The sequence below is a fragment of the Pseudomonas sp. 313 genome (genome assembly GCF_000316965.1).
In the GTDB taxonomy this organism is placed as follows: Bacteria; Pseudomonadota; Gammaproteobacteria; order Pseudomonadales; family Pseudomonadaceae; genus Chryseomonas; species Chryseomonas benzopyrenica.
The window spans coordinates 1-96,106 of record NZ_ANBZ01000041.1; the positions used below are offsets into that span (position 1 = coordinate 1).

Genomic DNA, 96,106 nt, shown 5'->3' on the forward strand with positions numbered 1-96,106 from the left:
CAGGTTCTTAGCCGAGGAGCCGAATATGTCCGCATACCTCCTGCGCCGCCTGGGTATCGCCCTGGCCGTGGCCTTTACCGTTTCCCTCATCAGCTTCTTCCTGCTGCACCTGTCCGGCGATCTGGCCACCGCCATCGCCGGCCCCGAGGCCACCGCCGAACAGATCGAGGTGGTGCGTCATCAACACGGACTCGACAAGCCCCTGGCGACCCAGTACGTCGAGTGGGTCGGGCAGTTGCTGCGGCTGGACCTGGGGCAGTCGTTCTTCTTCCAGGAGTCGGTACGGGATCTCATCGCCAGTCGCCTGCCCATCACCCTGACCCTGGGCGCCATCGCGCTGCTGGTGGCGCTGCTCATCGCCATCCCGCTCGGGGTGCTGGCCGCGGTCAAGCGCGACACCTGGATCGACCGCCTGGCGCTGACCCTGGCGACCTTCGGCCAGGCCATGCCCAGCTTCTGGTTCGCCCTGGTGCTGATCGTGGTCTTTGCCGTGACCCTCAAGTGGCTGCCGGTGTCGGGCAATACCAGCTGGCAGCACTTCATCCTGCCGGCGGTTGCCCTGGGCTACTACGCCACCCCCTCGCTGATGCGCCTGACCCGTGCCGGGATGCTCGATGTGCTGGGCGCCGACTACATCCGCACCGCCCGGGCCAAGGGCCTGAGTCCGGCGCGGGTGCTGTTCAAGCACGCCCTGCGCAATGCGCTGATCCCGGTGGTGGCCCTGGCCGCCGTGGAGTTCGGCTTCATGCTGGGCGGCTCGGTGGTGATCGAGGCGGTGTTCTCGCTGCAGGGCATCGGCCAGCTGGCCTGGGACGCCATCGCCCGCAACGACTTCCCGGTGGTGCAGGCCATCGTCCTCTTGATCGCGTTGATCTACATCGTGCTGACACTGGTGGCCGATCTGCTCAACGCCTTGCTCGACCCGCGCATTCGCGTGCGCTAGGAGGCCCCATGACCGTCGCCAATCCCTTCGTGCTCGACGACTATCTGCCCCCGCGGCCGACCCTGGGCCGCCAGCTGCGCCGCTGGTTCGGCCACCGCGGTTTCGCCCTCGGCGCCGTACTGCTCGTCGTCATCGTCTTCGCCGCCCTGGCCGCGCCCTGGCTGGCGCCCCACGACCCCTATGCCCAGGACGTGATGCAGCGGATGAAACCACCGGTATGGATGGCCAAGGGCACCTGGGCCCATCCGCTGGGCACCGACAAACTCGGTCGCGACTATCTCTCCCGGCTGCTCTATGGCGCGCGCATCTCGCTGTTCATCGGTCTCGCCGCGGCGCTCATCTCCGGCGCCATCGGCACCTTGCTCGGGGTGCTCGCCGGCTACTACGGCGGCAAGGTCGACGCCCTGGTGAGCTACCTGGTGACCACCCGCCTGGCCTTGCCGGTGGTGATGGTAGCCCTGGCCGCCGCCTCCCTGGTGGGTGGCTCGCTGCAGGTGGTGGTGATCCTGCTCGGCTGCCTGCTGTGGGATCGCTTCGCCGTGGTGGTGCGCGCCGCCGTGCAGCAGATCCGCGACGCCGAATACGTCGCCGCCGCCCAGGCGCTGGGCTGTTCGCCCTGGCGGGTCATCGTCGGCGAGATCCTGCCCAACGTGCTGGGGGCGCTGATCGTGGTGATTACCCTGGAGATGGCCCACGCCATCCTGCTGGAGGCAACCCTGTCCTTTCTCGGCGTGGGCGTGCAGCCGCCGTTGCCGTCCTGGGGCCTGATGATCGCCGAAGGCAAGCCCTACATGTTCTTTTCGCCCTGGGTGATCGCCATTCCCGGTGTCGCCCTGATGCTGCTGGTGCTGGCCATCAATCTGGTCGGTGACGGTATCCGGGACCTGGCCGCGCCCAGCGGGCGCAACTAAGCGGAGGACTGACCATGGCACTGCTCGACGTTAAAGACCTGCGCATCGATATCCCCCTGGGGGACGACACCCTGCACGCCGTGCGCGGCCTGGACCTGCAGGTGGAGCGGGGCGAGATGCTCTGCCTGGTGGGCGAATCCGGCTGCGGCAAGTCGCTCACCTCCCTGGCGCTGATGGATCTGCTGCCGCGCCAGGCCCGGCGCCAGGCGGCGCGCCTGACGCTGGGCGAGCACGACCTCCTGACGCTGGGCGAAAAGGGCATGCGCGACCTGCGCGGCAATCGCCTGGCGATGATCTTCCAGGAGCCCATGACCGCCCTCAATCCGGCCTACAGCATTGGCGACCAGCTCGCCGAGGTGCTACGGCGCCACCGCAGGCTGGATCGCAAGGCCGCCTGGGCAGGCGCGGAGGCCATGCTGGAAAAGGTCGGCATCAGCAACGCCGGCGAGCGCCTGCGCCAGTATCCGCACCAGCTCAGTGGCGGATTGCGCCAGCGGGTGGCCATCGCCATGGCGCTGCTGTGCGAGCCGGACCTCATCATCGCCGACGAACCCACCACGGCGCTGGACGTCACCATCCAGGCGCAGATCCTGCACCTGTTGCGCGATCTGCAGCGGGAATTCGGCACGGCCATCGTCTTCATCACCCACGACCTGGGGCTGGTGGCGCGCATCGCCGATCGGGTAGCGGTCATGTATGCCGGCCAGATCGTCGAGCAGGCACCGGCCGCCGAGCTGTTCGCCGCCCCCCGACACCCCTATACCCGTGGGCTGCTGGCGAGCATCCCGGTACCGGGCCGGACCCGTCCCGGGCAGCCGCTGGGCGCCATCCCCGGCCTGGTCCCCAGCCTAGTCGGCGAACAGCACGGCTGCGCCTTTCGCAATAGATGCCCGCAGGCGGTGGCGGCCTGCGCCGACAGCGTGCCCTTGCTGGAGGAGGGCGCGCACCTGGCGCGTTGTCATTTTGCCCTGCCCAGCGAGCCCCTGCGCCGGGTCGGAGGTGTGCGATGAGCCGCGAGATCGCCCTGGAGCTGTGCGACATCCGCCGCGAATTCACCCTGGGTCGCGGCCTGTTCCGCCCGCCGGCCACCCTCAAGGCGGTGGATGGCATTTCGCTGCGGCTCCATCGCGGCGAGACCCTGGGTCTGGTGGGGGAATCGGGGTGCGGCAAGAGCACCCTGGCCAAGCTGCTGCTGGGGCTGCTGGCGCCCACAAGCGGCGACATCCTGATAGGCGGCGAGCACCTGCGTGGAGTGGATCGCAAGCGCATGGCCCGGCACATCCAGCCGATCTTCCAGGACCCTTATTCGTCGCTCAATCCGCGCAAGACGGTGCGCGAGATCGTGGCGCTGCCGCTAAAGGTGCATGGCCTGGGCACGCCCGCCGAACAGCAACGGCGGGTCGCGGAGATGCTCGACGTGGTGGGCTTGCCGCGTCGCGCGGCCGACAGCCATCCCGGCCAGCTCAGTGGTGGCCAGCGCCAGCGGGTGGCCATCGCCCGCGCCCTGGTGATGCGCCCGGACGTGCTGATCTGCGACGAACCTACCTCGGCGCTGGACGTCTCGGTGCAGGCGCAGATCCTCAATCTGCTGCTGGAACTCAAGCGTGAATTCGGCCTGACCTATCTGCTCATCAGCCACAACTTGGCGGTGGTGGAGCACCTGGCCGACCGGGTGGCGGTGATGTACCTCGGCAAGATCGTCGAGGAGCGCGAGCGGGCGGCGCTGTTCGCCCAGCCGGCGCATCCCTATACCCGGGCGCTGCTGGATGCGGTGCTCACCCCGGATCCGGCGCTGGGGCTCCCGGCGCTGGGCCTGGGTGGCAGCTTTCCCAATCCCATCTCGCCGCCCAGCGGCTGCGCCTTCCATCCCCGCTGCCCGCGCTGCTTCGGCCCCTGCGCCGAGCGCTATCCGGAGCGCGAAACCATCCCCGGCGGCAGCAAGCGCTGCCACCTGCCAGAACCCGCCTGACCCCGGAGTCCGCCATGACCAGCCGTACCCATGCCCTTGAGCTTGCCGCCGCGCACTTCGACAGCGGCGCCTTCCGTGCCCGGCTCGCCACCGCCGTGGCCCATCCCACCGAAAGCCAGGAACCCGAGCGCCAGGCGGAGCTGCAGCGCTACCTGAATGAGTTCATCGCCCCCTATGTGGCCAGTCTCGGCTTCACCAGCCGGCAGCTGGACAATCCGGTCGCCGGTAAGGGACCGTTGCTGATCGCCGAGCGGATCGAGGATCCGGCGTTGCCGACCCTGCTCAGCTATGGCCACGGTGACGTGGTGCGTGGCGATGCCAGCCGCTGGCGCGAAGGCCTTGCGCCCTGGACCCTGGTGGAGCAGGGCGAGCGCTGGTACGGCCGCGGCACCGCCGACAACAAGGGCCAGCACCTGCTCAACCTGGCGGCGCTGGAACAGGTAATCGCCGCCCGCGGCGGACGCCTGGGCTACAACGTCAAGCTGCTGCTGGAGATGGGCGAGGAGATCGGCTCGGTCGGCCTGCGCACCTTCTGCCAGGAGCAGCGTCAGGCCCTGGCCGCCGACCTGTTCATCGCCTCAGACGGTCCGCGGGTTTCGGCATCCCGGCCAACGCTGTTCCTGGGTGCCCGGGGCACCTTCAATTTCGACCTGCACCTGGACCTGCGCGAAGGCGGCCATCACTCCGGCAACTGGGGCGGTCTGCTGGCCAATCCCGGCATCATTCTCGCCCATGCCCTGGCTAGCCTGGTGGATGCCCGGGGCCAGATCCAGGTCGCGGGGCTCAAGCCCACCGAGCTGCCCGCACCGGTGCGTAGGGCGTTGGCCGACATCGACGTGGGCGGCGCGCCGGGCGATCCGGCCATCGATCCCCTCTGGGGCGAGCCCGGGCTGACCCCGGCCGAACGCGTCTACGGCTGGAACACCTTCGAACTGCTGGCCTTCACCACCGGCAATCCCGAGGCACCGGTCAATGCCATTCCCGGCACCGCCCGTGCCCACTGCCAGATCCGCTTCGTCGCCGGTTGCGACTGCACGACCTTCATCCCGCTCATCGAGGCGCACCTGGCCGAGCAGGGTTTCGCCGCGGTGCGGGTCACCCGTGCCAAAGACGAGATCCTCCACGCCTCGCGCCTGGACCCGGAGAATCCCTGGGTGGACTGGGCCCTGACGTCCCTGACCCACACCCTGGGCGCAAAGCCCGCCTTGCTGCCCAATTTCGGCGGCGGCTTGCCCAATGACATCTTTGCCGACATTCTCGAACTGCCCACCCTCTGGGTACCTCATTCCTATCCCGCCTGCTCCCAGCACGCGCCCAACGAGCATCTCCTGGCCCCGGTCGTGCGGCAGGGGCTGCAACTCATGGCCGGGCTGTTCTGGGACCTAGGCGATCGCTGGAGCCGCAGCTGATGTCCCTTGCCAAGACTACTGCCCTGGAGTGGCTCGCCACCCAGCGCGAGCCGATGACCCGTCTCCTGCAACGCCTGGTCGATACCGATTCCAACAGCTACGACAAGGCCGGCGTGGATGCCGTCGGCGCCGTGCTCACCGCCGCCCTGGCCGAAGACGGCATTGAGGTCACCCGGACGCCGGTGGACGATTTCGGTGACGTCATCGCCGCCCAGGTGGGGCCCGCCACGGGTGCCGCGGTGCTGCTGCTGGGCCATCGCGACACCGTCTTTCCGCCGGGTACCGTGGCCAGCCGCGGCTTTACCCAGGATGCCCACCAAGCCTATGGTCCTGGTGTCGCGGACATGAAGGGTGGCCTGGTGGCGAGTTGCTTTGCACTGCGCGCGCTGAAGCGCGCCGGCGAGCTGCCATTTCCGGTACGGGTGCTCTACACCGGTGACGAGGAGATCGGCTCCGGCACGGCGCGTCCGCACCTGGAGGCCGCGGCGCGCGCGGCCCGGGCGGTACTGAACTGCGAACCCGGGCGGGTCAGCGGCAACGTGGTCAAGGCGCGCAAGGGAGGTGCCAGCCTGACCCTTAGGGTGAACGGCCGCGCCGCCCACGCCGGGGTCAACCACGCCGAGGGCGCCAGCGCCATCCAGGCCCTGGCGCTCAAGGTGGTCAAGCTGCACGCCCTGACCGACTACGAGCGTGACATCACCGCCAATGTCGGTCTCATCGAGGGCGGTACCTCCAGCAATACCGTCGCGCCCAGCGCCACCGCGCGCCTGGACGTGCGCTTCGTCGCCCTGGCGGACTGGCCCGAACTGCAGAAGCGCATCGAGGCCATCGTCGCCGAGGAAGAGCTACCGGGAACCCGGGCCAGCGTCACCACCACCGGCCTGTTCCTGCCCATGGAAGAGCACCTGAGCCGTGACCTGCTGGCGCTCTACCAGCGCGAGGCGCAGGCGCTCGGCTTCAGCGTGGAGGGGGAGTTCACCGGCGGTTGCGCCGACTCCGGCTTTACCGCCAGCCTGGGTGTGCCCACCCTCTGTGGCCTGGGTCCGGTTGGCGGCAAGGTGCATACCGACGCCGAGTTTCTGGTGCTCGACACCCTGGTCCCGCGCACCCAGGCGCTGGTGGCCACCATCCTGGCTCTAGCCGTAAAGGCTTGATGCTCTTGTAGGTTTCCGAAACTGGTGCGACTCCTAGCCGGCGAGGGCCATAATTGGAGGCTTTAGATTTTCGAAATTGCTGCGACTGCCTGCGGAATTTTCCGTGAACAATTTTTAGGGATGGCCTTTAATAGGTGGGAACAGCTCGAAGGCCTGCTCTCGACCCAAAGCTGCCGTTGGCGGTGGGCAGCTACCGGCTAAGAGCGGTCGGCCGCAATGCTGGGTCAGGCTGACAGCAGCCGTTCACCCGGAGACTGTTCTGTAAGTCTGAAGTCGGGTAAGTCAGGCTGGAAGATAGCGACGCCTATCCCAGCCCGGAAAAGATTGGCTGCATCAATTTGGCAAAGGGTGCCATAGACGGTTCAGCCTCAGCGCCAAGCACTTGTATGCGTACAACGATCAGTCTTAAGGAAAAGTCGTACAAATTTCAGGACTTACGTGACCATCAAGGTATCCACCCGGTCAGCTCGCCATCCTCAAATTTAATTAGTCCACCAGCCCCTAAGTGATCAACAAGATAATCAATATCCTGTTTTTCGCCATCCTGATCTAACTTTCTCAGGAGCTCTAGGTGCGGCGACGTTAACCGCTTCGCTGGATCGCCGGACCTTTCTTCTCAGTCCCCCGACTCCTCTGTATCTTGCGGAAGCATCTCCCTCATCTCGCAAGATAGAGATAAAGCTACTTTCGCAAAACTCTCTAGCCGATCAGCTCGATCAAGCATGGCCTGTCTATTTTCCTCTTTTTGACTCTCTAGCAGGCCTTCTGCGACAAATTTTGAGACCCGCAATTCTACGGTTGCCTCCAAGCTACCCTTTACGACCTCCTCTAGCCATGGTTTGACCACGTTGACTGATCGTTCGGCGGCAACGCTGAGTGCGTAACGGATCAGCTCCCTGGCTGCCTGATCAATACCGATCGCAAACTCGAAGAGCTTCTTCTCGTCCTCTCTGGCGCCTTCAAGCTCTTCGGCGCGAGGCGGGCGCGCGAAAAACCTGAATTCATCTGCCTCATTCACGCCTAAGGAATTAAGCGTGCACAGCAGCGGTTCTAGCTCCCTCAAAGGTCGCATGTACGGAGGCAATGTGTACCGGTGTCCCCAAAGTTTCAGGATGACATCCATGCACTCTGCCAGCGCTGAATCTCGCAGAGTTTCCGACGCATTCTCAGCAGCGGAGATTTTCTCGGCTACTAGGTGTGCCATCCATTGAGCAGTGACATCGTCGCCAAGCATCAAGCCGGCAACGATCCGCTTGCCGAGCTCGATGACAGCCTTAGAGCGATCTAGTGATTCCATCGTGTCCGATCATGTAGTAGCAGTTGTAGGGATAGTTGTAGGAGGAGTAGTCATCGCTGGCTGTCTCGTCTTTCGGTGGCTTGCGGCGGACCTTGACGCAGACGATCAGAGATGTGTTTGGATGCCCATCCAACAGTGTATGAATGAACTTGTCGTCGGCGCTGAGCCGAGTGCCGGTCAGCACATCGCGCTCCTCACCGTAGCCCGTGCTGCGCGACCACGATTCGCTTCTAGCCCTGCCACCGTCTGGTAGCGTCCACGATCGCGCGTCTGGATCTGTCATCGGATTCAGGGCATTGAGGATTTCTTGACAAGGCTGCGGGCCCGGGTTGGCCACCTTGCCAGCCCATGGGTCATATTCATCAAGGCTCAACGAGTCGCTTCCCGACTTGACCCAGCCGAACAGCCTCAGCTCTGGATCATCAACCTGCTCTCGATGGTCGAAGTGATCCGCGTCTGGAAGATAAATGTCTCCTGGGCAAGGGCTCGTCTGCATAGCGGTTAGAAGAGCAGCCGCATGGCACGAAGGAACGAGTACAGACCTGACCGACACCGTTTCACCATTAACCGCATTGGTGGTCGTCCAATGCCCCCAGAGGACCGTCATGCCGTCGTCTGTTCTCAGTTGGTCATCCAAGTACTGTCTATCGACTTGCCAGCACCATGAGGCATCAGATCGATCGCTACCCGACGATGCGACCTTCAGTATCTCGGGATCGCGCCGGTCTGCAAGCCACCGGTCATCACCGCGAGTGAGCAACTGTCCTCTAAACCAATCGTCGAACGGATCTTCTTCCTCATCAGCGCGACGGCGTACCGGCTTTGTCTCCAAAAGCTGGCCAGCGACGAACATCATGGCGTGATAGGACTGATAGACGACGCAATCTTCCACTCTGGGCATACTTCCATGCGAGTGGCTTGTCTCTCTACCACGGAAGAGCCCACGCTCATAACGTTGATCATCGACGCGACGGCGAGGCCCTGGCAACATGCGACCACGCAAGACTGCCCGTGCTTGTTGCTCGATCGATTGCTGATTCAAACCGAAGACGCGGCCCAACGGAGCCAACCAATAGGGGCCGATGTCGATGCCGAAAAAGTACCTCTCGTCGCCCACGGCTTCGTTATCCGAGGCATTGTCATCAACGATCACGTACTCGCGATGGTCGTAGACGTCCCTGGGCAGCGCAGCACGGTTTGCGCCGTTCGCAATGGCGAGCAAATCCGACGACAACGTATGGACTTCATGCAGGCGTCTCAACGCATCCGAGGCGAAGTGCCGGATAACGACGTGCGGCTCCCTTGCGCAAGAGTCTAGGAACGCGAGAAAAGGAGCAACGGCGCGAGGTACGTCCATGGCGCCCCGTGCAAGGGCAATACAGAGCCATTGGCGGGCATGCCACTCATAAAAAACCAGGCCGCGGTCGGCAAATGGCTGCGGGTCAGCTCCCAATGCGCGATTGGCCAGCGCGGACAACAAAGATTGCCAGTCGAGCTCAAGACAGTTGCGGACGCAGTGGGCATGTTCCCAGCGTTCCGCAGTGGAAGGGCGCGCTAAACCCGCCCATAAGTAGCCAGCCAAGGCTTCCACGCAAGAGGATGACGGTGCGAGCGAGTCGTTCCACGGGCCATCGCCATCTTCACTTTCGAGAATCTTTTCGAGCAAGTCAAAGCCGAAGTTCAACACTTCGTCGGCCTCGTCGCTGGTCAAGTGCCGTGCGAGCGGTTCCACTAGATGGAACATGTCGTTCGCATCAAGTGTGTCTAGCTGCGACAGGTATCCCTTGATCCGAGCTGACGCTACATCCTTCTCTGCGATGGCGCCCTCTGCATAGAGACCATCAAATGGACCCTTATAAGCCCAACCGCGGCGCCCCACGCGGTTGGGTTCGCTTGTAGCCAGCAAAAGGGCTGCCTTTTTTAGTTCGTTGCGGACGGACAGGGGCCTCTTGCTCGCCTCGGGGAGCTGCCTGATGACTTCCATGAAGCTGAACACACTGAACTCGTCATCCGACTGGAGCGCACGAAGGTATCCGTCGAGCTCCGACAGTTTCGCGCGCCTACAGCCTTGCTCATAGAACTCACTAGCGTATGAACGACCATCAACCTTCTTGAGCGATCGCCGTGCCGCGACAACCGCAGCTGAGTCGCAGAGATCAACGCCGTTGAAGATGGCATCCCAGTCGGGCTTCTGCACCTCTCTACGAGGATCCGACCGGGACGTGCGGGCAGCAGTCACCGACTCACCGTTTCCTTTGGCCACAGATGCCTGAAGCAGCCTCTCCAAATCTGGAAGCGGCATCGCCACGGAGTCGGCCAGAACCTTGAGTTCGCGCCAGGTGGGCGTTTCGTGGGTCTGGATGCGGAGAAATCGGTAGGCAATCTGCAGGATTGCCCTTTTCCGATTGCTGTCTGATTCCGCCTCCATGGCCGCTTTGATGTCGCTGACGCGATTCCATCCCGCCTCGGTGCCACTCAGCGCCACCGCTGCCTTTTTTGGAAAGAGCCCTTGGTTGATCAGGCTGTAGATTGCAACGGGAAAAAGCTCGCCAGCAGAGCCGAACTCTCGGTCTCGCCAGCGACTCAGAATTGCGAGGCTGGATGAAGGGCAAAGACCGACCAAGCCCTCGACCAAGCGATCCCAGTCCATGTATTTATCTCGGGCCATATGGTCGTAGCTGAGCTCGGCAATCCTTGCCAAACGATAGGCGGTCCGAGATCTTGTCCTACCCGAGCAATGTGCAGCATCCGCCAATTCTAGGAACGTTGTCCATCTAGAGAGGTGTTCTTCTCCGATCTTGCTGGCGATGTCGATCGCCTTGTCGAAATAAGCAGCCGCTTCCGACTTGCTCACGGAAAAGATCGCGCGCGCTAGCTCCTGAAGATCCTCAACCTGTGCCTCCGCGTCGCTGCGCGACGCGGTGATCTGATCGAAAGCCTTAGAGCTGAGTCGCAGTGAGAAATCGCCCATCCCCGCTGTTCGCGCAGCGATGTGGCACATCCTCGTGAGAGTGCTCGAGTAGACGCGGTCGCTATTGTCGCCCCACTTAATTAGCGCGGCGATCTGAGCGGGCTTAATGGAGCCCGCATCGCGAAGGATCCGTACCCACTCGATGGCAACAGCCTTCTCCCAATTGAACTTCCGCTGATAGTCACGTGATGACGCAGACTTCGTATGTTTCAGCGCAAGCTCAACTTCGTGATCAAGGTTGGGAGACTGGCGGCCACAGGCGATCTCAGCGGCCAAGACGAACCAAGGTAGAAGGCCCCCTGTCACTTGCTGCAACTGGGACGCTTGTTGGCTCTTAACGGGAGATTCCTTCGTCTCTAATTCAAGACGGATATCCTTGGACGCCAGATCAATCAACTCAATGCGTTTTCCGCGTAGCGCGGCTTCCAGAGCATAGGCCCGAATGAGGTCTGCTCGCTCGTCATTGAAGTCATAGAGTTGGTGAGGCGGATCTTCTGGCAAATACCGGCGCAACATCTCCGCCCAAGTCGCATCGTCGCGCGGGAGACACCGGAGCGCCAGCGTGATTGCAGACCGGACTCCTTCCAATACGCTGCTCCCAGACCTCCATGAGAGATGTTCCTCGGGTAACTTGACCTTAGGATCTGCCAAGATGCCCATCAGGTGCCGCAGCGGCTCCACCGGCAACAGGTGGGCGACCCGGGCTGCTTCGGTAGCCAGGCCCAGCATCATCCAGGCATCCCCGTCGGCGTGCTCGGCGAGTTCATCTATTCGCTTGAAGTCGCCGGCGTCCGCAAGTCGGGCGGTAACGAGCTTCGTGGTTCTCAGTACGGTGGATCTAGGACTCCATCCTTTCAAGAAGCGCGCGGCCTCGGCAGGGCCTCGCAATCTCAGCAAACCGATAGCAATCTCGGCGACATCGGCGTCGTCGATCTTGTCCTCCTTGCGGCGTTTGGGTGGCAGCTTGCTCCAAGCGATCAATGACTCCCAGGCCATGCGCAACCTGCTTCTCGCCTCAGGGATGAGGTCATCGTTTCCGGCAAGCAGAACCGCCTCGTACGCGTGATACGAGCCAAGGAATCCGCCGCTGAACGTGCGCCTGGAGACCATTTCTTCGATGCGATCTGGCGCAAGCAGAACGCTGGCAATGTCAGTGTTCTGCTGGATGAGCATGTTCTGTCGAGCCTCGCCAGCTACCTCGCCACCGACCTTCAGCGCGAGCTTAGCGGCGGCAACATGCCGCCCCTGCTGCAAGCACGCTCTTAGCGCGAACATCAGCCGTTGCAGCTCGACGTCTCGTCGCTCTAGAGGGTTGAGCTCAGGCAAGCTCTCATTCGAGAGCGCCAGCGCAATCAGCTCATCCATCCGGCCGGCAGACAGTAGCAACTGCGGCAGCGCCGCCGCCACATATGAACTGGTCGACGCAAGCGGCTTCAGTTTTGCAAGAAACGCATCAAGCGAAGCCGCATCGGGCTTGAATGTCTCGTTGAACCAGGTCTCTGCCGGTTCGTCCATGAAGTGCAGACCTGAGTCCTTGACGAACAGTGGTCGCCCAAACTCAGTAGCAAACGTACGGACGGCGCTCTCAGGAACGCCAGCGATCTGCGCCAAGATGGAAATGGGTACCAAGGGCCGGAGCACCGCGAGGCCCTTGCAGATGAGGTCTATCTGCTTCGCTTCTGTCGGTCCCCATTCGGCTTTCAGCCTATCGATGGCTTTGGTCAGAAGGCCTCCGATCGCGAGTTGAACCGTCGTCGGCGTTGGCCCCAGAGCCCTCAGCATGTTGCCGATGGAAGGGGTTCCCTCCATCGCCAGCGCTTGAACGCGCGGGTTATCGCTACTTAGAAAAGCGAATTCCGCAGCCTCCGCGTCCGTTGCCTCAGGATAGTTCAGCCGTAGGTGCGTGGCAGTCTCAGTCTTGGAGAATGGCTCTAGCTTGATCACTATGGCGTCCAGCGGAGCTCCCAGGTGGCCCCGTCGGTGTGATCGGCATGTGAATGCCAACCGCACCCCGTCGGGCATGTCCGTGTTGATAAAATCATGGACAAAGGCACGCTCATTGATCTCATGTGCAGCCATGTACGCGTTGTCGGCCGCGTCGACGATGACGCAAAGGCTCGCCTGAGGCGTGCTGGCTCTAAGAAGATCAATGGCCTGCTTGAGACGAGATACAAAGGCTCGCATGAACTGCTTCGAGTCAGTGCCGCTGGACGGAATCAACGGCAGGCAAAGCTGCTGCCCTGAGAGCTCGTTCGCGATCTGAACGAGGGCATCGCGGTACCGATGGCGATACTTCAACGCTTGGCGATAGGTACCATCACCGAAGCAGTCGTACAGAACCGCCACTGATCCAGCCGGCATGGCACGGGCCAGGTGAGCAGAAAGAGTCGACTTGCCTACCCCACCGTCTGCATGGATGACCACCGGGCGTTGTGCGGTGAGCAGCGTCGTTAGGATGCCTACCTGCTGCTCCCGTGGAAGCACCTGCTTCGGTTCTGAGATCAAAGAGGGCGCCGGCAGCAGGTCGATTTCGGTCACCCGCAGTGCGCGGAGTACGTCGTAGAGGCGAACGGAGCGGTCCTTCGCTCCCTCATCGGTTGCCCGGCGGGTGACCAGTTCCTTCAGGTGGAGTGCAGCCTCGGTGTCCGGTTCGGACAAGTATGCGCTTAGGTCCTTACTCAGGAGGTTGCGCTGTTCCCATAGATCCGGCTCACTAGCTTCAACCGAAAAGGCGGCGAAGAAGCTCTGTATGTTGCTGCTAGCTGACGCCGCATAGCGTCTCAGCAACTCGTCAATTTCGCGATGCCGCGGCGCTGTCGACCCCGCAGCGAGATCGGCCAACGCTTCAAGAACAGCTGCGTCCATAGGCCTGTTCGTCAGAAAAACGAACCGAACCTTATTAGCCAGGACGTCTAAGGCAAGCGATACCTCCAACTCCTTGAAACGCCCAGCGAAACCTTCGATGGTTCCTTTGAGACCGCTTGCCGTCCAGGATGTGTGCGCTTGCCTGGACGAGTGTTTGAGCTGCACATAGCGGATAGACGTTGCCGCTATAACGGCCTCGCTCCCGTAGTACAGGCCGACGTCAATGACCTCGTCGCCGACGCTTGTAGATGCATCCCCCTCGTCCAGTGATGCTCCTTCGATCGACACCGCCACTAGGCCATTTTCGCCGGTAAGAAGCCCGAGGCACTGCCGGGCAGCCCATTGATAGTGGAACTGATCACCGCTCCTAGAGGGACCTACAGAACCTTGCTTTGCCATATTTATCTGCACTCCCTGCATCCGCCATTAACGGAGTTTACAGGCCCAAGATGTCCTCTGAGGATCTGTCTATAGTTTCGAATGTTGTGGAGCCGTTTTCAGGTATCGAGTTTGGCAGAATGAAAGGAAGCACCCGCCACATAGCACGCGCTTACCACGCGGGCTTGAACGACCGCTGCTGGCCGTTTCCGCCTCGGCGGCCGGATGATGGGTCGGATAGCTCCGTCCCATGGTCTGGCCCATGCTTGTACTCCCTCACTGAGGAGAACAAGCCATGAAAGCGATAGCAGTCGTTAGCCACGAGCCTTGGAACAAGGGAAAGCTCGTTGGTCAGAAAGCCCCGCTCTGGATTAGGGATATCTGGGCCATCCGCGTCAGACTCCAGCTTGCGGATAAAACCAGGGACTTGGCTCTTTTTGACCTGGCAATCGATAGCAAGCTGCGCGCCTGCGACCTCACCAGGCTGCGCGTGCGGGACATAGCCCACGGGGAGCACGTCTCACCGAGAGCTATCGTGATGCAGCTAAAAACTCATCGTCCGGTGCAGTTTGAGATCACAGAGCAGACACGCTCAGCGGTGGAGGCTTGGATACGCCATGCCAAGCTTCGAAGCGAGAACTTCCTGTTCCCAAGTAGACTTGCCCACTCCGAGCATATTTCCACCCGGCAGTACGCACGGATCGTCAAAGCCTGGGTGACAGCGATTGGTTTGGATCCAGCCTTGTACGGAACCCATACCCTGCGGCGAACCAAGGCGTCGCTGATCTACCGCAGGACAAAGAACCTCAGGGCCGTACAGCTCCTACTGGGCCATACGAAGCTGGAAAGCACTGTCAGGTACCTTGGCATCGAGGTAGACGACGCGCTGGAGATGGCCGAACAGACAGAGGTATAGCCGCATGACCTGGCGACGGCTGCGAGGCCGTCGCTATCCGGCCAGAAGCAGTCACTCGCGCCTTCGTTTCTGCGGCCACAATGTCAGCCCAGCAGGGATCGCTTCTCTAAAAAAAATGGATCAGCGCCCGCACCTTGGCTGGCATTTGCGCACGTGTAGGTGCGTAGAGATAAAAGCCGGGGAAAGACGGGCACCAAGGCTGTAGCACCCTCACCAGTTCACCCGACGCCAGTTGCTCGCGCATACAGATATCCAGGATGCTGACCCCCAGAGCCATACTGTGATGCTTTACGAACCATCTTCGATTTTGCGATTCTTCGCGATGGCACATCGCCTATCTGAGCTAGGCCGCAAATGACTTACATCGCACGCATCTGTGACAACGCATCGAACTGGCAATATCCAACGCGAACGGCTGCAGAATCAAAAGATTCTTTCCACTCCATGCATGGGTATGGCCACGAGGAGTGGCTGTTTCGCTTTGAATGGCAGATTAGTGGTTGGCAATACGGATTTATCCAAGGCGTGAATAAGGGTGGGGAGAACCGGATAAATCGAGGTAATCGTGTGGCAGATGTCGTGCTGTACACGCACTCAGCGGCTGGCCGGCGTTATGTCGCTCGTATTCGGCATCTCGAATTCCTAGATAGTGCTCAAGCGGCCGCAGCTCTGGAGCACTATAAAAAGCGCGGTTGGTATGATCGGATGCTTAAAGAAATTGAGAATATCGGTGGTGATAGGAGCGGTCTAGGGAACGACGACTGGGCATCTCAAGTATTGAATGTTCGCTTCCGTCCGGACGATCTTGAGTGGTATTCGCACGACGTATTTGCTAATCCTGGTAGCGCAGTGAGCCGCAACAACCGTTATCAGCTCGTAAAAATTACCGACACCTCGGAGCTACCTAGCACAGTTACCGCTCGTAGATCAGTACGAAAAGGACAAATTACTCCGCCTGTTCAAGACAGCTATTTTACATCTGGTGGCGCAGGTCGAGAATGTTCTCCTGAGCATTGGATGCTGGTTACCGCTCTCCATGAGCGGCTGCTTGAAGAGTTTCCTGAGGGCTCAATATCTTTCGAAGAAAATTTCGTAGACGTCACGGTTACAACGCCCACCCAGAAAATACTGTATGAGGTGAAATCGGATTACTCCACTCGCAGGGTACTGCGACAAGCAATCGGTCAGTTGCTTGAATATGCGTATTACTGGGATCAGCCGGATATGAACCAAATCAGGCTCGTTGCTGTTGGCCGGACGGAGTTAAGCACCGAAGATGAGCGGTATCTCAGATACCTTAAGAATCAACTCATGCTTCCACTGGAATACCGTCAGATTAAGTTGCCATCTGAGGCATGAGCACCCTAGGTGAGGATCATTGCCGGTAAGGCGAGCTGCCAGGGAGGTAACGCCTGATTGCCAGGCAATCTGATGCCGTTCTTGGCAGGCGCTTCAGCCATAAACTTGCCGGTCACCCCCGATGGGCCCTTTGGCTGCCCGCTCCAAATATCTGCTTTGGGTCGATTTCTGTCATTGGCTGATTCCGGTTTAGGTATTCCCAAAATTTCGTCACAACTTCGGAAACCGACAGCTATCCTGAACGGGCGCCGCTCGGCACCCGTCCCTGCCTAAGCGCCACCCGCCGAATCAGATAGGCAACAACCCCTCGCTCTTGACCTCGTTCAGCACGAAGAAGGTGCGCACCTGGCGCACGCCGGGCAAGGCGATCAGGCGTTCGCTGTGCAGACGATTGAAGGCGGCGATGTCCTTGACCCTGAGCTTGATGAAGTAGTCGACGTCGCCGGCCACCAGGTAGCACTCCAACACCGGGGGCAGGGCGCGGGCGGCCGCTTCGAAGGCCTGGAAGGATTCCGGGGTCGATCGGTCCAGCACCACCCCTACCAATACCGCGGTCTCCCGCTGCACGGCCTTGGGGTCCACATGGGCCCTGACGCCGGTGATGACGCCGCTGTCGAACAGCTTGCGCGTGTGATTCCAGCAGGCGCTGGGACTCAGGGACACCTGGCGGGCCAGCTCGGCATTGCTCAGACGGCCGTCCTGTTGCAGGGCTCTCAGGATCTTGCGTTCGACCGGAGTGAGTTCCGCGCTTTCGCTCATCGAAAGATTCTCCTTTGGAAGAGGATTCTGGCTGAAGGGTCTTGTCGTTCAAACACCCGATCCAGAAGGAAAGCAGGTTTTGTGCCGGTCATTCGAAAGCACCTTTTCCAGGGCTTTGCCTAGCATGGAAGGCGTTCTCTCATCACTGGAGTCGCTGCTATGTCCCTGGACCTCGAAAAGCGTTTTTCCCGCGTCAAGCTCGGTTATTTCCCGTCGCCCTTGCACAAGCTGGAGCGCATGTCGAAGGACCTCGGTATCGAACTCTGGGCCAAGCGTGACGACGTTTCCTCCGGTCTCGCCTATGGCGGCAACAAGGTGCGCAAGCTGGAATGGCTGGCCGCCGATGCGCTGGCGCAGGGCTGCGATACCCTAGTGTCCATCGGCAACATCCAGTCCAACCACACGCGCCAGGTGGCCGCCGTCGCCGCGGTGCTGGGCATGAAGTGCCGGCTGGTCCAGGAGGAGTGGACCAAGTGGGAAGACCCGGTCTACGACAAGGTCGGCAACATCCTGCTGTCGCGGCTGATGGGTGCCCAGACGCTGTTGGAAGGTGAGGGCTATTCCACCGCGGTGAAGGCCACCTGGGAGCGTGCCCTGGATGAGGTGCGGCGTGAGGGCGGCAAGCCCTACGCCATTCCCGCCGGCGCCTCGGATCATCCCCTGGGTGGCCTCGGCTATGCCCATTTTGCCGATGAACTGGCGGCGCAAGAGCGCGACCAGGGCCTCTTCTTCGATACCGTGGTCACGGCCACCTGTACCGGTTCTACCCAGGGCGGCATGGTGGTGGGCTTTCGCGCCCAGGAGCGGGAACGCCGCCTGATCGGCATCGACACGGCGGCGGACGCCGAGATGACCCGCGCCGCGGTGACCAAGATCGCGCGCAACACCGCCGAGATGATCGGCCTGAAGCAGGAGATCCGCGACGAGGACGTCATCATCGAGCCACGGTTCTGCGGACCGGACTACGGCCTGCCGGATGGCCCCACCGTCGAGGCCATCCGCTACACCGCGCAGATGGAGGGGATGCTCACCGACCCGGTCTACGAGGGCAAATCCATGGCCGGGCTGATCGCCATGGCGCGCAGTGGCGAGATCGCCAAGGGCAGCCGGGTGCTCTATGTTCACCTCGGGGGCGCACCGGCGCTCAACGCCTACCACAACGCCTTCGCCTGAGCCCAGGCCACGACTGGTCACGAGGAGGTCCCGCATGACGAGCCAACCCTGGATAGCGGTAGATGACCTCCGACCGGCCGTGGCGCTGGTCATCCTGCATGGCGGTCTCGACCCCATGGTAACGGGGGAATTGCGCAGCGGCTTGCCCGGCTGCAGCGATCTCCCGGTGTTGCAGCTGGAGGACGTCGGCGGGCTGCACGAGGAGTGGCTCACTCAGGGTCCGCAGAGCGGGATCGTACGGCTGTTGTCCCTGCTAGGCGGTGACTGCCTGCTGCTGGCGGTCGAGCCGGAAGGCTTTAACGAGCTGGAGTGGCTGGGATCGGTCGCCGGTCAGCGCCTGCAACAGTTCACGAGCGGCACGCCCACGGGCGAGCTGATCGCCCGCCTGCAACAGCTCAGACGCGAGCGGCTGCTGGCGGTGTTGCCACTTTGAGCGTAGCCGTCAGGCCAGCCGCTCGACCTGTTCGGCGATCAGCGCCCTGATCGCCCGCAGGCAGCGCAACTCGCCGGCGAAGACCGCCCGCAACTCCGGCCACGCGCCGGCCAGGGCCTGATTTTCCCGCTCGGTCTGTTCCAGCAGCTGCTGAGCCTGGGAGGGCAGGCGTTGCCGTAGGCGTTGCAGCTGGGCGGCGGCCGGTGAGCGCTTGATACCCAGCACCTCGGCTGCATCCAGCAATCGCTCGCGGTCGATGGCCGCCAGCCGGTTTTCACCGAGGATCGGCCAGGCGAGGGTGGTTGCGTCCGGCCAGCGCTGCTGGTCGAAAGCGCGGCTCTCGTATACCGCCGTGCAGAGCAGGTCATAGCAGGGTGCGAGGGCCAGCCCCCGCGGTGAGACCAGAAAGCCCAGATTCTTCAGATGAGCATCGGTATTGCCCACCAGCACGTTGAAGGCCAGCCAGGTGAACAGCCGCGTCCGGGTCACGGCGGGCGCCTCGCACAACCGGGCCAATTCGGCCAGGCGCTCCACGCTACCCGCCTGGTACTTAAAATGACGATCCAGACCCAGCACCTGGCAGGCGTCGATGCCGTGGCGCCGTTGCCAGCCGCCCGGGGTACGGACGCGGTCGAAGCGCTCGATCAGATAGACCGGCTCGGGCACGTAGCGGCGCTCGACGGCGGGAACCATCAGCCCGGCCAGACCCGCCAGGCGCATGGTGAACCACTCGTTGATCACCGAATGGGCGAAGGCCTCGTGGGGATGGTCCGGCTTGAGGATATGGGTAGAGGGCAGGGCGCCCACGGGTTCCTGCAGCCTCTGCTCATCGAGGATCACCGCCAGCTTGTGCTGGGCGCCGGCCAGCGACATGCGCTTGTGCGCCTCGTGGGTCAGCGGCAACTGCGGCATGGCCTGGATCCGCCGGGAGAGATCGGCATCGCTCAGGGGGCGGCGATCTCCCGGCGGCAGGTGCTGACCTTCGGCGAGCAGGGTTAGGGAGCCGGCGGATTCGGCGCCGTACCAGCTCAACAGGGCGAAGGCATCAGCGGCATCCAGGCGCGCATCCTGGGCGAGCAGTTGCCGCTGGCCCTCCTCGGGCAGCAGGTTGTCGAAGTACCACTGCACCGGTCGCTGCGAACTGCCATCGATCAGCGGCGCTCGCTGCAAGGGCAATTGCGGACAGAGTCCGAAAGCCTGCCAACCCGGCTCGTACTGGAACGACCAGATACCGTTCTCGTCAGCCAGCCGACCCACCAGCTGGTCGTCGATCCAGGCCAGGAGTTCACGCCTCATGGTGTCCGGGTATCCAGCTGGGCTTCCACCTCGGGGGGCAGATCCACGATCAGGCGCACGCCCAGGCCTTCCAACACCTGGAACAGCTTGCCCCATTGGACGGTTTCGCCACCGCGCTCGACCTTGCCGAGAAAGTTTTCACTGACGCCGAGACTGCCAGCGGCATCGTCCTGGCGCAGCGACTGAGCCTTGCGCGCCTGGCGGACGAGGGCGCCCAGGTCGGCGGCATTCTTGAGTGTCACCTGCATGATTTATCCTCACGAGCGTGGGGATCAGGCTAACGCCAAAGGGAAAGGCAGCGCAATCCTCAAGATCGTGAGGATTTCAGTTGCTGATAACACTGCAAATACGAAATCCTTTCGATCATGAGGATTTTAATCTTCAACTAACGTCGCGCCCCCAGCTGCTGGGGCGCCAGAAAGGCGCTGTGGAAGTAGCTGCGAAAGGCCTGCATGGCCGGCGTCAGCGGATGCTCCCTGTGCCAGGCCAGCCCCACGCTCATCGGCGTGATGGGCTCCATCAGGGTACGGGTCTCCAGTCGCTTGCCCTCCAGCGACCAGGGCCGATAGACCAGGTCGGAGAGGATGGCCACGCCGCTGCCGTTGGCCACCATGCTGCGTACGGCCTCCACCGAGCTGGTGCGCAAGCGCACCTGGGGTTCAAGGCCTGACTGGCGCCAATAGCGCATGGCGCTCTGTTCGGCCTCGTCGACGGTGAGCAGTACGTAGGGCTCGCGGGCGACGTCGGCCAAGCTGACGTTGGGTCGATCGCGCAGGGGATGGCCACTGGGCAGCCAGAGTCGGCGTTCGGAATTGAAGAGCGTCTCGGAGACGATGTCCTCGTGGGTCAGGTTGGCGGTCAGCACCACCGCCATGTCGATACGCTTGTCCAGCAGCGCTTCCTCGATGGCCTGGCGCTCCTGCTCGTGCACCGCCACCGTCACCTCGGGATAGAGCTGTGCCAGGCGTTGCAGGTGGTGGGGGAGGAAGTAGCCGATCACCGTGTAGCTGGCGGCAATGCGCAGCTCGCCGCTGGCGCGGTGGTCGGGCAGGGCGCTGCTCAGGGCGTCGTCGACCCCGCGCAGGATGCCGTAGGCATGGTTGAGGAAATGCCGACCGGCGTCGGTCAAGGCCATCCCCTGAGCCGAACGGACGAACAGGCTGGCACCCAGCAGGCCCTCCAGTTCCTGGATGGCGCTGGTCACCGCCGACTGGGAGATGTTCAGGTGGATGGCGGCCTGGGAGATCTGACCCAGTTCGGCGGTCGCGGCAAAGTAGCGCAGTTGACGCAGGGTTAGGGCCATGGGGATCGTCCTGAGGTATCGATTTTTCCGAACGCTAGGCTTTAGATAATAAATCTTCCCAAGGGGGCAGGTCAGTCCTAAGGTCGAGGACAACGCACCGCTGCCAGGGAATACCGCAATGATCGAGGTGGACTTCAATTCCGACATGGGCGAGGGGCTGGGCGCCTGGACCCTGGGCGACGGCGTGGACGACCAGCTGCTCGACTTGGTCAGCTCGGCCAATATCGCCACCGGCTTCCATGCCGGCGATCCCAGCCTCATGCAGCGCACCGTGTTGCAGGCCAAGGCGCGCAATGTCGCCATCGGCGCCCATCCGGGCTATCGCGATCTGGTGGGCTTCGGTCGCCGCCCGCTGCAGATGACCGCCGAAGAACTGGTGGCCGATATCGTCTACCAGCTCGGCGCCCTGCGTGAATTCGCCCGCTTGCATGGCTTGTGCCTGCAACACCTCAAACCCCATGGCGCGCTGTTCATGCACCTGTCACGGGACGAGGCGGCGGCCCGCCTGCTGGTGGAGACCCTGCAGCGGCTCGAACCCGAGCTGCTGCTCTATTGCCTGCCCGATTCGGCCACCTGGCGTATCGGTCGCGAGCTGGGACAGCCCCTGGTACGCGAGTTCTATGCCGACCGGGACTACGACGCCAGCGGCTCCATCGTACTGGTCCGGCGCGTGGGCGCCCTGGATCCCCAGGCGGTGGCCGAGCGAGTGCTGAGAGCCTGCCAACAGGGGCGGGTCGCCACGGTGGAGGGGGGCGAGGTCGAGGTGACCTTCGAATCCATCTGCCTGCACAGCGATACCCCCGGTGCGCTGGGCCTGGCGCAGGCCATTCGCCAGCGCCTGGACGCCGCCGGTATCGCCGTGCGCGCACCCCGCGCCGACTAGTTCCGCGTTCGATACTGGCGCCCGAGACGCCGGATCCTTCATCTATTAGCTACGCCTGCCTTTCCGACAACATCGCCTAGAAGAGGAATCGTCATGGCCGAACATTCGGTGCTCTCGCCCCTGCCCGGGACGTTCTATCGCAAACCCACGCCTGATGCGGCGCCCTATGTGGATGTCGGGGAAACCGTCACCGCCGGTACCGTGATCGGCCTGGTCGAGGTGATGAAGCAATTCTCGGAGGTCCACGCCGAGGTCGCCGGAACCCTGACGGCCTTCGTGGTCGAAGACGGCGATCCGGTCGAGCCGGGTCAGTTGCTGGCCACCCTGAGCGGAGCCGACTCGTGAGCACGACAGGGGGCGGCATCCGCCGTCTGCTGGTCGCCAATCGTGGCGAGATCGCTGTCCGTATTCTGCGCGCCGCCAAGGCCTTGAACATCGAGACGGTGCTAGCCTGCAGCGAGGCGGACCAGGATTCCCTGGCGGCGCGCCAGGCCGATGCCGTGGTGGTGATCGGCCCGGCGCGGGCGGATCGCAGCTACCTCAACATCGACGCGCTGCTCAAGGCGCTGCACGACAGCGGCGCCGATGCGGTCCATCCCGGCTATGGCTTCCTGGCCGAGAGCGCGGCCTTCGCCGATGCGGTGGAGGAGGCCGGTGCCATCTTCGTCGGCCCCTCGGGTGACATCATTCGCCGCATGGGCGACAAGGCCGAGGCGCGGCGTACCGCCCTGGCGGCTGGCGTCCCGGTGGTGCCTGGCTCCGCCGGCGAACCGGCCGATATAGAAGCGGCCATAGCGGCAGCCAAGACGGTGGGCTATCCGCTGCTGATCAAGGCGTCGGCGGGAGGAGGAGGCCGGGGCATCCGCCTGGCCCGCGATGCCACCGAACTGGCGCGGGAATTTCCCCTCGCTCAACGTGAAGCCCAGGCCGCCTTTGGCAACGGTGCCCTCTATCTGGAGCGCTTCATCGAGCACGCTCGCCATATAGAGGTACAGATCCTGGGTGATGGCCAGCGCGTGGTGCATCTGTTCGAACGCGAATGTTCGTTGCAGCGTCGCCGTCAGAAGCTCTTGGAAGAAGCACCATCACCGGTGCTGAGCACTGCTCAGCGCGAGACCCTCTGCGCCAGCGCGGTCCGTCTGGCCGAAAGTCTCGGCTATCGCGGCGCGGGCACCCTGGAATACCTGTTCGACGAAGCCCGGGGCGAGTTCTTCTTCATCGAGATGAATACCCGCATCCAGGTCGAGCATCCGGTCAGCGAGATGGTCACCGGCATCGACCTGGTCCAGGCCATGCTGTGCATCGCCGGTGGCGAACCCCTGCGGCTGCGCCAGGAAGACATCCATCTGCTGGGCGCGGCCATCGAGCTGAGGCTCAACGCCGAGGACCCGGCGCGCAATTTCTTCCCCAGTCCCGGAACGGTCGAGCAGCTCGCCTGGCCGCGTGGCGCGGGCATCCGCGTCGACAGCCATCTCTATGCCGGCTATCGGGTGCCGCCTTACTACGACTCGCTGCTGGCCAAGCTCATCGCCCATGGCGCCGATCGCACCGAGGCGCTGGCCCGTGCGCGTCAGGCGCTGGACGAGTTGCGCCTTACCGGCATGGCCACCACCGCATCCCTGCATCGACGGCTGCTGGACGAACCCTGGGTGATCGAAGCCCGCTTCGACACCGGTACCTTGGAACACTGGCTGGCCGAGGAGATTCCCGCATGACGACCGCGATCCGCTACAGCTTTGGCGGCGACGAACACCTGTTCGTCGAACTGTCCGAGAGCATGTCCCTGGAGGCCTTTTTCCGTGGCCTGGCCATGACTCGCGCGGTGCAGGCTCTGCAGTTGCCCGGCATCCACGACATCTGCCTGGCCAATGCCTCCTTCCAGATCCGTTTCGATCCCGACGTGCTGCCGCCCGACCGGCTCCTGGCAGCCGTCCAGGGCGTGGAAGACCAGGCGGTGGCCGAGCGTCAACTGGCCACACGGATGATCGAAATCCCGGTGTTCTACAACGATCCCTGGACCCACGAGACGCTGATGCGCTTTCGCGATCGCCACCAGGATCCGTCCGCCACCGATCTGGAATACGCTGCGCGCATCAACGGCCTGGCCGACGTCGAAGCCTTTATCGCCGCCCACAGCGGCGCGCCCTGGTTCGTGTCCATGGTGGGCTTCGTGGCCGGACTGCCGTTCATGTTCCAGATGGTGGAGCCGGAGCGGCAGCTGCAGGTGCCGAAGTACCTGCGGCCCCGCACCGACACGCCCAAACAGACCCTGGGTCACGGCGGCTGCTTCGGCTGCATCTACTCGGTCCGGGGTGCCGGTGGCTACCAGATGTTCGGGGTGACGCCAGCGCCCATCTACGATCCGGCGCAGCGCCTCGACTATCTGCAAGAGCACATGGTGTTTTTCCGGCCCGGCGACATCGTCCGCTTCCGCGCCATCGACCGCGCCGAGTACGACCGGATGCTGGCCGAGGTAGAGGAGGGTAGCTTCACCCTGAACATACGCCCCATGGACTTTTCCCTGGACGCCTTTCTCGACGATCCCCGTGGCTATCCGCGCGCCCTGATGGAGGAGCCGGCATGATCAAGGTACTCAAACCCGGCCTGGCCACCGCGATCCAGGACCTCGGTCGCGAAGGCTACTATCACCTGGGCATTCCGCCGTCCGGCGCCATGGACAGCTATGCCTTGCGCGCGGCCAATCTGCTGGTGGGCAATGCACCCGGAGCCGCCGCGCTGGAATGCACCTTGCTCGGGCCGGAGCTGCAGTTCGCCGAAGACGCCCTGGTCGCCCTGAGCGGCGCGCGCATGACGCCACGCCTGGACGGCGCCGAGATGCCGCTGGACCAGGCCTTCCACGTGCGCGCCGGCCAGGTGCTCAAGTTCGATTACCTCAAGGCCGGTGCCCGTGGCTATCTGGCGGTGGCCGGAGGTTTCGATGTGCCCGAGGTGCTGGGCAGTCGTTCGACCTATACGCTGGGTGGCCTCGGTGGCTTCCAGGGTCGACGTCTTGCCGCGGGAGACGAATTGCCGATCGGAACGCCAGCGGCAGCTGCCAAGCCTGGAACTCGGTTACCGAAAGATCTGGTACCGGCCTGCGGTGGCGAAGTGACCTTGCGTGTCGTACCCGGGCTCTATCATCACCGCCTGACCGCAGACGCGGCTGAGGCCTTTTTCGCCGATACCTGGACAGTAGGCTCCGAAGCCGACCGTATCGGTTATCGCTTCAAGGGCGGCCGACCGCTGGCATTCACGCCGCGCGAACAACCCTTTGGCGCCGGCTCGGATCCGTCCAATATCGTCGACAGCTGTTATCCCATCGGTTCGATCCAGGTGCCGGCGGGCCTCGAACCCATCGTCCTGCACCGAGACGCCGTGTCGGGTGGTGGCTACGCCATGATCGGCACGGTCATCAGCAGCGACCTGGATCTGATCGGCCAGCTGCAGCCGAATCAGAAGGCGCGGTTCGTCGCCGTAACGTTGGAAGATGCATTAGCGGCACGTCGGATCTACCAGAAACGCTTGCAGCGCCTGGAGCAGGCCTTGGCTGGATGACTGGCGGCAATCAGCCAGAACGTTCAGCGGTGAGCTAAAAGATCCTGAAGGCGCGGTCGGTAACAGGCGCGTCTTCAGGATCGTCGCTGAACGACCTTTAGCAGAAACGCTGAGCAGCGATGCGTGCGGGTGACACTGGATGCCGGCGAGAAATTGTTCTGCAGCCGTGTACAGGTCCAGCGGTGCAAGCCAAAGACGGTTTTGTTCGCACAGCGAAGATTCGTCACAAGCAGCAATTGCTGCAATTGAAAACAAGCTGGTCGACGATGCCAGGGTAGGGAAGTCGAAGCCGAGCCTGGTCTGGCAGTAAGGGAGAAAGGCAGTGGGCTAATTGGATGGCAAAGGGCAATGACCAGCTCCCGTCCATATCCAATTTAACATAATATACATTATGCGAAGTTATGGTTATGGAGTGCTGCACCAGGTGTCTGCCTTTTCACGCTGGCGGCTTCCTCCAATTCGCCACGACCTCGCCACGTTGCCTGGCACTACGACTCCAAGGATTCAGATCGCCGCTTACCGTACACCTGCACCGCAAATTCCGCAGCGCCCGTTTGTACAAGACGCCGTCGACAGCTTTAATCGGATGGCGTCCGTTCCCGGAGTTCTTTCCGGTTGTCGCGCCTCTGCCTGTGTCACCGCGCGCGAATGTCCTGGGTTTCCAACACGTATTCCATCCCAAGGAGTTTTGCATGGCTTATCAAGCCGCTTCCGATCGCTATGACCGTATTCCTTACCGCCGCGTGGGTCGCAGCGGTCTCGTGCTGCCGGCGCTTTCGCTGGGCCTGTGGCACAACTTCGGCGACACCACGCCGCTGGATCGTCAACGCGCCTTGCTGCGCACTGCCTTCGATCTGGGCATCAATCACTTCGACCTGGCCAACAACTACGGGCCGCCCTATGGCAGCGCCGAGATCAATTTCGGTCGGCTGCTGCGCGAAGACTTCGCGGCCTACCGCGACGAACTCATCATCTCCAGCAAGGCCGGCTGGGACATGTGGCCCGGACCCTATGGCCAAGGTGGCGGCTCGCGCAAATACGTCCTGGCCAGCCTGGATCAGAGCCTCAAGCGTCTTGGTCTGGATTACGTCGACATCTTCTATTCGCATCGTTTCGACGAACACACACCGCTGGAAGAAACCGCCAGTGCCCTGGCTACGGCGGTCCAGCAAGGCAAGGCGCTCTATATCGGCATCAGCTCCTATTCGGGCACCAAGACCCGGGAAATGGCCAAGTTGCTGGCCGACTGGAAGATCCCGCTGCTGATCCACCAGCCGGCCTACAACCTGCTCAATCGCTGGATCGAAAAGGATCTGCTGGATGCGACCGAGGACATCGGCAGTGGCGTGATCGCCTTTACGCCGCTGGCCCAGGGGTTGCTGACCGACAAGTACCTCAATGGCGTTCCGGCCGAGGCCCGGGTCAATCAGCCCGGTGGCCAGTCGCTGCAGCAAGGCCATCTGTCCGACGAGAACCTGGCCCGAGTACGCGCTCTGGATGCCATCGCCAAGCGCCGCGGCCAGAGCCTGGCGCAGCTGGCCCTGGCCTGGACCCTGCGCGATCCGCGCATCACCAGCGCCCTGATCGGCGCCAGTCGACCCGAGCAGATCGTGGAAAACGTGGCAGCCCTGGACAACCTGACCTTTACCGCCGAGGAACTGGCCGAGATCGATACCCATGCGGTCGAAGGCGACATCAATCTCTGGGCCAAGCCGTCCAGCGCGGAATAAAGCCCCGTTTGGCGTAGCTGGCGCTCCAGCGTCAGCTACGCCTACCTTTATAGGATCCTCCCAGGGCATAACCGCCCTCACCCAGGCGGCTGCTGACGCCGCGTCCCGATCTGTTCCTGGCGATACTGGCTGGGCGTCTGTCCGGTCTCGTTGCGAAAATGCCGGTTGAAATTGGACAGATTGGAATAGCCCACCTCGAAGCAGATGGTCGCTATGGACAGCTCCGCCTGCCGCAGCAGACGACAGGCCCGCTGGAGGCGCAGCTTGCGCGCCAATTCGATGAAGCCGTGGCCGGTGACCTTCTTGAAGAAGCGGGAAAAGCCGGCCTCGCTCATGCCGACGCGTCTGGCGATCACCGGCAGCCGGATATCTTCGGTGAGCTCGCTCAGCAGATAGTCGAAGGCCTGATGCACCCTTGCTGAACTGCGGGCATCCAGCGCCGGCGCATAACAGGCACTGGCCAGGACGATCCTTTCGCGTCCCGGCGCCCGGGACAGCAAGCCTAGCAAGGCGAACAGCTTGAGCAGACGCTCGGCACCCCGGGCCTGGCCCATCGCCTCGATCAATGCAGCCGCCTGCAGGGCCGTATCGCCTTTGAACTCCAGACCGCGTCGGGCCTGTTCCAGCAACGGCAGATAATCGCCCAGCTCCGGTGCCACAGCGCTCAGCGAGCGCAGCAAGTCACCATTGAACTGGATGACCACATCGCGCCCGGCAAGCACCTCGCCGGGTGGCAGATCACCGATCCAGTCATGTGGCAGATCCGGCCCGATCATGGCCACGTGACCTGCCGCAAAGGGCCCGACATAGTCGCCGGCCAGCAGTCGTCCACTGCCCTGGCGGATCAGATGGATCTCGTACTCGGGATGGTGATTCCAACGCGCCAAGGCATAGGGATAGTCGTGCTCGTACCAGCGAAAACTCTGGTCGGGCGCGGCAAGGATCACTTCCAGCTCTGCCGGTCGCGCCTCGAGGAAGGCGGTCGCCTTCATGATGTACCTCTGCTTGTTCTTGTAGGCCCACACCGGTCGGCCTGGCTATCGATGCTTTTTTGACCTGGTTGCGCTCGGCGATCAAGGTCAAAAATGTATCGGCAACTGGTCAATGCCAGGTTAGCCAGCGGCTTGGCCCTGCTGTTGTAATCCTCTCCAGCGGGCCTGTCGAGATCAGATTTATATCGGCGGCCAGCCATTCATAACAACAACAAGCTGCCCGCCGTGGCAGTCACGGAGAGAAGAAGATGAAGCGCCCTATCGCGTTGCTGCTGTTGGCCGGTCTCGGACTGACCGGTGTTGCCCAGGCCGTCGAATCGGTCACCGTTGCCACCGTCAACAACAGCGACATGGTGCGCATGCAGCGTCTGTCCCAGGTCTTCGAGAAACAGCACCCCGATATCAAGCTCAACTGGGTGGTGCTCGAAGAAAACGTGCTGCGGCAGCGGCTGACCACCGACATCACCACCGGTGGTGGCCAATTCGACGTACTGACCATCGGCACCTACGAAACCCCGCTGTGGGGCGCCAAGAACTGGCTGGAGCCGCTCGACAACCTGCCTGCCAGCTATGACGTCGAAGACATCTTTCCGGCAGTCCGCCAGGGGCTGTCGGTCAACAAACATCTCTATGCCCTGCCGTTCTACGGCGAAAGCACCGTCACCTACTACCGCAAGGACCTGTTCAAGGCCGCCGGCCTGCAGATGCCCGACCAGCCAACCTGGACGCAACTCGCCGACTTTGCCAGCAAGCTCAACCAGCCGGACAAGGACCAGTACGGACTCTGCCTGAGAGGCAAGGCCGGCTGGGGGGAAAACGTCGCGCTGCTCAGCCTGATGGGCAACGCCTTCGGCGCGCGCTGGTTCGACGAACAATGGCAGCCCGAACTGACCAGTCCCGAGTGGACGGAAGCGGCCAATTTCTACGTTGACAACATGAAGAATTACGGCCCGCCCGGGGCTTCCAGCAACGGCTTCAACGAGAACCTGGCTCTGTTCAACAGCGGCAAATGTGCGCTCTGGGTGGATGCCAGCGTCGCCGGCTCCTTCACCACCGACAAGAGCCAGAGCAAGGTGGCCGACCAGGTCGGCTTCGCCGCTTCGCCTCATGAAGTCACCGACAAGGGCTCGTCCTGGCTGTATGCCTGGTCGCTGGCGATTCCGGCGAGTGCCAAGCACAAGGAGGCTGCCAAGACCTTCATCACCTGGGCGACTTCCAAGGAATACATCCAGCTGGTGGCCGATCAGGACGGCATCGCCAACGTACCACCGGGCACGCGCCAGTCCACCTACAGCCCGGCCTACCTGAGCGCGGCGCCCTTCGCCAAGATCACCCTGGAGATGATGCAGCACGCCGACCCGGCCCATCCCTCGGCCAAGCCGGTGCCCTATGTCGGCATCCAGTACGTGACCATTCCCGAGTTCCAGGCCATCGGCACCTCGGTCGGCAAGCTGTTCTCCGCCGCCCTCACCGGCCAGATGAGCGTCGAGCAGGCCCTCAACGCGGCCCAGACCTCGACGACCCGCGAAATGAAACGCGCGGGCTATCTCAAGTAACGTCCCTTTATCCAGGACATGACCGCACTGCATTGCGCGGTCAGTCTCTCGATTGGAGCCAAGACCATGAACAGACTGGAAGGAAAAAGCGCCCTGATCACCGGCGCAGCGCGCGGTATCGGCAAGGCCTTCGCCCAAGCCTACCTCAGGGAAGGCGCGACGGTGGCCATCGCCGACATCAATATCGAACGAGCACGCGAGACCGCCGAGGAGCTGGGCGAGCGCGCCTATGCCCTGGCCATGGACGTCACCGACCAGGCGTCCATCGACACTGCCATCGCCCAGGTGGTCGCTACCGCCGGCAAGCTCGACATCCTGGTCAACAATGCCGCCCTGTTCGACCTGGCACCCATCGTCGAGATCTCGCGGGGAAGCTATGACCGGCTGTTCGCCATCAACGTGGCCGGCCCCTTGTTCACCCTGCAGGCCGCCGCCCGGCAGATGATCGCCCAGGGTCATGGCGGCAAGATCATCAATATGGCCAGCCAGGCCGGGCGCCGCGGTGAAGCCCTGGTTGCCGTCTATTGCGCGACCAAGGCCGCAGTCATCAGCCTGACCCAGTCGGCCGGCCTCGACCTCATCAAGCACCGCATCAACGTCAATGCCATCGCCCCCGGCGTGGTCGACGGTGAGCATTGGGAGGGTGTGGACGCCCTCTTCGCCCACTACGAGCAACGACCGCTCGGCGAGAAGAAGCGCCTGGTCGGCGAAGCCGTACCCTATGGCCGGATGGGGACCGCCGAGGATCTGGTCGGCATGGCGGTATTCCTGGCGTCCAGCGACAGTGACTTCGTGGTCGCCCAGACCTACAACGTCGACGGCGGCAACTGGATGAGCTGATCTACCCTGCAGTCAGCTCAGGTCATGCAGTTCCTTGACGATCGCCGGCCCTATCTGGAGGTCGGCAAAGCTGACCTCCAAGCCCTCGCGCTGCGGCGAGCAGCAATAGGGGCCAACTCGTAGGTCCGCACCCTCTTCGCTGGCGAATCGACACAGCCGCAACAGCGGCCAACTCAGGCCATCCAGGGAATACTGCAGGCGCAGCACCTCGCCATGCAGCGTCATGCGCAGCCAGAAGCCGCGGACGGCATCGGGCATCGGCCCCAGGGCCCAGTCGGAATGCCCCAGGGTGAGGACACTGCCCAGATGGGCGATGCCATCGTTGATCTCCAGGCCCGTCTTGCACCAGCGATCGCTACCCTGCCGTACCATCAGGCCAGCCTGATCGTACAGCTCGGTGAAGGTCCCGGTGATCCGTACCTGCACGGTGAAATCCGCACCGGCCGCATAACCGCGGAAATGCCCGCTGTCACGCTCGAAGCCGTATTGGGTCTTCTGCCAGAAGTCGGTTTCGCTATCGGTACTGATGTGCAGCAGACCATCCGTATCGGACCAGTGCGTCGGTTCGTTCAGCCACTGGGCAGGCAAGGTCTTCGCAAGGGTCATGACGGTTATCCGCGGTGGATGGGCTGCGCACACGATAGATCAAGGACGCGGGATGCGCCAAAGCCGGACGGTAAATCGTGCTGTCAGGGCAGCCATCCCCTGCCCTCTAGCGACTTTCTTGCAGGCATGAAAAAAGGGAGCCCTAAGGCTCCCCTGTTCAAGTACGTCTGCTGTCCTCTTGTTTTTGTTGTCGGACGTCGACGTCATCGATCTTTAGTACGCCCCACCAACGAGGTGGGAAGTGAACAGATTACTTTGGTTGCTCTGGAGCGTTCCAAAATGATCGGTTCGCGAGCCTTGGCCGTCTTGTTCTTGTTGTGGGCGGTTAGCGGCGCATCTTGTTGTTCTTGTGCCAGTAATAAAGCACTCGCCGTGCCAACATTCATAAGTCTTTGAAAATGCTAGTTTTCATTGATTAGAGGCTGGCGTGCGGGCAACTGTTGCGGAGGATTTCGTTACCTTTTCACTCGGCCATGAAGGATCTGGTTACGACATCCACCCGCTCGGTAACGTCAGCAGGCTCAGCGACTGTAGGTCGAGCGCTTGAGCGTCGCCTCGTTGTTGCGCTGGGCGGCGGGCCGTTCCGGGTTGTCGGTGGGCAAGTACAGCAACCGCGTGGCCAGCACCTCGCGCCGCGGCTTGATGTCGGGTCGCAGTGCCCCGCGCTGAGTCCGATCGAAGTCGCGCAGGTCGACGACCTGCATGCCGTCCTGCGCCGGTACCACGAACACCGGCAGGTTCGCGTGGATCATGGCGTCATAGCGACTCTCCTCGCCGAACCAGAGCATCGCCCGCGGATGCGGCGCGATCTTCTTGTGGCGAACCAGGATGTCATCGTCCGCCATCCGGTTGAGTGCCTGGTGTTCCTGCCATTCAGGGGTGCGATCCAGAGCGATCCGCTCCCGGTCGGCGCGGGCCATGGCCAGGGTCTTGAGTTGCTCGCGCACCTTGGCCACCTTGACCCGCTCTCCTCCCGCGGTATGCCCGGCCCAAGTAAAGGTCAGCTGCCGGACCGGATCGGGAAAGCCGTGCACCTTGCGGATCAGCTGCTTGGTATTGAAGGCGCCACCCAGGGCCTTGCGCATGATGCGGGGCCGCGCCTCCGGCGCCAGCTCCAGCTCCAGGCGTGTCTGCTCGATCGCCGCGCTGAAGGCGGCCTTGCAGGTATTGATGGCCAGGATCTCCTCCATCAGCGGCTCGGCCAGGGCGATATAACCTGGCAGTCGGCTGACCGTGCCCGGTGCCTGGCCGGGTTGCAGGTGGAAGGCCAGCAAGGCATCGCGGGTGAGTTCCACCGCAGCGCTGCCCTCGAAGGACTCCGCCGCGATGTGGTCAGGCACCCGCTGCTGGGCCAGCAAAGGCAGCCGCCAGACCCGGGCGGCTATCACCTTGCCGGGCCAGCGCTCATTAAAGATGGCGATGCTCCGCTTGAGGTCTTCGAACGCGCTCTTGATGTCTTCGTGCATGGCCAACTCCAACCTGATAACTACCAGATTGTAGCATTTACAAGAACTTGGGCCTCTTCTTGATAGCCGTGCAGAGGATTATCATTAAATTCATCTACCCTATAGGGGTGGTATTGCTATTCAAGGGTTGCAGCCTCTGGGTGAATTGCGGACGGCCGTCCTGATCCCTGAGCGTGACCTGCAATTCGGCGGTCTTGCCGTCGATCTCCACCTCCCCGAAGAATTGGAAGTTGCTCAGCGGTGAGGTGTTGGCCTGGGGCGGCGCCTTCTGGAACACCACTTCTGGCCCAAAGGTGGCATCCAGCGGGTTGGGACCGAAGCTGCCGGCGTTCAGCGGCCCCGCCACGAATTCCCAGAAAGGCTCGAAATCCTGGAAGGCCGCCCTGTCCGGGTGATAGTGATGCGCGGCGCAGTAATGCACGTCTGCGGTAAGCCAGACCGTGTTGCGGATCCCCTGCCGGGCGATGAAGCGCAGCAGGTCGGCTGTTTCCAGCTCGCGCCCCTTGGGTGCTCCGGGATCGCCGTTGGCGATCGCCTCCCAGCGCGCCTGGCCCTGCGCATCCTTGCCGTCCGGCACCTGCAGCCCGATGGGCATATCGGCCGCGATCACCTTCCAGGTCGCCCTGGACGCCTGCAGCTCCTTCTTCAGCCAGTCGAGTTGCTCCTGCCCCAGAAAGGCGCCCTGGCCGCCCTCCTCGCTACCCAGGTTGCTGTCGTTGCCGGCGCGATAGCTGCGCATGTCCAGCACGAAGACATCCAGCAGGGGGCCATAGGCGATCCGTCGATAGATGCGCCCTGCCCCGTCGGCCGAGACGCCCCGCATGGGCGCGTATTCCAGGAACGCCTGGCGGGCCCGACCGCTCAGGACATTGATGTCCTTGACCTGGTAGCGATCGTCCAGCGTCTTGCTCGGCGACCAGTTGTTGGTGGTCTCGTGGTCGTCCCACTGCCACACCTGGGGCACCTCGGCGTTGAATCTCTTGAGGTGGGTGTCCATCAGGTTGTAGCGATAATTGCCGCGGAATTCGTCCAGGGTTTCCGCCACCTTGCTCTTCGCCTCGGTGGTGATATTGCGCCAGATGCGTCCCTCTTCCACCGTCAGCTGGGCCGGGAGCGGGCCGTCGGCATAGATGGTGTCGCCACTGTGCAGGAAGAAGTCCGGCCGCCGCTCGCGCATGGCGTTGTAGATGCGCATGCCGCCGATGTCAGGGTTGATGCCAAAGCCCTGGCCAACGGTGTCACCACCCCAGACGAAGCGGATGTCGCCGCGCTGGCTGGGGGCCGAGCGCAAGTGGCCGATGATGGGCTCGCTGAGCGCACCGCTGTCCAGGTCCTCGAAGCGCACCCGGTAGAAGATATGTTGATCGGCGGGCAGCCCTGCCAGATCGATACGGGCGGTGTAGTCCTGGGCGGCCGTGGTGATCGGCCCCGCCGCTTTGCGTAGCGTGCGAAAGCTTTCCTGGGTATCCCACTCCACCAGTAGCCGCGCCGGGCGATCCGTACGACTCCAGATCAGTGCCCGGCCCTCGGTGACATCACCCGCCTGGACACCATCGGGTATGCCCGGGCGCCCTGCCGGTGCGGCCCAGGTCCGCTGGCCCAGGTCCGCTGGCCCAGGGCCGGCAACAGCAGCGTGGCTCCCAGGCCTTGCAGAACACGACGACGATCGGGACGAATAAGGGACATGGTGGCGGCCTCTGGCGGAAAACCGTTAGCACTACCCCGCCTTGATGACTTGTTCGTGACATAGGAGGTATCAGGCAAGCCTGATCAGTCCTATAGGGGTGGTATTAATAAATGGACACTTTGGTCTGGGAGGCCTGAAATGGCATCATGGCGGCCTTGTTACGATCCGCCGTTTCGGCCGTCGCGAAGTTGCTTGGAGCCCTCATGTCCGCCAGACCCTACATCACCGTTACCCCGCCCAACGTCGCGCTGCATGGTCGGATCGCCCCACCCGGCTCCAAGTCCATCACCAACCGCGCCTTGCTGCTGGCGGCTCTGGCCAAGGGCACCAGTCGCCTGACCGGCGCGCTCAAGAGCGATGACACCCGCCACATGTCCGAGGCCCTGCGGCAGATGGGTGTCACCGTGGACGAGCCCGATGCCACCACCTTCGTGGTGACCAGCTCCGGGCGCCTGCAGCAACCGGCCGCACCGCTGTTTCTCGGCAATGCCGGCACTGCGGTGCGCTTTCTGACCGCCGCGGTCGCCACCGTCGATGGCGCCGTCACCCTGACCGGTGACACCTATATGCAGAAGCGGCCGATCGGTCCCCTGCTGGAGACCCTGAGCGCCAATGGCATCCAGGTAGAGGCGCCGAGCGGCTGTCCGCCGGTGACCGTTACCGGCCAGGGCCGTCTCACCGCGCGCCGCTTCGAGGTGGATGCCGGCCTGTCCAGCCAGTACGTCTCCGCCCTGCTGATGCTGGCCGCGCTGGGCAGCGAACCGGTGGACGTCGCCCTGCGTGGCAGCGACATCGGTGCCCGTGGCTATGTCGACTTGACCGTCGAGGCGATGCGCGCCTTTGGTGCCCAGGTCGAGCAGCTGGACGCCGCCACCTGGCGGGTCGCCCCGACCGGCTACGTCGCACGAGACTACTTCATCGAGCCGGACGCCTCCGCCGCCACCTATCTCTGGGCGGCCCAGGCCCTCACCGGCGGGACCATCGACCTGGGGGTGGCCGACGACGCCTTCACCCAGCCCGATGCCAAGGCTCACGACCACATCGCCGCCTTCCCCCGGCTGCCGGCGGTCATCGACGGTTCGCAGATGCAGGACGCCATCCCTACCCTGGCGGTGCTGGCCGCCTTCAACGAGACGCCCGTGCGCTTCGTAGGCCTGGCCAACCTGCGGGTCAAGGAATGCGACCGGGTCGCGGCGTTGCACGATGGCCTGAACGCCATTCGTGCCGGGCTCGCCAGCGTCGAGGGCGATGACCTGCTGGTGGCGGCGGATCCCGCCCTGGCCGGCACCCGGACCGATGCCGTGATCGAGACCCATGCCGACCACCGGATCGCCATGTGCTTCGCCCTCGCAGGCCTGAAGATAGCCGGTATCCGCATCCTGGACCCCGAATGCGTCGGCAAGACCTATCCTGAGTACTGGAATGCCCTGCGTAGTTTGAACATCCAGTTGAGCGAGGGTATCGAAGCCTAGGCGTTGTCTGAAAAGTGCCTGCGCTCGGCGACTTTTCAGCAAGCCCCAGGAAACGCTCGCCACACGCCCGCTCGCTGAATGGAATCCCCGCATGCCGATCTCTCTGCTCGAACAGCAGGCGCTCCTGCAGTTGACCTCCCATGCCCTGGTCATCACCGACCGCCAGGGCTGCATCGAGCGCTGGAATCGGGGGGCCGAGCTGCTGTGTGGCTGGTCAGCCGGCGAAGCCCAGGGTCAGCGCTTCATCGAGCTGCTGACGGCGGGCCGCGATGCCGCCTTCCTGACCACCGCTCAGCACCAGGCTCTAATTGACGAGCATGGCCAGGGCGCGGGTTGGATCACGGTTCAGGGCGGCACGCCGCGCTGGGTGGAAATCGCCACCACGGCGCTGAAGGACGCCGAAGACACGCTCGGCTTCGTGCACGTCCTGCAGGATCGCACCGAACAACTGGTGGCCGAAGAGCGGGTGCGGCTGGCCCAGGAGGTCGGCCGGGTCGGCACCTTCGAACTGTTGCCGGGGGAAGCCCGGCTGCTGGTGTCCTCGGGCTTTTGCCAGCTCTGGGGCCTCCCGGTTCGACGTAGCTATTCCCTCGACGAACTGGTCCGGCAACTGCATCCCGACGATGTCGCCAGCCTGCGGACCCTCACCGCGACGCCGGGCGACGACGCTCTGGACTATCTCGAATACCGCATCCGCCGCGCCGATACCGGCGAAGAACGCTGGCTCGGTCGGCGCGGCCAGTTGATGGCCAGCCACGGCAGTGATCGCTACCTGGGCGTGTGCTATGACATCACCGAACGCAAGCTCAACGAAGCTGCCATCACCGAGCGTGATATCTGGCTGCAGGAGCTGTACCACGGCATGCGCGAGGGCTTCTACATGGCCCAGGCGATCCGCGATGCCAGTGGCCGAATGGAGGATTTCCGCTTCCTGGAGGTCAATCCGGTCTTCGCCACCCTGACGGGCATTCCCTTGGATCAGGTCCTGGGGCGGACCCTGCGTGCCTCCCTGCCGCAACTGGAAGCCGATCTGCTGCCCGCCTACATCGACTTCATGAATGGCGATGCGGAGTTCATCCAGTTCGACATCCTGCTGCACCTGCAGCATGAACACTGGTACGAGGTGCGCGCCCACAAGCTGCCAGGCGATCGCTTCGCGGTGCTGTTCATCGACATCAGCGGCCATCGCCGCCAGGCCCAGGAGCTGGCCCGCAACGAGGCGCAGCTGCGCGCCATCATCAACTCCATCGACCAGATGGTCTGGGCCACGCGACCCGACGGCCACCACTTCTATTTCAACGATCGCTGGTACGAGTTCACCGGGGTGCCGGAAGGCTCCACGGAGGGCGAAGGCTGGGCGAACGTCTTTCATCCCGACGACCAGGAACGGACCTGGAAGGTCTGGCATCACAGCCTCAGCACCGGCGAGCCCTACCATATCGAATACCGCCTGCGGCACCGCTCGGGGCGCTATCGCTGGGTGCTCGGCCGCGCCCAGCCGGTGCGTGACGCCAAGGGGCGCATCGAACAGTGGTTCGGCACCTGCACCGACATCCAGAGCATCGTCGATGCGCGAGAGGTCCTCACCCGTTCGCGCCAGGAGCTGGAACAGCAGATCGAGCTGCGCACCCGCGAACGCGATCGGATGTGGCGTATCAGCCATGACCTGATGGTGATCTGCCGGGCCGATGGCGAGGTGAAGACCGTGAACAGCGCCGCCGCCCGCCTGCTGGGACGGCGGGAGACCGATCTGGCCAGCGTCCAGCTCACCGAACTGATCCATCCCGACGATCAGCGCCAGGTCTTCGATACCCTGCGCTGCCTGGGCCGCCAGCAGGGCTCGGCGGGCCTCAGGGCGCGGGTGCGTGCCCGCGATGGCAGCTATCGCATCCTCGACTGGACGGCCAGCGCCGAGGACGATCTCATCTACGCCGTGGGGCGTGACGTCACCGAGCAGCAGGAGCTGCAGGAGCAACTGCGCCAGGCGCAGAAGATGGAGGCGGTGGGCCAGCTCACCGGCGGCATCGCGCACGATTTCAACAATCTGCTCACTGGCATTATGGGCAGTCTCGACATGCTGCAGCGGCAGCAGAAAGCCGGGCGCCAGGACAAGTTCGACCAGTATCTGCATTCGGCGCTGACCTCCGCCCAACGCGCGGCTGCCCTCACCCAGCGCCTGCTGGCCTTTTCCCGGCGCCAGGCACTCGATCTGCAGCCCATCCATGTCAACGACTGCGTGCGTTCCATGGAGGAGCTGCTGCTGCGCAGTCTGCGCGGTGACATCGTGCTGGAGCTCGATCTGGATGGGGGTCTCTGGCAGGCATTGACCGATGGGCACCAGCTGGAAAACGCCCTGCTCAACCTGGTCATCAATGCCCGCGATGCCCTGCCCCATGGCGGCAACATCCGCATCGAAACCCACAATGTCTATCTGACCGACAGCGGCAACGGCCTGGATGCCGTGAGCGCGGGCGACTACGTGGCGCTGCTGGTGGCGGACAACGGTACCGGAATGCCGCCCGAGGTCATGGCGCGGGCCTTCGACCCCTTTTTCACCACTAAGCCCATTGGCCAGGGCACCGGTCTCGGGCTGTCGATGATCTATGGCTATGCCAAGCAGTCCAAGGGTCATGTCCGCCTCGACTCCCTGCCGGGCCAGGGCACTACCGTAGGCCTCTATCTGCCCCGCTACCTGGGCGCCGATGTCGAGCCACCCCGGCTGGCCGCTCCCACGGTCACGGCCCAGGGCGCGGGCAAGACGGTACTCGTGGTGGAAGACGAGCCCGTGGTCCGGCAGATGGTGGTGGACCTGCTCAGGGAGCTGGGCTACGCGACCCTGCAGGCCGAAGACGCCCGCGGCGCCCTGCCGCTGCTGGAAAGCGGGCGGCCCATCGACCTGCTGCTGTCCGATGTCGGCTTGCCGGGCATGAATGGCCGCCAGTTGGCCGAGATCGCGCGGCAGCGCCGGCCTGGCCTCAAGGTGCTGTTCGCCACCGGCTATGCCGAAGGGGCGCACCTGGAAGGCTATCTCGACCCCGGCATGACCCTGATCACCAAGCCCTTCAATCTCGACGCCCTGGCCGCACGTGTCGGCGAAACTCTGGCGGCAGCCGATAGCCTGGCCGTCAGCGCTGCGGCTGATCCGCGAGACGCCGATAGTTGAGCGGACTCTGGCCGGTGCCACGGCGGAAGAACCGGGCGAAGTAGGCCGGATCGGCAAAGCCCAGGGCGTCGGCGATCTCGCCTACCGATGCCTGGGTGTAGGTCAGGGTGCGGCGCGCCTCCAGCAGCAGGCGCTGGTGCACGATGGCCAGCGCCGAGGCGCCGGCCAGCTGCCGGCAGAGGCCATTCAGGTGCACTCCCGAGATCCCGAGCGCCGCCGCGTAGCGCCCCAGGCTCCAGTGCTCGCGATAATGCTGCTCCACCAGCGCCAGGAAGCGTCCCAGGTGTTGTTCGGCGCGCCGTGGCAGGGTCGCGCCCTGTTCCTGGCGATGCTGCCGCAGCAGCCAGATCGCCAGGCTGTCGAGCAAGGCTTCGAGTACCACCTCACGCCCCGGCTTGTGCCCTTCGTACTCGGCGACGAGCTGGCCGACCAACTGATCGATCCAGGTGGCATCCGGCCCGGTCAGGGCCAGGCACTCGGCCCCGAGGAACAGCCCCTGCCCGGCTCTCTGGCAGCGCTGCTTCAGGCGCTCCAGCTGGGGCACCGGCAGGGTGATCACGAAGCCCTCCACCGAGGGCTCGAATTCGAAGGCATGGACGCACAGCACCGGCAGCACCACCAGCAGCGGTCCGCGCCTTTCTCCCTGCCAGTCTTCCAGTTGCAGACGCACCCCGCCCTGGCGCACATAGAGCAGTTGCGCGAGATCCGCATGGCGATGGGTTTCGATATGCCAGGCATGCAGCCGACTGCGGCTCTCGATGGTTTCGCAGTGCAGCAGGTCCGGCGCCGGCCAGGCCTGGGCCTCGCCATACAGCTTGAAGATGGGTGGCAAGGCAGTGGTCATCGACAGTCCCTGGGCGATAGCCGCACGAATCATTGAAAAGTACCAGAAAGTATCGGAAAGGTCGCTGCCGATACCGGCGAAAACCGTCCAAAAATACCGGAGCCCCATAACAAAACGGCGATCACGCCAGACAAAAGGACAGACTCCATGCGCACCCAAGTCGTCATCATCGGCGCGGGCCCCTCCGGGCTGCTGCTGGGCCAGCTGCTCACCCGCTCGGGTATCGACAATGTCATCGTCGAGCGCCAGAGCGCCGACCACGTACTCAGTCGGATCCGTGCCGGCGTGCTCGAACAGGGCACGGTCGATCTGCTGCGCCAGGCCGGCGTCGCCGAGCGGCTGGAACAGGAAGGCCAGGTGCATGAAGGCGTAGAGTTCGCCATCCACGGCCAGCGCGAGCGCCTGGATCTGAACGATCTGCTGGGCGGACGCTGCGTCACCGTCTATGGCCAGACCGAGGTGACCCGCGATCTGATGGCCGCCCGCCAGGCCAGCGGCGCCCCTACCTTCTACCAGGCCAGCGAGGTCCAGCCCCACGAACTCAAGGGCGAGCGCCCCTATGTCACCTGCCAGGTCGCCGGTGAAACCCTGCGCATCGATTGCGACTACATCGCCGGCTGCGACGGTTTCCACGGTGTCTCGCGCCGCAGCATCCCCGACGGCGTACTCACCGAATACGAGCGGGTCTACCCTTTCGGCTGGCTGGGTCTGCTGAGCGATACGCCGCCCGCCGCCGATGAACTTATCTACGTCAATCACCCGCGTGGCTTCGCCCTGTGCAGCATGAGATCGGCGACTCGCAGCCGCTACTACCTGCAGGTGGAAGCCGGGGATTCGGTGGAGAACTGGTCGGACGAGCGCTTCTGGGAAGAGCTCAAGGCGCGCCTGCCGGCCGAGACGGCGGCCCAGCTGGTGACCGGCCCCTCGCTGGAAAAGAGCATCGCCCCACTGCGCAGCTATGTGGTCGAACCCATGCAGTACGGCCGGCTGTTCCTGGTCGGCGATGCCGCCCATATCGTCCCGCCCACCGGTGCCAAGGGGCTCAACCTGGCCCTGGGCGACGTGCGCAATCTGCACCTGCTGCTGGAACGCGCCTATCGCAGCGGCGATGCCAGCTGCCTCGAACGCTACTCGGCGCTCTGCCTGAAGCGGATCTGGGCGGCAGTGCGCTTCTCCTGGTGGATGACCACCGCCCTGCACCGCTTTCCAGATACCGATGCCTTCACCCAGCGGGTGCAGGACGCCGAACTCCAGGCACTGCTCGATTCCAGAGCGGGTCGCACGACCCTTGCAGAAAACTACGTCGGATTGCCCTTCCCCGCACTGGATTGATCGGGATCGCCCGCAGGTGGTGACGGCTGCGCGTCTGATGCATGATGGCGCCCCCGTTCCACCTGGCGCCCTACCCCCATGCTCGAATTCGCCCTGGACCCCATGACCCTGACGCTGCTGGCGGGGGTCGCCTTCCTGGCCGGCTACATCGACGCCATCGCCGGCGGCGGTGGCCTGCTCACGGTGCCCGCCCTGCTGATGGCCGGCGTGCCGCCCCACCTGGCGATCGGCACCAACAAGCTCAGCTCCACCTTTGGCAGCGCCACCGCTGCCTATACCTTCTACCGCCGCAAGCTGTTCCATCCCCGCCAGTGGCGGCATGCCCTGGTGGCTACCGCCATCGGCGCGGGGATCGGCGCCCTGGTTGCCCACCATCTCTCCGCGGACTTCCTCAACCAGCTGCTGCCGGTGGTGGTGTTCAGCTGCGCCCTCTATCTGTTATTCGGCGGCACGCCCAAGGCACCGGTGCTCAGCGATGCGCCCGTGCCGCAACGGCGCCAATGGCCCCAGGGCCTGACGCTGGGCGCCTACGACGGCCTGTTCGGACCAGGCACGGGCGCCTTCTGGACGGTCAGCAGCCTGCTGCTCTACCCCCTGGACCTGCTCAAGGCCAGTGGCGTGGCGCGCACCATGAATTTCGTCAGCAATGGGGTCGCCCTGGTGATGTTCATCGCCCTGGGGCAGGTGCTGTGGGTGCTGGGCCTGACCATGGGTCTGTCGCTGACCCTGGGGGCCTACCTGGGCGCGCGCAGCGCCATCGCCGGCGGTGCCAAGTTCATCCGCCCGGTGTTCATCTGCGTCGTGCTGGCGCTGACCGTCAAGCTAATCTGGCAGCACTGGTTCAGCGCCGCCTAGCCGCTCGACCCGATAGCGATCGATCAGAAAGCGCGAGATGGAAAAGGCCGGCGGCAGCGTCGGCAACTCGCGCAGGTGGAACCAGCGGGCATCTTCGATTTCATCCGGTTGGCACCGGATGTCGCCGCCCAGGTAATCGACGTGATAACCCAGCATCAGGGAATGCGGATAGGGCCAGTTCTGGCTGCCCTGGTAGCGCAGGTTGGTGACCGAGACGCCCACCTCTTCCATGATCTCCCGGTGTACGCAGGCCTCCGCCGACTCGCCCGGTTCGACGAAGCCGGCCAGAGTGCTGAAGACCCCGGGCGCGAAGCGGGGCGACCGCGCCAGTAGCACCTCATCACCGCGCGTGATCAGGGCGATCATGCTCGGCGACAGCCGTGGATACTGGGTGAGCTGGCAATTCGGACATTTGAGGCCGCGCTGGCCATCGAGGGCGAAGGTACGAGTACCGCACTGCCCGCAAAAGCGATGCTGCCGCGCCCAGGTGCCGATCTGATTGGCGTAGCCCAGCAACTTGAACAGCGCATGAGGCGACTGCAGCATCAGCGGCCGCAGCGGCTGCCAGACGCAGCCTTCGACGTCCGCCGGCGTATCCACTTCGAGCAGAGTGACCGGCTGGGCCTGCCACTGACCCAGACCATGGTGCTCACCTGCGAACCCCTGGACGCGCGGATCGTCCGGGGCGAAGAGCACCTCCGCCCCCGCGGTCAGAAACGCCTGACCGCTATGCACGACCAGCCAACCGCCGGCGGGTTGGGCGGTCTGGAACCAGCCAGGTTGCCAGAGACTCATGCCGCGGCCGAGGTCCAGCCCAGGGCGCGAATGCTTTGCGCCGCGATATCGAGGATTTCCGGGGTGCCGTCCTGACCCTCGGTGCCACCGCTTTCGACAAAGAACTCGATGCTGCTGAGAGCGTCCGCCAGCACCTCGAGTGTCGCCGGCTCGCAGGCCTGGCCACCTTCGATCAGGCAGCGCTGGATATAGCCGGTGCAGGCACGGACCAGTTCAGCGGCGCGGGGATTGCCCAGGAAGAACAGCGCGCCGCGGACGGTATCCAGCAGCGCCGGCACGGTGGCCAGGTGCAGGGTATCGCCCCGCGAATCGAGAAAGGCGCCAATGGCGCGCTTGGCATCGGTCAGGCCCTTGTAGGCTTCCCGGTGCAGTAGCGCCTGGGCCTCGCCCAACTGGTAGTTGGCGACGCTGAGCTGGACGCCTTCGGCTTCCAGCGGCACGTCGATCAGCGAGCCTTGCCCTTCGGGCTGGCCCAGCAGGCTTTCCACCAGCAACAGGGCATCGGCCAGCGGTGCGAGATCTTCGAGCACGAGCGGCTTGTCGCGTAATTGAGAGATGTTCGGCAGGCACTGCTGCAGCACCTGACCGGCATTCTCCTGCCCGACCATTTCCAGGGTCTTGCCCAATAGGCCAACCTGGACATACAGCCGGGAGAAATTATCGGAGCGCGGCAGGCGATGCTGCTCGGCGCCCGTGCGCAGCTCGGCCTCGATGAGGTCGATCAGATCCTTGACCGTTTCCACCTCTTCGCGGATAGCGGCCGACAGCGAATGCATCACGCCATGGCCCGGACCGGCGAGACGCTTCTTGCCGGCTTCGAGCTGAGCATCGGTGAATCCGAGGCGCTCGAAGCCGTAGGCGTTCATGACCTCCTGCGGATGGGCGCCCTCGACACCAGCCAACGCCAGGAGATAGAGGAGTTCCTTGAGGGTGCTACGCGCCGGCTCGTGCAGGTCGTTACCCAGCATCTGACGTAATTCGCGATCGACCCGGGCGAACAGCTGCTTGCGTTCACGGGTGGCGGTCAGGCGACCCTGGGCGAAGCCTTCGACCGTGGCCGCGGCAACCCACGGCAGGTAGCCGCCGACATGATCGTGCAGCAACGCGGCGGAGCGCTCCAGCGCTCTCGCCATCAGTCTAAGGCTGGCCGCACCGTTGACGTCACGCAGAAAGCCCAGCAGGCCGATCTGGTAGGTTTGACGCATTCGGCGCGCCTGGGCCTGGCGCTCGCGCAAGCCCAGGCGCGTGGTCGCGCTGATCAGGGGGCGTTGGTCGAGACGGACGCTGAAGAAGTAGCTTTCCGGAAGTTCTGGCTCGCCGCCCGCCAGGCGCAGGGCATTGATCGCCGGCAGCAACAGTTCGGGCATCTCGTCCTGGCCGCTGCGCAGCTGTTCGAGATAGCGGCGCAGCACATGCAACCCACGACAGATCGCCATCAGGTGCTCGTCGTGTTCGGGACCGGCACCCGCAGGGATGTCGTTGGCGATCTGCAGGGATGTCGTTGGCGATCTGCAGGGTCTGGTGGGCGAGCAACTGGGCGCCTGCCAGTTCGATCAGCGTCAAGGCGCCGCGAATCTGGCCAAGACTCTCGACCGCACGCTGCAACAGGCTGCTGCAGTGCCGCTCGACGATGAAGCGTTCAAGATGGGATTCAGCTTCCTCGATGGTCGCGAACAGCTGTTCGCGGACCAAGCTCAAAGCTCTTGCTCCGGTCACCATGGTGCCTTACGCCTCCTGCGCCATTACAACCTCGCCAACGCCATTTTAAAACGGGAAGAAAGGCTTGCTATTCCAACTGGAGCCTAGGTACCTGCGTCTTCCTGACCGGGCCACCCTCATCATTCCAGGCGGACGGGGATCTGACCTCTCGCCACGCCAGGGAACCTTGCTCTGGAACGCTAGACCTGTAAATCCACAAAAGCGAAGCGATAATTCCGAATCGTCATACGAGTTCGCGGGAGAAATAAAGTTCCGCGCAATTCGAAATTCGAGGCTTCATGCGGGCTCAAATGACCAGCCTGCAGCATCTTAGTTGAACGATAGCTGAAAATTGTGAGGTCTTTCAGCTTATTCAGACGAACGCGGACGCCCGGTCAGGGGCCGACCGGGCGCTTGGGAGAAGGGAGGAAGGCGTTATTCGGTTCCGGCGCCCGCCAGCCAGAGCGGGGTTCGGCCACAGCTCTTCTCGATGGCCGCCATGCGCGCCGCATGGGCATCGAGGTCGGTGCTGGTCGCACTGATCACCCGGGTCCGCGGGCGCTCGGCCGGCAGGCGCCTGATCGGCATGACGTAGTTGCCATCGCCGTTGCCTTCCTGGCCGTGGGCCGCCAGCGACAGGCTGGTCTGGCCACCGGTCATGGCCAGGTAGACGTCCGCGAGGATCTCGGCGTCCAGCAAGGCGCCGTGCAACTCACGGTTGGAGTTGTCTACGCCGTAGCGCTTGCAGAGCGCATCCAGACTGTTGCGCTGACCGGGGTGCCGACCGCGCGCCATGACCAGGGTGTCGAGCACCGAGCAGTGCTGGGTGATGTCGGCGCGCTCGGGATGGACACCCAGCCGGGCGAACTCCATGTTGATGAAGCCCACGTCGAAGGGCGCGTTGTGGATGACCAGTTCGGCGCCTTCGATGAATTCGAAGAAGCTGTCGGCGATTTCGGCGAAGCGCGGCTTGTCGGCGACATATTCATCGGTGATGCCGTGGACCGCGATGGCACCTTCGTCGATCTGCCGATCCGGATTGAGATAGACATGGAAATGCCGCCCGGTCAGTCGCCGGCCGATGACTTCCACCCCACCGATCTCGATGATCCGATGGCCATCGGTCACCGGCATGCCGGTGGTTTCGGTATCCAGAACTACATATCTCATCGCTAACCTCTTGGCTGGTTACGCCTTGGCGGCCTGCTTGGCCTGCCGGACTTCATCGACACCGCGGTTGGCCAACTGGTCGGCCCGCTCGTTCTCGGGATGGCCGGTATGGCCACGCACCCAGCGCCACTCCACCTGATGGCGCTGCACCTGCTCATCCAGGGCCTGCCAGAGCTCGGCATTCTTCACTGGCTGTTTGGCGGCGGTCTGCCAGCCGCGCTTCTTCCAGTTCACCAGCCATTGGGTGATGCCCTTCATCACGTACTCGGAGTCGGTGGTCAGGCGGATCTGGCAGGGGCGCTTGAGCGCCGCCAGGGCCTGGATGGCCGCCATCAGCTCCATGCGATTGTTGGTGGTGTTGGCTTCGCCGCCCCAGAGCTCGCGCTCCGCACCCTTGAATTTCAGCAGGGCACCCCAGCCACCGGGGCCGGGATTGCCCTTGCAGGCGCCGTCGGTAAAGACCTCGACGATGTCGTCACTCATTGGATTCACTCGATTCGCGGCGGCTGATCTTGGCCACCGGCATGGGCACCAGCTTGCCACGCGGTTCCTTGCGCGCCTGGGGCACCGGACGCAGGCCGAACATCAGCTTGCGCGCCGAGAGCAAATAGAAACCCGCACCCGCTGCCTGTTCGCAGTTGGGTTCGGCTTCGCCCTGCTCCATCCAGGCCAGCCGCTGTTGCCACTTGGGGGATGAAAGCGGCGGACGATAACACCCGAAGCGCCGTTTCTCCAGCGCGAAGCCCAGCACCGACAGCCAGTCGCCGACCCGACTGGGGCCGAAACAGCGGGCCTTGCGCAGTGCATCCCGGGCCAGGTAATGACGCACGCCCCAAAGGCTCCAGGGATTGATGCCCACTACGACCAGATGGCCGCCGGGCCGGACGCTCAACGCCGCTTCGCGCAGCAGCCGGTGGGGCGCCAGGGAGAAATCCAGGCCATGCTGCAGCAGGACCACGTCGGCCGCATGTTCACTCAGCGGCCAGGCGCCTTCCTCACAGACGATGTCGACATCGCCCAGCGGCGGCCCGATGCGCACCGCGTGCCTGAGCTGACCGCAATTGGCCGGTGCCGTGGGGTGCGGACCGTAATGAACGAGGTAGCTGCCGAAATGGCGCTTGAGTTCTTCGTCGATCAGCACCCGCTCCTGCTCCAGCAGCAACTGGCCCAAGGGGCCTGCCAGCCACTCCCGCGCCGAAGTCATCAACTTCAGCCAGCGCGGATCGACCTGGGCGGAGAATTCATCGTGCATCGTCTGGTCCTCTCATATTGAAGCCTATGCCCTACCACCCACTGCTACCCTAGCGGCCTGCAGTCCGACCCGAGAGCTCATCCATGTTCGACATACTTCCGCTGCCCGCCTTCAACGATAACTACATCTGGCTGATCAAGGACGCGGCGACAAGACAGGCGGTCGTGGTCGATCCCGGCGATGCCGCGCCCGTACTCGCCTGGCTCGACGCGAATCCCGACTGGCGCCTGACCGATATCCTGATCACCCATCATCATAACGACCATACCGGCGGCATCGCCGCGCTCAAGCAGCGTAGCGGCGCCCGGGTGAGCGCGCCGGCCGACGAGCGCATCGCCGCGGTCGACCTGCCCCTGGCCGACGGCCAGCGGCTGGAAGTCCTGGGGATCGCGTTCGAGGTGCTGCGCGTGCCCGGCCATACCGCCGGCCACATCGCCTTTTATGTGGCTGGCGAACGGCCCCTGCTGTTCAGCGGCGATACCCTGTTCTCGGCGGGCTGTGGTCGGCTCTTCGAAGGCACGCCCAGCCAGATGCTGGCCTCCCTGCAGCGCCTGGCCAGCCTGCCGGACGCCACCGAAATCTATTGCGGCCACGAATACACCCTGAGCAACCTGCGCTTCGCCCAGGCCGTGGAACCGGAGAATGCCACGGTCCAACAGGCCCTGGCCGAGACCCAGCGGTTGCGGGAGGCCCAGCGGCCTACCCTGCCCTCCACCCTGGGGCGCGAGCGCCGCATCAATCCCTTTCTGCGCACGGCCGAAAACGGCGTGCGCCAACGCCTGCAGGAGGAGCGCGGAGTGGCTGCGGAGGCGTCGGAGGATACCTATTTCGCCGCCCTGAGAGGCTGGAAGGACACGTTCTGACACCTATTGCCCAGGTCCCGTCACCACGCCGGAACGCGCGGTTTTCGGTCGTCGTACAGGTCACAGGCCAAGGGGTTGTTCCTTGACCCCCCGGGATGCGGTTCCTAGAATCGCCCATCCTCCAGCTCCCGGAAAGCCCAGACCAATGCCGCCAGCGACGCCGAAAACCCGCGAACTAGACGTGCTGGCCACCTCTTTCAAAGTCTCGGCGCTTTGCCTCGCGGTCGTTCTCGCCGGCTGTCAAAGCAACTCGCAGCCGGAGAATCGCGCCTATCAGGCCGATCTGCACATGACACAAAGCAAGATGCAGCGTCCCCCGGAATGGCTGCGCAAGGCGCCGACCGCAGCGGCTACCAGCGGCGACATCTGGGACCGGGTGCGCGACGGCTATCAGCTCCAGGGCGCAGGCGACAACGGTACCAATCCGCGGATCGATCGCCAGCGCCTCTGGTATGCGAGCCATGAAGCCGCCCTCGCCCAATCCTGCAGCCGCGGCGCGCCCTACCTGCACTACATCGTCGAGCGCCTCGAAGAGCGCAACATGCCGCTGGAACTGGCCCTGCTACCGGTGGTGGAAAGCTCCTTCAATCCCAATGCCCTCTCGCGCAGTGCGGCCTCCGGTCTATGGCAGTTCATTCCCACTACCGGCAAGTATTTCAATCTGCGCCAGACCCGCTTCTATGACGGTCGCCGCGACATCACCGCCTCGACCAATGCCGCCCTGGACTACCTGAGCAAGCTGCATGACATGTTCGGTGGCGACTGGCTGCTGGCCCTGGCCGCCTACAATGCCGGCGAAGGCACGGTCGGTCGTGCCATCGAACGCAACCAGTCACTGGGTCTGCCGACCGACTACTGGAACCTGTCCTCTCTGCCGCCGGAGACCCAGGACTACGTACCCAAGCTGCTCGCCGTTTCCCAGATCGTGCGCAATCCGGACGCCTACGGCCTGGCCCTGGAGTCCATCCCGAACGAGCCCTACTTCGAAGTGGTGGACATCAAGCAGCACCTGGACCTGGCCCGGGTCGCGGAACTGGCGGACCTGGACGCCAACGAACTCTATCGCCTGAATCCCGCCTACACGCAGCGCGTGACCATGGACGGCCCCAAGCACCTGCTGGTGCCGGCGGAAAAGGCCCAGCGCCTGGTCGCGACCCTGCCCGACATCGCCCCCGAGGCTGTGGTGCAGTGGCAGGAATACCGGGTTCGCCGCGGCGATACCCTGCGCAGCGTCGCCAAGCGCAATCGCGTGAGCGTCGAGCAACTCGTCGCCCTCAACAAGCTCAGTGGCAGCAGCCGCCTGGCCGCTGGCCGGGAATTGCTGATCCCACGGCGCGAGACCGGCAAGACCACCACGCCCCTGGAAACCATCGCCGTGGCCGAAGAGCCCGTGGTACGGACCTACAAGGTGCGCACCGGCGACAGCCTCTGGTCCATCGCCCGGGCCAACGAGGTGGAGCTGGGCGATCTCAAGCGCTGGAACGATCTCGGCAAACGCGGCCTCAAGGTCGGTGAGACCCTGAAGCTGCACGGTACCGGCAGCGGCACCGCCACGGCCGTGGCGATGCCGGCCTCCTATACCGTCAAGGCCACCCAGGCAGCTGTCAAGACGACCAAGAACGCCAAGGCCGCGCCCACCTACTACCGGGTCAAGGCGGGCGATTCGCTCTACCAGATCGCCAAGCGCTACAACATCGGCGTGCAGGCGCTGCAGGACTGGAATCCACGCGTGGCCTCCGCCCTGACCCCCGGCCAGACCCTGACGCTGTTCCTCAACTGAGGCGCGACCGCTCACCGCAGCGGTCAACCAGCGCTTTTGTCCCGGGTATCGACCTGCTACCTTACCGCCCCACCCGTGCCTGACCCCTAGCGGAGCCAGGCCAGATCTCGCTCTGACCTGCGCAGAGCCATGCCCAACCCGGACCTCAGCCCTTGGCGGCTGCCCGGGATTCAACACAGAAGAGGAAAAAACCATGGGATTTCTCGCCGGTAAGCGCGTTCTCATCGTCGGCGTCGCCAGCAAGCTGTCCATCGCCTCCGGCATCGCCGCCGCCATGCACCGCGAAGGCGCCGAGCTGGCCTTCACCTACCAGAACGAGAAGCTCAAGGGTCGCGTCGAAGAATTTGCCGCGGGCTGGGGTTCCAATCCCGAGCTGTGCTTCCCCTGCGATGTCGCCGATGACGCCCAGATCGAAGCCGTGTTCACCGAGCTGGCGAAGAAGTGGGACGGTCTGGACTGCATCGTTCACTCGGTCGGCTTCGCCCCCGGTGACCAGCTGGACGGCGACTTCACCGCGGTGACCACCCGTGACGGCTTCAAGATCGCCCATGACATCAGCGCCTACAGCTTCGTCGCCCTGGCCAAGGCCGGTCGCGAGATGATGCGTGGCCGCAACGGCAGCCTGCTGACCCTGTCCTACCTGGGCGCCGAGCGCACCATGCCCAACTACAACGTCATGGGCATGGCTAAGGCCAGTCTGGAGGCCGGTGTCCGCTACCTGGCCGGCAGCCTCGGCCCGGAAGGCACCCGCGTCAACGCCGTGTCCGCCGGTCCGATCCGCACCCTGGCCGCCTCGGGCATCAAGAGCTTCCGCAAGATGCTGGCCGCCAACGAGCGTCAGACGCCCCTGCGCCGCAACGTGACCATCGACGAAGTCGGCAACGCCGGCGCCTTCCTCTGCTCCGACCTGGCGTCGGGCATCAGCGGCGAGATCCTCTATGTCGACGGTGGCTTCAACACCACCGCCATGGGTCAGCTCAACGACGACGAGTGATCGAAGCAGCTACCTGATCACCGCGAAGGGCCGGCAATTTGCCGGCCCTTTCGCTTTCAGGTGTCGCTGCGCACCTGGGCATGGCTGATCAGCGCAAAGATCAGACTGCCCCCGACGATGTTGCCCGCCAGGGTGGGCCCAGCAAAGGTCAGCCAGAAGTCGCCCCAACTCGCCTCCCCGGCGAACACCAGATAGGCCACCTCCAGGCTACCCACCACGATGTGGGTAAAGTCGCCCAGAGCCATCAGGTAGGTGATGAGCACGATGATCCAGATTCTGGCGTGCTCCGCAGCCGGCAGCATCCAGACCATGGTGGCGATCATCCAGCCGGATATGATGCCCTTGGCGAACATCGCCGAGGCATCGTTTTCCATCACCTTGGTTCCTATCTCCAAGAATTTCGCGTCGGCCTTGGCATCGAACAGCGGCAGATGGAGGATCACATAGGCGACCAGGATGGTCCCGAGGAGATTACCCACCAGTACCACCCCCCACAGCCGGCCCAGGCGACCGAAGTTATGCAGGGTGGGTTCGCTCATCACCGGCAGCACCGCCGTCAGGGTGTTTTCGGTGAACAGTTGCTGACGAGCCAGGATTACCGCCAGGAAGCCGGCCGAATAGCCAAAGCTGGCGATGACCTTGCTGTAGCCGCCCTCGGGCAGATTGGCGTTGAGCAGCCCCATCGCCATCAGCGAAAGCCCCATGGTCAGGCCGGCGGCCAGCGCCGACCAGAACAACGCCGCGATGGTCCGTTCCAATTCGTGATCACCCTGGGTGCGGATGATCTCGTGGAGCACCACGGCGCGTGGCAACTGGTTCTCGTCGACGTCCTCTTCTTCTTCGCGACTCAGCTCCGGGTCATCCGGCGTGGACTCCTGGCTCTGTCGCGGTTCTTCGTCCCGCTCCTGGTCTCTCTTCATCAGACGGCCTGCTCGTCCCAGAGGAGTTCATCGTCGTCGCCGATCTCCGTCACGCGATTGAGCGCGGCATCGGCGGCCTCCTCCGCTTCAGAGGCGAGATCGAAATGACGCTCCGTCGCGACCTTGTGAAAGGTCGGATGGGCATCTTCGCGCCGTGCCTTGACGGCGATGACCGCTTCAAAACCCTGTTCAGCCGGAACGGCGGACGAGATCGCTTCGTGATGAGTGAAATGCTTGATGGCCATGGACGCCGTTGTCTCCCAACCTGAGGCGACCGAACTGGTCGCACCTGATCAATAGACTGTCCTGGCGGAAAAACGATCTATGGGAAAGTAGCGGATCAGGCGCCGAGCAGCTTCTGCACCTGCAGGTGGAGACGCTCGAGGGAGAAGGGCTTGGTCAGCAAGGGGACCTTGCCCAGCAACGGCGAACCGGTATCGATGATTTCGGCGGGATAACCACTGATGAACAGGACCTTGAGGTCGGGACGCAACTTGAGGGCGGGCTCGGCGATCATCACGCCGGAGACGTCATCGGGCAGGCGAAAGTCGGTGATCAGCAGATCTAGACGCGGCCGACCGGCCAGGATACGAAAGGCTTCGAGCGACGAGGGAGCCTGTAGGACGGTGTAACCCAGCTCGGCAAGATAATCCGCCAGAATCATCAAAATCTGCGGCTCATCCTCGACGACCAGGACAACCTTGCTCTGTTCCGCACTCACCATCTAACCCCTGTACCCACGCGCTCGGCCCCGTTGGACAGAGGAGGCCTATAAAGTTCCATTCTAGACAGAGGTTAGGGGCCGCCAGACGCACCAGCGGCCCTAGACCCTTACTGCTGCTGCTTCTGACCTTGCTCATTGAGCGTGGTCTTGCCGGCACCGGTCGCAGCACCTGCGCCTTCACCGGTCTTCTGGCCAGCCGGGGTGCCCATGCCGGCACTGTTGGCTTTCGGCGGATTGCCTGCACCTTCGGTGGCGAATGCAGCGCCACTGGCAGCGATCAGACCAGCAAACATCAAAGCAGAGATTTTCTTCGCGTTCATGGTAGGACTCCGGGTTGTTTGGACACTGTTTAGGCAGGCCAAGCGCCGATTCGTTCTCTACCTGATAACAGAGGCGATGTAACCGAATACTAAAGATTGTGCCTCAGGCATTCCAGCGGCAAGCCACGCTGCCGGAGTTCGTGCACCGGTACCGGCGAACAGGCTGCGGCCCTCATTAGTCGAGCTATTACAGCGAAGAACCTGCAGCTGGACGCTGCAAGCCCTTCCTGCCTCCGCACCCTGCCTAGACGGCGAATTCGCGAACCATGCGATTCAGGCCGGTAGCGAGCTTGGATACCTCGGCGCTGGCGCTGGCGGTCTGGGTGGCACCGGTCGCGCTTTGGGTCGCCAGATCCCGGATGCTGGAGATGTTGCGATCGATTTCCCGGGCCACCTGCGCCTGCTCTTCGGCGGCGGTGGCGATGACCGCATTGCGGTCGTTGATCTGGGAGATGGACTCGGCGATCTGCTCCAGGGATACATTGGCCAGTTGGGCGACCGACGTGGATTCCCCGGCCAGTTGCTGACTCTCGGCCATGGCCTTGACGGCCAACGACGAATCGCTCTGGATGGCGCCGATCATCTGTTCGATCTCGCGGGTCGACTGCTGGGTACGATGGGCCAGCGCCCGGACCTCGTCGGCGACCACGGCGAAGCCGCGTCCCTGCTCGCCCGCTCGGGCCGCCTCGATGGCGGCATTCAGTGCCAGCAGGTTGGTCTGTTCGGCGATGGCGCGAATGACTTCGACCACGGCATTGATGTCCTGGGCGCGGGACGACAGCGCCTGGATCTGCTCACTGGTACTGGCCACGTTCTGGGCCAGCGCCTCGATCGACTGGACCGTGCGGGTAACCTTGTCCAGGCCTTCGCTGGTCAGGGTCTGGGTGTGCAGCGAGGTGCTGGCCGCATCGGCGGCATTCCGCGCGACCTCCTCCACCGCCGAACTCATCTCGGTTACGGCGCTGGCCGCCTGGTTGACCTCGTCGTTCTGCCGTACATAACCCCGGCTGGCTTCGTCGATCACGGCGGTCATCTCCTCTGCCGCGGAGGCCAACTGGGTCGAGCTGTCGGCGATATGGGAAACGGTGTCGCGCAGATTGCCCTGCATCTGGGCCAGGGCCTGCAGCATGCCGGCCGCCTCGTCACGACCGACCACGGTGATCCGCTCGGTCAGATCCTTGCGGGCGATCCGTTGGGCGATGCGCAGGGCTTCGCCAACCGGTCGCGTGATGCTGCGGATCAGCAGGGCGGCCAGCACTACGGTGGCCAGAACGGTCAGGGCGATGAGGCCATAAACCCAGTACAGGCCCGTGGTGAAGGTGGCCTTTGCCGCGATTCCGGCGGCCTTGGCGCCGCGCTCGTTGAAGGCACTCAGCTCGGCGATGTGCTTTTCCAGCGCATTGGTGAGCGGGCGTATCGACGTATTGATCAGGACGATGGCACCTTCGTTGTCACCTGTGCGCAGTTTCTGCTCGAAGGCTTCCAGCAAGGTCCGGTAGCCTTCCGCCCCCTTGACCACGGCCGCGTACAACTGGCGGTCTTCGTCGCTGGCCAGGGTCGCCTCGTACTCTTTCACCGCCATGAAGAAGGCATCGCGATAGCCGGGAAAGGCCGCGACGGTCTGGGCGCGCAGCTGCGGATCCGGCGTGGTGGTGCCCCTCAGACTTTCCAGACGCAAACGCAGCAGTCCGCCGCCCATCTTCGCTGCCAACTGATTACCTGGTAGCCAACTGGTCTCCACGTCCTGTTCCGCCTCGTAGAGCTTGCCCATCTGTACCACGGCGACGGCGCCGAGCCCGAAGACAATCAGGACGATCACGGAAAAGAACAGGACGGCGCGGGGGGCGACGTTCAGACTGCGCAGACTCATGAGTTGGGCATCCCTAATAAAGTGACTATTAGAGCTATCGGCGCAACAGAGTCCTCTTAAGCCAGGCGCGACGGGCGGCAGCGAACCGGCTGCTAGCGGTCGGTTCGTCGCCCCTCACAATAACGATTGCCGGCGCTAGAGCAGGCGCAGCGGATAGTCGACGATCACCCGCAGCTGATCGACCGAACCGCCGGTGGACAGCGAGCCGCGATGCCAGGCCTGGCGCACCCGGATGGACAGACCCTTGGCCGAGCCGGATTGCACGACATAGCGCCCTTCCAGATTCAGCTCCCGCTCCCGGTCGTCGGCGCCGTACAGCCCGCGATAGGCGCTGGTGACGGGCAGGTTGCTGCCATCGATGTCACTGCCGTTGATGTAGCGGGTCATGAGGCTGAGACCGGGTACGCCCAGGGTCTTGAAGTTGAGGTCGTAGCGCGCTTGCCAGGAGCGCTCGCCGGGTGCGTTGAAGTCGGAGAACATCGAGGCATTGCCGAGGAACAGCCCGCCGCCGGTGCGCCCGTTGTCGCCCATGCCGATGTAGTCGAAGGGCGTATCCCCATCGATCCGCTGCCAGCCCAGGGTAAAGGTCTGCGGACCGAGGCTGTAGGCCGCGGCGAAGCTGTAGGCCGTGTTGTCGATGGGACCGGCGTTGGCGGCACCGGTATCGAGGGTCCGGTACAGGTTGGCATCGAAGGTCAGCGACTGGCTCGCCGACAATGGCTGCACCAGGTTGAAGTTGCCGTAGTACTGATTCCAGATGTCGTCGAGCTGGGCCGCGTAGAGCGACAGGCTGACACCCTTGGCCAGGGCGTACTTGCCCCCGGCGAAGTCGACGTGATCCGCGCGGCGGCGGGCATAACCGGCCCAGAGATCACCGTCCCGGTTGGTGCTGACCTGATCGGTACCCGAGGTGAAATGTCCGGCTTCCAGCGTCAGGCCGGAGATGTCCGTGCTGAGGATGCTCCAGCCTGTGGCACTCTGGGGCAGCAGGCGGCTGGTGCTGATGGCGAAGACCGGTGCCGTGGGCAGTTGCTGACCGTAGCGCACCACCGTCTGTCCCAAACGCAGCTTGGCCGCCGCGCCGGCGCGGGAATACTCGTCCGCCGGTTGGTTGCCGGCATGGACGGGTAGATTGCCGGTTCCTCGGCGCCCGGGACCGCCATCGAGCTTCAGGCCCAGGTAGCCGAACGCGTCGACGCCCAACCCGACCGTGCCCTGGGTGAAGCCGGACTGGTAGTCGAGCAGAAAGCCCTGGGTCCAATCCTTCTGATCGCCACGACCGTTACGGCGATCGCTGCCGAAATAATAGTTGCGCAGGGTCAGGGTGAGCTTGCTGTCGTCCACGAAACCGTCGGCCCTGGCCTCCTCGCCCGTCAGCAGCCTCATACAGCCGCCCAATACGCCCAGTGCCAGCGGCGCGGCCAGGTGCCTGCCGTGCAACCAGCGACTGGCTCGGGGTAATCCTTTCTGATAGCGCAAGCGTTCCATGAAGTCCTCTGCGGAGTGTGGGTGATCTAGTTGTTGGAAAGACGCGCGCACGAAGGCAGTGGCATCGCACCACGGCCTTGGCGACGTCTGTTGGCAGGCCCGCACCCCCGTGCGGGCCCTGATCTCAGGTCAGGGATTCAGCCAGGCGGCTGCCCTGCTCCCGTGCCGGCGCTTGGTCCTGCAGGGGTCTGGTGTGGGTGCCCAGGTGGATGCGCCGATCGGCGACGGCCTCCACCAGGTCCTCGTCATGGCTGACCAGAAGGATGGCGGTTCCGGACTCCTCAGCCGTCTCGACCAGCAGCTCGATCATCTCCTGCTGGGTGATGAGATCCAGCCGCGAGCTGGGTTCGTCGGCAAAGATCAGCGCTGGATCGAGCAAGAGCACGCGCAGCAGGGAAAAACGCTGCAATTCGCCGCCGGAGATGTTGCCGGGCAAGCGATCCAGCAGCCGCTCATCGAGCCGCAGGCGCTGCATCAGCCGGCCAATCCGTGCCGCCTCCAGGCGATGCAGCCGCACCAGATCCGCCAGCAATTGACGGAGGGTCACCGAGGGCGCGAAAGCGGCCACCGGGTCCTGGTGCAGCTTCTGGAAAGCGCAGCGACTCAGACCAGGCTGGCGCCGAATCGCCCCGCTACTGGGCGCGGCCAAGCTGAGCAGGATGTCGCCCAGGGTCGACTTGCCGCAGCCAGACGGCCCGGTCACGCCGAGGATCTCGCCGGGCCGGACGGTAAAGGACAGCTCTTCGAACAGCTGCTTGCCGCCGCGCTGGGCGGACAGGCCTTCCACCGCGACCACGGCGTCACCGGCGAGCGGTCGCGCGGCACGTTTCGACCATTGCGCGGGATCGGCAGCCAGCAACTGGCGGGTATAGGCATGCTGCGGCTGGCCCAGTACCTGCTCAGCCGTGCCCGATTCGATCACCCGCCCCTTGAGCATGATCATCACCTCGCCACCCAGCCGGCGCGCGACTTCCAGGTCGTGGGTGATGATGAGCAGGCTGCCGCCCTCGGCCAGCATGGCCTTGAGCAGGTCGATCACCTCGTCGATGCGATCGCGATCCAGGCCCTTGGTGGGCTCGTCGGCGATGAGTACCGGCGAGCCACCGGCATGGGTGGCGGCAAAGGCCAGGCGCTGGGCCATGCCCCCGGACAGCTGGAAGGGATACTTGCGCTCGGCGCCGGCCAGACCCAGGCGCGCCAGATCCGCGCTGGCCTTGGCGCGGGCTTCGGCACGGCTGAGGCCAACCACCTGGGTATAGGTCTCGGTGACCTGGGACAGGGCCTTCATGGTTGGGTCCAGGCTCAGCCAGGGTTCCTGGGGCAGCACCGCCAGCCCCCTGCCCCAATGCTCGCGGCGACCGGCCTGGCGGCCCTCTTCGCTGAAGCCGTCCGCCAGGCCGATCTGCCCGTGGGCCTGCAGTCCTGCCGGCAGGTTACCGACCACCCCCTGGGCAAACAGACTCTTGCCCGAACCTGTCTCGCCGATGATGGACAACACCTGACCCGGCGCCAGGCGGATGGACAGCGGTTCCACCAACTGAGCCTCGGCGGTACGGATCTCCAGCGCCGTGGTAGTGAGCAAGGCGGTCATGGCTTGCGTCCTCCGGTGATGAGCAGCAGCGACAGCACGGTCAGAAAGATCGCCAGGATCGGCAGGGCGATGACCAGCGGCGCTTCGGCGTAATAGGGCAGCAATTCGGTGATCATCAGCCCCAGCTCGGCGGTGGGCGGCCGTACGCCGATGCTGACGAAGCCCAGGGCGGCGATAGCCATGATGGTCGAGGCGGCGCCAAAGGCAGCGATGGTCAGGAGAACCGGTGCCAGTTGCGGCCAGAGATGACGGCGCACGATGTAGACCGGCCCGAAGCCCAGCAGCTGGCTGGCGGCTACCGCCGGCGAAGCCAGTACGGTGCGCGACAGCGCGCGGGTCATGCGGAAGTACTCCACCCACAGCACCAGGGCCACGGCGCTGTAGAGGGCGACGAAGGAACCGGGAAACACCGCGACGATCAGCAGGACCAGCAGCAGGCCTGGCAGGGCCAGGAACAATTCGGCCAGTCCGCCCAGCAGCTTGTCGACCAGCCCGCCCTTCCAGGCGGCCAGGATACCCAGCAGCACGCCCGGGATGGCGGCGGTGCAGACGCTGATGAAGGCCAGCCCCAGCGAGAAGCGGATGGCTACCGACAGCCGCGCCAGCATGTCACGACCCAGGTGATCGGTGCCCAGGGGATAGGCGCTGCTGGGTGCCGCGAGGATCGCCATATAGTCCTGGCGGGCGATGTCGCCCTGCCAGAGCAGCGGAGTGAGCGTGGCGAAGGCGATCAAGGCGGCCAGCAGAGCCAGGCCCAGTCCGCGCGCGGAAGACTTCACTGGAGGCGCCGCCAGGGCAGCGGTAGCGTCGAGATTCATGCGTTTCTCCCGCGCGGGTCGATCAGATGATTGGCGAGATCGACCAGGGTATTGAGGATGACGAACAGCAGTCCCATCGCCAGGGCGGTGCCCTGCACCATGGGCACGTCGCGCTGAACGATGGCGTGGACCAGGCCGTGACCGATGCCCGGCCAGGCGAACAGCGTCTCCACCACCACCACGCCTTCGATGAGATACACCAGCTGCACGCCCAGGTAGGTCACCACCGGCACGCCGATGTTGCGCAGGCCGTGGCGCAGGAAGACCCCGGCGCCTCTCAGGCCCTTGAGGCGGCCGAAGCTGTAATAGGCGGAGGCCGCGACCTCCACGGTGGCATCCCGAGCGACCCGGGACGACACGGCGGCCAGCCCCAGGGCCAGGGTCAGCGTGGGTAGCACGCTGTGCCAGAAGGTGCCGTGCCCGGCCGCCGGGAACAGCTGCCAGGAGATGGCGAACAACAGCACGAAGATAACGCCCAGGACGAATTGCGGCAGCGCGCGGATCGCGGTGGTCAACAGCAGCAGGCCGCGGTCCAGCAGGCTGCCCGGACGCAGACCGGCCACCACGCCCAGCGGCGGCCCCAGCAGCAGCGACAGGCAGACGGCGCCAATGGCCAGGCGGATGGAGCTGCCCAGTTCGTGGGCGACGACATCCATCACCGGCTTGCCGGAGACCAGCGAATGGCCGAGATCCAGGGTCAGCAGATCGCCGATCCAGGCGAAGAAGCCCCACAGCAGCGGCTGATCCAGATTGAGCTCGGCCCGCACGGCCTCGGCCGCCGCGGTATCCACCAGGTCGTAACCGTAACGTCCGGCGGCGATGCGGTAGGCGGCGTCGCCCGGCAGCAGGTTCATGAACAGGAAGGTGAGCCCCCCGACCAGCAGGGCGACCAGGCCCGCCTGCAGCAGGCGAAAGGCGAGCAGCCGGGTCATTGGCTCCACCGCATCTTGCTCAGGCCAAAGGTGCGCTCGAAGGGATCGATGGCGGCGCCTTGGACGGCATTGGACACGGCCATGGTCTGGCGATACCAGGCCACCGGGATCACCGGCAGGTCCTTTTGCACCTGGGCCATGGCGGCGTAGCGCTGACGCTGTTGCTCGGCCGGATCATCGCTGGCCAGCAGCGCGGCCAAGGCCTGATCGAAGGCCGGATTCTGCCACCCCAGCGGGCCCCATTCGGCGCCACCGTGGCTGAAGTCATTGAGCAGGGTGACCAGGGGATCGGGCACCAGTGCGAAGTTGCGACCGTAGAGCGCCAGCTGCAGCGAGCCGTCGTTGTGGGCGGCGGGGATGGCGCTGGAGTTCTGCACTGCGACTTCCACGTCCACGCCCACTTCGCGCAACTGCGCCTGCAGGGCGGTAGCGATCAGCGGCAACTCGGGACGATCCGAATAGGTCAGCAGCTTGAGCCTGAGCGGCTTGCCGTCCTTCTGCAGGATGCCATCGGCTCCCGCAGTCCAGCCCTGGCCGGCCAGCAGCTTGCGCGACGCCGCCGGATCATAGGCGAGCGGCGCCAGCTCGGGGTCATGCCAGGCGGGCACGTTCTTGGCGAACAGCTGGGTCGCACCGGTACCCGGGGCGCGCAACACGGCGGCGGCGACGCCCTCACGCTGGATGGCCAGACTGAGCGCCTGCCGCACCTCGACCGGCGCGGTGGCGCCAGCGCCGGAGTTGGGGGTCAGCAACACCACCCGCGGAACCGGCTCGATCAGTACCTTGAGATTGCTGGAGCGCTTGAGTCGCGCGATGCTGGGCGGATCGAGCTGGAACACCAGTTCGGCATCGCCGCTTTCAGCCATCAGGGTGCGGGTCTCGCCGCGGCCGGCGGCCAGGTAGGTGGTCTTGGCGATCTCCGGCTGGGTGCCCCAGTAGCCGGCGAAGCGCTCGGCGGCCAGACGCTGGGGCGGCTCCAGCAGGGTCAGCTGGTACGGTCCCGTGCCGATGATCTTCTGCACCTTGCCATCGGCATCATAGGCGGCGGGCGCCAGGATATTGGTGGAGGAATGCGCCAACAGGGCCAGCAAGGGCTTGAAGGGTTTCGCCAGGCGGATCACCACCTCGTTACCCTCGGCAGTGACCGATTCCATGCCTGCCTGCTTGAGTACTCCGGGCTTGCCGCGTGCCGCATTGAGCGCAGCGGCCGCGGCTTCCGCCGTGAGGTCGCTGCCGTCATGGAATTTCACCCCCTGGCGAATGGCGAGCCGCCAGGTCAGGCCATCTGCCGATTCCGTCCAGCGCTCTGCCAGTCCAGCGATCGGCTTGCCCTGGCCATCGGCTTCGAGCAAGGTCTCGGCGATCTGCATGCGCTGGAAGACGAAGCCGGAAATCGACGGGTCCAGACCACCGATCTCGAAGGGGCCAACCACATCGAAGACGCGTTCCTGAGCGCTGGAAAGGGTCGGCACAAACGCGACCAGGGTGGCCAAGGCCGAAGCGGTCAGGGCCGTGCGGAGGGGGCGGGATGAAAGCATGACAGTCCTTAGCAAAGCGAAAACGCCGATACCCGCTGCTGACACCTAGGTATCGGCCAAGTCAATGAAGGCGCACGTTATATCATAACGTTTCCGCAAGAATCCAAAGCCAAGTCGTGATGGCAACATCTTGAAACAGCTAAGAAATTAGCCCGGGATGCAGCCAGCTGACAGAGCCCAGGGGCCTGGTGCCGAAGGGTGAGGGGTTCACCCCTCACGGGGAGCGGCGCGGAGAAGGGAGTCGCATGAAGCCTGAGTATGCGCAGACTGGACGGCCCCTGGCCGCCCTGCCCTGCGCTACCGACCTGTGTTCAGGCAGCGACGTTCAAGGTACTGCCCATGGCGCTGCTGGTGCCGTTGCTGCCAATGCTCTGGTACTGGCGCAATACCGCCTGAACCCGTTGCGCATAGGGGCTCGACGCCGTCCGAGTACTAGCCTCGGCCTCGGTGCCCCCTTGCCCGCTCGTACCCTGGGGCGGCGGTGGAGGCATGGGGGGGCGCGCTGAACCGCCCAGCCCCGCGACGCTGGAATCGCTGGATTCCTCTGTACCCCTCTGCCCCTGGGGAGCGCCAGATGCACCCGGCGGCGGTGCGAAGGCCGAGGCGAATTCGCTCTCGCCAACGCTGCCATCGCCATCCTGGTCCAGCATGCCGAGCAACTTGTCGACGTCGATGTCTCCGCTTTCGTCGGTAGCCGTCTGGGTATCGCTTGCCGCACTGGCGGCGGCGGTGAGTTCGCTCTTGCTGATGGCGCCGTCGCCATCGCTGTCGAGCTTGCTGAACAGCTTCTTCAACGGGTTGCCGTCTTCACTCCCGCTGACGCTGTTGCCGGACGCTGTCGTGGCTGTGCCTTTGATCGCGCTGGCACTGCTGTAGTAGCTGGAGTAGCCACTGCCTATTCCGCTGATCATGGATATCTCTCCTGGGAAATGCGGACATCGGTGTTCCGCACCTACCAGTATCCGCCGCCTGGATGTCGGCCATTTGGCCACTTTGTATGCCCGGCGATACATCAGGGGCGCGGTAGCACCACCTGACAGGTCAGTCCGCCACCGGGGGTTTCGCCAAGCGTCAGCTCGCCTCCCATGTGCGCCGCCGCTTCCCGGGCGATGGCCAGCCCCAGCCCGGTCCCCCCGGAGGATCTGTTGCGCGAGCCCTCCAGGCGATAGAAGGGTTCGAACACCGCCTCACGATACTGGGCCGGTATTCCAGGGCCGTGATCGAGGATGGAGATGATCAGCCGCCCCGGCTGTTCGCTCAGCTGGATCTCCGCCTGGCCGGCGTAGCGCAGGGCGTTCTGCAGCAGATTGCCGAGACAGGAGCGCAGTGCCATGGGCGCCACCTTCAGCGGCTGGCAACCACCCTGGACCGCGACCAGGGCGCCCTCCTCGGCTGCGTCTTCGGCCATGGCCTCGACCAGCGCCTGGACGTCACAAAGGATGGGACGCTCCTGGCGGTGCTGTTCGCGCAGATACCTCAGGGTGCCGTCGAGCAACTCGATCATGTCGTCCACGTCCTGGCTGACCCGGGCATGTAGGCGTGGATCGTCGATGTCCTCGATGCGCAGCTTCACCCGCGCCAGGGGCGTGCGCAGATCATGGGAGATGGCCGTGAGCATGCGCCCACGCTGCTGGAGCTGTTCGAGCAGGTGCTGGTGCATGCGATTGAGCGCCCGCGCGGCTTCCCGGGTCTCCCAGGGGCCGGTGACCGGAATGGGCGAACCATCGAGGTTGTGGCTCAGGTGCTCGGCGGTCGCGGTCAACTGGCGCAGCGGCCGGGTCAGCAGCCGCGCCCCGAGCCAGGCCGCGATCACCAGCGAGCCCAGCTGAAAGATCAAGGGGCCGCCGAGGAACCACTCGATGCGCTGCCACACGCCGGGCTCCCGATGGGGGAAAGGCCCAGGCGGCGATGGTCGATCGAAGGCGGCCTCGCCTTCCATGGGCGGTGGAGGTGGCGGCGGGCGCTCGCCGAGGCCATGGCGAAACCAGAAGAAGGCCAGCAGATGGCCCAGCAGGATGGCCAGCAGAAAGACCCCGAACAGCCGAGCGAACAAGGTATCCAGGCGGCGCATGGCTAGTGCCCTATCTGCCTGGCATCGAACAGATAGCCCTCGCCGCGCACGGTCTTGATCAACTGCGGCGCCCGGGGATCGTCGCCCAACTTGCTGCGCAGCCGCGACACCTGCAGATCGATGCTGCGATCGAAGGCCTCGATCGCCCGTCCCCGGGTGGCATCGAGCAACTGCTCACGGCTCAGCACCTGGCGCGGCTGCTCGATGAAGACCAAAGCAGCCGCACCTCGGCATTGGACAGGGGCACCATCACCCCGGCGGGCGAATGCAACTGGTGCAGGACACCATCCAGTTTCCAGCCATCGAAGCTGACACTGGTCCGCGGCGCCTTGCGTTGGGTCACCTGCCCCTCCTGGGTCCGCCGCAGTACCGACTGGATCCGTGCCACCAGCTCCCGCGGTTCGAAAGGTTTGGCCATGTAGTCGTCGGCGCCCAGCTCCAGGCCGATGATGCGATCCGCCGGCTCGCACTGGGCGGTCAGCATCAGGATGGGAATGCCACTGTCGCGCCGCAGCGAACGACAGAGGGAAAGCCCATCCTCCCCCGGCAGCATCAGATCCAGCACCACCAGGTCGAAGGCCTCCCCCGCCAGCGCCCGACGCATTTCTAGGCCGTTACCCACGCCCCGGGCACTAATGCTGAAGCGCGCCAGGTAACCGCAAATCAACTCGCGGATCGACGGATCGTCATCCACCAGCAGGATGCGCGAGGTCCAGCGCGGGGATTCGGATGACAGCGACATCGGGGCTACCTGAACAGTCGGACGATCTGGATGCGCATGCTAGCCGTTCGCCCGGCGGGGCAGCTACGGATTGGCATGTAGGCTTGTGTAAAGGTGGTCAAGGGATGGATACCTGAGGTTTGCCGGAGCGCCTATGACCAAAGGCGCCCAGCGTTGGAACGCATCTGCGGCGGGTCCTTTCCCTACGCCAAGGCCTCCCCTTCGGCTTTAACCAGGCGCAGCGGATCCTGGTAGCCGCCTGAATTTGGAGACCAAGCTGGCCCAGGGCTCGGTCACCGCATAACGCAGGCGACCAGAGCGAGCCGCGGCGGCTATGACACCGGAATAGAGCCAAGGCGAAGCGGATGGTGGAGCGGGAGTGGCAGCAGCCGGCCGAGAAAACGTCGGCCTAGTGAGGGTGTCTGCCGAAGCGATTCACAGGCGATCCGGCCCTGCGCCTAATCATGAGTCCCGCTAAAGTTTTTTTGAAATCAATTCATTATCTATAGCGTCACCGCTGAAATAGACTGAGTGCTCATATTAGTCAGTCCAGTTCCGGCAATGAATCATGACGACAATGCCGGCAACCGGATGCTCTTTGCCTGAAGTTTGAGAAGGAGCGATTTGGCGATGAGCCATAATTTCGATTATTTAATTAAAAAGACACCGTTCGACGAGCGCTACCGCCCCTCGGAAAATACCCGCATCACCACTAATTTCGCCAACCTGGCGAGAGGTGACAATCGCCAGGAGAACCTGAAAAACACATTGAAGATGATGAATAATCGCTTCAACTCCCTGGCTGACTGGGACAATCCGCAAGGGGACAGATACAGCATCGAGCTCGACATCATCTCCGTCGCAGTGAGGCTCGACCGCACAGGTGGCGAAGCCACTATCCCCTTGATCGAAATCCTGAAGACCAACATCCTAGACAGGCACGCCGAAGAGCGCATAGAGGGCGTAGCCGGAAACAACTTCTCGTCCTATGTGCGTGATTACGATTTCAGCATCCTGCTCTCCGAGCACAACAGGGACAGAGAAGGCTTCAGTACCCCAGAAAATTTTGGCGAACTACATGGAAAATTATTCAAAGACTTCGTAGGCTCAAGCGCCTACAAGGCCAACTTCAGCAAACCGCCAGTCGTCTGCCTCAGCGTCTCCACCAGCCGGTTGTATCAGCGCACGGAAAATCAACACCCAGTGCTCGGCCTCGAGTATCGGCAAGACGAATACTCATTGACCGATGAGTATTTTGCAAAAATGGGACTGAAGGTGCGCTACTTCATGCCCCCCAATAGCGTTGCGCCTCTGGCCTTTTATTTTTCAGGTGACCTGCTGAACGACTATACGCACCTGGAACTCATTAGCGTAATTAGCACTATGGATACCTTTCAAAAGATCTATCGGCCTGAGATTTACAACGCAAATTCGGTCGCGGGCCACCTGTATCGCCCTAACCTGAGGCATCAGGATTACTCTCTGACCCGAATCCTATACGACCGGGAAGAGCGCAGCCAACTGGCGATAGAGCAGGGAAAATTCACTGAAGAGCATTTCATCAGACCCTATCGATCCCTGCTTGAGCAGTGGTCTGCCACGTCTTCCTTTTAAATGTTTGCACAAGGCCAATACCAATGAAGAAGCTGTTACCCACTTCCACCGCAGGAAGCCTGCCCAAGCCCTCTTGGCTCGCCCAACCGGAAACGCTCTGGTCACCCTGGAAGTTGGAAGGCGAGGAATTACTCGAAGGCAAACAGGACGCGCTACGCCTGTCTTTGTTTGAACAGCAGCAGGCTGGCATCGACATCGTCAGCGATGGCGAGCAAACCCGCCAGCACTTCGTCACCACCTTTATTGAAAATCTGAGCGGTGTCGATTTCGCCAAGCGCGAAGTCGTCAGAATCCGTAATCGCTATGACGCCAGCGTACCTACGGTAGTGGGAGCCGTCGAACGCCGGAAGCCGGTATTCATCGAAGACGCCAAATACCTCCGCCAGCAAACGACACAGCCGATCAAGTGGGCGCTACCGGGCCCGATGACCATGATCGATACCCTTTACGACGATCACTACAAGAGTCGGGAAAAACTGGCCTGGGAGTTCGCCGGCATCCTGAACCAGGAAGCCAGGGAGCTGGAAGCGGCGGGCGTCGACATCATCCAGTTCGATGAACCGGCGTTCAATGTCTTCTTCGATGAAGTCAACGACTGGGGAGTCGCCGCCTTGGAGCGCGCGATCGAAGGACTCAGGTGCGAGACGGCGGTGCACATCTGCTACGGCTACGGTATCAAGGCCAATACCGACTGGAAGCAGACCCTGGGCTCGGAGTGGCGGCAATACGAAGAAGCCTTTCCCAAGCTGCAGAAATCCAAGATCGACATCGTCTCCCTTGAATGCCATAACTCGCGCGTTCCCCTGGAGCTGATCGAACTCATCCGCGGCAAGAAAGTGATGGTGGGCGCCATTGATGTGGCGAGCAACGCCATCGAAACGCCCGAGGAGGTCGCGCAAACCCTGCGGAAAGCGTTGCAATTCGTTGCTGCAGACAAACTCTATCCGTGCACCAATTGCGGCATGGCGCCGCTGTCGCGAAGAGTGGCAAGGGGAAAATTGAACGCCTTGAGCGCTGGCGCAGACATCGTTCGGCGGGAACTGCAAGGCTAGATTCAGGCTGGGTTTGCCAGCCTGAACGAATCAGGGTGGCGCCATAGCAACTCGAGCCGATAAAAACGCCTGATGTTTCCGTCAGGCGTTTTTGCGTTTTCTTCAGCGCTAATCTCGACACTGCTCTTCAGCGGTATTCCCAAGGAGGCGATACAGAAAGTCCAACGCACAAAGAACAGCATGCTGGCGGCGGCTCGTTGATCTGGCGGTCAGCTTCCGTTCGGATGCCTAGCTTTCCTGATAGACTCGATCGTTATCCCTCACTATGTGGAATGTGCTGTATAGCCGGTGCCCCGTACTATCGGTGGCCTGACGTTATCATCTCCATTCCAACTTGTTACCTGACCTTTTGCGATTGCTACGCTGTAGTAGCCCGGCTGCGAAAATCGGCTGAAATGTAGCAAAACGAGCGTAGAACAGACGTACCGAGATGCTTGCCGAAACCGCCTCAAACCCAGCAACCACGCGCCCTGAGCCGTCCCGCCGCTTTTCCGTGGCGCCCATGATGGATCGGGCCGACCGAAACTGAAACGCCCGTCTGGCGCGGCCTCCAGAGCCCTCCACTTCGCTTCGTAGCAAATTTGTAGCACTGACCTCTCCTAGCCCCCTCCTTTTCGCCCCGGATGACATAGCTTCCCAAGCTCATGACGAGGGTTCGATTCCCTTCGCCCGCTCCAGATTTCATGCGACGTTCAGGGCTGCACCAGTGTTACGCGCAAGTGCTGGGGGCCGTTTTGGTGTCCGTATCTGTCCAAGTGGCAGAGACTGTCAGAGCGTTAGAGAGTGACGGCGAGAGTCTCGGGCGTGAATCCCTCTTCCCGATAGCGAAAGCAATTTTTCAGGCTGGCGAAAAAAGTAGGTTACTGAGGTTACTTTTTTTCCTGATCACCCTCCATCCCTTGCCAGACAAGGCTTTCAGCGGTTTAGCCAAAAGTTTTTTCAGGTTATTTGAGGTTATTAGTAACTTTCCAGACAGGTTACTTCCTTCTAGGCTGGAACCCTTGTTCTAGAGCGGTTCCAGAAAAAGTAACCTGGGAAAAAACCTCAAGTAACCTCCTCCAGGTTACCGATGAAACCCAGCAACGACGCGACCTGGAGCTCTGTCAAGCGACCCCTCTACCCTTGGTAACCCGCTTTTTTTGTCGACCTGAAAAAGTCTTCGAGCACTTATCGGCCTGGGGCTGCATTCGGCCGTCTGAAAAAAGGCTGGTGGTGCAGGGATTCGCAGGGTTTTTCAGGCCTGCCACCCCCCGTACAGCCCTAGTAGCGGCACGGAACTGGCCCAGGTGCAGGGCTGCAGAAAAAGCGACACATTTAGACCGCGGGCGTGGCGGGGGGACGACCGCGCGCGCTGATGCGTTGCCGCAAGCCACCTACCTGTGCGGCTCTACATGCCTCATATCCATGAAGAGCGTCGGCGCTCCACTTAAGCTATACCTATATCAACGCGCATAAGCACACCATTTACAGTGCTTAACTCCATTCTATTTTATTAGGAAACTTCATGAAAAAGCTCCGCGAGCACGAAAATAAAGAACACCTCGGCGATTTCATTCTGCCAAATGGTGAATTAGTAAGCGGGCAACTTCGACTTCAAAACACCGAGACGAAGCTTACACTTCACTCTGAAAGAAAAATTAAGAGATTTTCAAATTCTTCAATATTCGGCATAACATCTAAGGGACTGCACATATCGCTACTTGGATGCAATATATCTTCGTACATTAAGTCCGGTAGAAGGGAAGGCGGAGCAAACAATCATATGGAAATTTTCCCTCATTACACTATCTTAGGCTCTCAACATATTAACGAAAAAGAAAACACCGTTCACTCCATCCAATTCACGACGTCAGATGCTTGCGAGTTATTTGACGATGAGACTGCTTTCGGCATCAGACATACAGCTGGGGAGCTAGTTAACGAAGCGATAAAGAAAGATGGATTGGGAGATAATATAACTGCGAGCGAAAACGCTTTGCTTATGTATTACACTGGGAACCACGATATCTTTGAAAAAGAAACCAGAATCGGCAAAGTCAAGGCATATCACGACCCCATATATAATTTCGGAGACTCTACCGGGGTTTATCTAAAAAATCGCATAAGAATATCAATAACTCAAAATGAAATGGTAGACTTTAATGCTGCTATAAACAATTTGTCCGACATGTCTGCATTTTTATCTTACGTCGGCGGCAGAATACAAAGAGTCAAGAGTATACAGATATTAAATGGTGAAGTGACTGACCCTTCCACTAGGATTTCCTATGTAAAGCAGAGCTATCGCTGGATGAGAGGACCTAAAATAAGCTTGCATTCTCCAAGGCATAGCGATCTTCCGATAAGCCCGTTTAAGAATAAACAGGAATTTGAAAAGGTACTTGAAGAGTGGATGTCTAAACATCCAAGGTGGCGACCGGCAAGAGTTGCATTTCTTGGGTGCATTAGAAATGCAAACAACTACTCGCCACTAAGGCTAGTGGCGGCAGCAGATATGTTCGACCTTATCCCTAATGAAGATATATCTTTGGAAGAATTTCAGCTTTCAGATGAGGTGGCCGCGGTAAGAAAAAACTGTATTGATGCATTTAAGGCATTGCCAAACACCTACGAAAGAAACAGCGCAATCTCAAGCCTCCACAGACTTGGACATCCATCGCTCCCCAAAAAAATATATCAACGAATTAGTGTTATACGTGAAAACTGTCACCTTCCTCTGGACAACCTAGAGCGAGTAGCAAAGATAAGCGTCCAACATCGCAACTATCTTGTCCACGGAAAATCAGAAATAGATCACGACACTGCCAGCAAAAATATCGCACTTTTGACTGATACCTTAGAATTCATCTTTATGGCGTCAGACCTTATCGAATGCGGGTGGAACATGGAAGATTGGAGCACAAAGTTTCATAGCGAAGGGCACTTAATATCTAGATTCTTGAACTTCTACGATATTGAATCGCACCTTCTTTTAGAAGAAATTGAGTCAAAGAAAAAATCAAAATCTGTCCTACCCAACAAATAACTCATATGCTCGAAATCTAATCACCTCTTCCCCCAGCCATTCGTTGACCTGGGCCAGGCGAGCCTGCAGCGGCTCCAGCTCGTTGGCGGCGTAGACCAAGGCGGCATCGCGGATTGAGCCGAAGCCACCGGCGTTCTGCGGCACGATGCCCATCAGCTGCGGCGGGATCCGCAGGCCGGCGAGCATGTCGTCGCGGGTGATGCCCTTGATCGAGTTGAATTCGTCCTTCGCGGCCACCTCGCTGACCGGGATCAGCTGGATGCCGTCTTTCTTGCCGCCTGGGGCATAGACGAAGAGGTTGCGGAAGTTGCCCGGCCCTTTGGACTGGCGCAGCGCGGTGCGGACGTTGTCGATGTCCTCCTCCTTCTGCGCCGGGTCGGTCATGTAGAAGATGAAGCCGGCATGACTGCCGTTGTTGTAGTACTTGCGGCGGAACAGCGTGGCCGACTCGTTCAGCAGCGCGGACTGCATGGCCGCGAGCCACTCGGGCATGCCATAGATCTCCTGGTTGATGTCGGCCTCTCGCAGGTGGCAGATGGTGCCCGGGGTGAATTCGTGCTCGTCTCGCCACCCGCGCACCTGGAAGAAGCGGTTGTCCTCGCCGCGGCGCATGTACTTGGCCAGCACCGGCTGCAGGTTGACCGGCGTTCCCAGGCGCGACTGCCGGCGCTCCAGGTACGCATTGCCCGACCAGAGCCAGTCCAGGGCGAACTGCTCGAACGCCGCGCGGCTCAGCAGGCGATGCGGGATGAAGGTGCGGGCCAGCATGTTGCGCTTGAACTTGAGCCCAGAGTCCAGATAGACGCTGGCCCGCGTGGCCTTGGCCAGGCCGTCGAGCGATAGCGGCGGGTCGTAGTAGCGGCCGTTGAACCAGCATTCCAGGTAGTCGAAGACCTCGCGGCCTTCCAGCACCGGCATGGGATCGCCGAAGGTAAAGGCCTCGATAGGGCCAGGCGTCGAAACGGCCAGCTCGGTGGAATCGCTCATCAGAAAATCTCCATGACGCCGGTATTGCGGGCGGTCTGCCCTTCCAGCGGCTCGTTGTGCAGGGCATGAAAGAGGGCCCACGCGAGATCCGCGTGGCCCGTGGTGTCGTTGCGTCCGGCCGTGTAGGTGAACTGGCGGCCGCTGGCGGTGGTGGTCTTGCGAATGGCCATGAGCGACTGGGCGACGTCGGTCCAGCCGGCGTCGAATTCGAGTCGGCCGTTCTTGATTACGTCGTAGGCCTTGAGCACCAGGCGCGTCTTGACCTCGGGCGAGTAGCTGAAGGTGGTCAGGTTCGGGAAGAACTGGCGCACCAGCTGGGCCACGCCGCTGCCCATACCGGTGACATCGATGCCGACATAGGTCACCCAGTAACGCTGGCAGACCTGGCGGATCGCCTCGGCCTGGGCGGCGAAGTCCATCCCGCGGAACTGGTGGCGCTCGAGCACGCGGAACTTGCCGCCCGGTACGAGCGGCGGCGCGACCACCACCAGGCCAGCGGTGTCGCCGGTCTCGGCCGGGTCATAGCCGACCCACACCGGGCGCTCGCCCAGCGGTCGGGTAGCGAAGGGTTTGTAGTCCTCGGCCCACTCGACCCAGCTGTCCACCATGCACGGCTGCAGCATGGCCAAGGGGAAGATGCTCGCGCCGTCGTCGACGAATTGGCACATGAGCAGGTTCTGGAAGGCCTCGGCCGAGTACTCGAGCTTGAGCTCCTCCAGGTCGAAGAGATCGCAGCCGCGAGACTCAGCGTCCAGGATGGTGACGATCTGCCGCCAGATCCGGTCCTCGCAGAGCCGGCCCTCCTGCAGGGCCTCATGGGAGACGTCCAGCTTGAGGTGCTGGGCGACCGGCTTGCTCTTGTTGAAGCGCTCGCCGGTCCAGAAGGTGTAGGCCTCATGGGCCATGGAGCTCGGCGTCGAGAAGTAGGTCCGGCGGTATTGCTTCTGCATCGCCATGCCGCTGGCCACCTTATTCAGCTCCTCGAAGCGGAAGGTCCAGAAGAATTCGTCGAAGTAGAAGTTGCCGTGGTAGCCCTGGGCGGTGCGGGCATTGGTGCCCAGGAAGTGCAGCTCGGCGCCGTTGGCGAGGATGATCGGATCCCCGGTCACCTCGACGCCACAGACCTCCCGGGCGAAGGCCTGGATATAAGCCTTGAAGATATGCGCCTGGTTCTTGCTGGCCGAGAGGAAGATCTGGTTGCGCCCGGTGATCAGCGCATCCAGGAAGGCCTCGCGGGCAAAGTAGTAGGTGGCGCCGATCTGCCGGCTCTTGAGGATCGCCCGGGTCCGCTGCTGGCCTGCCCGGTACCAGTCCAGCTGGTAGCCGAAGCACTGGTCGCGGAAGGCGCTCTCAAGGGCCTCGATCTGCTCCTCGGTGAATTCGTTGCGCGCGGCCTTCTTCTTCGGACCCGCATTGCGATTGTCCAGCTTGGGATTGAGCTCGGCCTCGGTACCGCCGCCCTGGAAGCGCTGGATCCGCGCCTGGCGCTCCAACTGGCGGTGGAGCAGATCGATCTCCTTGAAGTCGCCACCGGTCTTGCCGTCCTTGAGGATAAGTTGTACCAGGCGCGCCTCGAGGGCGCCGCCGATTCGCTCGACGTTGTCCGCCCGATCCCATTCGTCCCGGGCCTTCCAGCTGTGGACGGTCTTCTCCTTCTCGCCGATCGCCTCGGCGATCTCCGTCACCCGCCAGCCCATCCAGTACAGATGCTTGGCGCGCCGACGCACGTCCATCAGCAGGTCGGTGGACGGGGGGGCCGCCGGCGTTTCGGCCGGGCTTGGCAGGGGCGAGGAATTGGATAGGCTTTTCATGGCCGCCAGACTGCCGCCCTGATCCCCTCCTCCATAGCGCGCGACCGTGTACCGCGCGCGCCTACAAAACCCCCTCGTTGCTGGGACGCGCGCGCGTCCCGACCATGCCCCTCATCGCCCAAGCACTCCCGCTAAGCCTCTGAGGATCCCCGGCATGGCCGACCCCAAGACTCCCAAACTCCGCTCTCCTTTCTTCCGTGTCGCCGTCGAAGGCGCTACCAGCGATGGCCGCCAGATCGAGCGCAGCCAGATCGAGCAGATGGCTGCCAGCTACGACCCCAAGACCTACGGCGCCCGCATCTGGATGGAGCACATCCGCAGCTCGCTGGCAGACAGCCCTTTCCGCGCCTATGGCGACGTGATCGCGGTCAAGGCTGAGGAAGTCGAAATCAACGGCCAGAAGAAGCTGGCTCTGTTTGCCCAGATCGAGCCCACCGCCGACCTGGTGGCCTTGAACAAGGCCAAGCAGAAGATCTATACCTCGGTCGAGATCTCGCCCAAGTTCGCCGACACCGGCGCCGCCTACCTGGTCGGCCTGGGCATCACTGATAGCCCTGCCAGCCTGGGTACCGACGTGCTGTCCTTCGCCGCGGCCAATCCGGCGGCCAACCCCTATGCCAGCCGCAAGCTGCACGCCGACAACCTCTTCACCGTGGCTGACGAGACCGTCCTCACCTTCGCCGAAGTTGAAGACAAGCCCGGCCTGGGCGCCAAGTTGTTCGCCAAGGTCCAGGAGCTGCTCAAGGGCAAGGACGCGCACATCGACGGCGAGTTCGCCCAGATCGGCGCCGCCGTCACCGCGGTGGCCGAGCACGTTCGCGAGCAGGACAGCCGTTTTACCAACGCCGAAACCGCTTTCGCCGAACTGGCCGGCAAGCATGCGCAGCTGCAGACCGATTTCACCGCCCTGCAGGTGCAACTCAGCCAGACCCAAGACCCCAACCAAACCAAGCGCCCTCCGGTCACCGGCGGCGATGGCCAGAACCTGACCGACTGCTGATCAGCCGTTCACTTTCCCGGAGAGATCCATGCGTAACGATACTCGTGCCCTGTTCAACCAATACCTGGCCCAAGTCGCCGCCCTGAGCGGTGTGTCCTCGGCGAGCGCGACCTTCGCCGTTGACCCCACTGTCCAGCAAAAGCTGGAAACCCGCATCCAGGAGTCCAGCGACTTCCTGAGCAAGATCAACAACATTCCCGTCGACGAGTTGCTCGGCCAAAAGGTAGGTCTGGGCGTCTCCGGCACCATCGCCAGCCGTACCGACACCACCGGCACCGCCAGCCGCAGCCCCCGCGACGTGTCCAGCACCGATAAGTCGGATTACAAGTGCGAGAAGACCGACTTCGACACTGCAATCCCCTACTCCCTACTGGACGCCTGGGCCAAGTTCCCGGACTTCCAGGCGCGCCTGCGTGACGCCATCGTAAAGCGCCAGGCCCTGGACCGCCTGATGATCGGCTTCAACGGCACCAGCGCTGCGGCCACCACCAACCGCGCCACCAACCCGCTGCTGCAGGACGTCAACATCGGCTGGCTGCAGCAGTACCGCAACAACGCGCCCCAGCGCGTGCTGAAGACGGGCAAGGCCGCGGGCAAGATCGTGATTGGCACTGGCACCGACGCCGACTACAACAACCTGGACTCGTTGGTCTACGACGTGATCAGCAACCTGATCGACCCTTGGCACCGCAAGGATCCGGGCCTGGTCGTCATCGTCGGTCGTGACCTGGTCCACGACAAGTACTTCCCTCTGGTGAATAAGGAGCAGCCAGCGTCCGAGAAGCTGTCCACCGACGTGATCTTGGCCGCTAACCGTATGGGTGGCCTGCAGCCAGTCGAGGTGCCCTACATCCCCGATAACGCACTCTTCATCACCTCGCTGCAGAACCTGTCGCTCTACTACCAAACCGGCGGCCGCCGCCGCTTTGTCAAGGAGGCGCCGGAGAAGAACCGCATCGAGAACTACGAGTCGAGCAACGACGCCTATGTGGTCGAGGACTACGGCTTCGGCTGCCTGATCGAAAACATCGTGACGGGCGTATAAGCCATGGCCTCCTCTCCCGCGAAACGGCACTTCCTGGCAGCTGCAGCGGCACTCGCCGCCGCGGCCGCTGGGCCGGCCGACAGCATGGCGGGCCGCACCGTGTACGAGCAGCAGCTGGCCCAACTGCTGCAGGACCGGCTGCGACTCAAGCAGGTGCAATCCACCCAGGCCAAGGCCGAACTCAAGCGCCAGCTGCTCGGCGCCTATGCCGACTACGTCAGCGGCGTGCTCGAGGGCGGCAATGGCGCCCAGGACGAAGTACTGGTCACGGTCATGATCTGGCGCATCGATGCCGGCGACTTCTGGGGCGCGCTCCACATCGCCGCCTACGTGCTCAAGCACGGCCTGGTGATGCCGGATCGCTTCGCCCGGACGACCGGCTGCCTGATCGCGGAAGAAGTGGCCACCGCTGCTCTCAACGCCCAGAAAGCCGGCCAGCCGTTCGAGCCGGACCTCCTGTTCTACACCGATGCGCTCACCGTCGAGCAGGATATGCCCGACGAGGCGCGCGCGAAGCTCTATCTGGCCATCGGCCGGGCCGAGCTCGAGGGCATCGATGAAGAGCGGCCGGGCGCCGAGGGCCAGCTGGCTCGCGGCATCGCTGCTCTGCAGCGCGCCATCAGCCTGCATGACCGCTGCGGCGGCAAGAAAGACCTGGAACGGGCCGAGCGCCTGGCCAAGAAACATGCCGCCCCTGGCGGCTAACCGAGCGGTCCCCCGCAACCCCGCCGGCTCGGGGCGGATCGGCCAGGCCTAGCCTGGGACCGTGAAGCCCCGACCACCGGCGACTCATTCGAGAGCAGCACCATGAGCGGATTCGTTGCAGGCGGTACCGTCGCCAGCGGTCAGGTGGTGTCCGACCCTTTCTGGCCGGCGATCGAGCTGGACCAGGTCCGCGCGCGGCTGCGGATCGACAGCAGCGTCGGCACTGAAAAGCTCAAGGCCGCCGTGATCGCCGCAGCCATCGCCGTCAACCGCGAGCTCACCGGCTACCGCTTCGCCCAGGCCACCAGCGGCTACGCCACACTGGCCGCCGTGCCTGGGCTGCTGGTCGACGGCGTCAGCGAGCGTGCCCACCTGTACCTGCGCGCGATCGATGCCGCCACCGCGGCCGAGGTCGCCGAGCGGTACCGCAGCTACGACAGCACCGCCAAGGGCGACAAGGACGCTGAGGCGGAGACCCCCACCATCGACGACTACCGACGCGATCAGCGCTGGGCCATCCGCGACTTCCTGGGCCTGACCCGGACCACTGTGGAGCTCATCTGATGGCCACCGTCGTGCGCGCCCAGCAAGGCGACACCCTGGACCGGATCTGCCTGCGGCACTACGGGCGCACCCAGGACGTCACCGAGGCCGCGCTCGAAGCCAACCCGGGCCTGGCCGAGCTGGGTCCCATCCTGCCGATCGGCACCCCTATCACCCTGCCAGACGCCCCCGCCCAGGCCACTGCCGGCATCGCCGCGCAGCAGCCGGTCAGCCTCTGGGACTAGATGAGAAACATCATGCCCGACCGTCCCGACACCTGGGCCTGGCTCGCCGCCTGGCTCGAACACAACTGGCCCGCGCTCTATGCCGGCCTGGTCGCCTGCGTCATCGCGGGCCTCCGGATCGCCTACAGCGGCGGCACCCTGCGTCGCGTGCTGCTCGAGGCCCCGCTCTGCGGCGCCCTGGCCCTGGCCGCAAGCCACGGCCTCTCCCTGCTGGGCATCCCTGCCAGCACCGGCCCCTTCTGGGGCGGAATCATCGGACTGCTGGGCGTCGAGGGCACTCGCGCCGCGGCCAAACGCTTCGTCGAACGTAAGGTAGAAACGCAATGAACCAGCCCAAGATCCTGCTCATCGGCGCTCACGGCCTGGCCGTGCGCGACCTGCAGAAAGCCCTGGCCGCGGCCGGCTTCACCGTCGACCTGGACGGCGACTACGACGAAGGCACCGAGCAGGCCGTCGAAGCCTTCCAGCGCTCTGTCGGCCTGGTGGCCGATGGCATCGCCGGCCCGAAGACCTTCGCCGCCCTGCTGGGCAAGCTCGACCCGCTCCACCTGGGCTACGCCGACCTCGAGCTCGCCGCCAAGACCCTGGGCGTCCCCGTCGCGGCCGTTCAGGCGGTCAATGAGGTCGAGTCCAAGGGCGAAGGCTTCCTGGACAACGGTCGGGTGGTGATCCTGTTCGAGCGCCACGTCTTCTACCAGCGCATGGTCAAGGCCCACGGCCAGGCCGAGGCCGATCGCCTGGCTGCGCTCAATCCGAACCTGATCAATCCGAAGTCTGGCGGCTACGCCGGCGGCGCAGCTGAGTGGCAGCGCCTGACCTCGGCCCGGCAGATCGACGAGGCCTACGCGCTGGAGTCGTGCAGCTGGGGGCTGTTCCAGGTCATGGGCTATCACTGGCAGGACCTGGGATATGCAAGCGTCCAGGACTTCGTCACCCGCATGCAGGCCAGCGAGGCCGAGCAGCTCGACGCCTTCGTCCGCTTCGTCAAGGCGGAGCCCGCGTTGCTCAAGGCATTGAAGGCGGGCAAGTGGGCCGACTTCGCCCGCGGCTACAACGGCCCTGCCTACGCCCGCAACCTCTACGACGTGAAGCTCGAGCGCGCCTTCGCCCGCTACAGCGCCGCCGCCCCGGCTAAGGACGCCGCATGACACCCGTCACCGACGTGCAGCGCCTGGATCCGCAGGATGGGGAGGTCTTCATCCTGCCGGCCGGCGCGTCCTTTGAAGAAGCCGAGCGCCTCTGCGAAGCCATCCAGACCGCAAAGCCTGGCGTGCGGGCTGTCGTGGTGATCGGCGAGCTCGAGCACTTGGACCAGGCGGCGATAAACCGCGCTGGCTGGTACCGCCAATGATCAGCTGGAAGGAGAAGGCGCTCTTCGCGCTCACCCTCGCCCTCGCGATCGCAGTGCTGTGCCTGACCCTCTATGCGCAGGGTCTGCGCATAGACCAGGCCAACCAGAAGCGCGAGGCCGCTGAGTACCAGGTCACCCAGCTGACCGGCGAGCGCGACCACCTTACCGCAACTCTCACCCAGCAGCGGGCCGCCCAGGCCCAGCTGCAGACCATCCAGACAGACCTGCGCCGCGAGATCGATGTCCGCAAGCGCCGGATCCAGGAGCTCGAAGATGAAAACGCCGACCTCAAGGCTTGGGCTGGCCAGCCTCTGCCTGCTGCTGCTCGCCGGCTGCGCCAGCGGCCCGTCCTCACCGGAGCCACGGCTTACCGTGAGTGGCTGTCCAGTGGTAACGCGCTGCCAGCTGCCGTCGACCGCCCCGCGCAATAACGGCGAGCTCCTGGACGACAGCGAAGCCTTGGAAGCTGCCTGGGCCGACTGCGCCGCCCAGGTCGATATGGTCTATGACGCCCAGCAGGCCCGGCCATGAACAAGCCCGAAAGCCTGCGCGCTCACCTGCTCGCCGCCGTACCAGAGCTGCGCCACAGCCCTGACCGGCTGCTGGTCTTCATCGACAAGGGCAAGCTGCGCTGCACCGCGGCGGCCAGCCTGTCCTGGGAGTACGGCTACGAGCTGCAGATCATCCTGACCGACTTCGCCGGCCACCCGGACGCCGTGATGCTGCCCCTGCTGGCCTGGGTCCGGACGAACCAGTCTGAGCTCCTGGTCAACCTGAACAAATCCGCCCAGGGCATCGGCTTCGAGGCCGACATCCTGGACAACTCCAAGGTGGATCTAGCCATCACCCTGCCCCTCACCGAGCGCGTGGTCGTCAAGAGCCAGCCAGACGGCACCTATCAGCTGAGCCACGTTCCAGAATCGAAATACACCGAGTACCAGGAGCCAGGCACCTGGCAGGTCTTCGCCGATGGCGAGCTGCTGGCCGAGTGGCCGTCCGGATCCGCTGGCGACGCCCTGGCCCTGGAGACACCGCAGCCGGGCCGCAGCCGTTGTTGAGCGCTAGGGGATGACGGTAACGCGACAATGCTACTCATAGCCGTTATCCGTTAACATTCAGGAGACTTCAATTAGGAGCTAAATCATGACAGGAAAGGAAAGTTTAAAGCCTCTGCACCAACGTATCGATTTTATTTTATCGATTGCTATTCCCGCGACCATTTCGATAATAATAGGATTTATAATTCTTAACGCAGAAGCGCCCAAAGATCTTTGCCTTAAAGCCGAATGCTTTGATAACTTCATCAAACTGATGAAGGTACCAATTGCAATTTTAGCGCTTGCCTTTCCTCTAGCCGGAATGGTTGCAGCATACCACCGATCTATGGAAACTAACGAGCAAATCAAAATTGCACTATCAAATAACAACTTTTCTAATTTTATAAAACACAGAGACGACTTCATAGAATATCTGAACGAGTATCTAAAAAGTGAATTTTGTAACTGCCTAATTATAGACCCAAGAAAATTATATACGCTAGTATATCCGGATAATACTTACAACTCCCTTCAAACGTATATTGATAACCCAAACCTCATTCCCTTACTGGTCGACATAGAAAATATAAACAAAAAAGCCAACGCTATAAGTAGTGCGAAGTACTATTGGGACGACGAGTTCATGTCATTACTTTTAGACATCGAAGAGGCAAACAAAAAAATACAACTATTACCAAAAAGGGCCTCTTTTAGAGCCGTTCAATATAGTCACAATTCAATTGAAGCATTTGTATTTAGCGAAGATTTCCCACTTGAAAACATAGCTGAGTTGAATGCAATAGCAGGTCGAATAAGAAGATTCAACCATTTGCCCGTACCTCCTCGTCATGAATGGTCAAGCGACAAAATACTGTCAGAGAAGTTTTGTCACTTTATCCAGTCCAACGCACAGTAAAAACTCTACGGCAATCAGGTGGGTTGTTCATGGATCAAATCGAGTCGCTTGAAACTTGGCTGGCGCCGCTATTGGTGCAGCTCGACAGCCACGGCCGGGCGCAGCTGGCCCGCAAGGCCGCCCAGCAGCTGCGCCGTAGCCAGCAGCAGCGCATCCGCGCACAAGTGGATCCGGACGGCTCGCCATTCGAGGCGCGTAAGCCGCGGGATCTGCGTGGCAAGAAGGGCCACATCAAGCGGCGTATGTTCGAGAAGCTCAAGATGGCCCGCTACCTCAAGGCCAAGGGGTCACCGCAACAGGCGGTGATCGGCTTCGCCGGCCGCGTCTCCCGCATTGCTCGCGTCCACCAGTACGGCCTGAAAGACCGCGCCGAGCGCGGAGCCCGCGAGATCCGCTACGCTCGCCGCGAGTTACTTGGCCTGTCTGATCAAGATCTGCAGCGGTTGCGCAACTCACTACTAGATAATTTAAAAGTTAACTAGCTATTAAATTTAAACAGCAAGCCTATTCTGCTTTTGCTTTAACCACAGAGATCGCCCATTTAACATCGGAAATAGCATATGTGATAACTTCCTTATTATTGTAAAATGCGCAAAATCTTTCCGAACACTGAATCAACGTATAAAAGCGATCTTCTCCTTCCGGACTTTTAAGCCTAGCTCTTGGACTTCCCTGAAACTCTTTGGCTAGCTCTTCGCGCGCCGTCATCTGACCAAGACTGACGAAAGGATATACACAAAACACTATAAGTAGCATACTAATCAAGATAGCGGTGAAGCCGCCATATGCGACGATAAAAATACCAAAGGCCGGCTTTGTCCAATGAGCAACGCGAGGACGCAATAAAATATCTAGAGCTCGAACTAGAACCTGAGGCGCCTTAGGTTTTTTGCGATCGATATAATTTGCTAACTCGCCAAGTGATCCCAACAGGAAAACCAAGGAGACGAAAACTATTAATAGATAGGACAGCTTTTTCAAACTCAAGCCAAATACAAAATCTAAAGCCACGTTCAGCAATCTAAACATGGCAATAACAGCATACATAGTCACATCACTTGCGGACAGCGGAAACATCGAAGAAGAAAGCCCTAGCTCATCCAAGTATCCATCATGATAGGATCGAGCGCTTATGTACAAAAAAAATGTACCGACTGCACCTAACACTGCGACTAGCTGGCCTCGCTCAAGAAACGACGGCTTACTATTAGCGTTTTCCGTAACCATTTTTTTATCGGTCATATCAAAAACTTCCCAATCAAAAACTGAAGATTCTTTTTTGTAGGAGCTGCACCTACAAATTAGCACAGCATCATTTACAAATTAGCAGTCGCAGAATTCGCGGCATGACCAACATCGCCGCCCTTTCCCGCCTCATCGAGAACCTGATCCGCCTCGGCACCGTTGCCGAGGTCGACCATGGCAGTCTCCCAGACAAGCGCCCTGCCCGGGTTCGGGTTCAAAGTGGTGACCTGCTGACCGGCTGGCTGCCCTGGACCGCCCTACGTGCCGGCACCACTCGCGACTGGAATCCGCCTACCGTGGGCGAGCAGGTCCTGGTCCTCAGCCCAAGCGGCCAGACCGCCCAGGGCATCGCCATTACCGGCCTGTTCAGCGCGCTCATTCCTGCCAACGGCGATCGCGCCGGCCTGCACCGCCGCACCTACCCGGACGGCGCCGTTGTCGAGTACGACAGCGTGGCCCATCGCCTACGCGCCATCCTGCCGGAGGGTGGCGTCACCGACCTGACCAGCCCCGGCGGCATCAACATCATCGGCCCGATCAACCACCAGGGCGACTACACCCAGACCGGCAACCAGAACGTCACCGGCAAGGTGACCGTCAGCGAGGACGTGGTCGCCGCCGGCATCAGCCTGGTCAAGCACCCCCATGGCGGCGTGCAGACCGGCAGCGGCAAGACCGGAGCGCCCACGGCATGAACCGAACCTCTGGACTGACCGTCACCGAGCTCGAGCACCTGCAGCAATCCGTGGCGGACATTCTCACCACGCCGATCGGCACCCGGACTATGCGCCGCGAGTACGGCTGCGACCTGTTCAGCCTGCTCGACCAGCCGCTTAACCCCGCCCTCGCCCTCCAGGCCAAGGCCACTGCCGTGACCGCCCTGCTGCGCTGGGAGCCACGCCTCAACCTGACCTACATCGGCATCAGCCTGGGCGACGCCCCGGGCCAGGCCTTCGTTGACCTCGAGGGCTACAGCACCGTCAACGACGCCGCCGTCAGCCTGCGCGCACCGCTCACCCTGGGAGGCCTGTAATGGTCGACACCTTCAGCCCTATCGACCTCAGCCAGCTGCCGGCCCCGACCATCGTCGAGACCCTGGACTTCGAGACCCTGCTCACCGCCCGCAAGGAGCGCCTCATCAGCCTCTACCCTGCGGCCGAGCGCGCCGCCATTCGCGAGCGCTTGGCCCTGGAGTCGGACCCAGTCAACAAGCTGCTCCAGGAGAACGCCTACCGGGAGCTGGTGCTGCGCCAGCGGGTCAACGACGCCACCCGCGGCGTGATGCTGGCCTTCGCCGTGGGCACCGACCTGGACCAGCTCGGCGCGAACTTCAGCGTGACCCGCCTGCTGCTCAAGGCCGCTAACCCCAACGCCCTGCCGCCCACCGCCGCCGTCTACGAATCCGACGACGACTTCCGCGCGCGGATCCAGCTGTCACCCGAGGGCTACACGACCGCCGGCAGCCAAGGCAGCTACGTCTTCCACGGCCTGTCCGCCGATGGCAACGTCCGCGACGTCCAGGCCATCAGCCCAGCGCCGACCCAGGTGACCATCTACGTGCTGTCGCGCCTGGGCACCGGCCTGGCCTCCCCCGAGCTGCTGGCCAAGGTCACCGCCGCGCTCAACGCCGAGAAGGTCCGGCCGCTCACCGACAAGGTGACCGTGCTGTCGGCCAACATCGTGGACTACCAGGTCAACGCCGAGCTCACTCTCTACGACGGCCCGGATTCCGACGTCGTGGTCGCGGCCGCCTACAAGGCGGTCGAGGACTACGCCGCCAGCGTGAAAAAGATCGGCTATGACGTCGCCCTGTCCGGCCTGTACAAGGCCCTGCACCAGTCCGGCGTCCAGGCGGTCAAGCTCACCAAGCCCGCCGCCAGCCTGGTGCTGGGCAACGGCGAAGCCAGCAACCTGACCGGCGTCACCCTGACCGTGGCGGGTGCTACCAATGTCTGAGCTGCTGCCACCCAACAGCACGGACCTAGAGCGGCGCCTGGCTGAAACCGGCAGCGCCATTAGCGACGTGCCGGTGCCCACCCGGTCGGTCTGGGACTCGAACACCGCCCCGGCCGAGCAGTTGCCCTGGCTCGCCTGGGCCCTATCCGTCGACGCCTGGGATCCTCAATGGAGCGAGAACCAGAAGCGCCAGACCATCCGCGCGAGCATCCAGGTCCACCGCACCAAGGGCACCTTCGGCGCCATCAAGGACGCGCTGGCCGCCCTGGGTTTCCCGATCCGCGTTCAGGAGTGGTACCAGCAGGATCCACCCGGCAAGCCCGGCACCTTCCGCCTGCTGATCGACGTCGACCAGATCGGCGTGCCCAACAGCAGCGCGCTGCGCTTTATGCCCGTCGTCGAGGCGGCCAAGAACCTGCGCTCGCACCTGGACACCATCGAGCTGCGCGTCGCGACCAAGACCCGTACCTATCGCGGCGCCGTCACCGCGGCCGGCTTCGAGCTGACCGTCCGCCCCTCCGATACCCAATACGCCGCCCTGGAGCCTGGTTTCGTCCTGGCTGAGTCCGGGCTGCACCAACTCACCAACGTGGACCTGATCCAGGCGCTGGAACTGAAAAATGGCTGATTTGACCCTACCCGAGGTAATCACCCGCTTCCGGGGGAATGAGGCGCGCATCGCCGACTTCGCCAACGGCAACGCCGCGGGCTACTACATCACCGTCGACGGCAAGAAGGTGGAGACGCTGCCCAGCGTGGTCTCCCGCCTTGCAGCTGCGATCGCAGCGGCCAGCGCTACGGCTGAGACTCTCAAGGGTACCGGCGGCGCGAAGCTGATTGGATTCGGAGCCGTCACGGTCGATGCGGCCCTGACCACCCAGGCGAAGGGGATCGCCGACAACGCGAAGGCCATCACCGACCTGGACACCGCCAAGCTCGCCAAGGGCGGCGGCACCATGACCGGCCCGCTCAAGTTGGCAGGCGAGCCGACAGACCCGCTTCACGCGGCGTCGAAGGGCTGGGCGGAAGGTCTGATCGGCGCCTATTGGAAACCGGGCATTGGCGACGTTCTGACCACTACCCGCGGCGCGCCCGATGCGAACTGGATTCCCGACGGCGCCGACTATTTGCAGGCGAGCTACCCAGCCCTCTTTGCAAAGCTCGGGCTGCTGGGAACAGACACGACAAACAGTTTCGTCACGTCGAGCGCCACCCCAAGCACCCGCCCGGCGCCCTTTAGCGCATTTGGTAAAGACGGCGTTTTGATTGTTGGGGACGTTGATGCGAACAACGTCCCGTCTTTCCGCCGGAGCACGGACCTAGGATTGACGTTTACTAGCGTCGCGTCTCCGACGGGAATAATGGTCGCTATCGCGACCGACGGCAAAGGCGTATGGGTCGTGACGACCAACGGCTCCCGAGTAATTCGGTCGGCAGATAACGGACTGACCTGGAGCATCATAGAGACCGGCGTGACGGGTTCTGGCGGGCGTATTGCCACGGATAAGAAGGGCACATGGTTCGCGCTCACCGGCAACGCCTGGGGAGCCAGATCGAAGGACAACGGCCTCACTTGGCAAAAGGTCGCGCTCCCCATGGCGGCGAGCGTGATAGCCACCAACGGCACCGGAATCTGGCTGGTCGGAGCCGGCAGCGGACAGGCGCGCTCGACTGACAATAGCGACACCTGGGCCGCGACTCCTAATAGCTCCGGCGCCTATGCCATGACCTATGCAAGCGGCTGTTTTATCACCGCATTTCAGCAAACCCAGGGCGATGGCGGGTCGACAAACCGATATTACTACTACGTCGGTTTCAGCAAAGAGGGCGTTTCGCCGAAGTATCACAGCTATATCCAGCAATACCAGGGAGACCCGACCCTGTATATCGCCGCGGATGACTCTGGGGTCGTCATCGTCACGAACCCTAATGCCGGAGGTCACGCTCGGTTTACTGGCGTGTCTGTCGACGCGAGCGGAAACGTAAGTTACACGCCCGCGACCATTTCGTTCTCGCTTTCCTACCCTGGCGAGCCTTGCACGGACGGCAAAGGCGTGTGGGTCATCCAGTCCTGGGGCACCTATGGATTTATGCGGGCTGCCCCGCCCTACGACATCAAGACGACTTTTCGCGTCCCTAAGTCCGCCGCCCAGCCCGCCCCCTTCGCAAACTTCGTCAAGGCCAAATAACCATGGACACCATCACCCTCTATCAATGGGGCGCCGATGGCGTCCTGGCTGGATCCATCCAGGCCGACCCTATGGCGGGCATCCCCGGGCGCAGCACGCCGACCGCACCGCCTAAGCTCAAAGCTGGCCAGGTGGCCGTCTGGAATGGTCAGGGCTGGAGCGCCGCCGACAATGCGCCAGAGCAACCGCTGCCGGTGGTCACTACTGACCAGGTCGACACCGAGCGGGACCGCCGCGTGGAACTGGGCTTCGAGTTCCAGGGCAAGCACTACCAGACCCGCGAGGCAGGCGACCGGGAGAACATCCTGGGCGCCATGAACAACGCGCTCGCGGCCATCATGAACGGCGCCAAGGTGGGTGAGCTGCGCTGGGCAGACGCGGCCAAGGACTTCTTCTGGATCGCCGCCGACAACAGCCGCGTGCCGATGGATGCCCAGACCGCGCTAGCGCTTGGCCAGGCTGCCACGGCCCGCAAAAGCGCGCTGGTGCAGGCTGGGAGCGACCTCAAGGCGATGGCACCCATTCCCCAGGACTTCGCCGCCGACAAGTGGTGGCCGGTATGAGCAAGGGTCACTTCGAGAGCCGCCCAGCCATGCGCCAGGTGGACCGCTGGACCTGGGAGCTGGTCGAGCCGCTTGTGTTCGTCGACCCGGTCTATGGCCGAATCGTCGTTCCCGTGGGCGAGCGCAGCGACCTGGCATCGATCCGCTTTCTACGCGAGGTCGCGCGCTGGGCCCTGATCCTTGGCGTACTTGCCTGGGTGGCCGGCGCGCTTTGCGCCCTGCTGCTGCCCCTGCAGGCGGCCGCGAATCCGCTGCTGTGGACCAGCCTCGCCGCCACCGGCATCTATGCCGCTCTGGCTGGCTACGCCGTGCTGGCCGCCTTCGTCCACGACTTCCTCTACCGCACCGGCCAACTGCCCCGCGCCGCAGCGGACGCGGTGCTGTACCGCGCCTGCCGGGCTGAGGGTGAAGCGCGCTGGCGGGCATTCATTTTCTGGATCGGGCCACGCCTTGGCGGGGCCAGTCACTACCACACCGGCAGCAAGGGCTGATCATGGACTTCCACACGATACACACCGCCTACGGGCTCAAGCGCCTGGCCCAGGCCGAGGCTGCCGGCGTCGCTATCAACCTGATCCAGGCGGCCGTGGGCGATGGCAACGGCAACCCCGTCACTCCTGCCGAGGGCATGACCCAACTGGTGCGCGAGCGTTATCGCACCACCATCAACCGCGTCTACCAGGATCCGGACGAGCCGCGCGGCTTCATCGCCGAGATCGTGATCCCGGCGGCTACCGGCGGCTTCACCCTGCGCGAGGTCGGCCTCTTTGACGACCAGGGCAGCCTGTTCGTGGTCGGCAACCTGCCGGACACCTACAAACCGCTCCCCGGCGAGGGCGCCTATTCGGATGCCGTGCTGCGCGTGCAATTCCTGGCCTCGAACGCCTCGGTGATCAACCTGCAGGTGGACCCGAACCTGGCGGTAGCCAGCCACACCTGGGTGCTCAACACCTTCGCCAAGGCCTTGATCATCCCAGGCGGCACCACGAACCAAGTGCTGGCCAAGACTGGCAATGCCGATGGCGCCTATGCCTGGACCGATCCCACGCAGGCCAATGTGGTGGTGCGCTCGATCGAGGAGACCCAGACGCTGGCCGCCAACCAGACCGTGGTCAACCTGGCCAAGACCACCACCGTGGGCCTGGCGGTCTACGTCGCCGGTAACCGGCTGCGCGCTAGCGAGGAATGGACCGCGATCAGTAGCACCGCGCTCAAGCTCACCAGCAGCTACGCCACCGGCACCAAGATCGTGCTGGCTCAGAACGACCCGCTCGGCACCTTCTTCGATCCGCTGATGAAGACCCAGAACCTGGCCGACGTGCCGGACAAGGCCAAGGCCCGAGCCAACATGGAGCTCTATAGCAAGGGCGAGGTGGACGCGATGATCACGCGGGTACCGGCCGGCACGGTCGGCTACTTCGCCGGTACCACCGCCCCGGCCGGCTGGTTCAAGGCCAACGGTGCAGCGATCTCGCGTACCGCCTATGCCGAGCTTTTCGCCGCCCTGGGCACCTATCACGGCGCGGGTGATGGCTTCACCACCTTCAACCTGCCTGACCTGCGCGGCGAATTCATCCGCTGCCTGGACGACGGCCGCGGGATCGACAAGGGCCGTGGCCTGGGTACCGGCCAGCTGGGCCAGAACCAGGAGCACGTCCACACCGGCAAGACCTCCCAGGCCGGCGCGCACTCGCACGTCTATTCGGACACCGACACCTACGAAACCAGCAGCAGTGGCCTGTCCGGCGGCAACAACTTTACCGACCGCACGAGTAGCTACAACACCAGCACCAACGGCGACCACACCCACGTCGTCACCATCGACCCGAGCGGCGGCAGCGAGGCGCGCCCGCGCAACATCGCGCTGCTGGCCATCATCAAGTACTGAGGTGTCCCATGGACAAGATCGTCTATCAAACCGACCAGGCCGGCTTCTACCAGGGGCAGACCTCCGCCGATGAGTCGCCGCTCGAGCCTGGCGTCTACCACCTGCCGGCGCGCTGCGTGGAAACGCCGCCGCCAGCCACCTGGGAGGACAACCAGTGGCCGCGCTGGGATGGCACCGCCTGGCGTCTGGTCAATCGCCCTAAAGCCTTCGACGCTGAGGATCCGGTCGACAAGCTCAAGGCCTTCCTCGCCGCCAACCCGGACGTGGCCAGCCTCATTACCGCCGCCTGATTTTGTAGCGGCGCCCGCTACAACTCCCGCCCCGCGACCCGCGCGCGCGGATCCCTCAGCCTGTGCAGCGTCACATACCCACCTGCGCAGGCTTACCCTCCATGGCTGACTTCCATCACGGCGTGCGTGTCCTCGAGATCAATCAGGGCACCCGCTCCATTTCCACCGTTTCCACGGCCGTCATCGGCATGGTTTGCACCGGTAGCGATGCCGATGCCACCACCTTCCCGCTCGACACGCCCGTCCTGCTGACCAACGTCCAGGCCGCTGTCGGCAAGGCCGGTACTAAGGGCACCCTGGCCCCCTCTCTGCAGGCGATCGCCGACCAGTCCAAGCCCGTCGTGGTTGTGGTCCGAGTTGCGGACGGCGCCAGCGCGGCCGAGCTGCAGTCCAACCTGATCGGTGGCGTCGTCGCCGGCCGATACACCGGCATGAAGGCCCTGCTCGCGTCCAAGGCCAAACTCGGCGTGACGCCGCGCATCCTGGGCATTCCCGGGCTCGACACCCAGGCCGTGACCACCGCCCTGCTGCCGATCGCCAAGCAGCTGCGCGCCTTCGTCTACGCCAACTGCAACGGCTGCGCGACCAAGGAAGAGGCCGTCGCCTACCGCACCCAGTTCACCGCCCGCGAGCTGATGCTCCACTGGCCGGACTTCCTGGCCTGGTCCACCACCGACAACAAGACCGTCACCGCGGCCGCCACCGCCCGCGCGCTGGGCCTGCGCGCCCAGATCGACCAGGAGACCGGCTGGCACAAGACCCTCTCCAACGTCGCCGTGGCCGGCGTCACCGGCGTGTCCAAGGATGTCTTCTGGGACCTGCAGAACACCGCCACCGACAGCGACTACCTCAACGGCAACCAGATCACCACGCTGATCAACCATGAGGGCTACCGCTTCTGGGGCTCGCGCACCTGCAGCGACGACGCGCTCTTCACCTTCGAGAACTACACCCGCACCGCCCAGGTGCTGGCCGACACCATGGCCGAGGCGCATTTCTGGGCGGTGGACCGCCCGATGCACCCGAGCCTGGTGCGCGACATCGTCGAGGGCATCAACGCCAAATTCCGCGAGCTCACCCGCCAGGGCTACCTGCTGGGCGGCGAGTGCTGGTACGACGCCGACGCCAACGACGCCAGCACCCTCAAGGCCGGCAAGTTGTGGCTCGACTACGACTACACCCCCGTCCCGCCGCTGGAAGACATGACCCTGCGCCAGCGCATCACCGACCGCTACCTGGCCGACTTCGCGACCCGCGTAAACGCCTGATCCTGATCACCCGGCGCCCCTAGGGCGCCCTCTGGAGAGCTGCCCCCATGGCCATGCCCCGCAAACTCAAGAACATGATGCTTTTCAACGACGGCCACTCCTACCTGGGCGTCGCCAAGTCCGTCACCCTGCCGACCCTCGGCCGCAAGATGGAAGCCTTCCGCGGCGCCGGCATGAACGGCCCGGTCAAGGCTGACCTGGGTATGTCCGACGACGGTATCCAGCTGGAATGGAGCCTCGGCGGCCTCGACCTCACCGTCCTCAAGCAATTCGGCGCCGTGGGCGCCGCAGCCGTGCCCCTGCGCTTCACCGGCAGCTACCAGCAGGACGACACCGGCGAAGAGACCGCTGTCGAGATCGTCGTCCGCGGCCGCCACGAATCTATCGAGATGGGTGAAGCCAGCGCCGGCGAGGACACCGAGCACAAGATCACCACCGCCGGCAGCTACTACAAGCTGATCGTGGACGGCGAGACCGTGATCGAGATCGACCTCCTCAACTTCATCGAGATCGTGGGCGGCGAAGACCGCCTGGCCAAGCAGCGCGCCTCGCTCGGCATCTGATCCCTCCCCTTTTCCAGCCCGCTCAGGCGGGCCACCTGATCTCCCAAGCCTATTACCTGGAGTACCACCATGAGCGATACCACCCCCGAGAACGTCATCGTCCTGGACCAGCCCATCGTCCGCGGTGCCACCACCATCGACCAGATCACTCTGCGCAAGCCCAACGCCGGCGCACTGCGCGGCATCACTCTCTCCGACCTGCTGCAGATGGACGTCAACGCCATCGTCCGCGTGATCCCGCGCATCAGCACCCCGACTCTTACCGAGGCCGAGGTCCGCGCCATGGATCCCGCCGACCTGGTCGACGCAGGGAGTGTCGTCGCCAGTTTTTTTGCTCAAGAAGTCCATGAAGGCGGATCTCTTCCCCGCCACGTAGAGGATGCGATGGCAGACCTCGCCATCACCTTCCACTGGCACCCCGCTCAGCTCGACCAGCTGAGCGTTTCCGAACTGATGGACTGGCGCGAACGCGCCCGCAAGCGAGTCTCCCCCGATGGCCAATGACCTGCAGATCCGCGTCCTCCTGTCCGCCCTGGACAAGGTCACGGCCCCGCTCAAACGCATCGCCGGGGGCGGCAACGCGACCGCCCGGGCGCTCAAGGCTGCCCGGGACCGGGTCAAAGAGCTCAACCAGCAGCAGCAAGACATCAGCGCCTACCAGCGCCAGCGCGAGGCCGTGCGCCAGAGCGCCGAGGCCCTGGCCAAGGGCCAGGAGAAGCTGCGGTCCTACCGCGAGCAGCTCAAGGCCATGGACGCCCCGTCCGCCGCCTTCCAGAAGACCTTCGCCAACGCGGCCGCAGCCGTCGACAAGCTCCAGGCCAAGCACACCGCCCAGCGCACCGAGCTGCAGCGCCTGCTGCCAATCATGCGCGCCAGCGGCGTCGATACCCGCGACCTCGGCGGCGCCCAGGCGCGGCTGCAGGCGCAGCTCACCAGCGCCAATGCCGCTATCGATACCCAGCGCGGCAAGCTCGAGCGCCTCAATCGCACCCAGGAGAAGCTGGCAAGCGCCCGCAACAAGCTCAAGCGCGGCCAGGAGCTCGCTGGCAACGCCGCCATGGCCGGCGCCAGCTCGGCCGCAACCGGCGCCGCGATCGGCGGCCCGGTGCTGGGCATGATCAAAGCCTTTGCCCCGGCCGAGGACGCCGCCACCCAGCTGCGCGCTTCGCTGATGCTGAGCGACGGCACCGCGCCCAAGGAATTCAAGGAGATCTCCGACCTGGCAACGCGCCTGGGCGATCGTCTGCCCGGTACCACCGCCGAATTCCAGGAAATGATGACCATGCTGGTGCGCCAGGGGATGTCGGCCAAGACCATCCTCGGCGGCATGGGCGAGGCTGCTGCCTACCTGGGCGTCCAGCTTAAGATGCCGGTCACCGAGGCCGCAGAGTTCGCCGCCAAGATGCAGGACGCCACCCGCACCAGCGAGAAGGATCTCATGGGCCTGATGGACACCATCCAGCGCGGCTTCTACCTGGGCGTCGACTCCAACAACATGCTCGAGGGCTTCAGCAAGATCAGCCCGGCGCTGGACATCATCAAGAAGGAGGGCCTCGAGGCGGCCAACGCGCTTTCCCCCTTGCTGATCCAGCTTGACCAGACCGGCATGGAAGGCGGCGCCGCCGGCAATGCCCTGCGCAAGATCTTCCAGATGGGCATGGATACGGACAAGGTCGGCAAGGCCAACAAGGGCCTCAAGGACAAGGGCATCAAGCTGGACTTCACCGACGGCAAGGGCGAATTCGGCGGCATGGAGAAGCTCTACGCCCAGTTGGACAAGCTCAAGGGGCTCAACACCGAGACCCGCCTGGGCGTGTTGAAACAGATCTTCGGCGACGACTCCGAGACCCTCACCGCGCTCAATACCATGATGTCCAAGGGCCTGGCCGGCTACCAGGAAGTCCAGGGCAAGATGAAGGCCCAGGCGGACCTGCAGATGCGCGTCAACGAGCAGCTCAAGACCGTGACCAACCTCTGGGATGCCGCGACAGGCAGCTTCACCAACGCTCAAGCTCAGTTCGGGGCGTCAGTCGCGCCCCAGCTCAAGGAAATCATCACCTGGCTGACCGATGCTGCCTCCGCCACGGGCGCCTGGGCCGAGGCCAATCCCACTCTCGCCGGCAACCTGGTCAAGGTAGCCGCGGTGCTGTCAGCCGTATCGATCGCCTTCGGCACGGTTGCCCTGGGGCTGGCCGGCGTGCTGGGTCCCTTCCTGGCGCTGCGCTTCATGCTCGCCCAGGTCGGTATCCGCCTGCCGAGTCTGATCGGCCTGCTATTCAACCTCGGCAAGGGCACGCTGCCCCTAGTGGCCACCGGCTTCCGGCTGCTCGGTGCCGCCGTGATGGCCAACCCCATCGCCGCCGTCATCTTCGGCCTGGTCACCGCAGGCACCCTGCTCTACGCCAACTGGAGCACCATTGCGCCGTGGTTCAAAGGGATCTGGGAGGAGATGAAGCTGGGGGCCAGTGGTGGTATTACCGGGATCGCCAAGCTGATCCTGGACTTCTCGCCGATCGGCCTCTTCTACCGGGCCTTCGCCGCGGTGATGAACTACTTCGGCTTCGAGCTCCCGGCCAAATTCACCGAGCTCGGCGGCATGATGATGCAGGGCCTGGTCAACGGCATCACCAGCGGCCTGGGCGCGGTGAAGAACGCGGTGATGGGCGCCGGCGAGAGCGCGATCAACTTCTTCAAGGAGAAGCTGGACATCCACTCGCCGTCCCGCGTCTTCGCCTCCCTGGGTGAGTTCACCATGCAGGGCCTGGCCATCGGCCTGGGTAAGGGTGAAGGCAGTCCGTTGGCCCAGATCGCCGACACCGCCAAGCGTATCGCCAGTGCCGGCGCGGTCGCCCTGGGCATCGGTACTGCCGCAACTCCGGCGCTGGCCAACGGCATCACCTTCGACGACCGACCCGCGATGTCCGCCGCCGCGCCTGCTGCGCCGGCAGGCGGCGACGTCTACCACATCACCATCAACGCGGGTGCCGGTACGGACGCCCAGGCGATCGCCCGCGAGGTCCAGGCCGCCCTGGCCCGCATCGAGAGCCAGAAGGCCGCCCGCGGCCGCAGCAGCCTCAAGGACAGGACCTGATCACCATGATGATGGCCCTCGGCAATTTCATCTTCAGCCTCTACACCCTCGCCTACCAGGAGCTGCAGCGGCAGACCGACTACCGCCACGCCACCAGCTCCCGCGTGGGCGCCGCGCCGGCGCGCCAGTTCCTCGGCAAGGGCGACGACAGCATCACCATGCCCGGCTGGCTCGCCCCGGAGCTTGCCGGCACGCCCAGCAGCCTGGACGTACTGCGCTACATGGCCGGTACCGGCGGCGCCTGGCCACTGATCGAGGGCAGCGGGCGGATCTACGGGCTCTGGGTCATCGAGAGCATCACCGAGACCAAGACGCTGTTCTTCTCGGACGGCACCCCGCGCCGCATCGAGTTCAGCATCGCCCTCAAGCGCGTCGACGACGACACCGGCCGCGAGCTGCTCGGCGCCGGCATGGCCGGCATGGGTACCCTGCTGAGGAAGCTGCTGTGATCCAGGAGCTGCTTGACACCGCCACCGGCCAGCTACGCACCCTCGGCCGTGACCTGGTGCAGGGCGCTACCTATGCCCAGGCGCGCTACCAGATCCTGGTCGACGGCAAGGACATCAGTGCCCTCATCGCGCCGCGGCTAATCAGCCTGGATCTGACGGACAACCGCGGCCTCGAGGCCGACCAGCTGAGCCTGGTGCTGTCCGACCACGACGGCCTGCTGGCCATCCCGCCCCGGGGCGCCAAGATCCGCCTCTGGCTGGGCTGGTCCACCACCGGCCTGATCGACAAGGGCAGCTACATCGTCGACGAGACCGAGCACAGCGGCGCCCCCGACGTGCTCAGCATCCGCGCCCGTAGCGCCGACCTGCGCAAGGGCCTCAAGACCAAACGGGACCAGAGCTACAGCGCCACCACCCTGGGCGCCGTGCTGCGCGTCCTGGCCGCGCGACAGGGGCTCACCCCGCTCATCGCGCCCGACCTCGAGGCGCAGCAGATCCTGCAGCTGGACCAGACCGGCGAATCGGACGCGAACCTGCTGACCCGTCTGGGCGAGGACTATGACGCGGTGGCCACCGTGAAAGCGGGCCGGCTGCTGTTCCTCCCGGCCGGCGGCGGCAAGGCCGTCAGCGGCGCCGACCTGGGCCACGTCACCCTCACCCGCAAGGACGGCGACCAGCACAGCTATCTGCAGGCCGATCGCGAGAGCTACGACGCCGTGCGCGCCTTCTACTACGACGTCAACAGTGCGAAGAAGAAGGAGGCCATAGCCGGCGGCGGCGAGAACGTGAAGGACCTGCGCCACACCTACACCGACCAGCTCTCCGCGCTGCGCGCCGCCCGGGCCGAGTGGAACCGCCTGCAGCGCGGTACCGCCACCCTCACCTACCAGCTCGCCCTGGGCCGCCCTGAGCTCATGCCCGAACTCACCTACACCCTGCAGGGCGTGAAGGCCGAGATCGACGCCATCATCTGGTACGGGGGGAACGTGCAGCACAGCCTCACGGCGGACGGCGGCTACACCACGCGCCTCGAGCTGGAAGCCAAGCTGCCGGAAGACCTGGTCGCCGACCTGGTCGATGAGATCCCGGGCGACTACACCGGGATCATTGCCTACTACCGCGACCCGAAGACCGGCAAGGAGCACACCCTCACTGAGGGCGACCAGAGCAAGCCACGGCGGCTCAGGCACCTGTACGCCACGAAGGCGACGGCGAAGCGGGCGGTCGAAAGGGAATGGAAGAAAATTAAAAAATAAAAAAACCGGCCATATAGCCGGTTTCCCAGGGAACACCTACAACGTTAGGTTTTCTTTAGCGCTTTCAGCGCCTTTAGTATCGCAGGCATATAGCTGGGATGGATGGTTCCCATCTTGGGAAGTGGCGATGATGCATGCACGCTTTTGTGCTCACCAAACCAATCCGTATCGAATGGCAATTGAACCGTTCTACCAACATCAAACTTTGTTTCAGCACCCAAACCACTCATCTGGTAGGCATCACCATCGCTTGGCGATAGAGAAAACTCACCAGGATAAAGGGTTTGGGTCTTCTGACTGGTACCGTAGGCAATTACGACCTCATGATCCAGATCAGAGACTCTCACGACCAATGCTGGCCGGCTTTTAGGGCCTGGTTCTCCGAGGTTCGCGTGACTCGGAAATTTACACCAAACGATATCGCCTGGCGCAGGCAGGGGGTAGAAAGGTTTAGCCATTTTTAGAACAACCTCTTAGTAAAGCGCTCCTCCGCAGTATGCGTAGCGGGACTTGCAACCCGAATGGCTGCAATTTGAGCGTCGGTTAGTGGACCATCGTCCAACTCATACTTTGGCAAATAGCGGTCTGCCATCTGCCGAAGTGCAAGATGAGCGACTTCGGTTTTACTCATGCCGGTCTGTTCCATTAGCAATTCGACAGTAGAGCTACTAACAGCTGTCGGCGTGTCCTTCTTGCGTAAACGTAAGAGGAAGCTTTCAGTTTGCTTCTCGGCGTTGAGGGACATAGTCATCTCCAAGTACTTTCCGTCTTTCCATCTTCGAATTTCGACAAAAGTCGAATCATGTTTGGTAGTTATCTAGCGATTTCAATTTCCGGAACTGGCCGCGTCCGACCAGTGATATACAATCTATATCACATCCACGAAAAAGTCAACACCAATCACACTCGAAAGGTGAGCGCAAGGCTAAATTTTAGATTTTCCTCTTGGACCAGCTCCTTCTGTGCGCTGAGGCACCTCTGGCTCAGAGACCTTCGGATCAAACGTAAACCCAAAAAAAGCCCGGTGATTTCGCACCGGGCTGAGCTCAACGTTCTGTCAGGGACGTCCTACACATCGCATCGATGAGGAGATGCAACCTATCCTGATCCTTTTTCTCCAGCGTCCGGATCCGCCTCACTGTCTGCTGTTCACTGCGTGTCAACCACAACCAACCTCTTCTTCGCACCATCGACTACTCCTCTGAATGATGGGGTTGCTGATCCACCCTGACAGGCTTTTTCAGAACGCAACCCCTGGGAGCACCCTATTTTTCGCATGGGCTGAAAAAAGACGATGGGAAACCATATCTGGACCGAAATAGGTTGGCTCAACCTGCCCGCGGCAACTCTCCCCACCGGGTCGTATACCCCCGCGACAACAGCTCTCGCCGCATCTGCCAGCCCGGATCGGTAGGCATCCGGCCCACGTGCAGCGCTGCCCTGCCGTATCGGGCATTGATCCGGTCCACCACCTGCATCAGCTCGCTGGGCCGTCCCTGCCCGGCCGGGGCGAAGAGGTCTGGCGTGAACTCGTCCGTCTGCACGATGCTGCCCAGCACCACGGCGCACTTCGAATAGGCGTAGCCCTCGCGATAGATCGGATCCAGTCCGGCCAGCGCGGCCTGCACCAGGAGTCGGGTATCGTCGGTCGGATGCGCGAGCTGGATGCCCAGGCTTCGGTAGTAGCGGCGCTCCTCGGGTTCGTGCTGGCCTGTCTGAACGCTTACCAGCAGCGTGGAGCACAGCGACCCCTGCTCGCGCAGCTTCTCGGCTGCCCGGGTCACGTAGGTGGCCATCGCCTCGCGCAGCGCCTCCAGGCGGTACACTCGATGGCCGAACATCCGCGAGCTGATGATCTCCTTCTTCAGCGGCGGCGCCTCGTGCAGGCGCATCCACTGTTCGCCGCGCAGCTCCCGCGCCGTGCGCTCCAGGACGCGGGAGAACTCCTTGCGCAGCACTCGCAGGTCCGCCCGGGCCAAGTCCTGGGCCGTGGTGATGCCGAGCCCCTGCAGGCGGGTGGTCAGCTTTCGGCCCACGCCCCACACGTCACCCACCAGCGCCAGCGGCAGCAGGCGCCCCTGCCTGAGCGCGTCGGTGAGATCCACCACCCCGCCGGTAGCGCGCCAGGTCTTGCCCGCCCACTGAGCCAGCTTCGCCAGCGTCTTGGTGGTCGAGATCCCGACGCCGACCGGGATGCCCACCCAGCGGTGCACACGCGCCTGGATCTCCCGGCCGAGCTCCTCCAGGTCGCCAGGCATGCCAGTGAGGTCCGCCCAGCATTCGTCGATCGAGTACACCTCCAGGTCCGGCACCATCCCCTGGATGGTCCGCATCACCCGATTGGAGACGTCGGCA

General features: G+C 63.3%; 89 protein-coding genes and 5 pseudogenes. 58 read left to right on the forward strand and 36 right to left on the reverse strand.

The features are described 5' to 3' along the window. The first annotated feature begins 25 nt into the window (after positions 1–25). The 6 genes from C722_RS0108985 to C722_RS0109010 are packed head-to-tail and all read left to right on the forward strand — an operon-like array spanning position 26 to position 6,386. Positions 26–943: an ABC transporter permease gene (locus C722_RS0108985; RefSeq protein WP_017640192.1), complete on the forward strand. Its 918-nt coding sequence runs from the start codon at positions 26–28 to the stop codon at positions 941–943. A gap of 8 nt (positions 944–951) precedes the next feature. Further along, positions 952–1,854, forward strand: coding sequence for an ABC transporter permease (locus tag C722_RS0108990; protein ID WP_017640193.1), 903 nt, complete (start codon positions 952–954; stop codon positions 1,852–1,854). A gap of 14 nt (positions 1,855–1,868) precedes the next feature. Further along, the gene (locus tag C722_RS0108995; protein WP_017640194.1) at positions 1,869–2,864 is read left to right on the forward strand and encodes an ABC transporter ATP-binding protein; all 996 of its coding nucleotides are present in this window, start codon (positions 1,869–1,871) and stop codon (positions 2,862–2,864) included. Further along, on the forward strand, positions 2,861–3,823 hold the full coding sequence (locus C722_RS0109000) for an ABC transporter ATP-binding protein (RefSeq protein ID WP_017640195.1): 963 nt from the start codon (positions 2,861–2,863) through the stop codon (positions 3,821–3,823). The genes C722_RS0108995 and C722_RS0109000 overlap by 4 nt, the downstream gene beginning before the upstream one ends. A 14-nt stretch (positions 3,824–3,837) precedes the next feature. After that, positions 3,838–5,232 carry a M20 family metallopeptidase gene (locus C722_RS0109005; RefSeq protein WP_017640196.1) on the forward strand — a complete coding sequence of 465 codons (1,395 nt, stop codon included), beginning with the start codon at positions 3,838–3,840 and terminating at the stop codon, positions 5,230–5,232. Next, complete coding sequence (locus C722_RS0109010) at positions 5,232–6,386, forward strand: M20 family metallopeptidase (RefSeq protein ID WP_017640197.1); 1,155 nt, start codon at positions 5,232–5,234, stop codon at positions 6,384–6,386. Before C722_RS0109005 ends, C722_RS0109010 begins: the two co-directional genes overlap by 1 nt. A 616-nt stretch (positions 6,387–7,002) precedes the next feature. Here the strand turns inward: C722_RS0109010 and avs3b are convergent. Then, positions 7,003–7,683 carry an AVAST type 3 anti-phage proein Avs3b gene (avs3b, locus tag C722_RS0109015; protein ID WP_017640198.1) on the reverse strand — a complete coding sequence of 227 codons (681 nt, stop codon included), beginning with the start codon at positions 7,681–7,683 and terminating at the stop codon, positions 7,003–7,005. Continuing rightward, positions 7,661–13,918 carry an AVAST type 3 anti-phage nuclease/ATPase Avs3a gene (gene avs3a / locus C722_RS0109020; RefSeq protein ID WP_026083746.1) on the reverse strand — a complete coding sequence of 2,086 codons (6,258 nt, stop codon included), beginning with the start codon at positions 13,916–13,918 and terminating at the stop codon, positions 7,661–7,663. The genes avs3b and avs3a overlap by 23 nt, the downstream gene beginning before the upstream one ends. A gap of 274 nt (positions 13,919–14,192) precedes the next feature. Between avs3a and C722_RS0109025 the strand changes: the two genes are divergently transcribed. Then, complete coding sequence (locus C722_RS0109025) at positions 14,193–14,813, forward strand: tyrosine-type recombinase/integrase (protein WP_017640200.1); 621 nt, start codon at positions 14,193–14,195, stop codon at positions 14,811–14,813. A gap of 354 nt (positions 14,814–15,167) precedes the next feature. Further along, positions 15,168–16,172 (forward strand): hypothetical protein, encoded by a 1,005-nt coding sequence (locus C722_RS26160; protein ID WP_157225819.1) that lies wholly within the window; start codon positions 15,168–15,170, stop codon positions 16,170–16,172. Between the two features lie 288 nt (positions 16,173–16,460). Here C722_RS26160 and C722_RS0109035 read toward each other — a convergent pair whose 3' ends face one another. Next, positions 16,461–16,931 carry an Lrp/AsnC family transcriptional regulator gene (locus C722_RS0109035; protein WP_017640202.1) on the reverse strand — a complete coding sequence of 157 codons (471 nt, stop codon included), beginning with the start codon at positions 16,929–16,931 and terminating at the stop codon, positions 16,461–16,463. A 165-nt stretch (positions 16,932–17,096) separates the two neighbouring features. Here C722_RS0109035 and C722_RS0109040 point away from each other — a divergent pair, with 165 nt between their 5' ends. Together C722_RS0109040 and C722_RS0109045 are read left to right on the forward strand one after the other, a co-directional pair. Then, positions 17,097–18,104: a 1-aminocyclopropane-1-carboxylate deaminase gene (locus C722_RS0109040; RefSeq protein WP_197480268.1), complete on the forward strand. Its 1,008-nt coding sequence runs from the start codon at positions 17,097–17,099 to the stop codon at positions 18,102–18,104. Between the two features lie 34 nt (positions 18,105–18,138). After that, complete coding sequence (locus C722_RS0109045; protein WP_017640204.1) at positions 18,139–18,537, forward strand: hypothetical protein; 399 nt, start codon at positions 18,139–18,141, stop codon at positions 18,535–18,537. 9 nt (positions 18,538–18,546) lie between these two features. On the opposite strand, the gene C722_RS0109050 is transcribed toward C722_RS0109045, so the two are convergent. From C722_RS0109050 to C722_RS0109060, 3 genes are all read right to left on the reverse strand, one after another. Beyond that, a complete protein-coding gene (locus C722_RS0109050; RefSeq protein WP_017640205.1) occupies positions 18,547–19,833 on the reverse strand; it encodes a HipA domain-containing protein in 1,287 nt (428 codons plus the stop codon). Beyond that, positions 19,830–20,081, reverse strand: coding sequence for a helix-turn-helix domain-containing protein (locus C722_RS0109055; RefSeq protein WP_017640206.1), 252 nt, complete (start codon positions 20,079–20,081; stop codon positions 19,830–19,832). The genes C722_RS0109050 and C722_RS0109055 overlap by 4 nt, the downstream gene beginning before the upstream one ends. A gap of 137 nt (positions 20,082–20,218) precedes the next feature. Further along, complete coding sequence (locus C722_RS0109060; protein ID WP_017640207.1) at positions 20,219–21,136, reverse strand: LysR family transcriptional regulator; 918 nt, start codon at positions 21,134–21,136, stop codon at positions 20,219–20,221. 118 nt (positions 21,137–21,254) lie between these two features. Here C722_RS0109060 and C722_RS0109065 point away from each other — a divergent pair, with 118 nt between their 5' ends. The 6 genes from C722_RS0109065 (at position 21,255) to mgrA (ending at position 27,304) form a co-directional block, all read left to right on the forward strand. Further along, positions 21,255–22,019 carry a 5-oxoprolinase subunit PxpA gene (locus C722_RS0109065; RefSeq protein ID WP_017640208.1) on the forward strand — a complete coding sequence of 255 codons (765 nt, stop codon included), beginning with the start codon at positions 21,255–21,257 and terminating at the stop codon, positions 22,017–22,019. A 93-nt stretch (positions 22,020–22,112) separates the two neighbouring features. After that, positions 22,113–22,364 carry an acetyl-CoA carboxylase gene (locus tag C722_RS0109070; RefSeq protein WP_017640209.1) on the forward strand — a complete coding sequence of 84 codons (252 nt, stop codon included), beginning with the start codon at positions 22,113–22,115 and terminating at the stop codon, positions 22,362–22,364. Continuing rightward, positions 22,361–23,734: an acetyl-CoA carboxylase biotin carboxylase subunit gene (locus C722_RS0109075; RefSeq protein WP_017640210.1), complete on the forward strand. Its 1,374-nt coding sequence runs from the start codon at positions 22,361–22,363 to the stop codon at positions 23,732–23,734. The genes C722_RS0109070 and C722_RS0109075 overlap by 4 nt, the downstream gene beginning before the upstream one ends. Continuing rightward, a complete protein-coding gene (locus C722_RS0109080; protein WP_017640211.1) occupies positions 23,731–24,603 on the forward strand; it encodes an allophanate hydrolase subunit 1 in 873 nt (290 codons plus the stop codon). Before C722_RS0109075 ends, C722_RS0109080 begins: the two co-directional genes overlap by 4 nt. After that, a complete protein-coding gene (locus C722_RS0109085; protein WP_017640212.1) occupies positions 24,600–25,574 on the forward strand; it encodes a biotin-dependent carboxyltransferase family protein in 975 nt (324 codons plus the stop codon). Before C722_RS0109080 ends, C722_RS0109085 begins: the two co-directional genes overlap by 4 nt. Positions 25,575–26,266: 692 nt before the next feature. After that, complete coding sequence (mgrA, locus tag C722_RS0109090; RefSeq protein ID WP_017640213.1) at positions 26,267–27,304, forward strand: L-glyceraldehyde 3-phosphate reductase; 1,038 nt, start codon at positions 26,267–26,269, stop codon at positions 27,302–27,304. Between the two features lie 77 nt (positions 27,305–27,381). Here the strand turns inward: mgrA and C722_RS24770 are convergent, their stop codons facing one another. Continuing rightward, on the reverse strand, positions 27,382–28,296 hold the full coding sequence (locus C722_RS24770) for an AraC family transcriptional regulator (RefSeq protein ID WP_037063530.1): 915 nt from the start codon (positions 28,294–28,296) through the stop codon (positions 27,382–27,384). A 248-nt stretch (positions 28,297–28,544) separates the two neighbouring features. Here C722_RS24770 and C722_RS0109100 point away from each other — a divergent pair, with 248 nt between their 5' ends. Both C722_RS0109100 and C722_RS0109105 read left to right on the forward strand, forming a co-directional pair. Beyond that, positions 28,545–29,852, forward strand: a complete 1,308-nt coding sequence (locus tag C722_RS0109100; protein WP_017640215.1) for a sugar ABC transporter substrate-binding protein — start codon at positions 28,545–28,547, stop codon at positions 29,850–29,852. Between the two features lie 66 nt (positions 29,853–29,918). Next, the gene (locus C722_RS0109105; protein WP_017640216.1) at positions 29,919–30,692 is read left to right on the forward strand and encodes an L-iditol 2-dehydrogenase; all 774 of its coding nucleotides are present in this window, start codon (positions 29,919–29,921) and stop codon (positions 30,690–30,692) included. A gap of 12 nt (positions 30,693–30,704) precedes the next feature. Here the strand turns inward: C722_RS0109105 and C722_RS0109110 are convergent, their stop codons facing one another. The 3 genes and pseudogenes from C722_RS0109110 to C722_RS24775 all read right to left on the reverse strand — a co-directional run bounded on the left by C722_RS0109110 (position 30,705) and on the right by C722_RS24775 (position 34,450). Next, a complete protein-coding gene (locus tag C722_RS0109110; protein WP_017640217.1) occupies positions 30,705–31,298 on the reverse strand; it encodes a DUF1349 domain-containing protein in 594 nt (197 codons plus the stop codon). A 521-nt stretch (positions 31,299–31,819) separates the two neighbouring features. Next, on the reverse strand, positions 31,820–32,764 hold the full coding sequence (locus tag C722_RS0109115; protein WP_017640218.1) for a DNA replication terminus site-binding protein: 945 nt from the start codon (positions 32,762–32,764) through the stop codon (positions 31,820–31,822). Positions 32,765–32,858: 94 nt separating this feature from the next. After that, positions 32,859–34,450 (reverse strand): annotated as a pseudogene (locus C722_RS24775) (alkaline phosphatase). A 204-nt stretch (positions 34,451–34,654) separates the two neighbouring features. On the opposite strand from C722_RS24775, the gene C722_RS0109125 reads away from it, so the two are divergent. Beyond that, on the forward strand, positions 34,655–35,923 hold the full coding sequence (locus C722_RS0109125; protein ID WP_017640220.1) for a 3-phosphoshikimate 1-carboxyvinyltransferase: 1,269 nt from the start codon (positions 34,655–34,657) through the stop codon (positions 35,921–35,923). A 91-nt stretch (positions 35,924–36,014) separates the two neighbouring features. Continuing rightward, positions 36,015–39,086, forward strand: coding sequence for a hybrid sensor histidine kinase/response regulator (locus C722_RS24780; RefSeq protein WP_017640221.1), 3,072 nt, complete (start codon positions 36,015–36,017; stop codon positions 39,084–39,086). Here C722_RS24780 and C722_RS0109135 read toward each other — a convergent pair. Continuing rightward, the gene (locus C722_RS0109135; RefSeq protein ID WP_017640222.1) at positions 39,049–39,963 is read right to left on the reverse strand and encodes a helix-turn-helix domain-containing protein; all 915 of its coding nucleotides are present in this window, start codon (positions 39,961–39,963) and stop codon (positions 39,049–39,051) included. The genes C722_RS24780 and C722_RS0109135 overlap by 38 nt on opposite strands. Positions 39,964–40,077: 114 nt before the next feature. On the opposite strand from C722_RS0109135, the gene pobA reads away from it, so the two are divergent. Both pobA and C722_RS0109145 read left to right on the forward strand, forming a co-directional pair. Further along, entirely contained in the window at positions 40,078–41,262 is a 1,185-nt protein-coding gene (gene pobA, locus C722_RS0109140) for a 4-hydroxybenzoate 3-monooxygenase (RefSeq protein WP_017640223.1), read from the forward strand. A gap of 78 nt (positions 41,263–41,340) precedes the next feature. Then, on the forward strand, positions 41,341–42,117 hold the full coding sequence (locus C722_RS0109145; RefSeq protein ID WP_017640224.1) for a TSUP family transporter: 777 nt from the start codon (positions 41,341–41,343) through the stop codon (positions 42,115–42,117). Here C722_RS0109145 and nudC read toward each other — a convergent pair. Together nudC and C722_RS24785 are read right to left on the reverse strand one after the other, a co-directional pair. Beyond that, positions 42,085–42,912, reverse strand: a complete 828-nt coding sequence (gene nudC / locus C722_RS0109150; RefSeq protein WP_017640225.1) for an NAD(+) diphosphatase — start codon at positions 42,910–42,912, stop codon at positions 42,085–42,087. The two genes, C722_RS0109145 and nudC, sit on opposite strands and share 33 nt — an antisense overlap. Then, a complete protein-coding gene (locus tag C722_RS24785) occupies positions 42,909–44,348 on the reverse strand; it encodes a hypothetical protein (protein ID WP_017640226.1) in 1,440 nt (479 codons plus the stop codon). The genes nudC and C722_RS24785 overlap by 4 nt, the downstream gene beginning before the upstream one ends. Positions 44,349–44,385: 37 nt before the next feature. Here C722_RS24785 and C722_RS27000 point away from each other — a divergent pair, with 37 nt between their 5' ends. Then, the gene (locus C722_RS27000) at positions 44,386–44,718 is read left to right on the forward strand and encodes a hypothetical protein (protein ID WP_017640227.1); all 333 of its coding nucleotides are present in this window, start codon (positions 44,386–44,388) and stop codon (positions 44,716–44,718) included. Between the two features lie 327 nt (positions 44,719–45,045). Here the strand turns inward: C722_RS27000 and dnaQ are convergent, their stop codons facing one another. The 3 genes from dnaQ to C722_RS0109170 are packed head-to-tail and all read right to left on the reverse strand — an operon-like array spanning position 45,046 to position 47,032. Beyond that, complete coding sequence (dnaQ, locus tag C722_RS0109160) at positions 45,046–45,780, reverse strand: DNA polymerase III subunit epsilon (RefSeq protein ID WP_017640228.1); 735 nt, start codon at positions 45,778–45,780, stop codon at positions 45,046–45,048. 18 nt (positions 45,781–45,798) lie between these two features. Further along, a complete protein-coding gene (gene rnhA / locus C722_RS0109165) occupies positions 45,799–46,263 on the reverse strand; it encodes a ribonuclease HI (protein ID WP_017640229.1) in 465 nt (154 codons plus the stop codon). Beyond that, complete coding sequence (locus tag C722_RS0109170; protein ID WP_017640230.1) at positions 46,256–47,032, reverse strand: methyltransferase domain-containing protein; 777 nt, start codon at positions 47,030–47,032, stop codon at positions 46,256–46,258. The genes rnhA and C722_RS0109170 overlap by 8 nt, the downstream gene beginning before the upstream one ends. Positions 47,033–47,115: 83 nt before the next feature. On the opposite strand from C722_RS0109170, the gene gloB reads away from it, so the two are divergent. From gloB to fabI, 3 genes are all read left to right on the forward strand, one after another. Beyond that, complete coding sequence (gloB, locus tag C722_RS0109175) at positions 47,116–47,895, forward strand: hydroxyacylglutathione hydrolase (protein WP_017640231.1); 780 nt, start codon at positions 47,116–47,118, stop codon at positions 47,893–47,895. Positions 47,896–48,040: 145 nt separating this feature from the next. Next, positions 48,041–49,675: a lytic transglycosylase domain-containing protein gene (locus tag C722_RS0109180; protein WP_026083748.1), complete on the forward strand. Its 1,635-nt coding sequence runs from the start codon at positions 48,041–48,043 to the stop codon at positions 49,673–49,675. A gap of 193 nt (positions 49,676–49,868) precedes the next feature. Further along, complete coding sequence (fabI, locus tag C722_RS0109185) at positions 49,869–50,669, forward strand: enoyl-ACP reductase FabI (RefSeq protein ID WP_017640233.1); 801 nt, start codon at positions 49,869–49,871, stop codon at positions 50,667–50,669. 56 nt (positions 50,670–50,725) lie between these two features. Here fabI and C722_RS0109190 read toward each other — a convergent pair whose 3' ends face one another. From C722_RS0109190 to C722_RS24790, 14 genes and pseudogenes are all read right to left on the reverse strand, one after another. Continuing rightward, positions 50,726–51,589 carry a formate/nitrite transporter family protein gene (locus C722_RS0109190; RefSeq protein ID WP_017640234.1) on the reverse strand — a complete coding sequence of 288 codons (864 nt, stop codon included), beginning with the start codon at positions 51,587–51,589 and terminating at the stop codon, positions 50,726–50,728. Then, the gene (locus C722_RS0109195) at positions 51,589–51,834 is read right to left on the reverse strand and encodes a hypothetical protein (RefSeq protein WP_017640235.1); all 246 of its coding nucleotides are present in this window, start codon (positions 51,832–51,834) and stop codon (positions 51,589–51,591) included. The genes C722_RS0109190 and C722_RS0109195 overlap by 1 nt, the downstream gene beginning before the upstream one ends. A gap of 95 nt (positions 51,835–51,929) precedes the next feature. Then, positions 51,930–52,313 (reverse strand): response regulator, encoded by a 384-nt coding sequence (locus C722_RS0109200; RefSeq protein ID WP_017640236.1) that lies wholly within the window; start codon positions 52,311–52,313, stop codon positions 51,930–51,932. Positions 52,314–52,420: 107 nt separating this feature from the next. Then, a complete protein-coding gene (locus C722_RS0109205; RefSeq protein WP_037007037.1) occupies positions 52,421–52,633 on the reverse strand; it encodes a hypothetical protein in 213 nt (70 codons plus the stop codon). 244 nt (positions 52,634–52,877) lie between these two features. Then, entirely contained in the window at positions 52,878–53,741 is an 864-nt protein-coding gene (locus C722_RS27005; RefSeq protein WP_371099779.1) for a methyl-accepting chemotaxis protein, read from the reverse strand. Then, positions 53,733–54,503: pseudogene (locus C722_RS27010) on the reverse strand (MCP four helix bundle domain-containing protein); the annotation flags it as partial. The gene C722_RS27005 and the pseudogene C722_RS27010, both read right to left, overlap by 9 nt. 135 nt (positions 54,504–54,638) lie before the next feature. Then, positions 54,639–55,889 carry an OprD family porin gene (locus tag C722_RS0109215; protein ID WP_371099780.1) on the reverse strand — a complete coding sequence of 417 codons (1,251 nt, stop codon included), beginning with the start codon at positions 55,887–55,889 and terminating at the stop codon, positions 54,639–54,641. 226 nt (positions 55,890–56,115) lie between these two features. Continuing rightward, the gene (locus tag C722_RS0109220) at positions 56,116–57,582 is read right to left on the reverse strand and encodes an ABC transporter ATP-binding protein (RefSeq protein WP_017640240.1); all 1,467 of its coding nucleotides are present in this window, start codon (positions 57,580–57,582) and stop codon (positions 56,116–56,118) included. Then, on the reverse strand, positions 57,579–58,400 hold the full coding sequence (locus tag C722_RS0109225) for an ABC transporter permease (protein ID WP_017640241.1): 822 nt from the start codon (positions 58,398–58,400) through the stop codon (positions 57,579–57,581). Before C722_RS0109225 ends, C722_RS0109220 begins: the two co-directional genes overlap by 4 nt. Next, positions 58,397–59,332, reverse strand: a complete 936-nt coding sequence (locus C722_RS0109230; RefSeq protein WP_017640242.1) for an ABC transporter permease — start codon at positions 59,330–59,332, stop codon at positions 58,397–58,399. The genes C722_RS0109225 and C722_RS0109230 overlap by 4 nt, the downstream gene beginning before the upstream one ends. Then, positions 59,329–60,870 (reverse strand): ABC transporter substrate-binding protein, encoded by a 1,542-nt coding sequence (locus tag C722_RS0109235; protein WP_017640243.1) that lies wholly within the window; start codon positions 60,868–60,870, stop codon positions 59,329–59,331. The genes C722_RS0109230 and C722_RS0109235 overlap by 4 nt, the downstream gene beginning before the upstream one ends. Before the next feature lie 311 nt (positions 60,871–61,181). Beyond that, entirely contained in the window at positions 61,182–61,781 is a 600-nt protein-coding gene (locus tag C722_RS0109240) for an EF-hand domain-containing protein (RefSeq protein ID WP_017640244.1), read from the reverse strand. A 101-nt stretch (positions 61,782–61,882) separates the two neighbouring features. Continuing rightward, on the reverse strand, positions 61,883–62,941 hold the full coding sequence (locus C722_RS0109245) for a HAMP domain-containing sensor histidine kinase (RefSeq protein WP_017640245.1): 1,059 nt from the start codon (positions 62,939–62,941) through the stop codon (positions 61,883–61,885). A 2-nt stretch (positions 62,942–62,943) separates the two neighbouring features. Further along, positions 62,944–63,683: pseudogene (locus C722_RS24790) on the reverse strand (response regulator). A gap of 609 nt (positions 63,684–64,292) precedes the next feature. Between C722_RS24790 and C722_RS0109255 the strand changes: the two are divergent. The 3 genes from C722_RS0109255 to C722_RS26165 all read left to right on the forward strand — a co-directional run bounded on the left by C722_RS0109255 (position 64,293) and on the right by C722_RS26165 (position 69,353). Further along, positions 64,293–65,276 carry a DUF1852 domain-containing protein gene (locus C722_RS0109255; RefSeq protein WP_017640246.1) on the forward strand — a complete coding sequence of 328 codons (984 nt, stop codon included), beginning with the start codon at positions 64,293–64,295 and terminating at the stop codon, positions 65,274–65,276. Between the two features lie 23 nt (positions 65,277–65,299). After that, a complete protein-coding gene (locus C722_RS0109260) occupies positions 65,300–66,328 on the forward strand; it encodes a methionine synthase (protein ID WP_017640247.1) in 1,029 nt (342 codons plus the stop codon). A gap of 1,504 nt (positions 66,329–67,832) precedes the next feature. Then, positions 67,833–69,353, forward strand: a complete 1,521-nt coding sequence (locus C722_RS26165; RefSeq protein ID WP_157225820.1) for a HEPN domain-containing protein — start codon at positions 67,833–67,835, stop codon at positions 69,351–69,353. On the opposite strand, the gene C722_RS0109265 is transcribed toward C722_RS26165, so the two are convergent. Together C722_RS0109265 and C722_RS0109270 are read right to left on the reverse strand one after the other, a co-directional pair. Then, positions 69,339–70,340 (reverse strand): phage portal protein, encoded by a 1,002-nt coding sequence (locus C722_RS0109265; RefSeq protein ID WP_017640248.1) that lies wholly within the window; start codon positions 70,338–70,340, stop codon positions 69,339–69,341. The genes C722_RS26165 and C722_RS0109265 overlap by 15 nt on opposite strands. Next, entirely contained in the window at positions 70,340–72,073 is a 1,734-nt protein-coding gene (locus C722_RS0109270) for a terminase ATPase subunit family protein (RefSeq protein ID WP_026083752.1), read from the reverse strand. Before C722_RS0109270 ends, C722_RS0109265 begins: the two co-directional genes overlap by 1 nt. A gap of 232 nt (positions 72,074–72,305) precedes the next feature. On the opposite strand from C722_RS0109270, the gene C722_RS0109275 reads away from it, so the two are divergent. The 13 genes and pseudogenes from C722_RS0109275 to C722_RS0109325 all read left to right on the forward strand — a co-directional run bounded on the left by C722_RS0109275 (position 72,306) and on the right by C722_RS0109325 (position 79,475). Next, entirely contained in the window at positions 72,306–73,151 is an 846-nt protein-coding gene (locus C722_RS0109275; protein WP_017640250.1) for a GPO family capsid scaffolding protein, read from the forward strand. 28 nt (positions 73,152–73,179) lie between these two features. Further along, the gene (locus tag C722_RS0109280) at positions 73,180–74,196 is read left to right on the forward strand and encodes a phage major capsid protein, P2 family (protein ID WP_017640251.1); all 1,017 of its coding nucleotides are present in this window, start codon (positions 73,180–73,182) and stop codon (positions 74,194–74,196) included. 3 nt (positions 74,197–74,199) lie between these two features. After that, positions 74,200–74,901, forward strand: coding sequence for a phage terminase small subunit (gene gpM, locus C722_RS0109285; protein ID WP_017640252.1), 702 nt, complete (start codon positions 74,200–74,202; stop codon positions 74,899–74,901). 102 nt (positions 74,902–75,003) lie between these two features. Beyond that, positions 75,004–75,465: a head completion/stabilization protein gene (locus tag C722_RS0109290; RefSeq protein WP_017640253.1), complete on the forward strand. Its 462-nt coding sequence runs from the start codon at positions 75,004–75,006 to the stop codon at positions 75,463–75,465. Next, positions 75,465–75,689, forward strand: coding sequence for a tail protein X (locus C722_RS0109295; RefSeq protein ID WP_017640254.1), 225 nt, complete (start codon positions 75,465–75,467; stop codon positions 75,687–75,689). Before C722_RS0109290 ends, C722_RS0109295 begins: the two co-directional genes overlap by 1 nt. 12 nt (positions 75,690–75,701) lie before the next feature. Beyond that, on the forward strand, positions 75,702–76,016 hold the full coding sequence (locus C722_RS0109300) for a phage holin, lambda family (RefSeq protein ID WP_017640255.1): 315 nt from the start codon (positions 75,702–75,704) through the stop codon (positions 76,014–76,016). Continuing rightward, the gene (locus tag C722_RS0109305; protein WP_017640256.1) at positions 76,013–76,837 is read left to right on the forward strand and encodes an N-acetylmuramidase domain-containing protein; all 825 of its coding nucleotides are present in this window, start codon (positions 76,013–76,015) and stop codon (positions 76,835–76,837) included. The genes C722_RS0109300 and C722_RS0109305 overlap by 4 nt, the downstream gene beginning before the upstream one ends. After that, positions 76,834–77,040, forward strand: coding sequence for a hypothetical protein (locus C722_RS0109310; RefSeq protein ID WP_017640257.1), 207 nt, complete (start codon positions 76,834–76,836; stop codon positions 77,038–77,040). The genes C722_RS0109305 and C722_RS0109310 overlap by 4 nt, the downstream gene beginning before the upstream one ends. Beyond that, positions 77,037–77,390: pseudogene (locus C722_RS26710) on the forward strand (LysB family phage lysis regulatory protein); the annotation flags it as partial. The gene C722_RS0109310 and the pseudogene C722_RS26710, both read left to right, overlap by 4 nt. Then, positions 77,314–77,571, forward strand: coding sequence for an Rz1-like lysis system protein LysC (gene lysC, locus C722_RS26550; protein WP_017640258.1), 258 nt, complete (start codon positions 77,314–77,316; stop codon positions 77,569–77,571). The pseudogene C722_RS26710 and the gene lysC, both read left to right, overlap by 77 nt. Then, positions 77,568–78,098, forward strand: coding sequence for a phage tail protein (locus C722_RS0109320; protein ID WP_017640259.1), 531 nt, complete (start codon positions 77,568–77,570; stop codon positions 78,096–78,098). Before lysC ends, C722_RS0109320 begins: the two co-directional genes overlap by 4 nt. A gap of 85 nt (positions 78,099–78,183) precedes the next feature. Next, entirely contained in the window at positions 78,184–78,993 is an 810-nt protein-coding gene (locus C722_RS26170; RefSeq protein ID WP_157225821.1) for a hypothetical protein, read from the forward strand. Between the two features lie 29 nt (positions 78,994–79,022). Next, a complete protein-coding gene (locus tag C722_RS0109325) occupies positions 79,023–79,475 on the forward strand; it encodes a phage virion morphogenesis protein (RefSeq protein ID WP_017640260.1) in 453 nt (150 codons plus the stop codon). 22 nt (positions 79,476–79,497) lie between these two features. Here C722_RS0109325 and C722_RS26175 read toward each other — a convergent pair whose 3' ends face one another. Next, on the reverse strand, positions 79,498–80,235 hold the full coding sequence (locus C722_RS26175; RefSeq protein ID WP_157225822.1) for a hypothetical protein: 738 nt from the start codon (positions 80,233–80,235) through the stop codon (positions 79,498–79,500). A gap of 104 nt (positions 80,236–80,339) precedes the next feature. Here C722_RS26175 and C722_RS0109330 point away from each other — a divergent pair, with 104 nt between their 5' ends. The 16 genes and pseudogenes from C722_RS0109330 (at position 80,340) to C722_RS0109400 (ending at position 93,751) form a co-directional block, all read left to right on the forward strand. Continuing rightward, a complete protein-coding gene (locus tag C722_RS0109330; RefSeq protein ID WP_017640261.1) occupies positions 80,340–80,933 on the forward strand; it encodes a phage baseplate assembly protein V in 594 nt (197 codons plus the stop codon). Then, positions 80,930–81,271 carry a GPW/gp25 family protein gene (locus tag C722_RS0109335; RefSeq protein ID WP_017640262.1) on the forward strand — a complete coding sequence of 114 codons (342 nt, stop codon included), beginning with the start codon at positions 80,930–80,932 and terminating at the stop codon, positions 81,269–81,271. The genes C722_RS0109330 and C722_RS0109335 overlap by 4 nt, the downstream gene beginning before the upstream one ends. Then, complete coding sequence (locus C722_RS0109340) at positions 81,271–82,194, forward strand: baseplate J/gp47 family protein (RefSeq protein ID WP_017640263.1); 924 nt, start codon at positions 81,271–81,273, stop codon at positions 82,192–82,194. Before C722_RS0109335 ends, C722_RS0109340 begins: the two co-directional genes overlap by 1 nt. Beyond that, complete coding sequence (locus C722_RS0109345) at positions 82,187–82,822, forward strand: phage tail protein I (protein WP_017640264.1); 636 nt, start codon at positions 82,187–82,189, stop codon at positions 82,820–82,822. Before C722_RS0109340 ends, C722_RS0109345 begins: the two co-directional genes overlap by 8 nt. Then, the gene (locus tag C722_RS0109350; RefSeq protein ID WP_017640265.1) at positions 82,815–84,383 is read left to right on the forward strand and encodes a sialidase family protein; all 1,569 of its coding nucleotides are present in this window, start codon (positions 82,815–82,817) and stop codon (positions 84,381–84,383) included. Before C722_RS0109345 ends, C722_RS0109350 begins: the two co-directional genes overlap by 8 nt. A gap of 2 nt (positions 84,384–84,385) precedes the next feature. After that, positions 84,386–84,946 (forward strand): DUF4376 domain-containing protein, encoded by a 561-nt coding sequence (locus C722_RS0109355; protein WP_017640266.1) that lies wholly within the window; start codon positions 84,386–84,388, stop codon positions 84,944–84,946. Further along, positions 84,943–85,437: a DUF1353 domain-containing protein gene (locus C722_RS25435; protein WP_017640267.1), complete on the forward strand. Its 495-nt coding sequence runs from the start codon at positions 84,943–84,945 to the stop codon at positions 85,435–85,437. Before C722_RS0109355 ends, C722_RS25435 begins: the two co-directional genes overlap by 4 nt. A gap of 2 nt (positions 85,438–85,439) precedes the next feature. Then, positions 85,440–86,834: a phage tail protein gene (locus tag C722_RS0109365; RefSeq protein ID WP_017640268.1), complete on the forward strand. Its 1,395-nt coding sequence runs from the start codon at positions 85,440–85,442 to the stop codon at positions 86,832–86,834. Positions 86,835–86,842: 8 nt separating this feature from the next. Continuing rightward, complete coding sequence (locus tag C722_RS0109370; protein ID WP_017640269.1) at positions 86,843–87,124, forward strand: hypothetical protein; 282 nt, start codon at positions 86,843–86,845, stop codon at positions 87,122–87,124. Between the two features lie 101 nt (positions 87,125–87,225). Further along, entirely contained in the window at positions 87,226–88,392 is a 1,167-nt protein-coding gene (locus C722_RS0109375) for a phage tail sheath protein (RefSeq protein WP_017640270.1), read from the forward strand. A 47-nt stretch (positions 88,393–88,439) separates the two neighbouring features. Next, the gene (locus C722_RS0109380) at positions 88,440–88,955 is read left to right on the forward strand and encodes a phage major tail tube protein (RefSeq protein WP_017640271.1); all 516 of its coding nucleotides are present in this window, start codon (positions 88,440–88,442) and stop codon (positions 88,953–88,955) included. 69 nt (positions 88,956–89,024) lie between these two features. Beyond that, positions 89,025–89,228 (forward strand): annotated as a pseudogene (locus tag C722_RS26715) (phage tail assembly protein); the annotation flags it as partial. A 111-nt stretch (positions 89,229–89,339) separates the two neighbouring features. Continuing rightward, positions 89,340–89,459 carry a GpE family phage tail protein gene (locus C722_RS26720; RefSeq protein ID WP_017640277.1) on the forward strand — a complete coding sequence of 40 codons (120 nt, stop codon included), beginning with the start codon at positions 89,340–89,342 and terminating at the stop codon, positions 89,457–89,459. Beyond that, positions 89,449–92,046 (forward strand): phage tail tape measure protein, encoded by a 2,598-nt coding sequence (locus C722_RS0109390; RefSeq protein ID WP_017640272.1) that lies wholly within the window; start codon positions 89,449–89,451, stop codon positions 92,044–92,046. Before C722_RS26720 ends, C722_RS0109390 begins: the two co-directional genes overlap by 11 nt. 5 nt (positions 92,047–92,051) lie before the next feature. Further along, positions 92,052–92,495 (forward strand): phage tail protein, encoded by a 444-nt coding sequence (locus C722_RS0109395; RefSeq protein WP_017640273.1) that lies wholly within the window; start codon positions 92,052–92,054, stop codon positions 92,493–92,495. After that, positions 92,492–93,751 (forward strand): phage late control D family protein, encoded by a 1,260-nt coding sequence (locus tag C722_RS0109400; protein ID WP_017640274.1) that lies wholly within the window; start codon positions 92,492–92,494, stop codon positions 93,749–93,751. The genes C722_RS0109395 and C722_RS0109400 overlap by 4 nt, the downstream gene beginning before the upstream one ends. Positions 93,752–93,795: 44 nt before the next feature. Here the strand turns inward: C722_RS0109400 and C722_RS25720 are convergent, their stop codons facing one another. From C722_RS25720 to C722_RS0109410, 3 genes are all read right to left on the reverse strand, one after another. Continuing rightward, complete coding sequence (locus tag C722_RS25720; RefSeq protein ID WP_081594580.1) at positions 93,796–94,209, reverse strand: type II toxin-antitoxin system PemK/MazF family toxin; 414 nt, start codon at positions 94,207–94,209, stop codon at positions 93,796–93,798. A 2-nt stretch (positions 94,210–94,211) separates the two neighbouring features. Beyond that, positions 94,212–94,496 (reverse strand): hypothetical protein, encoded by a 285-nt coding sequence (locus C722_RS0109405; protein WP_017640275.1) that lies wholly within the window; start codon positions 94,494–94,496, stop codon positions 94,212–94,214. Positions 94,497–95,079: 583 nt separating this feature from the next. Next, on the reverse strand, positions 95,080–96,106 hold a 1,027-nt coding region (locus C722_RS0109410; RefSeq protein WP_017640276.1), incomplete at its 5' end, for a DUF4113 domain-containing protein.

What these genes read in the sequence shown, in the direction of transcription:
- C722_RS0108985 (WP_017640192.1), top strand. Translation starts at nt 26, where the DNA reads ATGTCCGCATACCTCCTGCGCCGCCTGGGTATCGCCCTGGCCGTGGCC.
- C722_RS0108990 (WP_017640193.1), top strand. Translation starts at nt 952, where the DNA reads ATGACCGTCGCCAATCCCTTCGTGCTCGACGACTATCTGCCCCCGCGG.
- C722_RS0108995 (WP_017640194.1), top strand. Translation starts at nt 1,869, where the DNA reads ATGGCACTGCTCGACGTTAAAGACCTGCGCATCGATATCCCCCTGGGG.
- C722_RS0109000 (WP_017640195.1), top strand. Translation starts at nt 2,861, where the DNA reads ATGAGCCGCGAGATCGCCCTGGAGCTGTGCGACATCCGCCGCGAATTC.
- C722_RS0109005 (WP_017640196.1), top strand. Translation starts at nt 3,838, where the DNA reads ATGACCAGCCGTACCCATGCCCTTGAGCTTGCCGCCGCGCACTTCGAC.
- C722_RS0109010 (WP_017640197.1), top strand. Translation starts at nt 5,232, where the DNA reads ATGTCCCTTGCCAAGACTACTGCCCTGGAGTGGCTCGCCACCCAGCGC.
- avs3b (WP_017640198.1), bottom strand. Translation starts at nt 7,683, where the DNA reads ATGGAATCACTAGATCGCTCTAAGGCTGTCATCGAGCTCGGCAAGCGG.
- avs3a (WP_026083746.1), bottom strand. Translation starts at nt 13,918, where the DNA reads ATGGCAAAGCAAGGTTCTGTAGGTCCCTCTAGGAGCGGTGATCAGTTC.
- C722_RS0109025 (WP_017640200.1), top strand. Translation starts at nt 14,193, where the DNA reads ATGAAAGCGATAGCAGTCGTTAGCCACGAGCCTTGGAACAAGGGAAAG.
- C722_RS26160 (WP_157225819.1), top strand. Translation starts at nt 15,168, where the DNA reads ATGACTTACATCGCACGCATCTGTGACAACGCATCGAACTGGCAATAT.
- C722_RS0109035 (WP_017640202.1), bottom strand. Translation starts at nt 16,931, where the DNA reads ATGAGCGAAAGCGCGGAACTCACTCCGGTCGAACGCAAGATCCTGAGA.
- C722_RS0109045 (WP_017640204.1), top strand. Translation starts at nt 18,139, where the DNA reads ATGACGAGCCAACCCTGGATAGCGGTAGATGACCTCCGACCGGCCGTG.
- C722_RS0109050 (WP_017640205.1), bottom strand. Translation starts at nt 19,833, where the DNA reads ATGAGGCGTGAACTCCTGGCCTGGATCGACGACCAGCTGGTGGGTCGG.
- C722_RS0109055 (WP_017640206.1), bottom strand. Translation starts at nt 20,081, where the DNA reads ATGCAGGTGACACTCAAGAATGCCGCCGACCTGGGCGCCCTCGTCCGC.
- C722_RS0109060 (WP_017640207.1), bottom strand. Translation starts at nt 21,136, where the DNA reads ATGGCCCTAACCCTGCGTCAACTGCGCTACTTTGCCGCGACCGCCGAA.
- C722_RS0109065 (WP_017640208.1), top strand. Translation starts at nt 21,255, where the DNA reads ATGATCGAGGTGGACTTCAATTCCGACATGGGCGAGGGGCTGGGCGCC.
- C722_RS0109070 (WP_017640209.1), top strand. Translation starts at nt 22,113, where the DNA reads ATGGCCGAACATTCGGTGCTCTCGCCCCTGCCCGGGACGTTCTATCGC.
- C722_RS0109080 (WP_017640211.1), top strand. Translation starts at nt 23,731, where the DNA reads ATGACGACCGCGATCCGCTACAGCTTTGGCGGCGACGAACACCTGTTC.
- C722_RS0109085 (WP_017640212.1), top strand. Translation starts at nt 24,600, where the DNA reads ATGATCAAGGTACTCAAACCCGGCCTGGCCACCGCGATCCAGGACCTC.
- mgrA (WP_017640213.1), top strand. Translation starts at nt 26,267, where the DNA reads ATGGCTTATCAAGCCGCTTCCGATCGCTATGACCGTATTCCTTACCGC.
- C722_RS24770 (WP_037063530.1), bottom strand. Translation starts at nt 28,296, where the DNA reads ATGAAGGCGACCGCCTTCCTCGAGGCGCGACCGGCAGAGCTGGAAGTG.
- C722_RS0109100 (WP_017640215.1), top strand. Translation starts at nt 28,545, where the DNA reads ATGAAGCGCCCTATCGCGTTGCTGCTGTTGGCCGGTCTCGGACTGACC.
- C722_RS0109105 (WP_017640216.1), top strand. Translation starts at nt 29,919, where the DNA reads ATGAACAGACTGGAAGGAAAAAGCGCCCTGATCACCGGCGCAGCGCGC.
- C722_RS0109110 (WP_017640217.1), bottom strand. Translation starts at nt 31,298, where the DNA reads ATGACCCTTGCGAAGACCTTGCCTGCCCAGTGGCTGAACGAACCGACG.
- C722_RS0109115 (WP_017640218.1), bottom strand. Translation starts at nt 32,764, where the DNA reads ATGCACGAAGACATCAAGAGCGCGTTCGAAGACCTCAAGCGGAGCATC.
- C722_RS0109125 (WP_017640220.1), top strand. Translation starts at nt 34,655, where the DNA reads ATGTCCGCCAGACCCTACATCACCGTTACCCCGCCCAACGTCGCGCTG.
- C722_RS24780 (WP_017640221.1), top strand. Translation starts at nt 36,015, where the DNA reads ATGCCGATCTCTCTGCTCGAACAGCAGGCGCTCCTGCAGTTGACCTCC.
- C722_RS0109135 (WP_017640222.1), bottom strand. Translation starts at nt 39,963, where the DNA reads ATGATTCGTGCGGCTATCGCCCAGGGACTGTCGATGACCACTGCCTTG.
- pobA (WP_017640223.1), top strand. Translation starts at nt 40,078, where the DNA reads ATGCGCACCCAAGTCGTCATCATCGGCGCGGGCCCCTCCGGGCTGCTG.
- C722_RS0109145 (WP_017640224.1), top strand. Translation starts at nt 41,341, where the DNA reads ATGCTCGAATTCGCCCTGGACCCCATGACCCTGACGCTGCTGGCGGGG.
- nudC (WP_017640225.1), bottom strand. Translation starts at nt 42,912, where the DNA reads ATGAGTCTCTGGCAACCTGGCTGGTTCCAGACCGCCCAACCCGCCGGC.
- C722_RS24785 (WP_017640226.1), bottom strand. Translation starts at nt 44,348, where the DNA reads ATGGCGATCTGTCGTGGGTTGCATGTGCTGCGCCGCTATCTCGAACAG.
- C722_RS27000 (WP_017640227.1), top strand. Translation starts at nt 44,386, where the DNA reads ATGTCGTTGGCGATCTGCAGGGATGTCGTTGGCGATCTGCAGGGTCTG.
- dnaQ (WP_017640228.1), bottom strand. Translation starts at nt 45,780, where the DNA reads ATGAGATATGTAGTTCTGGATACCGAAACCACCGGCATGCCGGTGACC.
- rnhA (WP_017640229.1), bottom strand. Translation starts at nt 46,263, where the DNA reads ATGAGTGACGACATCGTCGAGGTCTTTACCGACGGCGCCTGCAAGGGC.
- C722_RS0109170 (WP_017640230.1), bottom strand. Translation starts at nt 47,032, where the DNA reads ATGCACGATGAATTCTCCGCCCAGGTCGATCCGCGCTGGCTGAAGTTG.
- gloB (WP_017640231.1), top strand. Translation starts at nt 47,116, where the DNA reads ATGTTCGACATACTTCCGCTGCCCGCCTTCAACGATAACTACATCTGG.
- C722_RS0109180 (WP_026083748.1), top strand. Translation starts at nt 48,041, where the DNA reads ATGCCGCCAGCGACGCCGAAAACCCGCGAACTAGACGTGCTGGCCACC.
- fabI (WP_017640233.1), top strand. Translation starts at nt 49,869, where the DNA reads ATGGGATTTCTCGCCGGTAAGCGCGTTCTCATCGTCGGCGTCGCCAGC.
- C722_RS0109190 (WP_017640234.1), bottom strand. Translation starts at nt 51,589, where the DNA reads ATGAAGAGAGACCAGGAGCGGGACGAAGAACCGCGACAGAGCCAGGAG.
- C722_RS0109195 (WP_017640235.1), bottom strand. Translation starts at nt 51,834, where the DNA reads ATGGCCATCAAGCATTTCACTCATCACGAAGCGATCTCGTCCGCCGTT.
- C722_RS0109200 (WP_017640236.1), bottom strand. Translation starts at nt 52,313, where the DNA reads ATGGTGAGTGCGGAACAGAGCAAGGTTGTCCTGGTCGTCGAGGATGAG.
- C722_RS0109205 (WP_037007037.1), bottom strand. Translation starts at nt 52,633, where the DNA reads ATGAACGCGAAGAAAATCTCTGCTTTGATGTTTGCTGGTCTGATCGCT.
- C722_RS27005 (WP_371099779.1), bottom strand. Translation starts at nt 53,741, where the DNA reads ATGCAGGGCAATCTGCGCGACACCGTTTCCCATATCGCCGACAGCTCG.
- C722_RS0109215 (WP_371099780.1), bottom strand. Translation starts at nt 55,889, where the DNA reads ATGAGGCTGCTGACGGGCGAGGAGGCCAGGGCCGACGGTTTCGTGGAC.
- C722_RS0109220 (WP_017640240.1), bottom strand. Translation starts at nt 57,582, where the DNA reads ATGACCGCCTTGCTCACTACCACGGCGCTGGAGATCCGTACCGCCGAG.
- C722_RS0109225 (WP_017640241.1), bottom strand. Translation starts at nt 58,400, where the DNA reads ATGAATCTCGACGCTACCGCTGCCCTGGCGGCGCCTCCAGTGAAGTCT.
- C722_RS0109230 (WP_017640242.1), bottom strand. Translation starts at nt 59,332, where the DNA reads ATGACCCGGCTGCTCGCCTTTCGCCTGCTGCAGGCGGGCCTGGTCGCC.
- C722_RS0109235 (WP_017640243.1), bottom strand. Translation starts at nt 60,870, where the DNA reads ATGCTTTCATCCCGCCCCCTCCGCACGGCCCTGACCGCTTCGGCCTTG.
- C722_RS0109240 (WP_017640244.1), bottom strand. Translation starts at nt 61,781, where the DNA reads ATGATCAGCGGAATAGGCAGTGGCTACTCCAGCTACTACAGCAGTGCC.
- C722_RS0109245 (WP_017640245.1), bottom strand. Translation starts at nt 62,941, where the DNA reads ATGCGCCGCCTGGATACCTTGTTCGCTCGGCTGTTCGGGGTCTTTCTG.
- C722_RS0109255 (WP_017640246.1), top strand. Translation starts at nt 64,293, where the DNA reads ATGAGCCATAATTTCGATTATTTAATTAAAAAGACACCGTTCGACGAG.
- C722_RS0109260 (WP_017640247.1), top strand. Translation starts at nt 65,300, where the DNA reads ATGAAGAAGCTGTTACCCACTTCCACCGCAGGAAGCCTGCCCAAGCCC.
- C722_RS26165 (WP_157225820.1), top strand. Translation starts at nt 67,833, where the DNA reads ATGAAAAAGCTCCGCGAGCACGAAAATAAAGAACACCTCGGCGATTTC.
- C722_RS0109265 (WP_017640248.1), bottom strand. Translation starts at nt 70,340, where the DNA reads ATGAGCGATTCCACCGAGCTGGCCGTTTCGACGCCTGGCCCTATCGAG.
- C722_RS0109270 (WP_026083752.1), bottom strand. Translation starts at nt 72,073, where the DNA reads ATGGACGTGCGTCGGCGCGCCAAGCATCTGTACTGGATGGGCTGGCGG.
- C722_RS0109275 (WP_017640250.1), top strand. Translation starts at nt 72,306, where the DNA reads ATGGCCGACCCCAAGACTCCCAAACTCCGCTCTCCTTTCTTCCGTGTC.
- C722_RS0109280 (WP_017640251.1), top strand. Translation starts at nt 73,180, where the DNA reads ATGCGTAACGATACTCGTGCCCTGTTCAACCAATACCTGGCCCAAGTC.
- gpM (WP_017640252.1), top strand. Translation starts at nt 74,200, where the DNA reads ATGGCCTCCTCTCCCGCGAAACGGCACTTCCTGGCAGCTGCAGCGGCA.
- C722_RS0109290 (WP_017640253.1), top strand. Translation starts at nt 75,004, where the DNA reads ATGAGCGGATTCGTTGCAGGCGGTACCGTCGCCAGCGGTCAGGTGGTG.
- C722_RS0109295 (WP_017640254.1), top strand. Translation starts at nt 75,465, where the DNA reads ATGGCCACCGTCGTGCGCGCCCAGCAAGGCGACACCCTGGACCGGATC.
- C722_RS0109300 (WP_017640255.1), top strand. Translation starts at nt 75,702, where the DNA reads ATGCCCGACCGTCCCGACACCTGGGCCTGGCTCGCCGCCTGGCTCGAA.
- C722_RS0109305 (WP_017640256.1), top strand. Translation starts at nt 76,013, where the DNA reads ATGAACCAGCCCAAGATCCTGCTCATCGGCGCTCACGGCCTGGCCGTG.
- C722_RS0109310 (WP_017640257.1), top strand. Translation starts at nt 76,834, where the DNA reads ATGACACCCGTCACCGACGTGCAGCGCCTGGATCCGCAGGATGGGGAG.
- lysC (WP_017640258.1), top strand. Translation starts at nt 77,314, where the DNA reads ATGAAAACGCCGACCTCAAGGCTTGGGCTGGCCAGCCTCTGCCTGCTG.
- C722_RS0109320 (WP_017640259.1), top strand. Translation starts at nt 77,568, where the DNA reads ATGAACAAGCCCGAAAGCCTGCGCGCTCACCTGCTCGCCGCCGTACCA.
- C722_RS26170 (WP_157225821.1), top strand. Translation starts at nt 78,184, where the DNA reads ATGACAGGAAAGGAAAGTTTAAAGCCTCTGCACCAACGTATCGATTTT.
- C722_RS0109325 (WP_017640260.1), top strand. Translation starts at nt 79,023, where the DNA reads ATGGATCAAATCGAGTCGCTTGAAACTTGGCTGGCGCCGCTATTGGTG.
- C722_RS26175 (WP_157225822.1), bottom strand. Translation starts at nt 80,235, where the DNA reads ATGACCGATAAAAAAATGGTTACGGAAAACGCTAATAGTAAGCCGTCG.
- C722_RS0109330 (WP_017640261.1), top strand. Translation starts at nt 80,340, where the DNA reads ATGACCAACATCGCCGCCCTTTCCCGCCTCATCGAGAACCTGATCCGC.
- C722_RS0109335 (WP_017640262.1), top strand. Translation starts at nt 80,930, where the DNA reads ATGAACCGAACCTCTGGACTGACCGTCACCGAGCTCGAGCACCTGCAG.
- C722_RS0109340 (WP_017640263.1), top strand. Translation starts at nt 81,271, where the DNA reads ATGGTCGACACCTTCAGCCCTATCGACCTCAGCCAGCTGCCGGCCCCG.
- C722_RS0109345 (WP_017640264.1), top strand. Translation starts at nt 82,187, where the DNA reads ATGTCTGAGCTGCTGCCACCCAACAGCACGGACCTAGAGCGGCGCCTG.
- C722_RS0109350 (WP_017640265.1), top strand. Translation starts at nt 82,815, where the DNA reads ATGGCTGATTTGACCCTACCCGAGGTAATCACCCGCTTCCGGGGGAAT.
- C722_RS0109355 (WP_017640266.1), top strand. Translation starts at nt 84,386, where the DNA reads ATGGACACCATCACCCTCTATCAATGGGGCGCCGATGGCGTCCTGGCT.
- C722_RS25435 (WP_017640267.1), top strand. Translation starts at nt 84,943, where the DNA reads ATGAGCAAGGGTCACTTCGAGAGCCGCCCAGCCATGCGCCAGGTGGAC.
- C722_RS0109365 (WP_017640268.1), top strand. Translation starts at nt 85,440, where the DNA reads ATGGACTTCCACACGATACACACCGCCTACGGGCTCAAGCGCCTGGCC.
- C722_RS0109370 (WP_017640269.1), top strand. Translation starts at nt 86,843, where the DNA reads ATGGACAAGATCGTCTATCAAACCGACCAGGCCGGCTTCTACCAGGGG.
- C722_RS0109375 (WP_017640270.1), top strand. Translation starts at nt 87,226, where the DNA reads ATGGCTGACTTCCATCACGGCGTGCGTGTCCTCGAGATCAATCAGGGC.
- C722_RS0109380 (WP_017640271.1), top strand. Translation starts at nt 88,440, where the DNA reads ATGGCCATGCCCCGCAAACTCAAGAACATGATGCTTTTCAACGACGGC.
- C722_RS26720 (WP_017640277.1), top strand. Translation starts at nt 89,340, where the DNA reads ATGGCAGACCTCGCCATCACCTTCCACTGGCACCCCGCTCAGCTCGAC.
- C722_RS0109390 (WP_017640272.1), top strand. Translation starts at nt 89,449, where the DNA reads ATGGCCAATGACCTGCAGATCCGCGTCCTCCTGTCCGCCCTGGACAAG.
- C722_RS0109395 (WP_017640273.1), top strand. Translation starts at nt 92,052, where the DNA reads ATGATGATGGCCCTCGGCAATTTCATCTTCAGCCTCTACACCCTCGCC.
- C722_RS25720 (WP_081594580.1), bottom strand. Translation starts at nt 94,209, where the DNA reads ATGGCTAAACCTTTCTACCCCCTGCCTGCGCCAGGCGATATCGTTTGG.
- C722_RS0109405 (WP_017640275.1), bottom strand. Translation starts at nt 94,496, where the DNA reads ATGTCCCTCAACGCCGAGAAGCAAACTGAAAGCTTCCTCTTACGTTTA.